A 114648-nucleotide genomic window follows, 5' to 3' on the forward strand; every position below is an offset into this window, starting at 1 on the left:
GCCGAGCGTCCGCCAGTGGAACTGCATGACGGAGCGGGCCCGGCCGGCGGGCGGCTGGTCGGTCCACGGCACGGCGAACGGCATCGTGCCGGGTTGGTGGATCCCCTGGGCCGACAGCTCGGCGAGCTCGTCGAGTTCGTCGGGGGTGGGGAGCCGCAGTTCCAGCCGCGGCGTCCTGACGCGTAGGCCGTGCAACGGCCAATGGGTGACCTTCATCTCACGATTGTCGGGAGGGGAGCGCGACGTGTCATCCGCTTTTCGGCGGCTAGAGTGCGCGGGTGGCCGAGATCCGATATGTGCGGGGCGACGCGACGAGTCCGCAGGCCAAGGGCGTCAAGATCATCGCGCATGTGTGCAACGACCTCGGCGGCTGGGGCAAGGGATTCGTGCTCGCCGTGTCGCGGCGCTGGCCCGAGCCCGAGGCCGATTACCGGGCCTGGCACCGTGCCCGGGCGCGCAACGACTTCGGTCTCGGCGCGGCCCGGTTCGTCCAGGTGGAGCCGTACGTGTGGGTGGCCAACATGATCGGCCAGCACGGGATGAAGGCCGGCAGCAAGGGGCCGCCGATCCGGTACGAGGCGCTCGACCGGTGCCTGGAGGTGCTCGGGCGGAAGGCCGCCGAGCTGGAGGCCACCGTCCACATGCCGCGGATCGGGTGCGGGCTCGCGGGCGGCAGGTGGGCGCGGGTGGAGCCGCTCATCGAACGGCGGCTGGTCGAGCCGGGCATCGCGGTCACCGTCTACACCGTCGATTGACGCGGGCGGCACGGCCGGGAGCCCGGTGGGCGGCCGGGGGTTCAGCGTCATGGATGCAGGGTGTAGCCCACGCCGCGGCGCGTGTGGATCAGCGGTTCGCCGAGCGGGTCGAGCTTGCGCCGCAGATAGCTGATGTAGGTCTCGACGACCTGCGGGTTGCCCTCGCCGTTGCCCCAGACGCTCTCCAGGATCTGCGGGCGGCTCAGCACCCGGCCCGAGTTGCGCATCAGGCAGGCCAGGAGCCGGAACTCGGTCGGCGACAGGTCGAGGTCGGCGCCCGCGCGCCGGACGGTCCGGCGGGTCGCGTCGAGCTCGAGGTCGGAGACGCGCAGGACGCCGTCGTCCGCGGGCGGCGCCGCGCGGGGCAGCACCGCGCGCACCCGGGCCAGCAGCGCCTCGATCGAGACGGGTTTGGTGACGTGGCCGTCGCCCCCGAGGGTGAGGCCGGTGACGGTGTTGGACGGGATGTCCCGCGCGGTCAGGAAGATCACGGGGACCCGGTCGCCGTCCGCCCAGAGCCGGCGGCACACCTCGAAGCCGTCCATGCCGGGCAGCAGCACGTCGAGCAGTACCAGGTCGGGCGGCCTCAGCCGGGCCTCGTGCAGGGCCTCCTCACCGGTGCCGACGGCCACCGCGTCGAAGCCGTGGGAGCGCAGCGCGACGGCGATCAGATCACGGATGTCGGCCTCGTCGTCCACGACGAGGACCCGCAGACTCTCGCTCATGGGCTCCCGCAGTTCGGTCCGGTCCCCGACGGTATCTGCCCGGACACCGGCCGCCCCACCCCCGCCACGGCGGGGACGACGGACCCGTGGTCACTTCTTGGGCATCCGGATGATCTTGACGGTGCGGGTGTCCCCGGAGCGGTCTCCGACGACGACGACCTGAGCGCCGTTCACCAGGTCCGACAGGGCCGACTTCCTCCCCTGCGCGCGGATCTTGGAGCCCGCGTCGGTGGTCCACCGCCAGGACGTCCCGTCGGCACTGCGGACGGTGACGGCCGCGCCGGAGCGTCCGGTGATCTGGCCGCGCTGCCACGTCATCACGTGGAAGCCGTCCTTGCGTCGCACGGTCGTCTCACCGTGGACGCCGCGGAGTCCGGCGGCGCCCGGGTGCCCGCGGTGCCGCCGGCCGTTCTTGCCCTGGTGCTCGTGCCCGCCCTTGCCCTGGTGCTTCCTTGCGGAGGTGGAGGGGGAGGCGGACGGGGACGGGTCCGCGGCGGCCGGGACGGCGATGTACAGGGCGACCCCGAGGACACCGGCCGCTCCGACGCCCGCCGCGACGGTCTTTCGAGTGAGCTTCATCGGGCCAGCAAACCAGTCGCCGCCGGGAGGAATCCACCCCAGGGCCAGAGAACGCCTCGATTCACTCGGAGGCGGCGAGAACCTCCAGGACGCCGTCGCCGTACTTGGCCAGCTTGTTCTCGCCGACGCCGCTGATCTTGCCCAGGCCGGCCAGCGAGGACGGCAGGGCGGTGGCGATCTCGCGCAGCGTCGCGTCGTGGAAGATCACGTACGCGGGGACGCCCTGCTCCTTGGCGGTGGCGGCGCGCCAGCCGCGCAGCCGCTCGAAGATCGGCATCGCCGCGGCGGGCAGGTCGACGGGCGCCTTGCGGTCCTTGGCGGTCTTGGCCGCCTTCGTCGCGGCCCGCTCGGGCTCGCGCCGCATCATGACCCGGCGGTCGCCGCGCAGCACCTCGGCGCTCGCGTCGGTCAGCACCAGTGCGCCGTAGTTGCTCTCGACGGCCATCAGGCCCTGGGCCAGGAGCTGCCGGACGACGCCGCGCCATTCGACGTCGCGCAGGTCGGTGCCGATGCCGAAGACGGTCAGCGCGTCATGGTCGAACTGGATGACCTTGGCGTTCTTCTTGCCGAGCAGGATGTCGACGATGTGCCCGGCGCCGAACTTCTGGCGCCGTTCGCGGTCGAGCCGGAAGACGGTGGACAGCACCTTCTGCGCGGGGACCGTGCCGTCCCACGTCTCGGGCGGCGCGATGCAGGTGTCGCAGTTGCCGCACGGGTCGCCGGACTGGCCGAAGTAGTTGAGGAGCTGGACGCGGCGGCACTCGACCGTCTCGCAGAGCGCCAGCATCGAGTCGAGGTGCAGGCTCTGCCGGCGGCGGTGCGCGGCGTCGCCCTCGCCGCCCTCGATCATCTTGCGCAGGTTGACGACGTCCTGGAGCCCGTAGGCGAGCCAGGCGGTGGACGGCTGGCCGTCACGTCCGGCGCGTCCGGTCTCCTGGTAGTAGCCCTCGACCGACTTGGGCAGGTCGAGGTGCGCGACGAACCGGACGTCGGGCTTGTCGATGCCCATCCCGAACGCGATCGTCGCGACCACCACCAGGCCGTCCTCGCGCAGGAACCGGGCCTGGTTGGCCGCGCGGACCCGCGCGTCGAGACCCGCGTGGTAGGGGACGGCCTCGATGCCGTTCTCGGTGAGGAACGCGGCGTTCTTCTCGACCGAGTTGCGCGACAGGCAGTAGACGATGCCCGCGTCGCCGGCGTGCTCGGTGCGCAGGAGCTGGAGGAGCTGCCGCTTCGCGTCGCTCTTGGGCTCGATGCGGTACTGGATGTTGGGCCGGTCGAAGCTCGCCACGAAGTGGCGCGCGTCCTCCAGGTTGAGCCGGGACGCGATCTCCTCGCGGGTGGCCTGGGTGGCGGTCGCGGTCAGCGCGATCCGGGGGACGTCGGGCCAGCGCTCGTGCAGCCCCGACAGCATCAGGTAGTCGGGCCGGAAGTCGTGCCCCCACTGCGACACGCAGTGCGCCTCGTCGATCGCGAACAGCGCGATCGTGCCGCGGTCGAGCAGCTCCAGCGTCGCCGGGACGCGCAGCCGCTCGGGCGCCAGGTAGAGCAGGTCGAGCTCGCCGGAGGCGAACTCGGCCTCGACGAGCCGGCGCTCGTCGTAGTCCTGGGTGGAGTTGAGGAACCCGGCCCGGACGCCGAGGGCGCGCAGCGCGTCGACCTGGTCCTGCATCAGCGCGATGAGCGGCGAGATGACGACGCCGACGCCCTTCCGCACGAGTGCGGGGATCTGGTAGCACAGCGACTTGCCGCCACCGGTCGGCATCAGGACCAGCGCGTCCCGGCCGGAGACCACCTGCTCGATGATCTCGGCCTGGCCGTCCCGGAACGCGTCGTAGCCGAACACGCGCCGCAGCGTCTCCAGCGCCTCGCTCGGCTCGGCGCCGATTTCAGGGGAAGCCATCGCTCCATCCTATGAGCGCCCGTGCCCTCGGACGTTCCAAAGCGACCACTCCGCCCCAAGGGCCCCATGAACCCGGACCTGGACGTCTCCCGGATCACCAGGCCCCGGGGGCCGGGGCCTGGGGCCCGGGGGCCCGGGAGCCGGGAAGGGCGTGTCCGGCGTCGGGAGGGGTCAGGCGAACTGCCCGCTGATCGTTTCGAGGGTGATGGCGTCGAGGCCCTCGGCCACCAGGGCGGCGAGCGCGAGCGCGTCCGGCGCGGGCGGGTAGCGGGGGTGCGGCACCGCGATGACCCGCATCCCGGCGGCGTGGGCGGAGCGGAGCCCGTTGCTGGAGTCCTCGATCGCGACGCAGTCGGTGGCGGGGACGCCGAGCCGGCCGGCCACCGCGAGGTAGCCGTCGGGGGCGGGCTTGCCCCGGTCGACCTCCTCGGTCGACACGGTGGCGTGGAACAGCGAGTCCAGCCCGATCCGGCCGAGCACCAGGTCGATCAGGGCGCGGGGGGACGAGCTGGACAGGCCGAGCGGCGCGGCCTCGGCCAGCCGCCGCACGGCCTGCGCGGCGCCGGGCATCAGCGGGACGCCGAGCGCGTACCGCTGGGTCATCCGGTCGACCACGCCGTAGGCGACCTCGTCGGTGGTGAGGCCGCCGATGAGGTCAGTGGCGAGGTACTCCGCCCATTCCAGGGTGCTCATCCCCATCAGCCGCTCCTGGGTGTCACGCCGCCACTGCCCGCCGTGGTCGGCGACGTAGGCGCGGCGCACCTCCTCCCACACCGGCTCGGAGTCGATCAGGACCCCGTCGAGGTCGAACACGATGGCCTGCGTGGACATGGCGGCTCCCGGGGCTGGTCGTTCGGACGTCGGGAACGATCACTACCCAGCGCGCCCGATCCGGAACCCCCCGTACAGGATGGATGAACGCCCACTGACCTGCATATATACGACGAAAGGGGCAATTTGCGCCGGAGGTCTGGCATGGTGGTGCTGCTCCGCCCCCGCCTCCGGAAGTCACTGGAGAGGAGATCCGCCCATGATGTTCCTTGGATTGATCCTGATCGCGGCGGCCGTCGTGCTCGGTGCCGGTGTCGCCCTCGACAGCACGGGCCCCGCGAAGCTGGTCGCCTTCGGCGAGACCGTGCCCGGGGTGACCGCCCAATGGCAGGTGTTCTTCGCCGGCGCCGCGGTGGCCGTGGTATTCGTCGTCGGCATGATGATGGTGTTCGCCGGCCTGGGCCGCCTGCTGCGGTCCCGCCGCGACCTGCGCTACCTCCGCGAGGAGCACGAGGAGTCGCTCACCACGCTGGAGATGGAGAAGCGCCGGCTCCAGCGCGAGCTGGCCCGCGTCCGCCGCGACGGCGGCCCCGCCGCTCAGAACCCGGCTTCGGCCCCCACCCCCGCTCCCGCCCCCGTCCCGGGCCCGGCCCCCGCACGGGCGCCGCAGGCCCAGGCCACCCGTCCGGCACCGCCGGAGCCCGCGCGTTCCGGCCCGCGCTCCCAGGTCTCCGCCGCCTCTTCGTTCTTCGACCGGACCGACTGAACCCCCGCCCGTACGATGAGGGCGCGGAGGTCACATGAGAGTGCTCGTCATCGGGGCCGGTGTCGGTGGCCTCGCCACGGCTCAGGGACTGCTCGACCACGGGCACGAGGTTCGCGTCTTCGAGAAGGCCCCGGCGCTCAGGACCACCGGCGCCGCGTTCACCCTGTGGAGCAACGGGACGGGCATCCTCGGCGAGCTCGGCGTGTCCCTCGACCGGCTCGGCGGGCCCGTCGACGTGCTGGAACAGCGCTCGTCCGACGGCCGCAGGCTGCTGACGATCGAGGTCGCGCGGGCCGCCCGGCACTTCGGCCACCCGCACGTGTCGCTGCCCCGGCGGCGGCTGCTCGAACGCCTCGCGGGCGGCCTCCCGGGCGGTACGGTCGCGTTCGGCCGCGACTGCACGGCCATCGGCCAGGAGGACGGGCACGCGTGGGCCGGGTTCGGCGGGACGACCGTCACCGGCGACGTCCTGGTCGGCGCCGACGGGCACCACTCGATCGTCCGCGAGACGCTCTGGGGCGCGGGCCTCGCCCGTCCCAGCGGATGGGCCACCTGGCAGGGACTCGGCGAGGTGCCCGTCGGGGTCGCCTCGTCCCGCACCGGCCTGATGATCGTGGGCCGGGAGGGGCTGTGCGGGCTGATGCCGGCGGGCGACGGCCTGCTCCAGTGGTGGTTCGACCTGCGCTGGACGCCCGGCGAACCGGTCCCCGCCTCCCCCATCGCCGACCTGCGCCGCCGGTTCGGGCACTGGGCGTCGCCCGTGCCCGAGGTCCTCGCCGCGGTGGACGAAGCCGACGCCGCGTTCTTCCCGCACCATCGGCACCGGGTGCCGCGCACCTGGGGCGAGGGCCGGATCACGCTCGCCGGCGACGCCGCCCACACCATGCCGCCGACCGTCGCGCAGGGCGCCAACCAGGCCCTCGAAGACGCCTGGGCCCTGGTCGACGCGCTCAAGGACCTGGGCGTGCGGGACGTGCCGGGCGCGCTGCGCCGGTACGAGCGGACCCGCTCCCGCCGCGCCGCCCTGGTCTCGCGGGTGGCGGGCACCGAGTACACCAACCGCTACCGGCCGAGGCTGAGCCGCCTCGCGCCCGACGCCCTGGTCTCCCGCGCCTACACGCGATGGCTCGGGCTGGTCAGCGGCTACCTCCCGGGGAGCGCGACGAGCCGCCCTGGTACCCGATGATGAGGCCGGGGCCGCGGAATATCGCCGTACGGGGGGATGAACCGGCACGGTCCCACCCAGCATGCTCGTGGTGTGCGGATTCTTCTCAAGGTGGGAATCACGGCGGTCGCCCTCTGGGTCGCCACCGTGCTGTTCTCCGACATCAAGATCGAGGGCGATGACAACGGCCGGCGGGCGCTGACCCTGATCGGCGTCGCGGTCATCTTCGGCCTCGTCAACGCCGTCATCAAGCCGATCGTCAAGACGCTGGGCTGCGCGTTCTACGTCGTCACCCTGGGCCTGATCGGCCTCGTGGTGAACGCCCTGCTGCTGTTGCTGACCAGCGAGATCGCGGGCCGCCTCGACCTGCCGTTCCACGTCGGCGGCTTCTGGGCCGCGTTCTGGGGCGCGATCGTCGTGGGCCTGGTGAGCTGGGTGCTTCACCTGGTCCTGGGCGGAAAGGACGACGACGACTGACCGGAAGGGTCAGCGCCGCGGTGTCCACCCCGCCGGCCGTCCGCCCCCCCGACCCCCGCCTGAGGCCGCGCCCCCTGATCACCTGATCAGGCCGGGCGCGGCCTCGGCGGTGCGTCCGAACGGGCTCCCCGCGACCCGGGCGGCGGCCTCGTCCCCCGGGTCGAACGCCGCCAGCACCTCGGCGTGCTCCGGATACGCGGGCGGGACGGGGCCGCGGGCGCCGATCAGCACCCAGCCGCGCGCCCGCACCGCGCCGATGAGGAACCCGGCGTCGGTGATCTCGCCGGCGCCCGCCACGATCAGCACGTCGAACTCGGCGGGCGGCCTGGCCGCCCCGATGCCCACCGGGGTGCCGACGACGAGGTCAGCTGCGCGGAGCAGGACCTCCCCGGTCGAGTCGCCCGCCTCATGCCCGGTCTCGGCGGCCTCCAGATACCCGGTGAGCTGCTCGATCCGGGTCATCGCCCGCTCCTGGTGGGTGGTCAGCAGCCCCGGCTCGCCGGCCGGATCGGTGCCGCAGATCTCCCGGACGTTGTCCCGCGAACGCGACTCCGCCTCCTGAAGGGTCTCCAGCTCGGCCGAACGGGCCGCCAGCTCCTCCGCGGAACCGGTGCGCCGCCGCTCCAGCTCCGTGCGGGCCTCCGCCATCTGCGCGCTCGCCGCCCCGGCCTCCGCCCGTTCGCGCTCCGCCTCCACCAGCGCCTCCTCGCGCGCGGCGCGGACCGCGGCCAGCCGCTCCTCGATCGCCCGCGCCGCCTGCTGCGCGACCCGCGCCTCCAGGCCGGTCTCGGTGGCGTGGTCGACGGCCTCGGCGGCCTTCCGCGCCTGCCCCTGATGCTCGGCGGCGGCACTCTCCCGTTCGGCCGCCAGCCGGACGAGCTCCTCGCCGAGCCGCCGCTGCGTCTCCCGCGCCGCGTCCATCCGGGCACCGCCCTCGTTGATGAACGCGGTGATCCCGGCATGCGTGCCCCGGGCCGCCTGCGCCGCCTCCTTGGCCACCTTCGCGCGGCCCGCCGCCTCGTCCGCCTCGCGGGTACGGGCCCGCACCTCGGCGCGCAGATCCTTCAGGTCGGCGGGCGAGGGTGCGACGTGCAGGCGCTGCCCCAGCGACATCTTCCGCCTGCGCGCCGCCAGCGCCGACTCCGCGGTGACGAGCCGGTAGTAGCTGGTGTGGCCTTCGGCGGACGCGTCCGAGTCGGCCGCTGCCAGCCGCTCGGCCTCCTCGGCCGCCGCGGGCAGTTCCTCGCGCGCCCGCGCGAGGTCCGCGGTGAGGGACTGCTCCAACTGCTGTGCGGCCTGCCGCTCCGCGTGTCCACGGGTGCCCCGCTCGTCCAGGTCGACGACCCGCGCGTGCGCGGTGTCGGCGCTGCGGGTCAGCTCACCGGCCTCGGCCGCCGCCGCGTCCGCGATCGCCTGAAGCCGTTCCGCCTCGGCCAGCGGACCGGCCAGCTCGGCGGCGGCCTCCGCCAGCTCCTCCGCGAGCCGTTCGCTTTCCGCCTCCGCCCCCGCGGCGGCCTGCTCGGACTCGATGACGGTGCCCTTGAGGCCCTCGATCCGCGCCTCCAGCGCCGCGATCTCGGCGTCCAGCTCCTCGCGCCGCCGCGCGTGCGCCTCGCGGAACCCCTCCAGCGCCGCGACGTCCCGGGGCCACTGCTCGAGCCACAGCAGCCCGCGCTGCAACAGCCGCCCCTCGGTCTGCCACGCCCGCCGCCACGCCTCCCCGACCGGCCGCACGGACGCCCCACGAGTCCACGCCTCGGGAGGCTCATGGACGCGGGGGGCGTCGTCCACGTCCTCGCGCGTGTCCTCGTCGTCGTCCGCGATCTCGGGCAGAGTCTCGGGCCTGGTCATCACGGACGCCGAGTCGGGCCGCGTCTCGACCTCGACCTCGACCTCGGCCTCCGCGGGCTCGGTCGGGGGCTTCAGGGACTTGAACTCGACCGTCCCGTTGGAGCCGATCTCCGGAAGCGCCTCGGTCTCGGCCTCCACGAAGGGCAAGGCCGTGGTCTCGGACTCTCCGGCATCCTCGGGCTCCACAGGGGGCAGCGCCGCGGTCCGCTCGGACGGTCCGTGCCCCGGAACGGCCAGCGCCTCGACGATCAGGGGGAAGATCCCGGCGTCGTCGTCCACGACGTCCCGGAGCAGTGTCTCGGCCCTCTCCGCCGTGGGCGCCAGCAGCAGCGCGCGTTCCCCACCGGCCAGCAGCCGCTCGACGACCTCCCGGACCATGGCCGACTCGGAACCGTCCTCGGGCACTCCGAGCAACCGGACCCGCGTCCCGGCGGCCCCCTCCAGCGATTCCGGATCGACCAGCAGCCGCGCGAGATCCTCCCACTCGCCGTAGACGTCCTCGGCCCGGAACGAGCGCAGCGCCGAGACATGAGCCGTCCAGCCGACCGCCGGAACGTCCTCGGACTCAGACGCCTCCCGCAGTTGCTCGTTCAGCCGCTCGTACACCTCGGTCAGAGGGCCGTACACGGCCTCGACCCGCTCCCGCAGCGCCGCAGCGCCATCGTCGTCCGCATCGGGGATCGAGGGCGGGCCGACGGCGTCGTCGACCTCCTCGTCGTCCTCAACCTCGTCGTCGTCCTCGTCCTCGGACGGGGCGGGGTCGTCTTCCTCCTGCGGGGCCGGCACGCCGGCGCCGATGCTGTCGGGCATGGTCTCTTCGGCCAGGTCATCGACGATCGCGGTGCCGTCGGGGATGGTCTCCTCCGCCCCCACCGACGACGTCCCGGCCGTGGACTCGTCGCCGACGGTGCCACTGTCGCCGGTGGTCGTCTCGGCCTCCGGGACGCGCGGAGACGGCGGGGGGCCGTCCTCGCCCGACCTGCTGGTCTCTGCTGGCTGGTCCACCGACGCCATCCCGTTCCGATCGCTCAGGGGCCATATCTCCCCTTCTGCCCAGGACTAACGTCTCACATCGTCTCGGCGGGTGGACGATCATGGGCACCGTCGCCCGGCGGGGGCGCCCCGAGCGGCCGGAGTTGAGACATCCGGCACCTCCGACGTCCGCAGATCTGTGTCCATATTCGAGGACGGAATCCGCATTTTCGGCTTGCTGGGAGGAATGTGAAGTTCGAGTGGGTCGAGCCCGCACCCGAGCCCCGTCCCGGAGAGGCCGCGCCGGTCCCCGCAGGTCCCGCGCCGCCGTCCCTCGCGGAGTCGCTGTCACGCGAGCTCGCCGCTGAGATCGAGGCGATGAACGACAGCCTGGACATGATGACGGAGATCGCCGAACGCGCCGTCCGTGCGGAACCGGCCGACTCGGACGTGCCGCCGGAGAGTTTTCGTCCTGACCGATTCCATCGTCCCCCGAACAGCGGCTAGAACGCGCCGGCCGGCGTCCTGCCTGATCAACGCCGACCGCCCCAATCCCCGCATCGCCATCCTTGCCGCCCGCGCCCGTTAAGCCTTTGCCGCCCCTACCGCTCCGCTTTACTGTCGTCAGCGACACTGTCGGTCTTGTGGGGGTTCGGGTGTCTATTCCGGGGTGGAACATCGACGTGGCGGGCGTCCGATCCGCACAGGCACGGACCATCGCGGCGATCGAGCCGCTCCAGGGATACGCCGAGACGTACGGCGAGGCGCTGTGGTCGGCGGGCTACGCGACCGGCAGCGACCGCATCACCCAGGCCCTGGACGGCTTCGGCGAGCACCACCGCCACACGCTTCCGCTGGCGGCCAAGCGGACGTCCAACTGCATCCGCGGCGCGACATTGGCGACCAACGCATACCTGTCCGCGGACGAGGAGATGGCCGCCCGCGCGCAGCACAACGCGACCATCGCCCCGCGGCCAGACCAACTCGGCAAGCCGCACAAGTGATCAACGCCAATGATCTGGAGTTGCTGGCGGGCTCTCTGGATCCGGCGAGGGTGTCGAGCGAGGCGGAACGGCTGAAGTCCGCCGCGACGGGAATCCGCACGACCGGTGAGAACGTCAACAGCGCCTGGTCATCCGGCCTGAACCCTGGTGTCTACCGGGCGCCGGAGGCCGAGGAACTGCGGCAGGCGGCCCGTCCGGTGCAGACGGTCACCGCCGACTTCGGCTGGCGGCTGTGGAAGGTGGCCGGTGCGCTGGCGGCGTACGCGGCCGAGATCCAGCCGATCAAGTCCCGTCTCCAGGCGCTGTCGGCCGAGGCGACCGCGTTCGTGGCCAAGGCCGACGCGACCGGAACCGAGTGGCTGGGCGACGAGGACATGGTCGCTCAGAACAACCGCCTGGAGGCCGGCGCCCGCGCGCAGGCGATGGCATTGGCGGCGGCGGAGGAGCGGTGCGCCGCACAGATCTACGCCGCCTACGGAGGCCGCGAGCCCATCCAGCCGAGCAGCGGCGCGCCTTCTGCCGGCATCCCCCCGTGGGGCACCCCGGAGAAGGCCGACCTGCCCTGGTACCACGACGCGTGGAACGGCGTCGGCCGCTTCCTCGGCGGCGTGGGCGAGACGACCGTGGGCGGCGTGGCCGCGCTGGTCGGGCTGCGGGGTTCCGACATGGCGGGCGAGGCGTGGAAGGGTCTCGGCCGCTGGGGCGCGGCCTCGTTCATCGTCAGCCAGCCCGAACTATGGGGCCTGCTGGGCATACCCGCCGTCCGCAAGATGGTGGTGGGTGAGAACAAGGCGCAGGCCAAGGCCCTGACCGCGTGGGACGAGTGGGGACGAGACCCGGCCCGCGCCAGCGGCATGGTCGTCGGGAACCTCCTCATGCTCGCCACGCTGAAGAAGACCGGGCCGCCCGCCGTCACCCGCACGGGCAGGCTGGCCCAGGGCGGAGTCAAATGGACCGGGAAGGCCCTACGAGCCGTCGACCCCGTCACTCACCTGATCAACGTCGGGATCAAGACCACCGACCTGCTCCGCCTCGCCAAGAACGGACGCGCCGGGGCGGACCTGACCCGACTCGACGCCGACCTTCCCAAGATCCAAGACGACGCCCCTCAAACCGCATCCCGCCCCCTGCCCAAGCCCACCTTCGACCCCGTCCGCACAGGCACCGGCGACTTCAGCTTCCCCAAAGGCGGCTTCGGCGAAGTCAAACAAGGCCCCACCTTCGCGGACCCGCCCCGGCAACCCGCCATGGCCGGAGCCCCACATCCCACCAACCCGCACTCCATCAACAGCGCCCACACCCCGCCCGTCCCTGAGAAGAGCCTCACGGGCGAGCCCCCGAGGGGCAGCGGCGGACACGACTCCACCCCCAAGGGCGACAACAACACCGGAAGCCCACCGCAGAAGCCGGGGGCGCCGTCCGCCAAACTCGAGGACCCGGCGGCCGGTACCCCGCCCAAGAACGACGGCCCCGAGACACCCCCGCCGCCCACCGAACACCCCCCGCACTCAGGCCAAGGACCCCACACAGGCCAAGGACCCGGAGAGCAACCCGGCACCCCTGCCCACGACCCCACCAACCCGCCGCCGGGGGAACACCATCACCCACAGGTCTACGACGACCCGGGTGAAGTAACACGCAAGGGGTTCGAGCCGGTTCTTGGTAGAACTGTTCTCAAGGGGTATCAGTATGAGCACGGCCACTACATAGATGAATTCGGAAACAAGTATGTCGATGTACCAATTAACTATAGTGAGGTAAAGCGGTATGAGGAAATTCGAAACGACCTCGGTGACACGGGCCGCATTGCTGGGCATACCGGAATAAGTCGAGAAGTTCTGGATCGAGTTAAGCGACATTTGTTTTTCAGGACTCATGATGTGCCGCTTGCGCCAAATCATGTTAATAGAGGATTGTTTGTGCCCCAAGCGAACGTAGCTGATCTTTGGGAGGGAGCGGCGCAAGGTACGCTTCAGGGGCCGAAGGTTGAAGAGTTTTGGCGTCTCATAAAACATGAGTCGGTTGAGAGCCTTCTTATGGAGCGTGGTTTGCCATACCTTAGTCCACATCCTGATGCATTTGACCCGCATGGAATGAATCATCCCACGGCGAAACACTATGGAGCGCATAACTTGGCCCCGGCGGATAAGGGGCCCACCGAGTGGGGCTATTATTCTAAGATGAAGCTAGATATTCCGTCGGACTTCAAGTTTGCAGACGATTTGTCGAATGCACATGAATATGTGGATCGAATTCTCAAGGAAATTAAATGGAAAATGGACGAGTAAATCGCCTCCTGGAGAGGCTACTGGAAGTGGACTGGCGTGACATAGGTGGTCAGCGGCGGTCACAAGTGCTTCTATTGCAGGAGTTTCTTCGACGCTCCACGTGGTGGGCTGTGGAGCTTGAGTCCGAGGAGTGGCCGTTCTTTGATGTCGCCTGGTTGGTAGACCCCGAGATTCGGGCTGATGAGGAGGTTATTCGGCGATTCGATGAAGATACCAGTTCGGGAATTGGCTGGTATGAAAGGCGGATCGGTGTGTGGGCGCTGCATTTTGAAGCGCTGCGGGATGCGGGGATTGCACTACCCGATCTGCCGCATCCGTTCGAGCCGCTCTTTCTCCTGTTTGAACGTGGTAGTGAGATATCCGTTAACGGGGCGGGCTTCATCGAGGTCGACTTCCTCGGCATGCGCCGAGGGAGGGCACGCGACCATCTCACTCGAGAGCAGCTCGCACCGATGGAACCGGAGTTGCTCGATGACCTGGACTGGGAGTACTCGCTCGCTCAGCTGGCCGAGGTGTTCGCCGGCCTTGAAGATGGAAGTGAACTGACGATTTCCCTTCATGAAGTGAAGGGAAAACGGCGGGGAGTACATTTCACGTGGGCCGATGGCAAGTTGAGCACTGAGATCGAAGCTGGGAACGGTTCTGTCGATGAGGCCCTGAGGTCAGTGGAAAACGAGCGCCGAATGGTGGTGGTCGGTGGGGAATCTTCGGCGGTGAAGCATCCAGGTCGCCAGCGGATAACGATGATCCGTCCGGCCTCCAGTGAGGAGTTTCGCGCCATGGCGGAAATATCTGTCAGTGTTCTTCGTGACGGATTCAGAGTTTCCAATACCTCATCGCTGTACTATCGGGCTTGGCGGCAGGCCGATGGCGCGGATATTGATCTACCTGACCTGGGGATATTTCCGGAACCCGTAGGCTCTTTTCGTTGGCAAACTGAATGACCGAAAAGAATGGCCTGTTGGATTTACTCCCGGACAGGCTATCTAGGAGTGGACTGGCGGGACCTGGGTTGCCGGCGGCAGACGCGAGTGCTTCTGATGCAGGAGTTTCTGCATGGTGGGTGCTCGGGCTCAGGTGGCGGCGGTGAGCGCTTGCAATTCCCTCGCGGCCGGAAGCGCGCGCTTTGTCGGGCAGCGCCCGCAAGGTCTGTCGGCCTAGTAGACGCGTGCCAGCCGATGGATACGGGTGCTCTTGAAGAGATCCGACGGCTTGCTTTAGACCAGAGTCGATCTCTCCAACTTGCGCGCTTCGCGTTCGGACTGGAGGCGGATGGCCCATGGGGGACGCTGCTGGTCGGTCATGTCGTCGGCACCCTTCCGCACTGGCACGGCCGGCGGGGGTGCGGGTGAGCGTGTCAATCTCGTGGCGATGCTCGAATCACTTAATCAGGCCAAGAAAGGACGACGCGTTTTCAGAATTATCAAAAGCTGGAAATTCATCTCGCCGCCCTTCTTGAACAAGATCCGCCGCCACGGATCGATATTCTGATCGATGTCGACTATGGGGATGGCGGCAAGGTGTCTAAGTATATAATTTTCAACACTGGATTGATGGGAATCCTGCTCAGTCGATCCGGTTCAAAGCCGTACCCCCATTGAGACGTTAGTCTGGAGGTCAACGTGACAGAATCCACATCACTTGATCCCGATGAACAAAATGAATTGATCCAGAGTGTTGGCCGCAGTCTGGTACGTGAAATGCCCGATGACTGGCAGAGCATCTCCTTTACGTTCAACTCCCTGGTGGGAGTGGATACGGCCTCCATTTTGATGTCGCGCGAAAAAGGAGGCATGGAGCCTGCCATGCCCTCGATGAAGGCGATGGAGATCATGGAGGAGTTGCGAAGCGGGATGTATCAACCTGGAAAGGGGGCCTGGTTTGTTGCTCGGTATGAGCTCGCCAGGTCCGGTCGCTACTCGGTGGACTTTGATTACGACAGTGAACCCGAGTTTGAATTTCCTATCGCACCAAGTTCATACGCCGAAGACCTTGAGTACTTCCCGCGGGATGATCAGAACGTCCCTCTGTGGCTGCGACAGAAGCTCGATGAAGTTCAAAACGGCTGATGCCGAGATTCGAGCGACTGGGTGTCAACCCTCGGTCGCGCCCCCGACCCCCAAGCGCCCTGCCGTCCGCGACCGGTCGGCGGGGCGTCGTCGTGGCCGGTCCGGGTCAGGTGACGGCGGTGAGCGCGCGGAGTTCCCGCGCGGCCGGAAGTGCCTTCGCCTGGCCGGGAAGCTGGGAAATCATCTGGCCAACGTAAAAGCGCACACTGGACGTGCGGTGTTCTTGGGGGAGGACGCTGATCGCGTTCGCTGCGTCCTCTATCCCGTCGTTCACGCTGCCCGCGTTGATACGGGCCCACGCTGTGTCGAGTTCGCCCCATGCCTGGTTCCGCGCCCCGCTGCTGCTTTTTGGAGTAGGCAACTGGTCATAGAGGCCAGGGTCCCCCAGGTGTAGACGAACCTTGATCCTTTCGCTCGTCTGGCGTTCCTGCGGCCATCCCCACACGGTGAGGTCATCGCAGGTAACCTCGGCGGGAAGCGTCACATAAAGCGCATCGAGATCGTGTAGCGCCTGTTGGGCGGCGGCCTTTTGCCCAGATGCCGCGAGCACTACCGCTCGTGTCGCGTGTGCCTCTGCGAGTCCAACGCTCGGTTTGTTGTTGGCGAGGCGCACTGCTTCGTTGGCGCGTTGAAGTGCCGTTCCGGGGGTCTTTTGCGTCAAACGGGCTTGTCGACCCAACAAATAGACCTGAAGGTCCCGGTCCCCGGAATTGGCGGCGGCGCGGTGCGCGGTGCGCCACCATCTTGGCGACAAAGGGTCATTGAGTTCATCGAGCGCCATGGCCATGAGTGCGGACATTTGAGCGGAGGTCCGGTGCAGCCGAGGCCGGTCGAGGTCGGGCCGGTGGTCGAGGGCTTGGCGGATGTCGGTGAGATCGGCGGCCAGGACACCGACGAGGGCGGCGGGGGCTGTGACCCGTACGGAATGGGCATGCTCGGCGGTGACCTGCTCCCAGTCGTCGAGCGATGCACTGTCGCCGCCGAACGTCCGGTCTATGCCGGTGCGGATCGTTTCGAGTGCGTCAGCGGGTATTACGGCTCCGCCGCTGACCGCGCCGAGCAGTTTCAGGAGTGCGCGACGTTCCATGGCCTCGTACCCATCGTCGGTGGCGGGACTCTCCCACACGGTACCCACAGGGACGGCCGTGGGGCTCGGGGAAGGACCGGGGAACAACTCGTCCCTGGGGATGTCGTATGCGGTTGCGTAGGCGGACGCCCAGTCGCGGGGGAAGTGGTCGCCCTTCTCCCAGCCGAGAATCTGTCGGGTAAGGGTCTTGACCTTCTTCGGGGCGGGGGTGATCCCGACGGCCTCCAGCAGGTGGCGGGCCATGGCGAACTTGCCCCACCTGCGCGCTTCGCGTTCGGCCTGGAGCCGGACGGCCCATGGTGGGCGCTGCTGGTCGGTCATGGCGTTGGCACCCTTCCGCCTCGGGAGACACCGTGTCGCATCCCCACCGTGACGCCATTGTCTGGGTTCCGTCACGGGCTGTGCAGGGCTTTGACTCGGATCCCTACAGGGGCGCATGCGGGAAGTCAGGTTGGTCGCCTGCGAACGCGTCCTCGTGGGCATCCGAGAGACAAGGCGGCCCCGGACGGTGTTCGCGCACCGCTCCCCGGGGCCTTGACCGGAAGGAAGTCCGGCCCATGACAGATCGTACGACCCGAGACGCCCGGCTTGCGGTGCTGGCCGCGCATCTGGCCGCGCGCGGTTTCGATGTGGACTTGACCGCGAGGGGGCTTCAAGTGACCAATCCCCGGGAGCCGGGGTGCTGTGACGCGGTGGTCATGGCGGGGGACCTGATCACGTGCGCGCCCCGGAAGAGTGACGGCGGCCGGTGGTGGTTCTTCACCTCGTGGCGCGAGCCGATCGCGCCCGCTGACGAGATTGTCAACGCGACCGTGTTCATCCTGGGGTATCTGCGTCGGCGTCCTGAGGCCCAAGGGGCGAGGGGATGACGGCCGTCGTCGCGATGGACCGCGACTATGCGGCGGTCGAGCTGCGGCGCCGGTTCCCGGGGGTGCCGGTGTGGCGTGGGGAGTCCACCGGAACGTGGTGGGGGATGGCGCGGGACTGGTCCGGGCGTGACCGCCTGGTGGAGGCGCCGACCCCGGCCGCCCTCGGCCGGCTCTTGGAGGAGATCGGCGTCCGGCCGCGCGGATTCGTGCCGCGCTACGGGCACGGTTCACAGACCGGCGCGACGGTGCGGTTGATGCCTTCCCCGCATGCATCCCGCACCGTCGCGCCCACCAGACCGGCCCCGGCCAGGCATGCGCGGAGTGCCCGGGGCGGGTGGTTCCGGCGCCTGATCGGCTGGCTGGTGGCCTGAGCGCCGTTCCCCGGACAGTTCACACCGCCCCGAGATGTGACGGTGCCCGGTCGGCCAGCCGTGCGCGGTCAGCCATCATCCAACCCGTCCACCCCCCAGCCATGAGCGTCACGGCGTGTCCACTCGGCGGGTTGACGTCCGTCCGAATCGTGGTCCCGGGGTGCCCCTGTGATTGGGTGCCAGCCATGGTCTTTGCCCCCTGTCGAGTGGGATTCGAGGCCGACACGTGTTCCTGCACTTTGGCGGGGCTGGGCCTGCCTGTGTTGGGGCGTTGACGGGAGGTTCGGTGAGCAAGGACATGGTGGTTTTGGTGCGGCAGGCTCCGGATGAGGAGGCGGTTGCCGGGGCCCTGGTGGCGGCCGGGGAGGAGTTGCTGGTGACGGGGTTCGGGGACGGTGGGGTTCTGCGGCTTTCGGAGCCCGACGGGGGACGGGTGCTGGTGTCCGTGGATGCGCCGATGCTGGTCGAGACGCCCGGGGAGCTGGAGCGGCTGCTCGGGCCCGAGGTGGCGCACCTGGAGCCGCCGGTGTGGTGGATCGAGGTGCGGGCCTCTGAGGAGCCGGACGGCGCCGAGGTTCCAGCGTTGCGGTTCGCGGCGGAGCTGTCGCTGCGGCTGGACGGGGAGGTCTGGGCGGACGACCCGGCCTACAAGAAGCGGGCGGGGTTGAAGAGCCGATGATGGAGCATCCCTCGCTTGACCTCGTCACCGACAAGTGCGGGATGGTCATGCTGAACCGGTCCGTCCTGTCGCTGTCGGTGCGGATGGCCGAGGCGCTGCGGGTGTGTGCGGACGCCTCGCTGAACCTTGTGGTCACGTGCCGGATGGGGCGGCTGACGCTGCCGCTGCGGCTGGTGATGGGCGGCCCGGATCGCCTCTGGGCGGTCAAGGGCTCCGACAACGTGTACTACGACGGATTCAGCGGGTCGATCCTGATCTGGGACGGGGCGGAACTCGTCCCGCAGGAGGATCGGCATGGCGACTTCGTGTCGGACGCGCCGCCCGAGGCGCGGCAGTTGCTGGTCAGCGTGAGTGTGCGGCATCCGGCGTCGGAGCGGCTGAGGGTCGGGACGGCCACCGAGTCGGTGTGCAGATCTCTGACCGGGGCCGAGCCCGGCGGGTGGGGCACCTGCGAACCTGCGGGCATTCCGTGGCGGACGGGCCAGGTGACCGAGCTGTGCCGGGCGCGAGCACCCCAGCGCACCTTGCTCACGTTCGTGGCGGGCCCGGGGGCGCGCCGGGCGGTCGGGACCCTGGAGGTCGTCCGAACGGCGGGCGGGGTGGAGGAGAGGGTGTCCATCGGGACGGCGCTGACGTGGGACGAGCCGCTTCCCGACCTGGCGGGGCTCGCCGAGCGGGTCGCCTCGCGGTTCGCACTGGTCTCGATGACGGCGCAGGCGGCGCCCGGACGGGCCGATCTGACGACCGAGGCGCGCTTCCAGGGGCTGCCGGCCCCGATCGGGCTGGCGAGCGGGGACGGCCGCTGGGCCGCGGTGGGGGACGGGCGTGATCCGGCCGACTGGGAGCGGTTCCGCGAGGTCATGGCCGGTCTGGGCGGAGCCTAGCGGTGCGGGCGCGGTCCGCTCGCGCCCGCACCGCCCGCCCCGGGGTCAGTGGGGGTTGGTGGCCAGGAGCTCCGCCAGCAGGTCGTCGAGGGTGACGATGCCGGAGAACTCGCCGTCGGCGTCGTTGACCACGGCGAGCTGGGCGCGGGCACGGCGGAGGCGGGTCACCGCGTCCAGGACGGTCGTCTCGGCGGTCAGGACGGGGGCCGGGTGGGCGAGGTCGGCGGCGCGCCGGTCCCCGTCCTCGGTGATGGCGGCGCGGACGTGCACGATGCCCGTCATGGCGCCGTCGCGGTCGCGGACCAGCAGCCGGCTGTGCCCGCTGGCGGTGGCCGTGCGGCGGATCCGCACGGCCGTCTCGTCCGCGCCGATCGTGGTCACCGAGCTGGCGGGGACGATCAGGTGGCCCACGGTGGCCTCGCGGGCGGAGATGGCGCGGCCGAGCAGCTCGTGGTCGTGCCGGCCGATCAGCCCCAGCCGGCGGGACTCGCCGAGCAGGTGGCCGAGCCGCCGGGTGTCGGTGTGGCTCTCGATGTCGTCGCGCGGGGTGACCCCGATGAGCCGCAGCAGCCCGTTGGTCGTGGAGTTGAGCGCCGCGAGGACCGGCCGTGAGACCTTCGCGAACGCGCGGAACGGCAGCGCCAGGAGCAGTGCGGAGCGTTCCGGGTGCGCGATCGCCCACGATTTGGGCGCCATCTCGCCGATGACCATGTGCAGGAACGTCACCACGGCGAGTGCGACGGCGAGCGCGACGGCCTTCGAGCCCGCCTCGGGGACGCCGAGGGCGTGCAGCGGCGGTTCGAGGAAGTGCTCGAACGCCGGTTCGGTGACGATGGCCAGGCCCAGGGAGCACATGGTGATGCCGAACTGGGCGCCCGCCAGCATCAGCGACAGCTCGCGCACGCCGGCGACGGCGGCGACCGCGGGACGGCTGCCGCGCGCGGCGGCGCGTTCGAGCTGCGAGCGGTTGGCGGCGACGAGCGCGAACTCGGCCGCGACGAAGAAGCCGTTCCCGACCAGCAGCAGCGCGGTGATCAGGAGGGAGGTCATCAGGTCCACGACGCCTCCCGGGCCGGCTGGGCGCAGGGCGGGTCGGAGACCTCGGCGCGGTCCGGACGGTCGCGGGCCGGGGCCTCGTCGGAGTGGCGCAGCCGGATCTTCTCGGCGACGCGGCGGGCGACGCTGACGATCTCGAGCTGGACCTGCCCGGCGGGGCCGGCGGCGGGGTCGAGCTCGACGGTGAGGCGGTCGCCGGGGCACGGCAGCCGGCGCAGCTCGGCCATGGCGAGGCCGCCGAGGGTGTCGTAGGCGTCGCCCTCGGGCAGGGCCAGGCCGGTCAGCCGGCCGATCTCGTCGATCCGCATCCCGGCGTCGACCAGCCAGGACCCGTCGGGCCCGGTGGTCGGCGCGGTCTCGTGTGCGTCGGTCTCGTCGGCGATCTCGCCGACCAGCTCCTCGGCGACGTCCTCGAAGGTGAGGATCCCGGCGAGGCCGCCGTACTCGTCGACGACGCAGGCGAACTCCTCGCCGGTATCGCGCATCTGATCCATCACGCCGTACAGCGGCTGGCTGCCGGGCACCAGCAGCGCGGGCCGGGCGACGCGGCGGATCGGGGTGGCCGGGTCGAGGGCGTCGTCGACGACCTCACGGACGCCGGCCACGCCGATGACGTCGTCGACCTCCTGCCCGTACACCGGGTAGGCGGTGTGGCCGGTCTCCCTGATCAGCTCGACCAGCTCGGCGACGGTCGCGGTGCCGGGCAGCGTCCGGACCTGCGGGCGCGGCACCATCACCTCGTCGGCGGTGCGGTCGCCGAACGACAGGGCGCGGTCGAGCAGGCCGGACAGGTCGGCCGGCAGGTGGCCGGCGCTGTGCGACTTGCCGATGATGTCGCCGAGGTCCTCCAGGGTGACGCCGCCGTGCAGCTCCTCGACCGGCTCGACGCCGACGGCCCGCAGCAGGCGGGTGGCCGCGCGGTCGAACAGCCGGATCAGCGGTCCGGCGACGGTCAGGTAGACCAGGGTGGACGCGGCGAGGGCGCGGGCCAGCGACTCGGCGCGGGCCAGCGCCAGGTTCTTGGGGAACAGCTCGCCGAGCAACATCTGCACGAGCGTGGCGAGCACGAAGCCGGTGGCGAGGGAGATCGCCCCGGTGGCGCCGGCGGGCACGCCCGTCAGCTCCAGCAGCGGTTCGATCAGCTCGGCCAGCGCGGGCTTGGCGATGAAGCCCACCACCAGGGTGGTCATCGTGATGCCGAGCTGGGCGCCGGACAGCATGAACGACAGGCCGCCGACGACCTTGAGGGCCCGCTTGGCCGGGATGTCGCCCCGTTCGGCGGCCTCGGAGAGGCTCGCCCGGTCGGCGGCGACGAACGCGAATTCTTGGGCGACGAAGTAGCCCGTCGCGGCGGTGAGCAGGAGTACGGCGACTACGCCCAGTACCGCGCTCACCATGGGGCACCGGGTCTATGACTGGGGTCCGACACTGCGGACTCTCAACTCCTCTCGATAGACGTCCTCACCTGCGCAACGTCACCTCACACCAGGAGGTTCCCCCAGCACAAGGCGGTCCGGCGTGATGATCGCCTCACTCCCGGTGGTCGTCCGGCCGATCCGGGCCCCGGACGCGGCGCCGGGGGCGGATCCGGACGCGGCGCCGGGACGGGCGCGGGACGGGTGTGGCCGATGGCGGCCAGCGGGTCCGGTGCCGTTCGTGCGCGGGTATTGAATCAGTGTTCGGCCGGGCCCGGGTTCGGCGCCATGAGCGGGGACGATCGGGGAGCCGCCCGGATCGATAGGCGGATGAGACCGCTTGTCTCGACAAGTGTCACCGATCACACTTGCTGGAGAGCGTAGGCCCGATCCTGGGGCGGTCCCCGCCCAGGCCGCCGGGACGGGGGACGCCGGGGGAGCATCGCGCAACGGGGACACAGTGGACGGCGATCGCGGGGCTGACGTGGACGAGAGCGGGGCCGGAGCCGGGGCCGGGGCCGGTGCCGCCGCGCCCATGAGCCGGGAAGGCGTCGACCATGCCCTGCGGAGCCTGCGGGAGGAGAAGGACCGCATCTCCGCGGCGCTGCTCGACCTCGACGGCCACCACGGCAACCGGCTCCTCGAAGGGGCCCGGCTGACCGGCGAGACCTGGCGCCGCTGGGACCAGGCGCAGGACCGGCTGGCGATGCTGTGGCGCACCTTCGACGCCTACCAGCGCGTCCTGGACGCCGCCGGATCGCTCCGCGACCGGCAGTCCCGTCCCGATCACGCCGTGCTGGCCGAGCTGACCCGGCTGCTGACCGGGCCCGCGGTGGAGGTGCCCGACGGCCGCGTCCCGCTGGAGCGGCGCACCCTGCTCGGCCCGCAGGAGCGCCGGATCACGCTGGACGAGGCGGTCGTGATGATGTCGGACGCCTACGCGTTCGTGGCGGGCGAGATCGCGGCGGCCGACGCGGCCTGGACGGCCCTGCTGGTCCCCCTGGAGGCGGCCGAGGAGAGCTGGCGCGACACCGCCCGCCTCGCCCACGCGCTGGAGGGCACCCGGCATCCGGAGCTCGACCGGCTCGGCCGGGAGCTGACCGCGCTCGGCCAGGTGGTCCGCACCGACCCGCTGTCGCTGGTGCGCGACGGCCGCGCCGACACCGGCCGGCTCGACCGGGTGCGGTCCGCGCTCAGCGGGCTGCGCGACGAGCTGACCGAGATGACCGCGCTGCGCTCGGAGTACCCCGCGCGGATGGCGCAGATCACCGGTGCCGTGGAGGAGGCGGAGACGGCGGCGCGGCGGGCGCTGGAGGCGCGCGAGACCGCGCTGCTCAAGATCGCGTCCCCGGGCCTGCCGGAGCCGCCGCCCCGCGCGGAGCTCCGCGACCGGCTGGACGTGCTGGACGGACTCCGCGAGGCGGAGCGGTGGGCCGACCTGGCGCGGCGCGTCGCCGAGCTGGAGCGGATGGCCGCCGCCGAGCTGGAGCGGGCCCGCGCCGACCTGCGCCTCAGCACCGGCCTGCTCGACCGGCGCGGCGAGCTCAGGGGACGCCTGGAGGCGTACCGGGCCAAGGCCGCCCGGCTCGGCATGGCCGAGGACGAGCGGCTCACCATCCTGTACGGGCAGGCGCGCGAGCTGCTGTGGACGGCGCCCTGCGACCTGCGGCGGTCGACCGCCGCGGTGGCCGAGTACCAGCGCGCGATCAAGGCGTGCGAGAGCGGGACGGGGACGCGGCGATGATGCGATGCACCCAGCACGGCTGCACGGGCGAAGTGGACGCCGACGGCTTCTGCGGCGTCTGCGGCATGGCCCCGGTCTCACCCCCCGCCCCGGTCTCGGCCCCTGCCCCGGCCGCGGGTCTGGTTCCGTCGCCGTCCCGACCCACCGCGCCGCCTCCCCCATCGGGCGCGCCGCCGCCCACCGCGCCGCCGCCGGTCGCGCCGTCGTCCCCGCCTGGTGTGGCCCCGCTGTCGGTGGCGCCGCAGGTGGGGAGCTTCCCGACCACGCCGTCGCCGAGCCCGTCCTCCCCCAGACCCCAGACGGCGGCCGAGGGGTCGGGGCCGTCGGGACCGCAGGGGTCCGGGCGGACGGCGTCGCGCGCGTCGCGGGGGACCGGGGCCGGCGGCTCGGCCCGGCGCGGCATGCTCGGTGCCGGGCTGGTGGAGGTGCCGCCCGTCCCGTACCGCGATCCGGCCTCGGCGGTGATGGCCGACCCGCAGGTGCCGGAGAAGCGGCGGTTCTGCAGCCGCTGCGAGGAGCCGGTCGGGCGCACCCGGGAGGGGCGCGCCGGGCGCACCGAGGGGTTCTGCCGCAACTGCGGGCACCCGTTCTCGTTCACCCCCAAGCTCCGCGCGGGCGAGCTGATCGGCGGCCAGTACGAGGTGCTCGGCTGCCTCGCGCACGGCGGGCTCGGCTGGGTCTACCTCGCCCGCGACCACAACGTCAGCGACCGGTGGGTGGTGCTCAAGGGCCTGCTCGACAGCGGCGACGCCGACTCGCTGGCCGCCTCGACCGCCGAGCGGGCCTTCCTCGCCGAGGTCGAGCACCCCAACATCGTCAAGATCTACAACTTCGTCCGGCACGGCGGCTCCGGCTACATCGTGATGGAGTACGTCGGCGGCGAGTCGCTCAAGGACATCCTGCTGCGGCACCGCAAGGACCAGGGCGAGGACGCGGCGCTGCCGCTCGGCCAGGTGATCGCCTACGGTCTGGAGGTGCTGCGCGCGCTCGGCTACCTGCACGGCGTGGGGCTGCTCTACTGCGACTTCAAGCCCGACAACGCGATCCAGTCCGAGGAGCAGCTCAAGCTGATCGACCTCGGCGGGGTGCGGCGCTCGTTCGACGTCAACAGCCCGATCTTCGGCACCCCCGGCTACCAGGCCCCCGAGATCTCCGACCAGGGCCCGTCGGTCACCTCCGACCTCTACACCGTCGGCCGCACCCTGGCGGTGCTCAGCTTCGCGTTCCGCGGCTACACCCGGCGGCATCTGCGCAGTCTCCCGCCGCGCGGCGAGGTGCCGCTGCTCGCGCGGTACGAGTCGTACCACCGGCTGCTGCGCCGGGCGACGCACCCCGATCCGGCCCAGCGCTTCCAGAGCGCCGCCGAGATGGCCGAGCAGCTCACCGGGGTGCTCCGCGAGGTGCTGTCGGCCGAGGACGAGATGCCCCGCCCGGCGCCGTCCCCCCTGTTCGGGCCCGAGCAGCACGCGGCGGGCACCGAGGTCGCCGGGGCGGGAACGCTCGGCGCGGCGGGCGTCCCGGCGGGCGGCGCGGCGGTGCCGGTGCTCGCCCGCCTCGACGCCGTGGCCGCGGCGGCGGCGCTGCCGGTCCCGCTGGTGCACGGCGCCGATCCGGCCGCCGCGTTCCTCGGCGGCCTGAACGTCCGCGACCCGCGCGACCTGGCGGGCGCGCTGAGCGGTGCGCCGATGTCCTCGCCGGAGGTGCGGCTGGCACTGGTCCGGGTCCGGATCGGGCTCGGCGAGCTGGACGAGGCGGGACGGCTGCTGGAGCAGATCGGCACCGACCGTCCGGGCGACTGGCGGACCGACTGGTACCAGGGGGTCCGGGCGCTCGCCGCCGGGCGCGGCGCCGACGCGGCGCAGATCTTCGACGCGCTGTACGACCTGATGCCGGGGGAGCCCGCGCCGAAGCTGGCGCTGGCGTTCTGCCACGAGGTCCGCAACGACACGCCCGCCGCCGACCGCTTCTACGAGACGGTGTGGCGCACCGACCCGACCCATGTGAGCGCGGCGTTCGGGTTGGCCCGCGCGCGGCTGGCGGCCGGTGACCGGGCCGCCGCCGAACGGGTCCTGGACTCGGTTCCGCGCATCTCCAGCCACTACGTGGCCGCACAGCTCGCCGCCGTGGCCGCCGCCGTCCGGGGGCGCGGGCCGGGGGAGCTGAACGCGGCCACGCTCATCGGGGCGGGCCGCCGCCTGGAGGCGCTCTCGCTCGACCGGGGACGGTCCGCCGCGTTCTCCGCCGAGGTGCTGGAGGCGGCGCTGGTCTGGCTCAGGTCCGGGGCCGCCGCCGGGGCGGCGGGCGGTGAGCTGCTCGGCATCCCGATGCTGGAGGCGCCGGTCCGGGGCCGGCTGGAACGGATGTACCGGCTGCTGGCCAAGCTGGCCGAGGGCGCCGGGCACCGGCACGCGATGGTCCGGCGGGCGAACTCCGTCCGGCCGAGAACGCTGTTCTGACGTGGACGCGGTCATCGGACCCGGCGAACCCGCGGCGGCCTGTGCCGCCTGCGGGGAACCGCTCACCGTCCGGGACCGGTTCTGCGAAGGGTGCGGACGGCCCCGCACACCCGCGCAGGTCGGACGGCCCCGCGCCCCCGAGCCGGACGGACCGCCCCGCGCCCCCGGGCCGGGCGGGCCGCCGCGCGCCGCCGGGCCGGGCTGGACGGCCCCTCTAGCGTCGGTCGCGTACAGCGCCGGCGCGGACCCGCTCACCTGCGCCGACTGCGGGAGCGCCGCGATCGGCCCGGACGGGTACTGCGACACCTGCGGGCTTCGGCAGCCGAGTGGCCGCGAGCATGTGGAGATCGAGGTGGCCGCGCCCGGTGGCGCGTTCGCCGCGCCGATCCGGGCCGCCGGGGTGAGCGACCGGGGGCTGCGCCGTCCCCGCAACGAGGACGCGTTCGCGCTGGCCACCCTCGCCGACACGGTGTGCGCGGTGGTGTGCGACGGCGTCGCGTCCGCGCCCGGTTCGGAGGAGGCCGCCAGGGTCGCCGCCGAGACCGCCGTGGCCGTGCTCGCCCGCCGCCTCGCCGCGGGCGCCGACGCGCGCACCGCGACCCGCACCGCCGCGAGCCGCGCGGGCGAGGACGTCGCCGCGCTGGCGGGCGTCGTGCCGGCGGGCGCCGCGCCGGTCCCCGACAGCTCGCCCGCCTGCACCTACGTGTCGGCGATCGTCGGGCCCGGGACGGTGACGATCGGCTGGATCGGCGACAGCCGCGCCTACTGGCTGCCCCATTCGGCGCGGGCGCCCGAGCTGCTCACCAAGGACGACTCCTGGGCGGTGCGGATGGTCGCGCGCGGGACGATGACCGAGGCCGCGGCGTGGGCCGACCCCCGTGCGCACCTGCTGACCGCGTGGCTCGGCGCCGACGCGGGCACCATCGACCCGCACCTGGCCTCGTTCGAGCCCGCCGGTCCGGGGCTGGTGCTGATCTGTAGCGACGGCCTCTGGAACGACCTGCCCGAGGCCGCCGGGCTCGCGGCCGTGGCGCTGGACGGGCCGGCGCCGCTCGCCGATCCGCTCGCGGCGGCCGGACGCCTGCTGCGCGCGGCCCTGGACGCCGGGGGACACGACAACGTCACCGCGGCGCTCATCCCGTTCCCCCCGCCCCACCCGACCGGACCTCCTCCGGCCGCACCTGCCGAGACGTCCAGGGAGACCCGCAGATGAGCGACCTTCCCGCCTTCACCGTCAAGATCGACCACAACCCCCACCTCCCCGCGGGCGGCCGGGAGCTGCACGCCATCGTGACCGTCGAGGCGGCGCGCGAGGGCGGCGGCGGGCGCGCCCCGGCGGCCGAGGCCGCCGAGATCATCATCATCGACACCTCGGGCTCGATGACGTACTCGGGCAAGATGGCCGCGGCCAAGCGCGCGGCCAAGGCGGCGGTGAACGTGCTGCGCGACGGCGTCCGGTTCGCCGTGATCGCCGGGGCGAACCGGCCGCGCCTGGTCTACCCGCAGGACGAGCGGCTCGTCCGGGCGAGCGCCCGCACCCGGCGGGACGCGGCGAGCGCCGTCGGCCGGCTCGACGCCGCCGGGGGCACCGCGATCGGGTCCTGGCTGCTGCTGGCGAACCGGCTCTTCGCCGAGCACCGCGACGCGATCCGGCACGCGATCCTGCTCACCGACGGCAAGAACCAGCACGAGCCCGCCCCCGAGCTCCAGAAGGCGCTGGACGCCTGCTCGGGCAACTTCGTGCTGGACGCGCGCGGCGTCGGCACCGACTGGGAGGTGCCCGAGCTGCGCCTGATCTCCTCCGCGCTGCTCGGCGGGTTCCTGGACGTGCCCGACCCCGCCGACCTGGAGGCCGACTTCCGGGCGATGACCGAGGCGGCGATGGGCAAGGCGGTCGCGGACGTGACGCTGCGGGTGTGGACGCCCCAGCACGCCGAGCTGCGGTTCGTGAAGCAGATGGTGCCCGCCGTCGAGGACCTCACCGGCCGCCGCGTCCCGTCCGGCCCGCAGCTCGGCGACTACCCGATCGGCGCGTGGGGCGACGAGGACCGCGAGTACCACCTGTGCGTCGAGGTGCCGGCCGGCGACGTCGGCCGGCAGATGCGCGCGGCCTGGGTGAAGCTGGTGGTCCCCGGGACCTCCGCCGATCCGGACGAGCGCGTCCTGGCGTCCGGGAACGTCCTGGTCGAGTGGACCGACGACGAGGCCAAGTCGACCCGGATCAACGCCCGCGTCGCCCATCACACCGGGCAGTCGGAGCTGGCGGGGGCGATCCAGGAGGGCCTGGAGGCGCGCCGCGAGGGCGACGAGGACACCGCGACCGCGCGGCTGGGCCGGGCCGTGGTGCTCGCCAAGCAGGTCGGGAACGAGCAGATCTCCGCGCTGCTCGACCGGGTCGTCGACGTCATCGACCTCGACTCCGGCACCGTGCAGCTCAAGGGGGAGGTGTCGAAGGCCGACGAGATGTCGCTCGACACCCGTTCGGTCCGGACCGTGCGGACCCGCGTGGACGGCGGGCCCTCCGACCAGGCCGGGAGCTGAGGCCGCCGTGCCGGTCTGCCAGAGCGGGCACTCGTCGGTCTCCGACGACTACTGCGACGTGTGCGGGGACCTCATGGAGGGCGCGCCGCGCGCCGAGTTCGCGCCGTCCCCGCCCGTGGGCCCGCCGGTGTCTCCGTCTCCGTCTCCGTCCGCGTCATCGCCGGTGCCGGCGGCCTCGGCTTCGGCCGCGTCCGGCACCGGGGCGTCGAACGGGTCCGGAGCGCGCGAATCATGCCCGACCTGCGGCGCGCCCCGGTCGGGACGCTTCTGCGAGGTCGACGGGTACGACTTCGAGACGCGGGCGCAGCACACCGTCCAGCTCCCGTCCGAGGGGTTCGCCGTCCCGCCCGCACCCCGCGCACCCTCGCCCGCGTCGGGGCCGCTCGGCGCGCCGGCCGAGGCATACGCCGCCGGTCCCGCACCCCCGGGCCTGTGGACGGCGCTGATCAGCGCCGACCGCGCGTACTACGACGCGGTGGTCGCGCTGGGCGGCCCCGGCGCCGCCGCGATCGCGTTCCCCGCGCACTGCCCCGACCGCCGCGTCGTGCTGGCGGGCGACCGGATCCGCATCGGCCGTAGGAGCAACTCGCGGGCGATCCTCCCCGAGATCGACCTGAGCGTGGCCCCCGAGGACCCGGGCGTCTCCCATCTGCACGCGGTCCTGACCGCCCGGCCGGACGGCTCGTGGGCGCTGACCGACCCCGGGTCCACCAACGGCACGACGGTGAACGACGCGACCGAGCCGATCGCGGTGAACGTCCCGATCCCGCTCGGCGACGGCGACCGCGTCCACCTGGGTGCCTGGACCACCATCACACTGTCCGCGCAGGGAGAGACCTCCTCATGACGACGCCGCCTCCTGCCGGACCGCCCCCAGCAAGGCCCCACTCCGCCGGTCCTGCCCCGACCGGGCCGCCCTCCGCCGGGCCTCCCGGGCCGCAAGGCCCCCCAGGACCGCCGGGACCGCCGGGGCCACCGGCCATCGGGTCGTCGACAGCGACCTTCGCCGCCCCGTCCGCCCCGTCCGCCCCGTCCGCCCCGTCCGCCCCGTCCGCCCCGTCCGCCCCGTCCACCGTGCCCGCCGGGACCGCCGTCCGCCATGCCGCGCCGTCCGGCCGGGCCCCCGAGGCCGCGCCGGCCCGTCCCCCGGACCGGCGCGGCCCCGGGCTGATCACGTTCGCCCGGGGACGGTGGCTGCGCACGATCCCCGGCAGGATCCGCGCGTTCGTCGTGGTGATCCTCATCGCGATCGTCGCCCTGCTGGCCGTCCTGGCCGCCGCGATCGGGAACGCGCGCGACTCCGTCCAGACGATCGGGCACGACGCGGGACCGCAGGTCGTCGCCACCGGCACCCTGTTCTCCGCGCTCAGCGACATGGACGCGCAGGTCGCCAGCGTGCTGCTCATCGGACGGGAGCACGACCTCGGCATCGGCCACGACGGCGCGCTCGGCGTCTACGAGCGGCGCCGCTCGGAGGCGGGCGCGGCGGCGGTGCAGGCGGCACAGCTCGCCGGGCGTGATCCGCACCTGCGGCAGCGGGTGCAGGCGGTCATCGACGGCCTCGGCCGGTACGAGCGGCTGGTCGGCGAGGCCATGGTGCTGGACCGGCAGTCCGCGCACGCCGCCGGGGAGCCGCCCAAGCAGGTCGTCGACACCTACCGGCGGGCGACCGACCTGATGAGGCTCGAACTGCTGCCGCAGGCGTACAACCTCACGCTCGACAGCGGCGCGGCCGTCCGGCAGACCTACGAGACCAAGCGCACAGCGGTCCTGACCGGCCGCGCCTGGGTCGCGCTGACCGGGGTGCTGGTGCTGCTGCTCCTCCTCGCCGCGCAGGTCTACCTGGCCCGGGGGTTCCGGCGGCTGGTCAACCCGGCCCTCGCGCTGGCGACGGTGGCCGCGCTCGCGCTGGTCGGCGCCGGGTTCGCGGAACTGTCCGCGCAGGCCGGGCACATCAAGAAGGCCAAGATGTACGGGTTCGACTCGGTGCTGGCGCTGTCCCGGGCCCGCGCGATCAGCAACAGCGCGTTCGCCGACGAGAGCCGCTACCTGCTGGATCCCGGCAAGGCCGACACCTACGAGCAGACCTACCTCGACAAGTCGCTCGCGGTCATCTATCCCGACCTCGGCGACAAGCCGGTGAACCTGGAGAGCTACTACGCGGGCCTCGAACAGCAGGCCGGCTCGTACCGGCCGGGCAAGGGCGACGCCCCGTTCCTGGGCTTCTTCGGCGACGAGGCGTCCACCGTCCGGCCGGGACGCGAGGCGGACGCGCTGGGCCGCACCCTCCAGGCGTACCGCGCCGTGCAGCGCAACGACCAGCGCATCCGGCAGCTCGCCGGGTCCGGCGACCGGACCGGCGCGATCAAGCTGCGGATGGACCGGGACCGGACGATCCGCGACTTCAACGCCTACGACGCGGCGCTGCGCTCGCTCACCGCGCTGCACCAGGGCGCCTTCGACAGCGCCATCGAGGCCGGTGACGGCGGGCTGCGCGCCTGGCGGGTGCTGCCGCCGGCCGCCGCGCTCGTCATCGCCGCACTGACCGTCGCGGGTGTCCGGCCCCGGCTGGCCGAGTTCCGCTGAACGCGAGGAGCAGACCATGCGCGTCACCCGCAGCGCCGCCGCGGCGGCGGCCGGGACCCTGATCGCCCTGACCGGGACCGCCGCCTGCGGCCTGGGCGGCGGCGGCGAGACGTCGGTGGCCGACCAGCGGTCGCTGCGGATCGGGGTGAAGCAGGACCAGCCCGGCCTCGGGCTGCGCGGCCCGGACGGCGCCTACCGGGGCTTCGACGTCGACGTGGCCACCTATGTCGCGGGCCGACTCGGCGTGCCGCCGTCCCGGATCACCTTCATGACCACGCCGTCCTCGATCCGGGAGAAGGCGCTGGCCGACGGCACCGTCGACATGATCTTCGCGTCGTACTCGATCACCGCCAAGCGCAAGACCCAGGTCACCTTCGGCGGGCCCTACTACGTCCCGCACCAGGACACGATGGTCCGCGCCGCCGACGCCTCGATCGGCGCCGTGCGCGACCTCAAGGGCAAGCGGATCTGCGAGGTGACCGGGTCCAACTCCTGGCGGCGCGTCATCGAGGAGCGCAAGGTGGCCGCCGAGCCGGTCCGCGCGGAGACCTACGGGCAGTGCATGGACCTGCTGTCCGCCGGCAGGCTGGACGCGGTCTCCACCGACGACCTGATCCTGGCCGGCTTCGCCACCTCCGCAACGAAGATCATCAACGCCCCGTTCACGGACGAGAAGTACGGCGTGGGGCTCAGGAAGAACGACCTGAAGGGCTGTGAGGCCGTCAACCGGGCGCTCACCGAGATGTACCAGGACGGCAAGGCGCGGCAGTTGCTGGCCAAGTGGTTCGGGAAGTCGGGGCTCAAGCTCACCACCAGCGTCCCCCAGTTCGAGGGCTGCTCCTACACGCCCCCGGCGAAGGCGGTCCACGACTGACGGTGTCCACGACTGACGGCGTCCGCGGAGGTGCGCCCCGGCCGGGACGTGGCCGCGCGGCTAAGCGGTGTGGTCGGTGGGCAGGGCGCCGAGCGCCTCGCGGAGCGTGTCGTAGATCGGGATGAACTTGTCGACGCCGGTGATCCGGAAGACCCGCTCCACCCGCGGGGTGAGCGCGATCAGCGCGACCAGGGTGCCGCGCTCGGTCGCGCGCCGGTTGGCCATCACGATCGCGTTGAGCCCGGTGGAGTCGCAGAAGGTGACCTCGCGCATGTCGATGATCATGGGGCCGCCGGTGTCGAGGACGCCCCCCATGGCCTCCTCGAACCGCTCTCTGGACACCACGTCGAGTTCGCCCTGCACCCGGACCAGGGTGCAGCGTTCGTGATGCAGCAGATGAACGTCGAAGTCCATGGATAGCCTCGCGCCTCGGGTTTGAGAGAGCCCCTCCGACCCTGTCAGGTGACTCCTCAGGATCGCGCACCGGTCCCCGCATTCCAAGCGCTTCCGGTGAAAAAAGACCAGGTCGCCGGGCTCTGTCATCGATCGTAACCCGGCCGCCCGGCGCGGCCCGGAGGCGCCCCGGCCCGAGGCCGGCGGGAGCCCGGCCCGAGCCCCGGCGGTGCCACCCGAGCCCAGCGGCCCCCGGCGGGACGCGCGGTACGACCAGCGTTCACCCGCCCGACACCCTGCGCAGTCCGTCCGCTCATCTCCGGCTGGTCGTCTGTCCCTGCTCTGAGAAATCCATATAAGGGGAGGTCAGCCGGTGTCTACGGCTGGAAGGACGCGGCGTGTCGCCGCGATCACGCTCGCGGCGGGAGTCGCCGCGGGCGCGCTCGGAACCGGCATCGCCGGGGCCTCGAACGGAGACCGCACCAAGGACGTGCGCGCCGCGGTCAAGGGAGGCACGGCGCGCAACGTCATCCTGCTGATCGGCGACGGCATGGGCGACTCGGAGATCACCGCCGCCCGCAACTACGCCAAGGGCGCCGCCGGCCGCCTCAACATGGACCGGCTCCCGCTGACCGGCGCGTACACGACGTACGCGCTCCAGAAGGACGACCCCAAGCTGCCCGACTACGTCACCGACTCCGCGGCGAGCGGCACGGGCTGGGCCACCGGGCACAAGTCGTACAACGGCGCGATCTCGGTGACGCCCGACGGCAAGCCCAAGAGCACGATCCTGGAACTGGCCAAGCGGGCCGGCTTCCGCACCGGTGACGTGACGACGGCCGAGCTGACCGACGCCACCCCGGGCGTGCTCGCCGCGCACGTGGTGGACCGCTCCTGCCAGGGCCCCGGCGACATGAAGGCGTGCCCGTCCAACGACAAGGCCAACGGCGGCGCGGGCTCGATCGCCGAGCAGCAGGTGCAGACCGGCGCCGACCTGTACTTCGGCGGCGGCAAGGCGCGCTTCGCGCAGACCGTCAAGTCCGGCAGGTTCAAGGGCAAGACGGTGATCGACCAGGCCAGGGCGGCCGGCTACAACGTCGTCACCGACGCCGCCGGGCTCAACGCGGCCCGGCCGTCCGGCAAGACGCTCGGCCTGTTCGCCGACGGGACGATGCAGCAGGAGCTGACCGGCCCGGCCGCCAAGGTCGGCGGGACCGCGCCGTCCAAGTGCACGCCGAACGACGCGTTCTCCGGCCCGCACCTGACCCAGATGGCGAGCAAGGCGATCAGCACGCTGGACGCCCAGACCAAGCGGGCCAAGCGCGGCTTCTTCCTCCAGATCGAGGGCGCCTCGATCGACAAGCGCGACCACGACGCCGACCCGTGCGGCCAGATCGGCGAGACCATCGAGTTCGACAACACCGTCAAGCTCGCCCAGGACTACGCGCGCAAGCACCCGGACACCCTGGTGGTGACCACCGCCGACCACGGCCACACCAGCCAGATCATCCCGCTGGAGGCCGAGAGCCCCGGCCAGACGGCGACGCTGATCACCGCCGACGGCGCGCAGATGAAGATGAACTACGCGACCAACCCGGCAGGCGCGTCGCAGGAGCACACCGGCACCCAGGTCCGCATCGCCGCCTCCGGCCCGCAGGCCGCGAACGTGGTGGGCGTGACCGACCAGACCGGGCTGTTCAGCACGGTCACCCGGGCCCTCGGCGTCCGCCGCTGACCCTTCCCGCCGGCCCCGTGTCCCGCGCCCCCGCCAGGGTCGCGGGACCTTCTGCCACGGCGGCGGGAAACCGCCGAAAAACCTACTCGGGAGAAACCTACTAATCAGTAAGAATGGCCGGGCGGACCCGTCCGCCGGCCCAATACCGGCGAAGTCCAGGACGTGGACACCGTCGTGGGATATGTCACCGACCGGCCTTGTGACCTGCACACAGGCCATTTCCGGCCCCCTCGGCGGGCGCCAAGAAGGGCGGTATGCGGGTCGGGATCGCCGCAGACGTTACAGTGGCGGTGCCGAATTCTGGAGGCTGGGTGTTCTATACGTTCATGACGCGCGTGGTGCGTCCGATCCTGTGGCTGCTTTTCCGCCCCAAGGTCGAAGGGGGAGAGAACGTCCCGCACTACGGGCCGTTGATCGTGGCCAGCAACCACCTGTCGTTCATCGACAGCTTCATCATCCCGCTGGCGATCCCGCGCCCGGTCACCTACATCGCCAAGGCCGACTACTTCGAGGGCGGCGGGCTGAAGAAGGGCTTCATCCGCTGGTTCTTCACCAACCTCGGGCACGTCCCGGTCAAGCGCGGCGCCCAGCGGGCCGCGATGGGCGCGCTGGAGCAGGCCGGCGACGTGCTGGACAACAGCGGCGCGTTCGCGATCTACCCCGAGGGCACCCGGTCCCCCGACGGCCGCCTCTACCGGGGCCGCACCGGCGTCGGCTGGCTGGTGCTGGCCTCCGGTGCCCGGGTCCTGCCGGTGGGCCTGGCGGGCACCGAGAAGATCCAGCCGATCGGCGCGTCCAGGCCGCGCATCTTCGGCCCGCGCCCCACCGTCCGGATCGGCCCGCCGATGGACTTCTCCCACTACGGCGATCTGCCCCCGGCCAAGGCCCGCCGCGCCATCACCGACGAGATCGTCGAGACCATCAACAAGCTGTCCGGCCAGGAGTATGCGGGCACCTACAACGACCGCGCCAACCACGCCGGCTGACCCCGCCGCCGCAGCAGCCCCGGCCCCCCCGCAGCCCCCACGTTCGCCCTGAGACCTTGTCCCGCTCGCGGGTGTCCGACCCGTCGCAGTCGCACTATCCGCATGGGCTTGCCCCAAGTGCGTGTCGTCTGCACGGACTTGTGGTGAGTGCGCCGTAGGGTCGCCGACATGGCCCACTGGCTCCTCCCGATCGCGACGCTCACGGCCGTGGCCGCTGCGGCCACCGCCTGCGGCGGGGGCGATGGCGACGGCGATACCGGACAGTCCCGTACCGGCGGCCGGGCGGCGTCCTCGGACGCCGGCTACACCGCCGACCAGCTCGAACAGGCGCTGCTCTTCGAGGTCCCCGGGTACCGGCGGGCGGCCGAGCCCGATTCCGGCGAGTACGGCACGCTCAAGGCGATCCAGAACTACGACCGGCTCCAGCGGCAGGTGAAGCTGGACAAGCCGCGCTGTGCCAACGGCGGGACGGGCGGCCCCAGCGCCCCGCTGATCGGCAGGGGCGTGCCGGCGGCGCTCGCCTCGTTCGCCAGGAAGGACGGGCAGACCGTCACCGAGACCCTGATGGCCCCGCCCGCCGGCACGGCGGCGAACCAGGTCAAGTCCCGAGTCCCCGCCGGCTGCCTGACGTTCCGGACCCGGCTCGGCGAGCAGTGGGCCTCGCACCGGGTGGTCGAGTCGCCGCCCGGGAGGATCGGGGAGGGCTCCCGGACGGTCGGGGTGGCGACCACCGGCGCCGACTCCTACACCCGGACCTGGTACGTGGTCATGCAGGGCCGCCGCTTCCTGGCCACGGTCAGCGTGTTCGGCCCGAAGGCCACCCGCGCGGACGCCGAGGACCTGGCCCGGCGCTCTCTCGCGCAGGCGCAGCGCATCCTGCCCTGACCGCGTCCCGCCGACGTCCCGCCGACGTCCCGCGCCGTCCCGCGGCGCCCTTCGGTGTCCGTCCGCCATCGACACTCGCGGTGCGTCTCCCCCAACGGATAGCGTGCCCGTACACGGCGCGGACGCACCGCGCACCGGCGCGGCAGCCGCCGCCGGACCAGGTGAGCGAGCGGGAGTTCCTTTGATCGGCAGGGAGGGCCGGGTCACCGGCAGGATCGGCCCCGGGCTGGTCGGCGAGGTGATGATCCCGATCCGCGGCGGAGCCGAGGCGTTCTACGCCCATCCGGTCGACCCGCGGGAGGAGATCACGGTGGGGACGATCGTGGTCGTGGTCGAGTACCACCCGCCGCGCACGGTGTACGTGGCGCAGGCGCTTGGCTGACCGTTTCCTGTCAATATCCTCCTGATCTGGGCGAACCGTCGCGGTCCCCGCTGCGTCTATGTGGGAGCGTTGTCCGATATTTGAGCAGCGAAGCCGTCGCCGGACCGAGGAGGAGGTCGCATGCCCATAGCCGCAGTGGCGATCGCAGTCGTCGTCGCCATCATCGTGTTGATCGTGCTGTTCAAGATGGTCTGGCGGGTCGCCGAACCGAACGAGGCGTTGATCATTTCCGGGCTGGGGGCCAGGTCCAAGCCGATCGACGGGGTCGACAGCCTCGGCTTCAAGATCATCACCGGTAAGGGCACCTCGGTGCTGCCCGGATTCCAGGTCGCCCGCCGGCTCCGGCTCGACAGCCGGGGCGCCAACCTCGAGGTCAACTGCGTCACCCAGCAGGGCATCCCGGTGAAGGTCCGCGGTGTGGTGATCTACAAGGTCGGCGACGACTTCGTCTCCATCGCCAACGCCGCCCGCCGCTTCCTGGAGCAGCAGGGCTCGATGGACGGGGCGATCCACGAGCTGTTCACCGGGCACCTGCGCTCGATCATCGGCAACCTCACCGTCGAGGACCTGATCCTCAACCGCGAGCGGCTGACCAGCGAGACGCGCAGCTCCGCCGCCGACGAGATGAGCAAGCTCGGGCTGGTGGTCGACTCCCTCCAGATACAGGAGATCGACGACGAGACCGGCTACATCACCAACCTTGGCCGCCCGCACGCCGCCAAGGTCGCCGCCGCCGCCCGCATCGCCGAGGCCGAGCGCGACCAGGAGGCCACCCAGCGCGAGCAGGAGACGATGCGGCAGAACGCCGCGGTGATCCGGGAGACCGAGATCAAGAAGGCCGAGTACGAGGGCCAGGTCAGCCAGGCCGCGCAGCAGGCCCGGCAGGAGGTCATCCTCAAGGAGACCCGCAACGCCGAGCTGGAGGCCGAGCGCACCGAGAAGCGGCTGGAGAGCGAGATCCGCAAGCCCGCCGACGCGCGCGCGTACGAGCAGATCAAGCTGGCCGAGGCCGAGCGCGACGAGCGCATCTCCTACGCCCAGGCCGCCGCGACCGAGGTGCAGCTCAAGGCGCAGCGGGAGGCCGAGGCGACCCGGCTGATCGGTGAGGCGCAGGCCGACGCCACCCGCAAGAAGGGCATCGCCGAGGCCGACGCGATCAAGGCCCGTGCCGACGCGCTGGCGCAGAACACCGATGCGGTCATCGCCCAGCAGCTCGCCGAGCAGTGGCCGCAGATCGTCGAGGCCGGCGCGAAGGTCTTCGGCAACGTCGACAACATGGTCGTGCTCAACGGCGCCGACGGCGTCGAGGACATGCTCGCCAAGGCGCTCACGCTCGGCGGCACCGGCCTCGGGCTCGCCCGCAACCTGCTGTCCGGCATGAGCACCGGCACGGGCGGCCAGAACGGCCAGAACAGCCAGACCGGGCAGAACGGCGTCGTCCCGCAGCTCGACACCACCCCCACCGCCAAGGACGAGTGACCCCCCGAGCAGCCACCGCGACCCCGCCCAGGACGCCCGTACGGGCGTCCTGGGACGGGGTTTCGGACTTTCGGCCGGAGGCCGTCCTGGTCTCATCAGCGGGGCGCGCCCACTAAGTTCGTGGGCATGTCCGTGCCGCGGCTCGCCGTCACCGTCGATCTCGTCGTGCTCACCGTCCGTGAGCAGCGGCTGTGCGCGCTGACGTGGCGCCGCGACCGTCCCCCCTACGACGACGCCTGGTCGCTGCCCGGCGGCTTCATCCAGCTCGACGAGGACCTGCCCGCCGCCGCGTCCCGCCTGATGGCCGACCGCGCGGGCCTCGCCGACGTGCGCATCCACCTGGAGCAGCTCGCCACCTACGGCTACCCCGACCGCGACCCGCGGCAGCGCGTGGTCAGCGTCGCCTACCTGGGCCTGGCCCCCGACCTGCCCGCCTCCAGCCGCGCGCAGGTGCTGTGGACGGCGGTCGACGAGCTGACCCACCGCGACCGCGCCGCGTTCGACCACCGCCGCATCCTCTGCGACGGGATGGAGCGGGCCCGCGCCAAGCTGGAGTACACCTCGCTCGCCGCCGCGTTCTGCCCGCCCGAGTTCACCGTGGCCGAGCTGCGCCGGGTCTACGAGATCGTGTGGGGCACCGGGCTCGACCCGCGGAACTTCCACCGGAAGGTCACCGGCGCCGACCGGTTCCTGATCCCGACGGGCCACTCCACGACCCGCGACGGCGGCCGTCCGGCCCGGCTGTACATGCGCGGCGACGCCGAGCAGCTCCGGCCGCCGATGCTCCGCCCCCGGCCCGGCCAGCCGCTCTCTTAGGCCGTGTTTCCAACGCCCGGCCCGGCGTCCTCGCCTAGGGCTCGGACGCCGACCGTGCTTGGGCGAGCGCGACATCGCTTCGCGATCTGGCGGGTGGGGCTCGCCTCCGGCTTTGCCCCACCGGCCAGGTAACGCGCTCGCGCTACGGCTGAGGCGCGTTGAAACCGGCCCTAGACCGTCCGGTCAGGGGGTTCCGGCCGCCGGCGGGGTGGTCGGTGGCGCACGCATCGCGCGGGAATTGCTAGCTTTTAATCCCATGGATGGCGAAATGTCCGAAGAGCTGGGGCTCCTCGTCCGGGACATCGGGGACGCCGGCATGGCGGAGATGTCCGCCTCCCCCGGCCTGGCCGCCGCGGTCGACCAGCACGTGTCCGCCGTGCGGGAGCAGGTGGGCACCCCGGGGCCGGACGAGCTGATGGGATACCTGCACACCTTCGCCGAGGACGCCTTCCGGCGGGGCTGGTGGCCCGAGAGCACCTCCGACTGGGAGTTCGTCCGGATCGTCGCGGTGTGCTGGATGCTGCGCGGGCCGGGCGAGAGCTGAGCACCCGCCCCTTTAGGCTGGGGATCACCACCCCGTTCAACCTGGAGGACCACGGTGCCTGAGGCAACCACTCCGCGCTTCCGCTCCGTCCTCGACCGGTTCGCGGCCTACCAGCCGGGCAAGGCCGTGGTGTCGCCCGAGGGACGCTCCTACAAGCTGTCGTCCAACGAGTCGCCGCACGGTCCGCTGCCCTCGGTGCTGGAGGCGATCGCCGAGGCGGCCCGCGACGTCAACCGCTACCCCGACAACAGCGCCGCCGCCCTCACCGAGGCGATCAGCGCCGAGTACGGCGTGCCCGCGAGCCACGTCGCGCTCGGCTGCGGCTCGGTCGGGGTCACCCAGATGCTGCTCTCGGCCGTCGCCGAGCCCGGCGCCGAGGTGCTGTACGCGTGGCGCTCGTTCGAGGCCTACCCGCTGCTGGTGGCGCTGTCGGGCGCCACGGGCGTCCAGGTCCCGCTGCGCGACGAGACGCACGACCTCGAGGCGATGGCCGACGCTATCACCGAGCACACCCGGCTGATCCTGGTCTGCAACCCCAACAACCCGACCGGCACCGTCGTCGGCCGCGCCCGGCTGGAGGCCTTCCTCGACCGGGTCCCCGACGACTGCCTGGTCGTGCTGGACGAGGCGTACCGCGAGTACGTCCAGGACCCGGACGTGCCCGACGGGCTCGAGCTCTACGGCGACCGCCCCAACCTGGCCGTCCTGCGCACCTTCTCCAAGGCGTACGGCCTGGCCGGGCTCCGGATCGGCTTCCTGGTGGCGCACCCCGAGGTGGCCGGCGCGATCCGCAAGACGTTCCTGCCGTTCTGCGTCAACTCCGTGGCCCAGGCCGCGGGCATCGCCTCGCTGGCCGCGGCCGGCGAGCTGGCGGAGCGCGTCGAGGGCACCGTGAAGGAGCGTGAGCGCGTCCACAACGCGCTGGCGGCCGACGGCTGGACCCTGCCCCCCAGCGAGGGCAACTTCGTCTGGCTGCGGCTCGGAGAACGCACCCTGGAGTTCTCCGAGGCGTGCAATGCGCGGGGCGTCAGCGTCCGTCCCTTCGCCGGCGAGGGGGCGCGCGTGTCGATCGGCTCGGCGGAGGAGAACGAGGCGTTCCTCGCGGTCGCCCGCGCCCTCCCGTACCGCAACTGACGGGCCGCCGTCCCCGGCCCGGCTGCGTGATCACGCAGTGGGGCGCGCCGTCCCCGTACGGAACGCCCACTGCATGATCACGTGTGCCGGGTCAGGTGCCCGTCTTCGGCCCCAGCTTCTCGACGATCAGCCGGTAGAGCTGCCGCGGCCGGCCCGGTTGCGGGGTCCGGTTGGGCGGCAGGGGCCAGGCGAGTCCCTCCTCCACGAGGGTGCGCAGCAGCCGCCGGGCGGTGCGCGGGGTCACGCCGAGCATCTTCCCGGCGTTCTCCGCGTCGACGATCAGCGGCTGCTCCTGGTCGCCGAGCTTGTCGGCGAGCCGGGCGAGGATCTCCAGGCCCTTCGGCTTGGCCTGCGGCTGCGCGCGCGGGGGCGTGCGCGGCGCGGGCACCAGGGCCCGGCCGTCCCGGTCGAGCGCGAAGCCCTGCGCGCGCTGCGAGCTCTGCGAGCGGGCCAGTGCGGCACGGGCGTGGTTCTCGGCCTCGTGCGCGGTGCGGCCCATCCCGATGCCGACCTCGATGGCCAGCCCGAGCTCCTCGCGGACCCGCTCCACGAACGGCGGGGTGCGGAACCCCTCGGTGGAGGCGGTGACCGAGCCCCGGGTGGCGATGACCAGGTAGCTGTGGTCGTCCAGCGGCCACACCGAGGCGTTCATCCGGTGCGCCTCCTGGAGCAGCACCCGGTGCAGCGCCAGCTTGAGCTCGTCGCGCCAGTACCGCGGGGTGACGCGGCGCGGGGTCTCGCGCAGCGTCGGCACGTCGACCAGCACCACCACGAGCTGTGACTCCTCGAGACGGTGATGGGCGCCGAGCAGCGCCGCGGTCTGCAACGAGCTGCGGATGGCCGCGCCGGTCGGGCGGACCCGGATGGTCGGCACGCCGGCCATCTCCATCCGCTCGGCGGTGGCGTGCACGCAGGTCATCGCGACCGTCGTCGCGCCGCGCCGCCACAATCGCTCGTGGAAGGCGGCCAGCGTGCCCGGCCCGGCCGCCTCCTCGCGCAGGTGCACCTGCTCGGTGCCGAGGCTGATCTCGGAGTACGCCTCCTCGACCTCGGCCCGTCCGAGCACGTCGATGCTCACCCTGGACGGGTCGAAGCGCTCGTCCAGAGCCGCCCGGAGTAACGCGCCCTGGAGCGCGGCCCCGTTCAGCGGCACATAGGTCGCCGGCATGGTCAGAACGCCCGCCTTGCGGGCGAAGTCGTACGGCACCGGGCTGGCGAACAGGCACACGTCCACGCCCGATCCCAGCCGCACGACCTTGTCGGCCGCCTCCTGTTCGTCTCGATATGCGGCGGCCACCAGCCGGCTCGGCACCGGCGTGGGGCCGTGGCCCATCAGCATGACCCGCTCCACCAGGTCATGCGGGCCCACGACACCGATCGTGAGGTCGGGTGTCACCGCTCCCGTCCGCGCGGCCGTCATCGGCGACCGCTCGTTTCCGGCCCAGACTCTTGGCGGGGGTCCTGCCCCGCCCATGCGTTCGCGCACGCTCCGCCCAACGGTTGACTCATGGCTTGTCGCCCCTGCCTTCTGACCCAGCACCGCAGTTCCCGTGCGATTCGTTCCTCAGTGGGCAGATCGGGTCAGGGCGACGAGGTGTGACGCCCAGACGCGAAATCGAATCAAGAGTGCGGCGAAAAAGTAACCTACGGGACCCCTTGGTCAGTAATTTGTCACCAATCGGCCAGTCTTGATCCTGCATCTTGGGTCGTCCGAAGTCGAAAAACAAGACCCGAAAACAACGCAAGGGGCCTCTCCTGGCGCCGATGCGCACTGGAGAGACCCCTGCGGTGTCCGATTGGTTTACGCCTTGGCCGAAAGCCGCCCGTCCCGACTCCCGTTCCGCCGGAAAGACGAGTGATCCGCTTGCGCGGCCCTGACTTCCCCTGACCCGGTGAATTTTTACCGAGTCAGAACGGCCGGATTCGGACGGTCGTCAGCCGATCACGGGCAGGCCCTCAGTCGGCCTCGCGGACGATGTCGGCGCCGAGCCGGGACAGCCGCTCGGCGGTGTGCGCGTGCCCGCGGTCGAGGTAGTAGGCGGAGGTGATGGTGGTCTCGCCCTCGGCGGCGAGCCCGGCCAGCACCAGCGCGCTGCCGCAGCGCAGGTCGTGCGCCTCGACCACGGCGCCGCGCAGCCGGTTCGGCCCGTTCACCTTGGCGCGGTTGCCGTCGACGTCGATGTCGGCGCCCATCTTGCCGAGCTCGTCGGCGAGCTTGAACCGTCCGTCGAAGATCCGCTCGTAGATGTAGGACGGCCCGTCGGCCAGGCAGGACAGCGCCATGATCGGCGACTGGAGGTCGGTGGCGAAGCCCGGGTACTCGTCGGTGATCACGTTGATCGGGCGGAGCGCCCGGTCGCGCCGCACCTGGAGCACCGCGCCCTGCTGGTGGAACTCCAGCCCCATCTGCTCGAGCTTGTCGGCGGCCACGCCGAGGTGCTCCAGGGTGGCGCCGACGAGGTTGAGGTCGCCGCCGGTGATCGCGGCGGCCATCACGAACACGCCCGCGTCGATCCGGTCGGGCATCACGGTGTGCTCGACCGCGGTGAGCTCCTTGACGCCCTCGACGGTGACGAACCCGGTGCCGCCGCCGCTGATCCGGGCGCCCATCGCCTGGAGGAAGGCGATGTTGTCCAGCACCTCGGGCTCCAGCGCCGCGTTCTTGATCAGCGTGGTGCCGTGCGCCATCGCGGCGGCCATGATCAGGTTCTCGGTGCCGGTGTGCGAAGGGGTGTCGCAGTAGAGCGTGCCGCCGCGCAGGTTGCCGGCCTTGATGTGGATGATGCCGTCGCCGTTGTCGGCCACCTGCTCGGTGACCGTGGCGCCCATCCGCTTGAAGCCGTTGTAGTGGAAGTCGAGGTTGCGGCTGCCGAGGTTGCAGCCGCCGACGCCCTCGATGACCGCCTCGCCGAGCCGGTGCAGCAGTGCCGGCACGAACAGGAACGAGCCCCGGAACCGGGCGGCGATGTCGGCCGGCAGCACCGGGCTGTTCAGCGTGGACGCGTCGATGACCAGCGTGCGCTCGTTCTCGTGCAGCTCGGCCTTGGCCCCGATGGCCTGGGCGAGCTCGACCGCCCGCCGGACGTCCTCGATGATCGGGACGTTGCGCAGGACGGTGCGGCCCTTGGCCGCCATCAGCGAGGCGCCGATCATCGGCAGGACCGCGTTCTTGGCGCCCTGGATGAATACGGTGCCGTGCAGTCGCCGGCCTCCGCGCACGCGGTAGCGAACCTCGTGGCCCATGCTCATGCCGCCTTACTCCTTAGCTGCGGGTATACGGTGCGTACCGGATCAAGTGGGGCTGCCTGGTCCGCCCGTTCGACCGGAACGGCGGATCACGAGGGCGGATCACGAGGGCTGAGCGCGCCGAACGGTGTCCCCCTAGGCGCCGACGTGATCCCAGTAAACCACCGAGGCGGGAGTGTGGTGTCCGGCGCGCGGGCCGTGGCGCGCCTCCGGATCGCCCGGTCCGGACGGGCCGGGGGCCATTTCCGACATAGGGCCAGGCGGTGGGGTCTAGGGTGATCGACCATGGACGAATCGCCCGGCTGGGAGGCCATCGACGCGGCGCTCCGGCGCATCTACGGCGACCAGGAGCCGGCGCACTACGGCACGCTGCTCAGGTGGTCGCTCGGCGGCCCGGACCCGCTGGACGGCATCAGCGCCTACCCGCGCACCGAGCCGGTGCCGCACTGGCACTTCGTCTCCTACGGCATGACCGAGCTGTACAGCAAGGAGTCCGACGACCTCCAGGAGTCGGGCTGGGGCTTCGAGTTCACGTTCCGGCTGGTCCGCGACCCCGCCGAGACGACGCCCCCGGCCTGGGCGCTGAGCTTCCTCCAGAACCTGGCCCGGTACGTCTACAACTCCGGCAACTGGTTCGAGCCCGGCCACCACATGAACGTGAACGGGCCGATCGCCTCCGAGCGGGACGACTCCGAGATCCGCGCCATCGGCTTCGTCCCCGACCCCGAGCTCGGCGGGATCTCCACCCCGCACGGACGGGTCGAGTTCCTCCAGATCGTCGGGCTGGCCGCCGAGGAGTACGAGGCGCTGCAACGGTGGAACGCGGTCGCCCTGATGGAGCTGCTGGCCCCCCGGATGCCGCTCTACACCACCGACCTCGACCGGCGTTCGCTGCTCGGTGACCCCGAGGTGGCCGCCGCCGTCCAGGCGGGCATCGAGCGCGACGGCTCCACCAGCGGCACGCTGTACGTCAACAAGGCCCACTGGGAGCGGGACGGCGCGACCACGACCCTCCGGATCGGTGCCCTCCAGGCCGCCTCGGTCGGCCAGACGCTGCGCGGGCGGCTGCCGTTCGGCCGCGCCCTGGTCCTCCAGACCGACGACACCAGGCTCCGCTTCCACCCGTCCGACGCCCCGGTCATCGAGCAGCCGGACGCGGCGGCGCTGTCGGTCGGCGTTCCGGCCGAAGCGCTCGACGAGCTGGTCGCCGCGCTGGTCCCGCGGGCCTCGGTCACGCCGCTCGCCGCGATGCCCGGCGTGGTCGTCGAGATCGTGCCGACCGCCATGCTCGACCGCTACGGCGAGGAGACCGGCGAGGTCGTCGGCTGATCGGGCCCGTCCACCGGTTCCAGGACCTCCACCGGGTCGCCGACGGTGAGGACGCCCGGCTCGCGGACGACCGCGTTCTGGCCGAACGCGATGCCGCGCCGGACGCCGCGGTAGGTGGCCAGGGTGCGCAGCGGCTCGCGGCCCCGCTCGCCGGTGGCCTGGTCGGTCGTGATGATCACGCAGCGGGTGCACGGCTTGACCAGCTCGACCACCGCCGGCCCGACCCGCAGCAGCCGCGCCGCGTCCTCGCCGAACGCGCCGAGCCCCTCGACGACGAGGCTGGGCCGGAACCGGTCCATCGGCAGCGGCGTGTCCAGCCGCCCGTTGAGGTCGTCCAGGGACTCGGCGGAGAGCACCAGCAGCGGGTAGCCGTCGGCGAACATCACCTCGCCGCCGCCGCGCGAGGTCGGCCGGTGCCCGGTGAAGCGCACCAGCCGGCACTCGGCGCCGAGCAGCGCCGCGAACCAGCGGGCGGCGGCGTCGCCCTGGTCGACGCCCTGGCAGGACGTCCTCTGGACGGTCACGTCGAGCACCGGACCGTCGTCCACCGGCTTGTGGACGAGCGTGGCGGCGCCCGGCGCGGCGACGGTGAGGACCACGCCGTCGTACACCGGGCGCAGCAGCGCCATCCGGGGGTGGTCGCGCTGGGACAGGAAACGTCCCTCAGGGGCGACGAGCATGAACTCGCGGTCGTGCCGCAGCCCGCTGAAGGCCAGCTCGGCGGTGTGCAGCGCGGTGCCGCCCCCGCTCTTGAGCGGGTAGGCGTTCAGCTCGGTCAGCCTCGCGGCCAACGGACCCTCCCGGCGGTCAGGTGAGTGAGGCCAGCCGGACGAACATCGAGTCGAGCCGCTCGACGAACCGCTCGGGCCGGCACACCTCGTCGAGCCGCGCCTCGTCGAGCGCCAGCCCCGCCTCGGCCGCGTGCGTGCGCAGCGTCTCGCGGAAGGGGACGCCGGTCTCCCAGGTCGCCATCGCGGCCTTCTGGATCAGCGGGTACGCCTCGTCGTCGCGGGACATCCCGCCCTCGACCAGCTCCAGCAGCACGGTGGAGGTGTAGATCAGCCCGCCGGTCGACTCCAGGTTGGCGAGCATCCGGTCGCCGTCCACGACCAGCCCGGACATCAGCCGGTCGGTCAGGCTCAGCATGTAGTCGAGCGCGATCGAGGCGTCCGGCAGCGCGATCCGCTCGGTCGAGGAGTGCGAGATGTCGCGCTCGTGCCAGAGCGGGATGCCCTCCATCACCGGGACGATCTGCGCCCGCACGATCCGCGCCATCCCGGCCAGCCGCTCGGAGATGATCGGGTTCTTCTTGTGCGGCATCGCCGACGAGCCCTTCTGGCCCTTGCCGAACGGCTCCCACAGCTCGCGCACCTCGGTGCGCTGCCCGTGCCGGACCTCCAGCGCGATCGCCTCGCACACCGTGGCCATGATCGCCAGGCTGGACGCCCACTCGCTGATCCCGTCGCGCAGCACCACCTGCGTGGACACCTCGGCGCACTCCAGCCCGAGCCGGCGCGCGACGTGCCGCTCGATCTCGGGGTCGATGTTGGAGTAGGTGCCGACCGCGCCGGAGATCGCCATCACGCCGACCGCCTCGCGGGCCCGCCGCAGCCGGTCGCGGGACCGGGCCATGGCGAACGCGAAGTCGGCCACCCGGTGCCCCCACACGTCGGGCTCGCCGTGGATGCCGTGGGTGCGGCCGACGCGCAGGGTGGCGCGGTGCTCGTCGGCGTGGTCGCGCAGCGTCCCGACCAGCGTGTCGGCCTTGGCCAGCAGCAGGTCGGTCGCCTCGACCAGCTGGAGCGCCAGGGCGGTGTCGAGCAGGTCGGACGAGGTCATGCCGAAGTGCACGAACCGGGCCGCCTCGCGCGGCTCGGTGTTGTCGGCCCAGGCCGACAGGAACGCGATCACGTCGTGCTGGGTGACCGCCTCGATCTCGTGCACGGCCTCCGGGGTCGGCGGCGGGGCCTTGCGCACCGGCTCCACCACCTCCGCCGGGATCGTGCCGGCCTCGGCGTGGGCTTCGACCACGAGGGTCTCCACCTGGCACCACAGCTCGTACTTGTGCGCGTCACTCCAGACGCGGCCCATCTCCGGAAGGGTGTAGCGCTCAATCACACCGCTGATTGTCCCAGGTCGCGCCCGTTGACGCGTCGGCGACCCGGGTACTGCCTAGAGCGCGATGTCGGAACGGTGGTGCGAGCCGCGCAGGGTGATGTGCGCGACGGCCTCGTAGGCGGCGGCGCGGGCGGTCGCGAGGTCGGGCCCGCCGCCGACGACGCTGAGCACCCGGCCGCCGTTCGCCACCGGCCGGCCACCGGCGTCCAGGGCCGTGCCGGCGTGCAGCACGTACGCTCCGGGGACCTGAGCCGCCTCGTCGAGCCCGCCGATCGCGTCGCCCTTCACCGGTGCGGCCGGGTAGCCCTCCGCGGCGACCACGACCGTCACGGCCGCGCCGGGGTGCCACTCGGGCCGGAACGCCGGGTCGAGCCCGCCGATCGCGCACGCCTGGAGCAGCCCGGCGAGCGGGGTGGCGAGGCGGTCGAGGACGACCTGGGTCTCGGGGTCGCCGAACCGGGCGTTGAACTCCACCACGCGGACGCCCTTGGACGTCAGGGCGAGCCCGGCGTACAGGACCCCCACGTACGGGGTGCCGCGGCGGCGCAGCTCGTCGAGGGTGGGCTGGACGACGGTCGCCATCACCTCGTCGACGAGGCCGTCCGGCGCCCACGGCAGCGGCGTGTAGGCGCCCATCCCGCCGGTGTTGGGGCCCGCGTCGCCGTCGTGGGCGCGCTTGAAGTCCTGGGCGGGCAGCAGCGGGATCGCGTGCACCCCGTCGCAGAGCGCGAACAGGGAGACCTCGGGGCCGTCCAGGAACTCCTCGATGACCACTCGGTCACATTCGGCGGCGTGCGCGGCGGCGGCGTCCCGGTCGCCCGTGACCACCACGCCCTTGCCGGCCGCGAGCCCGTCGTCCTTCACCACGTACGGGGGGCCGAACTCGGCCAGCGCCGCGCCGACCTCGGCGGCGGAGTCGCAGACCCGGGCGGCGGCGGTCGGCACCCCGGCCGCCGCCATGATCTCCTTGGCGAACGCCTTGGAGCCCTCGATCCGGGCGGCCTCCCGGTCGGGGCCGAAGCAGGGGATCCCGGCCGTGCGCAGCGCGTCGCCGACCCCCGCGACCAGCACCGCCTCCGGGCCGACCACGACTAGCTCGATCGCGAGCCGCTCGGCCAGCTCGGTCACCGCGACCGGATCGGTCGGATCGAGCTGGTGGTTGTCGGCGATCCCCGCGGTGCCGGGATTGCCCGGCGCGCAGTGCAGGGCGGTGACGGCGGGGTCGCGATGCAGGGCGCGGGCGAGCGCATGCTCGCGGCCGCCCGAGCCAAGGAGGAGTACTCGCACGTCGAGCGAGCTTACTGGGCATATCGGCCTGGTGTCCGCGCGTTGTGCAGGAGACGGGCCGTCGTCCCGGGATGGCGTCGGCCTCGGACGCGCCTCCAGCCCTTGCGGCGTCGCGGTGTAGGCCGGATCACATTCGCCGGAGGGCAACCTGGGCGATGTCCGCGGCGTCTTAATTGTCGGCTGGTAAGCTTCACGACTTGTGGCCTGACGTCCAGCCGCGAAAGGAGGTGGTCGGGATGAGTCCTGGTGATACTTGCAGTTCGCCGGAGAACCCTCACAGTCCGAACGTGACTGCACAACCGTCCGCCTCTGCACGGCGTCCGGCCATGGCTCCCGCGCGCTCCCTTCGCTGACAGGCAGGGTTGAGCGCGCGCTGAGCGCGTGTGGCCGGCGGGTTAGGAGCACCGCATGGCCATGACACGAGTCCGCCCCGGTCGCGCGACGATGTCGCTGTTCAAGACGCGCGGACGCCCCCACAGCGTGCCCTCCCAGGTGCGCCGCCGCGATTCGGCCGTCATCGACTGGGCCGCCTACATCGACGGCCACCGCGTCTGTACCGGCACCGTCGACGACGCCGTCCGGCTGATCCGGGACGGGCGGCTCACCCCGAACGGCGACAGCGCCGGATTCGTCTGGGTCGGTCTGCACGAGCCATCGGCGACCGAGCTCGCCGAGCTGGCCGAGGTGTTCGGGCTGCACCCGCTCGCGGTGGAGGACGCCATCCACGCGCACCAGCGGCCCAAGCTGGAGCGCTACGACGACGTGCAGTTCTTCGTGATGAAGACCGTCGGCTACGTGCCCGACGGGCCGGACGGCGCCGAGGTCGTCGAGACCGGCGAGATCATGGTGTTCTGCGGCACCGACTTCGTCGTCACGGTCCGGCACGGCCCGCACGGCGAGCTCGGCTCCGTCCGCGAGCGGCTGGAGGGCGACGCCGGACGGCTCGCCCTCGGCCCGGCCGCGGTGGTGCACGCGGTCGCCGACCGGGTCGTCGACGGGTACGTCTGCGTCGCCGACGCCGTCCAGGACGACATCGACGAGGTCGAGGAGGCGGTGTTCTCGCCCGAGCGCACCGACGAGTCGCGCCGCATCTACCAGCTCAAGCGCGAGGTGATCCAGCTCAAGCGGGCGGTCGGGCCGCTGGCCGGGCCGCTGCGCAACCTGACCGGCCGGCGGTTCGTGCCGACCGAGATCAAGGAGTACCTGCGCGACGTCGAGGACCACCTGACCCGGGTCCGCGAGCAGGTGGAGTCCTACGACGAGCTGCTCAACCCGATCCTCCAGGCGAACATGACCCAGGTGACGGTCGCCGACAACCAGGACATGCGCAAGATCTCCGCCTGGGGCGCGATCTTCATGGTGCCGACCGCGATCGCCGGGATCTACGGGATGAACTTCGACTTCATGCCCGAGACCAAGTGGCAGTTCGGCTACCCGATGATCCTCGGGGTCATCGCGATCGCCTGCCTGTCGCTGTACCGCGGGTTCCGCCGCAACGGCTGGCTCTGAGCCGGCAGCGGCAGCCCGTGCGCGGCGAGGACGCCGCGCAGCCGGTCCGGGTGGTCGGTCACGATCGCGTCCACCCCGTACCCGATGAACCGGGCCATCTCCGCGGGCTCGTTCACCGTCCACACCGCGACCGGCAGGGAGAGCCGGTCGGCCGCCGCCACCAGCTCCGGCGTGACCAGGCGGTGCTCGGGCGACAGCGCGGTGGCGCCGATCTCCAGCGCCGAGCCGACCGGGTCGCCGGGGCCGCGGCCGGCGAGCCAGCGCGTCCCGGGCACCAGGGTCTTGCGCTCGATCAGCGCGACCCGCCCGAACGCCGGGTCGTACCGGCGGGCCTCGACCAGCACCCGCCAGTCGAAGGCGAGCAGCCGGCTCCGCCGGGTCAGCCCGCGCGCCGCCAGGACGTCCGCGACCGCGGCGGTGAACCGGGCCACCTCCGCGTCCGGCCAGTCCGGGTCGGTCTTCAGCTCGACCGCGAGACGCACCCCGTCCGCGGCGCCGATGAGCGCGCACGCCTCGTCCAGCGTCGGCACCGGCGTGCCCGGCACCGGTAGCTGGGTGAACACGAACGGGTCGCCCGCGGTGGCCGGCCTGCGGATCCCGGCGTCCACCGTTCTGAGCTGCTCGAGCGTCAGCTCGCGCACGGCCCTGCCGACGTACGGATACGCCGGGTCGCCCGGACGGACCGGGCCCGTGTCGGCGAGGTTCACCGGCGACAGCACCTGATCGTGGTTGAGCACGACCACGCCGTCGGCGGTCAGCCCGGCGTCGAGCTCGATCGCGTCCACCCCGAGCTCCAGCGCGTGCGCGAAGCCGGGCAGGGTGTTCTCTGGACGGAGCCCCCGGGCGCCCCGATGACCGTGCAGTTCGACGGCCGCCCCCCTGGATTTCACGCAGGCACGCTACCGCCGGCGACCGGATGCTCAGGGGCGGACGGGCGAGAAAACGCCGAACGCGCCCGGGAGCCGTCCGGGCGCGTTCGGCAGGTGACCATGCGGTAGCAGGGTCGGATCGGGGCCGCGCGAGCGCGGCGGGGTCAGATCAGCGGTCGCAGCGACAGGGTCTGGTCGCGGCCGGGGCCCACCCCGATGGCGGAGATCTGCGCGCCCGCCAGGTCTTCCAGCGCCCGGACGTAGGCCTGCGCGTTGGCGGGCAGGTCGTCGAACGTCTTGGCCTGGGTGATGTCCTCCTGCCAGCCGTCGAAGTACTCCAGGACGGGCTTGGCGTGGTGGAACTCGGTCTGCGTGGTGGGCATCTCGTCGTGCCGGACGCCGTCGATCTCGTAGCCGACGCACACCGGCACCCGCTCCAGGCCGGACAGCACATCGAGCTTGGTGAGGAAGTAGTCGGTGACCCCGTTGACCCGGGTGGCGTAGCGGGCGATCACCGCGTCGAACCAGCCGCAGCGGCGGTCGCGGCCGGTGGTCACGCCGTACTCGCCGCCGGTGGTGCGCAGGAACTCGCCCCACTCGTCGAGCAGCTCGGTCGGGAACGGCCCCGACCCGACCCGGGTGGTGTAGGCCTTGAGGATGCCGATCACCCGGTTGATCCGGGTGGGCCCGACGCCGGAGCCCGCGCACGCGCCGCCCGAGGTCGGGCTGGACGAGGTGACGAACGGGTAGGTGCCGTGGTCGATGTCGAGCAGCGTGCCCTGCGCGCCCTCCAGCAGGACGACCTTGTCGTCCTCCAGGGCCTTGTTGAGCACGAGCGCGGTGTCGGCCACGTACGGCTTGAGCCGCTCGCCGTAGGCGAGGTACTCCTGCACGATCGGGCCGGTCTCGATGCGGCGCCGGTTGTAGACCTTGCTGAGCACCTGGTTCTTCTCGCGCAGCGACAGGTCGATCTTCTGCGTGAGGATGCTCGGGTCGAACAGGTCCTGCACCCGGACGCCCATCCGGTTGATCTTGTCGGCGTAGGCCGGGCCGATGCCGCGCCCGGTGGTGCCGATCCGGGCCTTGCCCAGGTACCGCTCGGTCACCTTGTCGAGGGCCCGGTGGTGCGGCATGATCAAATGCGCGTTGCCCGAGATCAGCAGGCGCTCGCAGCCGATCCCGCGCGCCTTGAGCCCGTCGATCTCCGCCAGCAGCACGCCGGGGTCGATCACCACGCCGTTGCCGATCACCGGCACCACGTCGGGGGACAGCACCCCCGAGGGCAGCAGGTGCAGCGCGTAGCTCTTGTCGCCGATGACCACGGTGTGCCCGGCGTTGTTGCCACCTTGATAGCGGACGACGTAATCGACGTCCCCGCCGAGCAGGTCGGTGGCCTTGCCCTTGCCCTCATCTCCCCATTGGGCTCCGACAAGAACGATGGCAGGCATGCCACTTTCCCTTCCCACGACGAAGGCCCCGTGTGCCGCGCGGGGCCTTCGGGTGGTCTCCCCCAGAAGAATCCGCAAGCGCGAAGGGGCCTCTTGCGATCAAATCGTACCTGGCCACGGGCACTGAAGAAACCGCGCGTCGCGGGGAGGGGGGTGGATCAGGCGGCGAGGGCGTCGGCTGCGGCGGGGCTGCTGTCGCGCAGGAACGTCTTGCAGCGCTCGGCCTCCCCGTCCTCCCCGATCGCCGCCGCGGCCCGTCCGAGGGCGTTCAGGGCGCGCAGGAAGCCGCGGTTGGCCTCGTGCTCCCAGGGGATCGGGCCGTGGCCCTTCCAGCCCGCCCGGCGGAGCTGGTCGAGCCCGCGGTGGTAGCCGGTGCGCGCGTAGGCGTAGGACTCGATGACGGCGCCGGCCGCGAAGGCGCGATCGGCCAGCGCGGCCCAGGCGGCGGGGTGCTCGGGGTGGCGCGCGGCCACCTCGACCGGGTCGACACCGCCCTCGAGCGCCTCGCGGGCCGGGGCGTTGTCCGGGAGTTCGGTCGGGAGCGGGCCGCCGAGCAGGTTCTGGGTCATGCGGGTCATCGTAAGTCGGGTCGGGGAGTGCCTTTCAACCTGGGCCCGGGCGACGGGTCAGGCGCCGGGGCCGGGGCGCGGCTCCACGTCGGACGGTTCGAGCCGCGCGCCGCAGGAGGCGCAGGTCAGCCGTTCGCCCATCGCGCCGCCGCAGCCGCGATGGACGATCACCGCCGGCGGGCCGTCCGGTGCGTAGTGGCGGTCGCCCCAGTGCAGCAGCGTCATGATCGTCGGCCAGAGCTCGACGCCCTTGCGGGTCAGCCGGTACTCGTACCGCTCGGGCCGTTCCTGGTACGGGACGCGGCGGAGGACCCCCTCGTCGCACAGTCGGCCCAGCCGGTCGGCCAGCACGTTGCGGGCGACGCCGAGCGCGTCCTGGAAGTCGTCGAAGCGCCGCACGCCCTCGAAGGCGCTGCGGATCACCAGCATGGTCCAGCGGTCGCCGACGACTTCGAGCGAGCGGGCGACCGAGCAGTTCTGCGATGCGTAGGTGCGGGGCAACGCCACGATCCCGACACTACCCCGGTTGCATCAAACAACGCATTAGCGGACGAAATGGGGCCCGGAGCGTCGTCGCCCCGGGCCCCGTCCGCAGGTCGGGCGGACCGCCGTCCGCCGGACCCGTCGACCGCTACTTGATCCGCTTGCCGGCCGAGGCGAGGTTCTCGGCGGCCTGGACGATGCGCGCGGCCATCGCGGTCTCGGCCGCCTTGCCGTAGGAGCGCGGGTCGTACTGCTTCTTGTTGCCGACCTCGCCGTCGATCTTCAGCACCCCGTCGTAGTTGCGGAGCATGTGGTCGGCGATCGGCCGGGTGAAGGCGTACTGGGTGTCGGTGTCGATGTTCATCTTGATCACGCCGTAGTCGACCGCCTCGGCGATCTCCTCGGGGGTGGAGCCCGAACCGCCGTGGAAGACCAGGTCGAACGGGCGGTCCTTGCCGTACTCGGCGCCGACCGCGTCCTGGATCTCCTTGAGCACCGCGGGACGCAGCTTCACCGCGCCCGGCTTGTAGACGCCGTGCACGTTGCCGAAGGTCGCCGCCAGGATGTAGCGGCCCTTCTCGCCCACCCCGACGGCCGCGGCGGTGGCCAGCGCGTCGCCCGGGGTCGTGTACAGCTTCTCGTTGATCTCGTGGGCGACGCCGTCCTCCTCGCCGCCGACGACGCCGATCTCCATCTCCATGATGATCCGGGCCTTGGCGCACTCCTCCAGCAGCTCGGCGGCGATCTCCAGGTTCTCGTCCAGCGGGACCGCCGACCCGTCCCACATGTGCGACTGGAACAGCGGCTCCTCGCCGCGCGCCACCCGCTCCTGCGAGATCTTGATCAGCGGGCGGATGAACCCGTCGAGCTTGTCCTTGGGGCAGTGGTCGGTGTGCAGCGCGATGTTGACGGGGTAGTGGGCCGCCACCACCCGGGCGTACTCGGCCAGCGCGGTCGAGCCGACCACCATGTCCTTCACGGTGGAGCCGGACAGGTACTCCGCGCCGCCGGTGGACACCTGGACGATCCCGTCGCTCTCCGCCTCCGCGAAGCCGCGCAGCGCCGCGTTGAGCGTCTGGCTGGACGTCACGTTGATGGCGGGGTAGGCGAAACCTTCCCGCTTGGCACGGTCGAGCATCTCCGCGTAGACCTCAGGGGTCGCGATGGGCATGGTCGATCCTTTCGTACGCAGTGGTGCCGCCGGGCGTCCGACCGGGCGGGTGCGCCCGCACGCCCGCACCGCAGGTCAGGGCCTTGGCGCGAGGTCCGGGCATGGCATGCCGTCCACGGTCAGTATCCCTTGAAGCCCGCCCTCCGCGCAGGGGGACCCACACCGGCCGGTAGCGCCGGTTTTCGGAGCGGGCCGGAGGCGCGGGCCCAGGTGGGCAACCGCTTTGCTCGGAAACGCGGTGCCGGGCCGGGTACGCTCGCATTGTGGATCTCACGCTCATCACCCTGGACATCACCGAGTGGCTGCACCCCACCGCTTGGTTGCAGCTCTTCGGCACCTTCGCGGTGATCGGCGTCATCGCGATCATCTTCGCGGAGACCGGACTCCTCTTCGGGTGCATCCTGCCAGGTGACTCGTTGCTGTTCACGGCGGGGATCCTCACCGCGGTCAACACGGTCAACGGCCAGGAGTTCCAGTCGCTCGACCTGACGACGCTGCTGATCGGCGGGCCGGTCGCGGCGATCGCCGGCGCCCAGCTCGGGCACTGGCTCGGCGCCCGCTTCGGACGCAAGCTCTTCGACCGCCCCGATTCCAAGATCTTCCGGCAGGAGTGGGTGGAGAAGGCCGAGTACTACTTCAACCGCTTCGGCCCGGCCCGCGCGGTCGTGCTGGCCCGCTTCATCCCGATCGTGCGGACCTTCCTCAACCCGCTCGCCGGCATGCTCGGCATGGACGGCCGCAAGTTCTTCATCTGGAACGTGGTCGGCGGCGTGATCTGGACCGACGCCCTGTTCCTGCTCGGCAACCAGCTCGGCACCAGGGTGCCCAACATCGAGGCCTACATCCTCCCCGGCGTCGTGGTGATCTTGATCCTGTCGCTGATCCCGATCATCATCGAGATGCTCAAGGGGCGCGGGAAGCCGGGCAACGGAACGAAGAAGAATGACGCTGAAGAGTCACGTCCGTCGCTCAGTGGTGACAGTTATCGCTAACCTCCCCATGTGGGACGTCATCGGTCGGACCCTCGTGGTCTCGCGCGCATACTGATCGCGGCATTGGCCGTGGTACTCGCCTTAGCGCTGCTCGTCGTGGGCGGAATGGCGCTGGTGAACGCGCTGACCTCCGAACCCGACCAGCCGCCGGGCCCCGCAGGGGCCGCCCCGTCGGACAGTGCTGACACCGCGAACCGGTCGAGCAGCCCGTCGGCGAGGCGCTCCGCCGCGCCCGCGGCGTCGGCGACACCCCTGCTGATCAAGGTGATCGGACCCGCGACCAGCGTGTTCGTGCGGAGCTCCGACACCAACGAGGTGGTGCTGCCCCAGACCGTTCTCGCCGTCGGCGAGACCCGCCGCTTCGACCATGCCCCCCTCGACATGGTCGCCGGCAACGGGAGCTCGTTGCAGGTCACCATCTACGGGAAGCTCCAGACGCCCAAGCCCGCCGGGCGGAGCACCTGGACCGTCAGGGAGCGCTGACCCCGTCCGCCCGGGCCGGCCCGAGCCGGCCCGGGCCGTGCCGGCTCAGGTGACGTCGAGGTCGGCGACGTCGTAGGGGTGCCGGTACTCCAGGCCCTCCGCGGCGATCCGCTCGGCGGCGCCCCGCTCCAGGATGGTGGCGACCGCGACGACCTCGGCGCCCGCGGCGCGCAGCGCCTCCACCGCGGTCAGCACCGAGCCGCCGGTGGTCGAGGTGTCCTCCACCGCGAGCACCCGCCGTCCCGCCACGTCCGGCCCCTCGATGCGGCGTTGCAGGCCGTGCGTCTTGTCGGCCTTGCGCACCACGAACGCGTCCAGCCGCTGCCCGCGCGCCGCGGCGGCGTGCAGCATCGCGGTCGCGACGGGGTCGGCGCCCAGGGTCAGCCCGCCGACGGCCTCGTAGTCCAGGCCCAGGGTCTCGTCCAGCATCACGCGCCCGACCAGCGGCGCCACCGCGCCGTCCAGGGTCACCCGGCGCAGGTCGACGTACCAGGACGCGCGCTTGCCCGACGACAGCACGAAGTCGCCGTGCACGACGGCCTTGGTCTTGATCTCGTTCAGCAGGTCTTCACGATCGCTCACACCGGAAGCCTATTCACCCGCCGCCGCCGCCGCGCCGCCCGGTCCCGCGCCGTGTACGGTGGCCCGGGAGAACGGGGCAGGGAGGTGGCCGAGTGACACCCGGGACGCTCGTCCTGCTGCACGGTCCGCACGCCACCGCCGCGGCCTGGGGCGACCTGCCCGAGCTGCTCCGCTCGTACGGGCTCGACGTGATCGCCCCGGATGTCCCGGACGGCGAGGGGGCGCGCTTCGTCGCCCGCGCCTCGCTGACCATCGCCGCCACCGATCCGGTGCCGCCCCTGGTGCTCGTCGGGCTCGGCTCGGCCGGGCCGCTGCTGCCCGCCGTGTCGGCCGCGCAGCGGGCGGCGCACCGCAAGATCGGCGGCTACGTCTTCGTCGACGCCGATCTGCCCCGGCTCCGCCGGCAGCACGAACACGACCATGATCACGACGGTGCCGGGGCCGGCGTGCCGATGCCGGCCGACTGGCCCGAGGCGCCCTGCGGCTACCTGCGCACCGACGCCGACCGCACCGCCGGCCCGCCCGATCGCGAGCGGACGCTTCGCGAGGCGCGGCTCCGCGGCTGGACCGTCGTGCAGCACCGGCTCCCGGTGGCCGTCGCGCAGGCTCTCAGCGAGCTCATCGCGACCCTCTGACGTCCGGGTGCCCCCGGGTCGCCGCCAGGTGTCCGGGGCGTCGCAGCGGCCCCCTCAGCCCCGTCGGCCACGAGACCGGGGCGGGTGTGGGACGCTCAGGCGTTCTTGAGGAGGTCGTCGAGGAGGGCGTCGTAGTCGTCCTCGCCGCGACCGAGGTCGATGCGGGCGCGGTAGCGCAGCCGGAGCAGGGCTTCGAGGCTGTCCTCCGCCAGGGCCACGTCGTCGGGTCCCGGGGTCAGCGAACCGTCGCCCGGGCCGCTGCTCACACCGGTGCCCACGGCGCGGTCGCGCAGCGCGAGCACGACGTCGGCGCCGTTGGTGGCCCAGTCGTGCGCGCCCGCGATGTCGCCCTGGGCGTAGAGCACCTCGGCGACCGTCCGGTAGACCTCGGGGTCGCGCGGTTTGTCGGCGCGGATCTGCTCGACGAGCGTGCGCGCCTCGTCGGCGCGGTCGAGCTCGAACAACGCGTCGGCCAGGTAGGCGCGCGCGTCGCCGTAGGTCTCGCCGCCGTCGTCCAGCGCCTTGCGATACAGCTCGGCCGCCCTGGTGTGGTCACCGGCGTGCTGCCACTGCTCGCCCGCTCGCAGCAGCACGTTGGCGCGCGACACCCCGCCGGATACCGCCTCGGCCAGCTCGGAGAGCCGTTGGGCCGCCGAGATGTGATCGCCGGTGCGCAGGGTGTCGAACTCCAGGTCGTCGAGATCGTCTTCCGTCACATGCGTCACGCTTCAACGCTACCCGCCGTTCGACGGCCGAAGCGGGCGAATCGAGGATGATCGTGAATTAGTTACGCGTTCGGGGCCGGAGGTCTCCGCATTCACCTGCGAGAACGTTCGAGCGCGTCCCAGAAGCCACGGCGGAGCGCGTGCCGTACCTCGTCGTGCAGAAGGAAGTCGATCGGCAGAGAAGAACCCTGAAGGAGCCGGGCCTCCAGGTCCGAGGGCATGCGCGGCTTGCGGGCCAGCACGGCCTCCAGCCACAGGGCGGGCGCGTCGCGGGCGACGGACTCGCCGAATTCCTCGCCTTCCTGATGCGCCGACTTCACCGCGTCCGACAGCGTCGGCGTGCTCTGCTGCACCGGGAGCGGAGAGATCTGCTGCGGCCCGGTGTAGGGACCGTGTGGCGGGGAGGGGGGCGCCTGGGCCGGGACCGACGGGATGTACTGAGGGCCGGTGGTCTGCTGGGGCGGAGGCGACGGGATGTACTGAGGGCCGGTGGACTGCTGCGGCGGAGGCGACGGAACGTACTGAGGCCCGGTGGACTGTGGTGGTGGTGGCGGGGGGTGCGGCGGTGCGGCGGCATGTGCGCCGGTCGGCGCCGCGTGCAGCGGTGCGGGCGGGGCGATCGGCTGGGGAGGCGGCTGCGCGGGCTGGGCCGGCGGGACGCTCGGGCCGGTGGCGAGTGGTGAACCGCGCCCCGAGCCCCCCATCGAGCCGAACCCGGACCCGTAGTCGGAACCCGATCCGAAGTCGGAACCCGACCCGTAGTCGGCTCCGCTGCCCGCCCCGGCCCCGGCCTTGGGGGCGGAACCGGAACCGGAACCGGCGCCGTAGTCGGGGCTCGGGTTGTACTCGGGGATTGAGCCGTAGTCGGGACCGGTGCCGGCGCTGATCGGCGCGGGCGGCGCGCTCGGTATGGACGGCGTGATGGTCGCGGGCGGCGGGGTGATCGGGGACGACGGCGGCGGGCCGTTGTGCGAGGCCGCCTGCAACTGCCCGATCGCGCTCCCGCTGCCGTTCCCGTGCCCGTTGGACAGGGGGCTCGGCGCGAGGGCGGAGGCGCTGGAGGCGCTCTCGACCCCGGAGAGCAGGTTGACGTAGGGGCGCAGGTGGCTGGAGCCGATCTCGATGAGGTCGTCGCACTCCTGGCGCAGCGAGCGCGCGATCGTCCAGTTGCCGTCGACGGCGACGTGCACGACCGTCACGCGCACCCCGAGGTCCTGGGCGTCGACGACGACCTGGGAGAGGTCCTCGTCGCCGCTCACCACCACCGCGTCGGCGAGCGCGCCGTTGCGGGCCAGCGTCATCAGGTCGCGGTGGATGTCGGTGTCGACGCCCTCGCGGCGGCCGGGGCGGACGCGGCCGAGCCGCAGCTTGAGGCCGGGCAGGTCGGCCAGCGCCTCGTGCTCGGGCGAGCGGCGGCCCTCGACGGTCGCCTCGTACCAATAGCAGCGCAGCAGCGGCATACCGGTGCGTTCACGGGCCAGGTTGCCCAGGAGTTGGAGCATCCCGCCGAAGTCCCAGGAGACGGTCTCGCGATGACGGGTGCCGTGCACCGCCATGGCGCCGTCGGACAGCAGGTAGCCGGCGTCTACGAACAGCGCGCAGCGATCCATGCGTCACCGCCTTTCCTCAACACGGGGCCTCACCACATGCCCGGTCCACGGTCAGGGTGACGAGGGTGACCATCTTCGGCGGCCTGCCCTTCATTGCTGTCGGGGCCGTGGGCGGGCGAAAAGACCCCGGGCGTCCATAGCGTAGTGAAGCCCGTTTGCCCTGTAGGCCAATACGGCGATTCGCCACTCTTTCATGACCGCCGTCCGTCCGCGACTCCCGACTTCCGTTGCGACGACGATTTCCCGACAGGGCCCGTGACCGGCCGCCCGTCCTTGACTGCCGACCTCCGGTCCCGCGTCGGATCGCCCTGTGGCACGCCCGATCGGACGGTCCAGCACGGGCGTGACGGACGCGGCGGCACGGCACGGTAACGGCCCGCCGGGCGCGGGCAGCCGAAATTCCGGGTCCGGTGTGCGGGCCTTCAATCTCTCATGTTCGGGGCTCTTGCCGCGGCGGACGCTACCAGTCGTTCCGGACTGTCCATAATGCTTCTACATGATCTTTACGGGAACAGTCCAGTGCGCGGTTCGCCGCGCCCGGGGACCTGTCCGATGCCCCGCCCGAGGTCACGCCCGGGAAGCCGCCCGATGCCCCGCTCGGGAATCCGTCCGTGGTCGCGGCCCGGAATCCGCCCGATGCCCTGGACTGGAATCGGTCCGGTGCCGCGGCCGATGCCCTGCCCGTTCCCGTGCCCGGCGCTCTGCCCCGCGCCCGGCCCAACGACTGGTCCGGTGCTCGGCCCGGCGTCCGGGGTACGGCCCTTGCCGCGTCCGAGACCGCTGTTGCGGACGGCCTTCCCGACGATCTCGGGCTCGTCGGGGACCAGCGTCCCGAGGGTGTCGGGGCTCGCCGGCCGCCCCTGCGGCTCGGGGACCAGCGGCAGGGGCACGTTCGGCATCCACGGCGGGACGATCTGCGGCACTTCGGGGAGCGCCACCGGCGGCATTTCGGGGGAGAGCCAGGACGGCACCTCGGGGGCGGGCGCCGTCGGCGTGCGCGGCTTCGGCTTCTGCGGCACCGGCTTCTGCGGCACCGGCTTCGAGGCCGGCTTGTGCGCGGGCTGCGCCGGGGCCGGGGCCGGGACCGGGGCTGCGGGCTTCGATAGTGGCTTCTGGATCGGCGTGGCCGCGGGTGGTGGGGCGGGTTGCGCCGCTGGGGGCTGCGCCGCCGGGGGCTTCGGGCCTGGCTGCGAGGGCGGGTCGGCGGGTGCGGGACGGGCGATGGCCGGGGCCTTGTGCACCGGCCCGATCGGCTCGTTGCCGGAGACCAGCACCATCGCGAGTGCCGCAGCGAGGATGACCGTCGCCGCCATCCCGCCGCCGAGCGCCTGCTGCTGGCGCTTGGACAGGTGCCGGAGCCACGTGATCACGCCCGCGGAGAGGCCGCCCTGGGCGGACCCCAGGTAGGCGGCGCTCGCGGATCCGAGGATGAGAGGGCCGAGCACCTCGCGCAGGCGCGAATTGATGTCGGCCAGCTCGAGGATGAGGCCCTTGCAGTCGGCGCAGTCGTCGAGGTGGTTCTCGACCGCGCGCGACTCGCGCTTGGCGAGCCCGCCGCGCACGTACGCACCGAGCTTCTCGCGCGTTTGTGCGCACCGTTCGTCCAGCTCGGCCGTCACCCTCCCGGCGGCCCCGGCCGCCGCGGCGCCCTCGGGGTGCGCAGCAGCGGACGGCTCGGCGAGGTGCATCTGGAGGTACGCCTGGCGTAGTCCCTCACGCGCGCGGTAGGCGAGGGCGGCGACGCCGTTGGCGGTCAGGCCGAGCAGCGGCGCGACCTCGGCGGGCTTGGCGCCCTCGATCTCGGTGTGCCACAGCACCGCCTGCCAGCGTTCGGGCAGCGACCGGAACGCGCGGGCGATCATCGACTTCTCCAGGCCCTCCAGGGCCGGGTCGACGAACGGGACGCCGGGGTCGAACAGCTCGATCTGGTCGGTGTGCTGGAGCCGCTTGTCGGCGCGGTGCCGGTCGTAGACCGTCCGCCTGATCGCGGTGAGCAGGTAGGGGCGGAACCCGGACTCGGGGCCGCCGCCGCGCTGGAGCACCGCGAGGATCTTGGCGAAGGTCTCCTGGACGGCGTCCTCGGCGGCGTCGCCGTCGACCAGGTGCCGGGCGAGGCGGCGCGCGGCGATGAGGTGCCGCTCGTACAAGGGGCCGTAGGCGGTCGCGTCGCCGTCGCGGATGCGGGAGATGAGCACCGCGTCGCTGGACTCGGACGGAGCCAGATCGGACGCGGTCTCGCTCACGGGGGGCCTCCTGGCATCGGCTGTCGCTGTGGGTCACACACCCATTGCTTGCCCATTGTGACGTCTTGAACACCGCTTGTCGCGGAAGATGGCGCGGTAAACCGCGTCATGGCCCGATCCCGCCGGCGTCTGATCTCTGGGAAGGCGGGCCGTGGGGCCCGTCCGCCCAGCCGACGGGCCGGCGGTGGACCGGCATTCGACCAGGTGAACGGAGGCGCGATGGGGTACCTCTGGAGCGGGGAGCGTCCAGGGTTCCGTGCCGGGCCCGGCACGGAAGAACTCCGGGAGAGATGGCGCGGGCGCAGCGCGGCGTCGTGCTGGAACATCCCGGCCGACTGGTGGGCGCCGGCGGTCGAGGCCGTCCTGGAGGCGGTCTGCGACGGCGACGGGCTGGCGGTCGCCTGCGCCCGTCTCGGGCAGGCGCGCGGGCGCGCGGGGGTCGGCATCGGGGAGACGCTCGACGACCTCGGCGTGCTGTTCTCCGTACTGAGCTGGCCGCATCCGCCGCTGTCGTTGGTGCGGTGCGCGGCGGAGGGCTGGGCGGAGACGGAGCTGGTGGCGCTGGCCGCCGAGTCCTGCGAGGACCCGCTGACAGGGCTGACGACACTGCCGTACCTGCGCGGCAGGCTGGCCGAGCTCTACCGGGCCGACCCGTTCGGCGGCGCGAGTCCCGCCGCGGCTGTCGGCCGGCACCGCCTGGTGGTGGTGGACCTTGCGGGCGGCTCGGAGCCGTGGCGGCGTCTCGCCCGCGCCGTCGTGGTGGCGCACGACCTGCGGACCGTGTTCAGGGGCGGGGAGACCCTGACGCTGGTCGGCTCGGGCCGTGCCACCGCGCTGGTGCCCGTGGAGCCGGGGCTGGAGACGGACGTCGAGGGGCTGCGGGGGCTGCTCGCGCGGACGTTCACCGCCGAGCGCTCCTTTCTCGACGGCCTCCATCCGTCGCCCGAGTGGTCCTGCCTGGGGGACGAGGCGTTCCTCGTCTGGGTCGAGCGGCTGCCCGACTCGCTCCCGGAGGCGCTGGCGCTCCTTGACGTGCTGGCGCACTGAGAGGAGCCGCCGTACACGCGAGACCAGGACCAGGCGTCAGGGCCGGTCGCCGTCAGGCGCGGCCGACCGATGACGCCGGCGGGGCGCCATCGGCGTCGTTCGTCCCGTAGAGGGGGCGGGGCGCGGCGCCGATGGCCCGCCAGGAGGTGCGCCCGCTCCGGCGAGGGGGCGGAACGGGCGCACTTCCTGTGGCGTGCAGGCCATCGCGTGTGGGGGATGATTGTGCTGCGGCCGTCCGGTGGGGGATGGCTGACGGGGGTCAGCAGACGTTGGCACGGCCCATCTCGCTGAGGGTGGTTTCGGTCGCGGGGGTCTGCCAGCGCACCGTGCAGTCGCGGCCGGTCAGCTCGACCGTCGCGATGGCGTTGTCGAACCAGGGGCCGTCGCTCATCCGCCACCGCAGTGGCGGCTTGGGCACCCGGGCCATCTTGGCGAGCAGCCGGAACGGCGCTCCGGCGCTGCGCCTGGCGGCGATCCGGTTGGCCAGGCGGAACCGGCCGACGAGCGGGTTCCGCAGCGGCGAGCACACGATCTGCGTGACCATCGACTCGGTCTCGGGCTGGGTCACTCGGGCGAGGTAGGAGTAGTGGATGTCGCCCGACAGGAACGACACGCTGGCGGGGGCGGGCCCGCGTTCGCCGCGCGCGACGGCGACGATGTCGTCCGCGACGTCCCGGAACGACTGTTCGAACGCGGCCCAGTGCTCGAGGTCGGCGGCCTGCCGGATCTTCTCGCCGAGCCGGGCGCCGCGCCGTCCCCAGGCGCCATCGGCCAGCGCCTCGTTCCACGATTCGGCGTGGTGGATCGCCTGCGGGAGCAGGAACGGCAGGGAGCTGGCGATGAGCAGGTGGTCCATGCCGCCCTGGCACTGTTCGTCCAGCCAGCGGAACTCCTCGTCGTCGAGCATCCCGCGCCGGTCCTCGGTCAGCAGGCGGGAGCAGCGGCTGTCGACCACGATGAGGCGGGTGCCGCCCCAGTCGTGCGCGTAGCTCCACCGGGTGCCGGCGGGCTCCTTGTCGGCCAGCTCGGCGAACTCGTCGAGCACCGCCGCACCGTCGCCGCCCTTCTCGGACGCCGCGCGGACCGCCGCGAACACCGGGTCGGTGGCGCGCTCCTCCGGGGACAGGTTCCCGAGGTGCTGGTAGACCCAGTAGGAGCCGATGCCGGCGATGATGCGGCCCCGCCACCAGGGCTTGGACCACATCTGCTGGCGCCAGGTGTAGGAGGTGTTCCAGTCGTCCCGGATGTCGTGGTCGTCGAAGATGGTGAACGTCGGCACGGTTGACAGCAGCCACCGCACCGCCGGGTCCTCGCGCCAGGCCAGCTTGTAGAGGTGGGTGTACTCCTCGAAGTCGGCCAGCTCGTCCGCGGGCTCCTGGTCGGGGTCGCGGCGGCCCCGGATGTAGGTGCGCATCTGGTCGCCCAGCTCGTCGGCGTACACCTGGTCGCCGACCATCAGCAGCACGTCCGGCCAGTCGAGGGCCTGGCGGGGGTCGTGGTCGTGGGTGGCGAGCCGGTGCGCGAACGTGCTGAGCGCGTCCAGGCCGTACTCCGCCCGGGTGCCGGGCGAGCGGCGGCACGACCCGAACGAGATGCGCAGCGTGCCGGCGGTGTCGAGGGTGCGGATCAGGCTGGGCGGGAACCGCGTCTGCCGCTCGGGCCACACCGTGACGCCGTCGAGGGTCACCTCGTACGGGATGCGCGCCCCCGCGGCGAGCCCGTCCGCGTCCACGAGCGCGTAGTGGTGGCCGTGCACGGTGAAGGTGCGGGATCTCGCGTCGACGCCGTGCTCGGCGCTGGTGACGCGGACCTCGCAGGGGCCGTCCGTTTCCACCCAGATTGTCGCAGTATGTGCGCTGACGTGGCGGAGGTGGGGGCCGAGCACCAATGCGGTCATAACCCGCTTCTCTAGCGGACCGGAGGCGGTCCCGTCCATTCCTGCGGCGGTTCGGGCGCCGTGCGTCCCGGAGCCATGCCCCCAGGGGCTGTCCTGAGGCCGTCCAGGAGGGCCAGGAGGGTGCGCTCGGCGGGCTCTCTGGCCGCGGCGGGGTCGGGCGCGCGGGCGATGATCAGAGCGGTCTCGACCGCGGCGCCGAGCAGCAGCCGGGCGAGGACGCCGGCCGGCCGCGGGGCGATGATCCCTTCGCGGCCGGCGCGGTCGAGCCCGGCGGTGACCAGCCCGAGCCCGTGCCGCGCCTCGACCTCGCGGCAGGCCTGCCAGCCGAGCACGGCGGGCGCGTCGGTCAGCGCGATCCGGATCACCTCGGGCTCGCGGCACAGGTCCAGGAACGCGACCAGGCCGCCGCGGAGCGCGTCCCACGTGCCGGCGTCCCGGTCCGGGCCCCCGGCCGCGGCGGCGACCCGCTCGGCGATCTCGGCCTGGAGCTCCTCGAAGACGGCCGCGAACAGCGCGCGCTTGTCGCCGAAGTGGTGCCGCATCGCCCCGCGGGTCAGCCCCGGGCCCGCCACGATCTCCTCGGCCGGGACCGCCGCGTACCCCCGTTCGCCGAACAGCTCGCGCGCGGCGGCGATGAGTGCGGTGCGGGTGGCGCGGGTGCGGTCCTCCTGCCGGCGCGGCGTCATCGGCCGGCCGCCGGCGCCGGGCCGTCCGCGCGGGCGCCGACGCCCTGGAGGAGGGTCTCGATGATCCGGCCGGTCAGGGCGTCGATGTCGGCGTCGCCGCGGTCGTCGCCGGCGACCTCGTGGATGAGGGCGTAGTAGACGCGCCGCGCCCAGTCCAGGTCGACGTCGGGGCGGACGACGCCGGCGTCCCGCGCCCGGCGGAACAGGGCGTCGCACGCGCCGAGCACCTCGCCGTGGACGCGGGCGATCTCGGGATCGGCGGCGGTGGCGGCGCGGGCCATCGCGAAGCCCCAGCCGATCTTGACTCGGAGCACGTCGGCGGTCACCTGGTAGAGCGCGACCAGCGGCGGGGCGGTGCCGGCCGCCGCCGCGTCGACCGCGGCGGCGAACTGCGCCGTGGCCCAGGCGGTGAGCGCCTCGATGAGCGCGTCGCGGGTGGTGAAGCGCCGGTGCACGGTGGTGCGGGCCACCCCGGCGGCCTCGGCGATCTGCTCCATCGTGGCGGCGGGATCGGCGGAGAGCACCCGCTCGGCGGCTTCGAGGATCGTCCGGACGGTCCGCTCGGCGTCGGCGCGAAGGGGCCGCTGTCGGTGCGTCGTCACCCGCAAACAGTACATCAAGGTGCCTCTTGCGGGCTTACTTGCAACATCCATGTTGCAAGTTATAGCTTTGTCGCATCATCGCTGATGCATGAAGGGGCGTCTCATGGACTTGTGTCTGAACGGCAGGACCGCTGTGGTGACCGGGGCGAGCAAGGGGATCGGTCTGGCCACCGTCGCGGCGCTGACCGGCGAGGGGATGCGCGTGGTCGCCGCGGCCCGCACCGTCACGCCCGAGCTGGCGGCGACCGGGGCGGTCGCCCTCCCGATCGACCTCGGGACCGAGGACGGCCCGGCCCGGCTGATCGAGGCGGCGACGGCCGAACTCGGCGACCTGGACCTGCTGGTCAACAACGTCGGCGGCGGCGACGGCGGCGGTGTGGGCGGCTTCCTCACGTTCGGCGACGAGCACTGGGAGACGATCTACGGGCTGAACCTGTTCTCGGCCGTCCGCGCGACCCGCGCCGCGCTCCCCGGCCTGCTGCGCAGGAAGGGCGCCATCGTGAACGTCTCGTCCAACGGCGCCCGCATGCCGCACGCCGGGCCCGTCCCGTACACGACCGCGAAGGCGGCGCTGACGGCGTTCGGGAAGGCCCTCGCCGAGGAGTTCGGCCCGCAGGGGGTGCGCGTCAACACCGTGTCGCCGGGCCCGGTGCGCACCGCGATGTGGGAGGCGTCCGACGGCTACGGCGCCGAGCTCGCGGCCTCGATGGGGATCGACCGTGCGCTGCTGGTGAACGGGCTGCCCGCCGCCATGGGCATGCTGACCGCCCGGCTCGTCGAGCCGGACGAGGTCGCGGCGCTCATCGCCTACCTCGCCTCGCCGCTGGCCGCCAGCACGACCGGCGCCGACCACGTCATCGACGGCGGTGCCATCAAGACGGCCTGACGGCGGCGGACGGGGCCGACGCGCCAGACGGGCGGGGCGGACGAACGGACGGCCGGCCGGCCGGCCGGCGGGCGGGCTCGGGTCAGGTGGCGGCGGCGTGGAGTTCGTCGGCGATGAGCTGGGCGCAGTCGGCGGGGGGAGCGGTCAGCCGGTTGTGGGTGAAGGCGAAGGTGAGGTCGTTCGCCGGGTCGGCGTACGCGATGCTTCCGCCACTGCCCTTGCAGCCGAACGCGCCCGGGCCCGTCCCGGGCTGGCCGAGGAAGTAGCCGAGGCCCTTGGGGACGGGGATGCCGAGCACCCGGTCGGTGTCGGCGGTGACCACCGTCCCGATCCGGGCGGCGCGCTCGGGGGAGACCAGCCGCACGCCGTCGACCTCGCCGATGAGGGCCGCGTACATCCGGGCGAGCGCGCGAGCGGTCATCGTGCCCGCGCTCGGGACATCGGTGGTCAGATAGGCGGTCCGGTTGCCGAGGTCCGGGCCGGGCTGGATCGCGGGCGGCGCGGCCTCGAAGAACGCCGAGCCGGCCGGACGGGACGCGACGATCGCCGCCCAGTTCCCGTCCTCCAGCCGCGCCACCCGGGGAAGCTCGGCGGACGGGACGCCGAAGAGCAGTTCGTCGGCGATGCCCAGCGGTTCGGTGATCTCCTCGCGCAGCGCCTGGACGATGGGGCGGCCGGTGACCCGGCGGACGACCTCGCCGAGGATGTACCCGAAGGTCAGCGCGTGGTAGCCGGTCGCGGTGCCCGCCTCCCACTGCGGGCGCAGGTCGGCGATCCGCGCGCACATCCCGTCCCAGTCGGCGAGGTCCGCGAGTGTGACGCCCTCCGGCGCCTGCGGCACGCCCGCCGAGTGGGTCAGGACGTGGGCGAGGGTGACGGCCTGCTTGCCGTGGGCGGCGAACTCCGGCCAGTACTCGGCGACCGGTGCGGTGTCGTCGAGCAGGCCGCGTTCGGCGAGCACGTGCACGAGGGCCGACATCGTGCCCTTGCCGGTGGACCAGCTGTTGAACAGTGTCCGCCCGTCGACCGCACTGCCGGGGTGGGCCTCGCCCGCGCAGGCGTCCACCAGCGGCAGGCCGCCCCGGTACGCGGCTACCTGAAGGCCGGTCTCCCGGCCCGACGCGACCAGCTCGTCGATCAGCCTCTGCACGGCCGCCTGCGGATTCGTCATGTCCCGCCCTCTCTGTTAACACCGTTAACTGGATGCAGAACGATGTTAACATCGATGCATGAGACTTGATCGCCCAGTGGTCGTGGCCACCGCGCTGGCGCTGCTCGACGAGGTGGGGCTCGACGGGCTGTCGCTGCGCCGGCTCGCCGCCGAGCTGGGCGTGCAGGCGCCCGCCCTCTACCGGCACTTCAGCGGCAAGGACGACCTGCTGCGGGCCATGGCCGACGCGATGTTCGACGGCGAGATGGCGGTGCTCGACCGGCCCGCGCCCGGCGCCGACTGGGCCGACTGGCTCGTCGCCCGCTCCCGCGCGGTGCGCCGCGCCATGCTGTCCCGCCGGGACGGCGGGCGGCTCCGCGAGCACATGCACGCGCCCGCCGACCAGTGGCCCGGCCTCGAGCTGCTCCTTCAGATGATGGAGGAGGCCGGGTTCGAGGTGGTGGAGGCGATGTCCGCGATCTTCGCGCTGGGCGGCCACATCCTCGGCTCGGTCATCGCCGAGCAGGAGGCACGGCGACCGGCCGCGCCGGACGGCGAGGGTGTGCGGATCGACCCGCGCCGCTTCCCGCGCCTGGCCCGCGCGGCGGCGCTGCGCACCGAGGGCCGCGACTTCGACCGCGAGTTCGAGTACGGCCTGGCGGTGTTCATCGCCGGGTTGCGCCGGTCTCCCGGGGAGCGGGCGTGACGTCCGCGGGCCGGTGCACGGTGAGCGAGGCGATCTGGAACGAGAACGGGCGGTCGGAGTCGGGACGCGCGTGGATCGAGCCGTCGTCGACCGCCAGCCCGGCCACCAGGTAGGAGTGGAACCGGGGACCGACGCCGACCCGGTCGCGGAAGACGGCGTGCAGCGGTCCGGGCGGGCGGCCCACGTACCAGGTCACCCGCTTGGCGCCGAGACGGACCGCGATGTCGAGCCAACTCCCCCGCTTAACCAGCCTGGAATGCCAGAACTTCGCGCTGCCCTTGACGTGGTTGACGAACTCCAGCGTGCCGGGGCGGTCGGCGTGCCACTCGAAGATGTCGATCTCGTTCCGGCCGTGCCGCCACGTCCAGACGCCCGGCCACGCCCCGGTCTCGGCGTCGGGCAGCCGGACCCGGGCGGCGACCACGTCGCCGGTGCGGACCTCCAGGTCCCGGCCGCCCGAGTCGCACGAGTCGCCGGTGCTCAGCAGCCCGGTCTGCCAGCGGCCGTCCGGCTGGGGGGCGGCGGTGACGGTCAGCACCCCCGAGGCGACCGACATCGCCGAGGTCGAGAGCCGGTCGAGCTTGAAGTTGGGGCGGTTGGTCACGCAGTCGGGGTAGGCGGCGCTCTTCCACCCCCAGGTCCGGCCGGGCCCGACGTCGAGCCGGTCGAACGTCTCCGCTAGGACCGCGGTGCGGCCCTTGTCGGGACGGAACGGCGTGGCCGGTCCCGGGCCGGACTCCGGGCCCTCGGGGGACGGGCCGCTGGGGGACACGCCGCTGGCCGGCGTCCCCGTCTCGCACACCCCGGCGCCGGCGACCCAGGCCACGAGGGCCGTGCCCGACAGCAGCGCCCCTCGCCAGGTGGGCACCAGGATCCGCCGGCGGCGCGCGCCGGGGCGTCCCGCCTCCTGCGGCGGACGGGTCTCGATGCCTGAGGCCATGACCCCTACCTTCTGCCTGGAGACGCCGCGGACGGGTCCCCGCCGCCCATCGGCGCTTCGCGATCTCGGCGGTGCCGCGGCGTCCCCCGCCGTCGGCTCCCCCCCGGCCGCCCAAGGCGGACGAGCACAGAATGGTGGGTCGCGCGCGACCCGGTCCACTCGACACGCACACGCTGTGACCTGGCTCTATGCGCGCCCGGACGTCGCCTGGATCAGGCCCGCCGGTCGAACCGCCCGCAGTGGTGCTCATGGACGCCCTGCTGGAGGCCGGGCTTCAGCCGAGTGATCCACTCGTTCACCTGGCCCGGCGCCCGGGTTCCGCCCAGCCGGGCCGCGGCCAGGCCGGGCGGGATCCCGCCGATCCGCCGCCACTGCTCGAACGTCAAGGTCAGCAGGAGCAGCCCGTCCAGCTCGGCGATCGCGTCGAGGCCGTGGACGACGGCCTCCGACAGGTCGAGCCCCTGAAGCCGCGGGAACGTCCGCAGCACCGCGACGTCCACGGGCCGCTCCGAGCCCACGAGCAGGGTGCGCAGTGTCGGATGTCCGGCCAGCGGCTCCAGGTCGAGCCCGTCCCACCGGACCGTGAGTTCCTCCACGGGAGCGTCGCGGAGGGGACTCAGATCGAGAGGGCCACGCCCGTGCAGCAGCACGCTCCGCAGGCTCGGCGCGCGGCGTACGGGCTCCAGGTCGATGCCCTCGGCGTCGCGGTGCGTGAGATGCTGAACCTCGGGCGGCAGATCGTGCAGGGAGCCTCCGTCGGCGGCGTCCCAGATGCAGGACTCCTGGAGTGCATGCCCGTCGGGAAGCACATCGTCGACGTACAGGCAGTCGCCTTCGAGGGTGTAGCTTCCGCGGTCGAGGGCGTCCGCATAGCGGCGCAGCAGCGTCGTCACGGAATCGGCGACGTAGACCGGCCCGGTGCCCTCGGGGTCGTTGTCGATGACCTGCCCGGGGCGGCCCGCGGGGCCCGGGTCCATGTCGACGTAGAGGTAGGCCCCGTCGGCGTTCACCCCGATCGGGATCCATCCCGGCCGGTCGAACGAACGCCGCACCCTCCCCGGCGGGCCGACCTCGATGGGCCCGGCTGACAGGGGGACGCCGGTCCAGCCGTCCTCGCGGTCGGGTGGGGACGCGTTCACCAGGCCCTCCAGCCCCAGCCACTGATACCCGTGGAAGACGACGCCGCTGTCGTCGTCGTCGCCGTCCGCCGCACCGTAGAGGGCCAGCAGGTCGGGGGGCAGCGCGGTCTGGAGGCCGTCCAGCAGCTCGGCTCGCTCGTCCTCGTCCAGTGCGGGGGCGACCATCTGCTCGGGGGACAGGTCATCGTCGACCCCGACGATCTCGGTGTACTTCCGCAGGTTCGACCAGAGCAGCCGGACGGCCTCGTCCGGATCACCCGCGGGCGTCGGATCGGCCGGGCCCTCCTGCTCGTCCCCGATCCGCCCCGGTTCGACCTCCGGGCGCAGGACGAGCAGGCCGGCCTCGGTGATCTGCGCGGCCATGTCCCGCATCGTCCCGGCCATGTCGGTCTCTCGCTTCTCGGCCATGCCGGAGTCCTATCGGCTTCCTCTGACATCGGCGGAAGACAAAAATGCCGGTCATGGTGGCGCAATGTCTTCTTTGTCAGTGATGCCGCTAGTGATTTGCAGCCCATTGTGACTGCTTTCTCTAGAGTGGGCGCCATAGGGCATGAAGTGTGGATCGATGTCGGCCACGCGGCTGGGATACGGGAAGCGAGGACTACACATGACTGTGAGCGCGTCCACTCCCGAGGAGCTGTACGCGGCGCTCGCCGGGAACGGTCCCGGCGAGATCGCGGTGCAGGGCCGCCTGACCGGCCTCCACGGGATCACGCTTCCGCCCGGAGCCTCCCTCACCGGGACGGGGGACGGCCTCACCGGCACCGAAGACGCCGAACTCGTCTTCGCCGACGGCGCCGAAGGCGTGCGGCTCACCTGCGACAACCGGGTCAGCGGCCTGCGCGTCGCGGTGTCCGATCCCGCGCTGCGCGCCCTGCACAACGACACCGCACAGCCGACGCTCGGCACGCTCACGCTCATCGACCTGACCACCCGCGGACGGGTGGAACTCCTCGCCAAGGACGCCCTGCGCACCGGTCACGTCACGGTGGACGGCCTGCACATCGAGGCGGCGGACGCCCGCGCGGCCGGACCGCGCCCGTACGGGTTCGACGTGCACGTCCGGCAGGGCGCCTTCACCCTCTACAACCAGCAGACCACCCCCGACTCGCTGCTCACGGCCGATCTCATCGGCATCAGCGCGGGACGCGAGGGGGCGCCGGTCCGCGGCGGCGGCGTCTTCGTCTCCGGCACCGAGCGCGGTGGACGGGTGGAGGGCCCGCGGCTGCACACCGGCGCGGTGTACAGCGACGGCGGCATCCCCGAGCACACCCCCGGGGAGATCACCGGTGGGGTGTTCGTCGTGTGGGCCACCATCCGCGAGGTCGTCAACGAGGGACCGGTGACCACCTACGGCGCCAACGACATGGTGCTCGACCTGTGGGGCGAGGTGGAGGCGTGGACGGCGCGGGAGCCCGTCACCTCGCACGGCGCGAGCGGCATCGGCTTCGTGAACTTCGGCCGGCTCGGCGCCCTGCGCTGCGAGGCGCCCGTGGTCACCCGCGGGCCGGGCGCGCGCGGCTTCAACATCTACGACGGGACGGTCGGCGCCGCCGAGTTCGACCGGATCGAGACCCACGCGGACGCCTCGATCGGCGTCCAGGTCTCCCGGCCGTTCGGGACGCTGACCGTGCACCACGGCATCGAGACGCACGGCGGGACGGGCGAGTCCCTGGTGAAGGGCGAGATGGTGACGCTGCCGGCGATCGGGCTGAGCGTGAAGTCCGGCGCGCACGCGTCCGCGATCCGGGTGGACGGCGGGATCCAGGTGCACGGGGAGGGCGTGGCGCCGATGGAACTCGCGGGCACCGTGGACGAGCTGGCGGTGACGGGCGGGGTCCATTCGAGCGCGGACGTCGGCGCGATCCCGCTCGGCGCCGGACCCGCGTAAGGACGCACGGCCCGGCGCCGGGCGGCCCGTACGCACGGCCGCACGCACAGCCCGCACGCACGGCCCGCCGGCGTGGTCACCCGGCGGGCCGATGGCGGCCTCTCTTCGCCTATGACCGGGTGAAGAGCTTCTCCATCTTCGTTTCCATCCATCGCCCGGCGATGACGCTTTCGGCGGGCCGACCGCCCGCCGCGGCGGCCATCGGTTCGATGGGGGCGTCGTGGTTGGGCTGGTAGAAGAAGGGGATGGAGACCCGGGAGGACGTGTTCCCCCTTTCCGGATTGATGACCCGGTGCATGGTCGAGACCCACCGTCCCCCGGTCCACAGGGCCATCAGGTCGCCGATGTTCACCACGAAACTGCCGGGAATGGCTCGGACGTCCCGCCATTCGTCCTCGCCCTGAAGGACCTGGAGCCCGCCCAGGCCGTCCTCTTGAAAGAGGATGGTCAGGCCGCCGAAATCGGTGTGCGCCCCCCTCCGCAACTGGCCCGGCAGCGGCGCCTCGACCTGCGGGTAGTAGTAGTTCGCGACGAGCGAGGACACGTTCCTGTCGAACTTGTCGTCGAAGTGGTCCTCGTCCAGCCCGAGGGCGAGCGCGAACAGGCGCATGAGGTCGTGGGCGAGCTCTCCCATGACGGCCATGTACTCGTGCCAGGTGTCCTTGAAGCCGGCGGGGACGCGCGGCCAGACATTGGCCAGCTTCCAGGTGGCCCAGTCGTTCCCGAGTCCCGCCCGCTCCTGGTCGCTGAGCTCGCCGGTCACGTGGACGCCGAAGGCCTCACAGAGGTCGGGAGGCGACTGCCGGTCGAGGCTCTGCGCGGTGGTCCCGCCGGACCTGCGGAATCCGGATACGCCGGGACGGTGGGCGACCAGGTCCTTCTCCGCGTCGGGCCGCTCGAAGAACGCGTTCGTCACGGCGTACATGCGGTCGATGAGCTCCCGGGGCACTCCGTGGTCCACGATGATGAAGAACCCCGAGTCCGCGCACGCGCCGCCGATCGCCTCGGCCAGCGCGGCGCGTCCCGCCGCGCCGTGCCTGGACGAGATGTCGATGACCGGCACGTATCCGTCGACCACGGTGACGGTTTCCTGCTTCATGGCGTGCGTTCCTTCCGTTGGCTCTTCAGGACTTCGCGGAGACGGACGGACCGGCCGCCTCCTCAGCGGGTTCCCGTGCCGCGCGCTTCACGGTCAGGGCCGCGGTGACGCACGCGGCGGCGGCGAGGATCCCGAACGCGACCGTCAGGGCGGTCGCGTAGCCGTGCACCGAGCCCTCGGCCGGCGTGGCGCGCCGGGACGCCAGGTAGGCCGCGGTGGCGCTCGCCGCGACGGTGTTGAGCAGCGCCGTGCCGAGCGCGGCCCCGAGCTGCTGCGCGGCGTTGTAGGCGGCCGACGCGGCTCCGATGTCGTGATGGCGCATGCCCGCGGTGGCCAGGGCGGCGGTCGGCGGGATGACGCACCCGAGGCCGAGCCCGGTGAGCGCCATCGCGGGCGCCAGGTACACCGGCAGGACGTCCGTGCTGTGCGCGGTCAGGCGGGTCAGGACGAGCATCCCCGCCGCGGCCGAGAGCAGTCCCGGAACGATCAGCGCCACCGGGGCGACGCGCCCGTGCAGCCTCCCGGCGATGAGCGTGGCGCCGAGCAGGGCGGCCAGCGCGTTGATGATCAGCGTCAGCCCCGCCTCGACCGGCGAGTAGCGCAGGACCGTCTGGGTGTAGTAGCTCATGAACAGGTAGAAGCCGAACATCGCGACGAACATCAGCGTGATCGAGATGAACGCCCCGGCACGGGCGCGGTGCAGGAGCACCCGCATCGGCAGCAGCGGACGGGGCGCGCGCAGCTCGACGGCGACGAACGCGGCCAGCAGTACCGCACCGCCCGCCAGCAGGCCCAGCACCTTCGGCGAGTCCCAGCCGAGCGGCTGGGCCTCGTTGAAGCCGTAGACCACCGCGGCGAAGCCCGCCGTGCTGAGCAGGGCACCCGGGACGTCGAGCCGTCCGCCCCCGCCGACCGGCCGGTCCCGTGGCACGGCCATCGTGCCGAGCACGGCGAGCAGCGCGATGGGGACGTTGATGAAGAGGCACCACCGCCAGCTCGCGTACTCGGTCAGCAGCCCGCCCGCGATGAGGCCGACCGCCGATCCCGCGGCGCCGACCGCGGCGAACACCCCGAATGCCCGGCCGCGTTCGCGGGCCTCGGTGAAGGTGAGCGTCAGCAGCGACAGCCCGGCCGGGGCGAGCGCGGCGGCGAACACCCCCTGGAGCGCCCGCGCCGCGAACAGCGTCTCGGGGTTCACCGCCACCCCGCCCAGCGCGGACGAGGCGGCGAAGCCGGCCAGCCCGACGGCGAACGTGCGCCGATGGCCGAACACGCCGCCGACCCTGCCGCCGATCAGCAGCAGCCCTCCGAACGCCAGCAGGTACGCGGTGACCGCCCACTGCCGGCTCGCATCGGACATGCCGAGGTCGCGCTGCGCGGACGGCAGCGCGATGTTCACGATCGTCCCGTCCAGGACCACCAGGAGCTGAGCCGCGCTCACCACCGGCAGCGTCCACCACCGGCGCCGTCCGGGACCGTCGTCCACCATGGCCCACCACCTAACGATGTTTGACTTCCCTAACAACGTTCGTCGATGGCACGTTACTACACTTGGCCGACCGGGCAGGGCGACCGAGACGTCAGGTGAGGTGCGATGGGCAAGGCGGACGACGCTCGCGACCAGCGGAAAGGCGGTGACATCCGGAGCGTCTGGCTGCGGCCCCGCCGCGTTTCCCGGGGGGAGCAGCCGCTCACCCTCGCGCGCATCGTCGAGGCCGCCGTCGCGCTGCTCGACGAGGAGGGCATCGACCGCCTCACCATGCGCCGCCTCGCCGAGCGGCTCGCGGTCGTCGCCCCGTCGCTGTACTGGCACGTCGACACCAAGGACGACGTGATCGACCTGGCCGTGGACGCGATCTTCGGCGCGGCGGCGCCGATCGAGCCGGGACCCGCGTCCGGCTGGCGCGAGGACATCACCGCGGTCCTGACCGCCTGGCGGGCCGCGCTGCTCCGGCACCCCTGGGCCGCCGGCGTCCCGGCCCGCCGCCGCCCGACCATCGGCCCCAACTTCCTGGCCGGCATGGAGACCCTGCAGACGACCCTCGTCCGCGCCGGGTTCACCGGCAAGGCCCTCTCCGCCGCGACCTGGGCGCTCTACAACCACGTCATGGGCTCCGCGTCGACCGAGTCCGCCCTGCACATCACCGACGAGGAACGCCGCGTGGGGCAAGAGCAACTGCGGGCCGCCCACGACCGCTACCCCACCCTGGCCGCCAACGGCTACCTCTACGACGACGACTGGGACGGCAGCTTCACCACCGGCCTCGACTACCTGCTGGACGGACTCCAAACCCAACTCGACCGCGAGTAGCCCACCACGATCCGTCCGGCCGCTCCCTCAGGTGGGGCTGGCTCCACCACGGATCCGGGTGGCTGGCCCCATGCCCCGGACGGGCGCATGCGCCTACCGTTCAAGGAGTCGGCGCGATCGTCGCGCCAGCGGACGAAGGGGATCTCATGGCCGTGGGTCGGGACGTGACGGGGGCGGGCGAAGGCCGTCCGAAACTGCGGCGCCGGCTGGTCACGGGGGCGCTGCTCGGTGCGGTGGTGACGGTGTCGGCGGTGGTGCCGCCGGCCGGGGGCTCGTTCGTCAGCGCGGGTGTCGCCCACGTCGCGCACGGCGCCCACGCCACGAAGTAGCCCGTGGATCGGGCTGTCATCATTTGCCCATGATCTTCCCTTCGAACAGAGAAGACGTCCGGCGGCTCAGCCGCGAGGCAGGGCCCAGGACGATCCGGCTCGGCGATCTGACGGTCAGCCATGTCCCGGACGGCGCGGTCCGGCTGCGACCCCGCGGGTGGTTTCCCAGCACGACCGGCGCCGACTGGGACGACCGTCCCGAATACCTCGACGGCGGGTGCCTGGTGGCGAGCGTCGGCGGCCTCCTGGTCGAGAGCGGCGACCGCGCCCTGCTCATCGACGCGGGCGTCGGCCCCGTCGACCGTCCGGCCGCCCCCAAGCCCTCCTTCCTCGGCCGTATCCACGGGGGCACGCTGGTGGAGGGCCTCGCGCGGGCCGGCCGGGCGCCCGCCGGCATTGAGGCCGTCGCCATCACCCACCTGCACTCCGACCACGTGGGCTGGCTCGCCCGGCCCGAGTTCGCCGCGACCCCCGTGCTCATCGCCGAACGCGAATGGGCGACACGCGACCTGGCGATCGCGCACGGCATCGGCGAGGCGGTCCTGGACGCGCTCGCGCCCCGCGTCCGGACCGTCGAGGACGGCGAGGAGATCTTCCCCGGCGTCCGGATGACCCTGATGCCCGGCCACACCGCCGGGCACGCCGTGTACACGATCGTCTCGGGAGGGCGGCGGCTCATCGCCTTCGGTGATGTGCTGCACTCCCCGGCGCAGATCGAGCACCCCGAATGGCCGGTCGTGGCCGACCACCGCGGGGGCCAGGCCTCCGCGCAACGCGCCGCGCTGATCGCCGAGCTGGAGCGGCCCGGCACGCTCGGCTACGGCGGCCACTTCGCCGACGTCGTCTTCGGACGGGTCGACCGCGACGGCGACCGCCCGTTCTGGAACCCCGAGCCCTGAGCGCCGCACCGCCGCCCGGGGTGGTGCGGGGCGGCGGCGCTGCCTACGGCACGGTCACTTCGTGAGGGTCACGGCTCCGGCGGGTTCGACGCTCAGCCGGTTGCCCTCCGTGTCGAGCTCGACGACGACCTTGTCGCCGTCGCGGGCCTTGCCCGACAGCAGCTCGCGGGCGAGCTGGTCGCCGATCGCGGTCTGCACCAGCCGCCGCAGCGGACGGGCGCCGTAGAGCGGGTCGTAGCCGGTCCGCGCGAGCCATTCGCGCGCCGCGTCGCTGACGTCCAGGGACAGGTTCCGGCTCGCCAGCCGGTCCCGCAGGTGGTCGATCTGGAGGCCGACGATCTGGGTGAGGTCGGCGGTCGACAGCGCCTCGAAGAGGATCACGTCGTCGAGCCGGTTGAGGAACTCGGGCTTGAACGCCTCGCTGAGCGCCTTGAGCACGGCCTGCCGCTTGGCGTCGTCGGCCAGGTCCGGGCTCACCAGGAACTGCGACCCGATGTTGGAGGTCAGGATCAGGATGGTGTTGCGGAAGTCGACCGTGCGGCCCTGCCCGTCGGTGAGCCGGCCGTCGTCGAGCACCTGGAGCAGGATGTCGAAGACCTCGGGATGCGCCTTCTCGACCTCGTCGAGCAGCACCACCGAGTAGGGCCGGCGCCGCACCGCCTCGGTGAGCTGGCCGCCCTCCTCGTAGCCGACGTAGCCGGGGGGCGCCCCGACCAGCCGCGCCACCGCGTGCTTCTCGGAGTACTCGCTCATGTCGATGCGGGTGAGGGCCCGCTCCTCGTCGAACAGGAACTCGGCGAGCGCCTTGGCCAGCTCGGTCTTGCCGACGCCGGTCGGGCCGAGGAACAGGAACGAGCCGGTCGGGCGGTCCGGGTCGGAGATGCCCGCGCGGGCCCGCCGCACCGCGTCCGACACGGTGCGCACCGCGGACCGCTGGCCGATCAGCCGGTGCCCGAGCTCGTCCTCCATGCGCAGCAGCTTGGCGGTCTCGCCCTCCAGCATCCGGCCGACCGGGATGCCGGTCCAGCTCGACACCACCTCGGCGATGTCGTCGGCGCCGACATCGGGCTTGACCATGGTCCGGTCGTTGCCCGGCTCGGCGTCGGCCTCACCGCGCAGTGCCTTCAGCTCCTTCTGGCCCTGCTGGATCCGGCCCTGGAGCCCGGCGTACTCCTTGTACTTGGCGTTCCGCTCGGGGTCGCCGCTGTCGAGCATGGTCGTGTCGGCCTGGAGCTGCGCGGCCTGCTCCTCGGCGCCCGCGATCTCACCGATCAGCGCGCGGATCCGGCCCAGCCGGGTCGCGGCCCGCTCCTGCCGCCGCTCCAGCCCGGCGAGCTCCTCGGACTTGGCCTCGATCTCGGCGGCCAGCTCGGCCGGACGGCTCCGCTCACCCTCGCCCCCGGCCCCGGTGTCGCCTCCCGAGGCGGCGTCGATCGCGTCGGACGCGCCGAGGTCGCGCTCCCGGTCGCGCAGGCGGTCGAGCGACCGGCGCAGCTCCTCGATGTCGAGCGACTGGAGCTTCAGCCGCTCGTCCTCCAGCTCCTGCTCCAGCCGCGGGATCTCGCGGTGCTGGACGTTGGCCGCGTCCTCCCGGTGCCGCTCCAGCGCGGCCTGCTCGGCGCGGCCGTGCGCCTCGTCGAGCTGCTCCTTCAGCCGCCCGATGGTGAGCAGGCTGCTCTTCTCGCGCTCCCACCGGTTGCGCAGCTCGCGGAGCCGCTCCTCCTGATCGGCGATCATCTGGTTGAGCCGGTCGAGCCGCTCGCGCTGGGACCGGTCCTTGGTGATCGCGAGCGCCTCCAGCCGCAGCCGCTCGACCCGCCGCTGCAACTCGTCGATCTCGACCGGCTGCGAGTCGATCTCCATGTTGAGCCGCGCCGCCGCCTCGTCCACCAGGTCGATCGCCTTGTCGGGCATGAACCGGGCGGTGATGTAGCGGTCGGACAGCGTCGCCGCCGCCACCAGCGCGGAGTCGGTGATCTGCACCTTGTGGTGCGCCTCGTACCGGCCCTTCAGCCCGCGCAGGATGCCGATGGTGTCCTCCACCGACGGCTCGCCGACGAAGACCTGCTGGAACCGGCGTTCGAGCGCCGGGTCCTTCTCGATGCGCTCGCGGTACTCGTCCAGCGTGGTCGCGCCGATCATGCGCAGCTCGCCGCGGGCCAGCATCGGCTTGAGCATGTTGCCCGCGTCCATCGCGCCCTCGGCCGCGCCCGCGCCGACCACGGTGTGCAGCTCGTCGATGAAGGTGATGACCCGGCCGTCGCTGTCCTTGATCTCGTTCAGCACCGCCTTGAGGCGCTCCTCGAACTCGCCCCGGTACTTGGCGCCGGCCACCATCGAGGCCAGGTCCAGCGAGATCACCCGCTTGTCCTGGAGCGCGCCGGGCACGTCGCCCGCGACGATCCGGCGGGCCAGGCCCTCCACGATCGCGGTCTTGCCGACGCCCGGCTCACCGATCAGCACCGGGTTGTTCTTGGTGCGGCGGGACAGCACCTGCACCACCCGGCGGATCTCACCGTCCCGGCCGATCACCGGGTCGAGCTTCCCGCCGCGCGCCGACTCGGTCAGGTCGACGCCGTACTTCTCCAGCGCCTGGAAGGTGTCCTCGGGGGTCTCGCTGGTGATCCGGGCGTTCCCGCGCATCTGCTCGAACGCCTCCAGCAGCGCCTCCGGCGTCGCCCCGGCCTCCTTCAGCACCCCCGCCGCCGGGCCGCCGTCGGTGGCCAGCCCGATCAGCAGGTGCTCGACCGAGACGTACTCGTCGCCGAGCCGCTCGGCCCGCATGGTCGCGGTGTTCAGCGTCACCGTCACCTGCCGCGACTGCTGCGGCGCCGACATCGTCGAGCCCGCCGCCTTCGGCATCGCGGCGATCTGCTCCTCGGCCCGGCTGCGCACCGCGCGCCAGTCGGCGCCGGCGGCCTCCAGCAGCCGGACGGTGCCGTCCGGCACCGCGATCAGCGCGGTCAGCAGGTGCTGCGTCTCGATCTGCGGATGGCCCTCGGCCGCGGCGCGGCGCATCGCGACCGCGATCGCCTCCTGGCTCTTGCGGGTCAGCTTGTAGCTCATCTGGCTCTCCCCGTGATGCTCGGCACCGTGGTGCTCACGCGGTGCTGCTGGTCCTACTCCCGGTTGCGCTCGTGCCACACCACGACGCTGGTGTGCCGGATCGGCACCAGGTCGGAGCCGGGGGTGCGACCGGGGGCGTCGCCGTGCCGCCGCTGCTGCGCGAGGCGCGCCGCGACGGCCCGGGTCGACTCGAGTTCGTTGGCGAGCTCCTCCAGCATCGCGCGGGCCTGGCCGAGCTCGTCCCGGAGCCGGCCGTTGTCGCGCTGGAGTTCGAGGATGTGCTTGATGCCCGAGAGGTTGATGCCCTCCTCCTGGGAGAGCCGCTGGATCTCGCGGAGCATCACGATGTCGCGCATCGAGTAGCGGCGGCCCCGCCCCGCCGTGCGGCCGGGACACACCAGCCCCATCCGGTCATAGGTCCGCAGCGTCTGCGGGTGCAGGCCGGAGAGCTGCGCCGCCACCGAGATCACATAGACCGGGGTGTCGTCGCCGAACGGGTCGGTGTTCATGGGCCGGCCTCACTCCTGTCTGGCCTGTTGGAGCAGCTCGCTGCGCAGGTCGTCGCCGTCGCCCGCCTCGTGCAGCTTCTCCAGCGCCTCGCGGGTGTGGTCGTCGACCTTCTGCGGGACGTTCACGTCGACGGTGACCAGGAGGTCGCCCTTGGTGCCGTCGCGGCGGGCGGAGCCGCGCCCGCGGACCCGGAAGGTGCGCCCGTTCGGGGTGCCCTCGGGGAGCCGCAGCGTGACCGGCGGCCCCTGGAAGGTCGGCACCTTGATCTCGGCGCCGAGCGCGGCCTCGGGGAAGGTCACCGGGACGGTCAGCGTGAGGTTGTCGGCGCTGCGGCCGAACACCTTGTGCGGCTTGACCTTGATGTTGACGTAGAGGTCGCCGGCCTGGCCGCCGTTCTCGCCCGGGGCGCCCTTGCCCTTGAGCCGGATCTTCTGCCCGTCGGCGACGCCCGCCGGGATGCGGGCCTGGATCGTGCGGGTGCCGGTCGCCCGGCCGCTGCCGTGGCAGGTCGGGCACGGGTCGTCGACGACGAGCCCCCGGCCGCGGCACTCCTGGCACGGCTCCTGGAAGCCGAAGCTGCCCAGGTTGCGGGTCTCCTGCCCGGTGCCCTCGCAGTTCGGGCACACCCGCGGAACGGTGCCGGCCTTCGCGCCGGTGCCGTGGCAGCTCGGGCAGCCGGCCTCGCTGGTCAGCTTGATCGGCACGGTCACGCCGTTCATGGCGCGGCCGAACGACAGCGTCACGTCGGTCTCGACGTCGGCGCCGCGCCGCGCCCGCCGCGCCCCGCTGGTCGGGCGGGTGCCCGTGCCGCCCCCGCCGCCGCGGTTGAACAGGCCGCCGAACAGGTCGCCGATGCGTTCGCCGGTGCCGCCGCCCGCGCCGCCCTGGCCGCCCTGCTGGCCGAACAGGTCGCCGAGGTCGAATCCGAACCCGCCGCCCTGCTGGCCGCCGCGGAAGCCGCTCGGCATCGACCGGACGCCGTCGTACTCCTTGCGGCGCTTGTCGTCGGACAGGACGTCGTAGGCCTCGGAGACCTCCTTGAACCTGTCCTCGGCGTCGGAGTCGCCCTTGTTGGCGTCCGGGTGGAACTTGCGGGCCAGCTTGCGGTACGACTTCTTGATCTCGTCCTGGGAGGCCGTCTTCGAGACACCGAGGACCTTGTAGTAGTCCTTCTCCAGGTAGTCCTTGGTGCTCACGGCGCCCCGCTCTCTGCTATCGCCACTGCAAAACGAATGGGTCGTACGGGTCCCGGGCGGCGCCGCCCCGGCCGGCCTCGGCCGGGACGGGACGGCACCGCCCGGATCGGTTCATTCGCCGTCGCCGGCCGCGTCCCCGCCGTCCGCGTCCGGGCCGGGCTCGACCACCGCGACCCGGGCGGCCCGCAGGATCCGCTCGCCGATGCGGTAGCCGGGCTGGAGCACGTCGCCGACGCTCGTCTCGTCGACGTCCGGCGAGTAGCCGTGCATCAGCGCCTCGTGCACCGTCGGGTCGAAGGGCTCGCCCTTCTCGCCGTACTTCGCCAGGCCGAGCTTGCCGACCGCGGCCTCCAGCGCCTCGCCGACGGACTTGAAGCCGCCGGTGAGCTCGTCGTGGTCGCGGGCCCGGCCGATGTCGTCGAGCACGGGCAGCAGCTCGTTCAGCACGCTGCCGACCGCCTGCTCGCGGAGTGCGCCCCGGTCGCGGTCGACCCGCTTGCGGTAGTTGGCGTACTCGGCCTGGAGCCGTTGCAGGTCGGCGGTGCGCTCGGCGAGCTGCGCCTTGAGCGCGGCGGCCTCCTCGTCCGCGGGCGCCCCGGCCCCGGCCTCGGCCCCGGGGGCCGGCGTCTCCGCCTGGTCCCCGGAGCCCGCGGTCTCGCGGACCGCGTAGGTCTCGGGATCGATGCGCCGCTTGTCGCGGATCACCGGGCCCTCGCGCTCTTCGCCCTCGCCCTTGGGGGAGGTCGTCACGCGGCACCGCCCTTCGGCTTGTCGTCGTCCACGATCTCGGCATCGACGACTTCGTCGTCCTGCTGCTCACCGGCCCCGCCCTGGGTGCCGGCCGTCGGACCCGGGTCGGCGCCCGCGTCGGCCTGCGCGCCCTCGGGGTTCTGGGCGTACATCGCCGCGCCCATCTTCTGGCTGATCTGGGCGAGCTTCTCGGCGCTGGTCTTGATCGCGTCGACGTCGGTGCCCTCGAGCGCCTTCTTGACCTCGGCGACGGCGTCGCCGACCTCGGTCTTCAGCTCGGCCGGGACCTTCTCGTCGTTCTCCCGCAGGAACTTCTCGGTCGAGTAGGCGAGAGTGTCGGCCTGGTTGCGGACCTCGGCCTCCTCCTTGCGCTTGCGGTCCTCCTCGGCGTACTCCTCGGCCTCGCGCATCATCTTGTTGATGTCGTCCTTCGGCAGCGCGCTGCCGCCGGTGATGACCATCGACTGCTCGCGGCCGGTGCCCTGGTCCTTGGCGCTGACGTTGACGATGCCGTTGGCGTCGATGTCGAAGGTGACCTCGATCTGCGGGACGCCGCGCGGCGCCGGCGGCAGGCCGGTCAACTGGAAGGTGCCGAGCTTCTTGTTGTACGCCGCGATCTCGCGCTCGCCCTGGTAGACCTGGATCTCCACGGACGGCTGGTTGTCGTCGGCGGTGGTGAAGGTCTCCGACCGCTTGGTCGGGATCGTGGTGTTCCGCTCGATGATCTTGGTGAAGATGCCGCCCTTGGTCTCGATGCCCAGGCTGAGCGGGGTCACGTCCAGAAGCAGGACGTCCTTGACCTCGCCCTTGAGCACGCCGGCCTGGAGGGACGCGCCGATCGACACGACCTCGTCGGGGTTGACGCCCTTGTTGGGGTCCTTGCCCGAGAGCTCCTTGACCAGCTCGGAGACGGCGGGCATCCGGGTGGACCCGCCGACCATCACGACCTGGTGGATGCCGTCGATCGAGATGCCGGCGTCCTTGAGGACCTGGTTGAACGGCGCCTTGGTGCGCTCGAGCAGGTCGGCGGTCATCCGCTGGAACTCGCCGCGGGTCAGCTTCTCGTCGAGGTGCAGCGGCCCCTCGGACGAGGCGGTGATGTAGGGCAGGTTGATCTGCGTCTCGGCGCCGCCGGACAGCTCGATCTTGGCCTTCTCCGCGGCCTCGCGCAGCCGCTGGAGCGCCATCTTGTCCTTGGACAGGTCGACGCCGTTGGCGTTCTTGAACTTCTCGACCAGCCACTCGACGACCTTGTTGTCCCAGTCGTCGCCGCCCAGGTGGTTGTCGCCGCTGGTGGCCTTCACCTCGACCACGCCGTCGCCGACCTCCAGCAGGGACACGTCGAACGTGCCGCCGCCGAGGTCGAAGACCAGGATGGTGGCCTCGTTCTCCTTCTCCAGGTGGTAGGCCAGCGCGGCCGACGTCGGCTCGTTGATGATGCGCAGGACGTTCAGGCCCGCGATCGTGCCGGCCTCCTTGGTGGCCTGCCGCTGGTGGTCGGAGAAGTAGGCGGGCACGGTGACGACCGCGTCGGTGACCGTCTCGCCCAGGTAGGACTCGGCGTCCCGCTTCAGCTTCTGCAGCACGAACGCGCTGATCTGCTGAGGGGTGAAGTCCTTGCCGTCGATGCTGGTCTTCCAGTCGGTGCCCATCTCGCGCTTGACCGAGCGGATCGTCCGGTCAACGTTGGTCACCGCCTGGCGCTTGGCGACCTCGCCGACGAGCACCTCGCCGTTCTTGGCGAAGGCGACGACGGACGGCGTGGTCCGCGACCCCTCCGCGTTCGCGATGACGGTGGGCTCGCCGCCCTCCAGGATCGCGACGACCGAGTTGGTCGTCCCGAGGTCGATGCCGACCGCACGTGCCATGTCTCTCGTCCTCCGTCTTTTGGCTTCCCTGTATCGCGATACCGCGTCACGTCGCGCCGTACCGCCCCCCGGCGCGTCCCCCCAGGGTGCGGCCGGTTCAGTCTCTGTCGGCAAGGGTGCACCGGGTCGGCCGTCTTGTCAAATGACTTGAGTCGACCCGACTCAACTTTGCTGCCGGTCTCTACAACAGGACGTATGAGCGCCCTATTCCGGTTCCCGGCGCCCGCCGACCACCGGTAAGAAGGACCGCCGCCTTCACGGCGCTCTACGACACCCACTACCGGCGCGTCTACGGCTGCGCCGCGAGCCGGGCCGGCCGGCAGGCGGCCGAGGAGGTGGCCAGCGAGACGTTCTGCGTCGTGTGGCGGCGGATGGCCGATTTGCCGGACGCCCCGCTGCCCTGGCTGTTCGGCATCGCCCGCTGGGCGGGCCGCCGCGCGGGCTGGATGGAAGCCCGCGGTACGGGGCCTCGCGGGCACCTCATAGCCTTCGGGTGCTGCCATCGTCCCCAGCTCAGGAGCCCTTATGCGAGAAGCGGTGATCTGCGAACCGCTGCGTACCCCGATCGGCCGATTCGGCGGGGTGTTCAAGACCGTCTCGCCCGTCGAGCTGGCCGCCACCGCGATCCGGGCCCTCGTCGAGCGGACCGGGCTGCCGGGCGGCGCCGTCGACGAGGTGATCCTCGGCCAGTGCAACCCCAGCGCGGACGCCCCCGCCATCGGACGCGTCGCCGCGCTGGACGCGGGCCTGCCCGTCGAGGTCGGCGGCACTCAGATCGACCGGCGGTGCGGCTCGGGCCTCCAGGCCGTCCTGAACGCCGCGATGCAGGTCCAGACCGGTGTCAGCGAGGTGGTGATCGCGGGCGGCGCGGAGAGCATGAGCAACGCGCCGTTCTACACCACCGAGGCGCGCTGGGGCGTCCGCGGCACGGGACTCGAGCTCCACGACGCGCTCGCGCGCGGGCGGGTGACCGCCGGAGGCGTCCACCACCCGGTCCCCGGCGGGATGCTGGAGACCGCCGAGAACCTCCGCCGCGAGTACGGCATCGGCCGCGAGGAGCAGGACGAGCTGGCCGTCCGCTCCCACCGGCTCGCCGTCGCCGCCCAGCGCGAGGGGCGCTTCGCCGACGAGATCGTCCCGGTGACGGTGCGGTCGCGTAAAGGCGACACGGTCGTCGACACCGACGAGCACCCCCGCCCCGACACCACGCTGGAGGGGCTCGCCAGGCTGCGTCCCGTCCTCGGCCGGGACGACGACCAGGCCACCGTCACCGCGGGCAACGCCAGCGGCCAGAACGACGCCGCCGCCGTCTGCGTCGTCACCACCCCTGAGCGCGCCGCCGAACTGGGCCTGCGCCCCCTCGTCCGGCTGGTCTCCTGGGCGCTGGCCGGCGTCCCGCCCCGCACCATGGGCATCGGCCCCGTTCCCGCCACCGCCCGCGCGCTCGCGTCCGCCGGCCTCACCCTCGCCGATATCGACCTCATCGAGCTGAACGAGGCGTTCGCCGCCCAGGCCATCGCGGTCACCCGCGAGTGGGACCTCAAGGCCGCCGACTGGGACCGGGTCAACGTCAACGGCTCCGGCATCTCCCTCGGCCATCCCGTGGGCGCGACCGGCGCGCGGATCCTGGCCACCCTCGCCCGCGAGATGCACCGCCGGGAGGCCCGCTACGGCCTGGAGACCATGTGCATCGGCGGCGGCCAGGGCCTCGCCGCGATCTTCGAACGCCTGGCCTGACCCGCCCGCTCCGGGCGCGCCCGGAGCGGGCGGCCCGGTGGAATGTCGTGGTCCTGAGGACGGGGCGCCGTGCCGGGTCCGGCGATTCCCGCAGGTACGGGGATCGCGGCCCGTGCACGCCTGATCGTCGCGATGTCCGGGAGGCATCCCCGACGGCGGGTAAGCTACTGCCGAGTAGTGTTCGGCCCCCGGTTGAAGCGCGTTCTGTCGCGAGCCTTACGCTGACAGCCATCGCCCGTACCTCAGGAGGACGGAACAGTGTTCTGGCTCACTTTGATCATTGGGCTCGCCGGGACGGCGGTCGCCCTCGCGCTCGCCGGACGGCGGGTGCTCTTCCTGTGGAAGCTCTTCAAGGTCGGCCAGCCCGACCCTGAGCGGATCCTCCAGGTCAAGCGCGACCCCAAGGCCGACATCGAGGGCCAGGTCGTCGAGGTCATGGGGCAGCGCAAGCTGCTCAAGTGGACCCTCGCCGGCATGGCGCACTTCGCGGTCATGTGGGCGTTCATCCTGCTGGCCACCGTCTACCTTGAGGCCGCGGTCGCGCTGCTGTTCGGGCTCGACAAGCACATTCCGGGGCTCCAGACCTGGGGACCGATCGGGTTCGTCCAGGACACGATCGCGCTCGCCGCCACGCTCGGCCTGATCGTCTTCGCGGCGATCCGGTGGAAGAACTCGCCGGCCAGGCTCGACCGCGGCTCCCGGTTCAAGGGCTCGCACACCGGCGGCGCGTGGCTGATCCTCTTCATGATCTTCAACGTCGTCTGGACGATGTTCTTCTTCCGCGGCGTCGAGTGGGCCAGCGGCAACCTCGACTACGGCAAGGGCGCCTACTTCTCCTACCTGGTCGGGCAGCTCTTCAAGGGGATGAGCCACGACACCCTCGAGGTGCTGGAGTCGGTCGGCCTGCTGCTGCACATCGGTGTGGCGCTGGTGTTCCTGGTCATCGTGGTCAACTCCAAGCACCTGCACATCTTCATCGCGCCGCTGAACGTCATGTTCAAGCGCCGGCCCGACGGCCTCGGCGCGGTGCAGCCGATGATGAGCCAGGGCAAGCCCCTCGACTTCGAGGAGGCCGACCCGGACGAGGACACCTTCGGCCGCGGCAAGATCGAGGACTTCACCTGGAAGGGCCTCCTCGACATGGCCACCTGCACCGAGTGCGGGCGTTGCCAGTCGCAGTGCCCCGCCTGGAACACCGGCAAGCCGCTGTCGCCGAAGATGCTCGTCCTGGAGCTGCGCGACCACGCGTTCGCCAAGGCGCCGTACATGCTCGCCTCCGAGGACGAGCGGGCGAAGTTCACCGACGAGCAGAAGGCCACCATGCAGGTGGACAGGGAGCTCGTCGGCGAGGACGGCGTCATCCACCCCGACGTGCTGTGGTCGTGCACCAACTGCGGCGCGTGCGTCGAGCAGTGCCCGGTCGACATCGAGCACATCGACCACATCCTGGACATGCGCCGCTTCCAGGTCATGATCGAGTCGTCGTTCCCGTCCGAGGCGGGGGTGATGCTCAAGAACCTGGAGAACAAGGGCAACCCGTGGGGGATGTCGGAGACCAAGCGGCTCGACTGGACCCAGGAGCTCGACTTCGAGGTCGCCGTCGTCGAGGACACGATGCCCGAGGACACCGAGTACCTCTTCTGGGTCGGCTGCGCCGGCGCCCTCGAGGACCGCGCCAAGAAGACCACCAAGGCCGTCGCCGAGCTGCTGCACATCGCGGGCGTCAAGTTCGCCGTGCTCGGCCCGATGGAGGCGTGCACCGGCGACCCGGCCCGCCGGCTCGGCATGGAGTTCGTCTTCCAGATGCTCGGCCAGCAGAACGTCGAGACCCTGAACGAGGCGGGCGTCAAGAAGATCGTCGCGACCTGCCCGCACTGCTTCAACACCCTGGCCAACGAGTACCCGCAGATCGGCGGCCAGTACGAGGTCGTGCACCACACCCAGCTGCTCGCGCACCTGGTCGAGGAGGGGAAGCTCACCCCGGTCGCCCCGATCGAGGAGAACATCACCTACCACGACCCCTGCTTCCTCGGCCGGCACAACAAGGTCTACAAGCAGCCGCGCGACATCATGGCCACGGTGCCCGGCGTCAAGACCCAGGAGATGCACCGGCACAAGGACCGCGGCTTCTGCTGCGGCGCCGGCGGCGCGCGGATGTGGATGGAAGAGCGCATCGGCAAGCGGATCAACACCGAGCGCGTGGACGAGGCCCTGGAGACCAACCCCGACACCGTCTCCACCGCCTGCCCGTTCTGCCTGGTGATGCTCGGCGACGCCATCAACGAGAAGAAGAACTCGGGCGAGGCCAAGGAGACGCTGGAGGTCGTGGACGTCTCGCAGCTCCTCATCCGCTCGATCAAGGGTGAGGGCACCGCACCGGAGAAGCAGCCGGTCGCCGCGGAATAGGCCGCCGCAGGGCCCCCGGCGCGACCACCACGGCCGCCCCGGGGGCCTTCGCGTCCCCGTCGGCGTTCTATAGGCGTACATGGTGTCCCGTTGGGCAAGCGTTTCCCCGGTCCGGGATAGGACCGGACCATGGCCGTGCTGCTGTCGCTCCTGGCGTTCCTGATGACGCTCGCCGGTGGTCTCGCGGCCATGCGCGTGCACGACCACCGGCATCTGGTGCTCGGCCTCGCCGGCGGGCTGATGCTCGGTGTCGTCGCGTTCGACCTGGTGCCCGAGTCACTGGAGATGTCCGGCCCGGGACCGCTGGGGGTGCCCGCGCCGATGATCGGCTTCGCCTGCGGCTTCCTGCTGCTGCACGTGGTGGAGCAGTCGGTGGCCATCCACCGGGGGCACGAGGGGGAGTACGCGCCGCACGTCCACGCGCACGGTCCCGCCGTGCCCCGTCCGCCGGCCGCCGGGGCCCAGGCAACCGGGGCCCAGGGAGCCGGGGCGGCGAAGGTGGGGCTGCTGGCCGCGTGCGCGCTGGTGGCGCACAGCTTCATCGACGGGCTCAGCATCGGACTCGGCTTCCAGTCCGGGACCGAGGTCGGCGCGTTCGTGGCGCTCGCGGTGGTCACGCACGACTTCGCGGACGGCTTCAACACCTTCACCGCCGCCTCGCTGAACCGCGCCGGCCGGCGTCCGGCACTGGTGCTGCTGTTCGCGGACGCCCTCGCCCCGATCGCCGGGGCCGCGGCCACCCTGCTGATCAGCGTGCCCCGCTCGGTCCTCGGCCCGTATCTGGGGCTGTTCGCCGGGGTGCTGCTCTACCTGGCGGCGGCGGAGATCCTGCCCGAGGCGCACAGCGACCACCCCAGGATCCTGACGCTCTGCGCGACCGCGCTGGGCCTCGTCGTGGTCCTGCTGGGCGTCGGCCTGGCCGACTGACGTCCCGGGAACGTCCGGAACGTCCGGGAACGGCAGAGGGCCGTCCGGTCGCCCGGACGGCCCTCTGTCACCTTCGCGTCCCGCGGGACGGCCCTGGAGCGCGCTGGAGCGCCCCTGCCCGCCGTCCCGGGAACGGTCCCAGGACGTACCCGGGACGGGGACTCAGCTGGTGAGCTGCTTGGCGTAGTCCCCGTTGGTCTTGATCCACTCGTTCACGGCCTCGTCGGGCTTGCCCTTGAACTTGTTCTCCATCAAGTCCTCGAGGGGCCCGAGGTGCTCGTCGTCCATCCTGAACTTCTTCAGCCAGGCCGTGATCTCGGGCTGGTCCTCGCCGAAGCCCTTGCGCGCGATGGTGTTGACGCCGTCGGGCTTGCCCATCGCGCCCTTGGGGTCGGCCAGGTCGCGGATCGGGAACTTGCTGTAGGCCCAGTGCGGACGCCACAGCGTGACGACGATGTCCTTCTTGGCGTCGGTGGCCTTCTTCAGCTCGGTGAGCATGGCCGCCGTGGACGAGGTGGTGACCTTGTACTCGTCCTTGATGTCGTAGGCGGGGAGCATCTCCTCCTGCGACACCCGGTAGAGGCCGGAGCTCTTCTCAATGCCGATGATCTTGCCGTCGTAGCTGGAGCCCTTGCCCTTGAGGTCGGCCAGCGACTTCAGCGGCGAGTAATTCGGCACCGCGATGGTCAGCGGGGCCTTGTCGTACCAGACGCCGACCTTCTCGAGCTTGTCGCCGTACTTCTTCCAATAGTCCTCGTGCGTGCCGGGCAGCCAGGAGTCGAGGAACAGGTCCACGTCACCCTTGGACATGCCGGTGTAGAGGGGGCCGGTGTCCAGCGTCTTGACGTCGACCGTGTAGCCCTTGTCGGTCAGGACCCGCTTCCACAGCGCGGTCGCGGCCTCGCCCTCGGCCCAGCCGGACACCATGCCGATCGTCAGCTTCTTGTCGTTCTTGCCGGAACCGGAGTCGTCGCCGCCACCGCAGGCCGCGGCGGAGAGGGTCAGCGACAACGCCACGGTGGCCACGGCCACCTTCTTGAATGTCAGGCGCATACTGCCTGTGTCCTTTCGTTGTATTTCGGGAGGTTCAACGGGGCGAGTCCGCCGCTGCCGTCGCGGACGCCTTCTCGGACGTCTTCGCGGGCACCTCGGCGGGGGTCTTCGCGCGCGGCTTCGTGGTCAGCTTGGTGGGGTCCACGGTGCGCCCGGAGGACATGTTGCTCGCGCCCCGCTGGAAGAGGGTGAGCCCCATGCCGCCGCCCTGGCCGAACGAGCCGGTCAGCCGGTCGAGGAAGATCGCCACCACGACGACCGCGACGCCGCCTTCGAAGCCCTTGGGGATGTCGACCCGGTTGATGCCCTCCAGCACCTCGCCGCCGAGACCGTCGGCGCCGGCCATCCCCGCGATGACGACCATCGACAGCGACAGCATGATGAGCTGGTTGATGCCGGTCATGATCGACGGCATCGCGAGCGGGATCTGGATGCGGGTCAGGATGCGGTTCGGCGGGGTGCCGAACGCGTGGCCCGCCTCCACCATCTCCTTGTCGACGCCGCGGATGCCGAGCTCGGTGAGCCGGACGCCGGGGGGCAGCGCGAAGATCACGGTCGCCACCACGCCCGGGACCACGCCGATGCTGAAGAAGAACACCGCCGGGATCAGATAGACGAACGGCGGCATCGTCTGCATGAGGTCCAGGATCGGACGCAGGACGCGGCTCACCACGTTGCTCCGGGCGGCGGCGACGCCGAGCGGGAGCGCGATCACCACCGCCACCACCGCCGCGACCAGCACCATCGCCAGCGTGTCCATCGCCGGCTGCCACAGCTCCATGTTGTCGATCAGGCCGAAACCGAGCAGCGTGAACAGCCCGAGCTTCCAGCCGGCCAGCAGCAGCGCCAGCGCGGTGAAGATCAGGATCAGCACCCAGGTGGGCGGAGCGGTCAGCCAGGTGGTGAGGTGCTCGACGGTGAACGTCACCGCGGAGCTGATCCCGTCGAAGAGCACGCCCAGGTTGTCGGTCATCCAGCCGACCAGGCTGTCGAACCAGTCACCGACCGGCACGCGGGGCACACCGGAGGCGATCACGTCATTCTGCGTCAACGGTGCTGCCCTCCTTCGTCAGTTCGAGATCGGGGGTGCCCGCGGGCTCCTCCGTGACCTCCACCACATGAGTGTTGATCGCGCCCAGCGCGGCCAGCAGCGTGACCCGGGGGATCACGCCGAGCAGGGTCCCGTCCTCGTCCGTGACCGGAACCGGGAGATCGCTCTCGGCGCAGCGGGCAAACAGCTCGGCCACGGAGGTGTCGGGCGCCACCGGGTCCAGGTCCTCGGGGTCGAGCAGTGAGTCGAGCGACTGCACCCCGTCGGTGACGGCGTCGGCGACGGCCGTGGCCTTCACCTTCCCGACCAGCCTGCGCTCCCGGGTCAGCACGAACGCCGCGGAGGTCTGGTGCTCGCGCATGGTGCGCAGCGCGGTCCGCGGGCCGCTGCTGGCGGGCACGGTGACCAGGGGCTTCTCCATCACCGACGCGGCGGTCAGCACCCTGGTACGGTCCACATCGGCGACGAACTGCGCGACGTAGTCGTTCGCGGGGTCGGTGAGGATCTCCTCGGCCGTGCCGATCTGCACGATCCGGCCGTCGCGCATGACCGCGATGCGGTCCCCGATGCGCATGGCCTCGTTCAGGTCGTGGGTGATGAACACGATCGTCCGGTTTAGCCGGCGTTGCAGGTCGATCAGCAGATCCTGCACCTCGCGCCTGATCAGGGGGTCGAGCGCGCTGAACGCCTCGTCCATCAGGATGATGTCGGTCCCGGCGGCCAGGGCGCGGGCGAGCCCGACGCGCTGCTGCATGCCGCCCGAGAGCTGGCCGGGGACCTTGTCCTCCCAGCCGTCGAGGCCGACCAGGCCCAGGAACTCCCGGGCGGTCTCCTCTCGTTCTGCCTTGGCGACGCCGCGGACTTCGAGGCCGTACGCCGCGTTGGCCAGAACGGTGCGATGGGGGAAGAGGGCGAAGTGCTGGAAGACCATGCTGACCTTGTTCTGCCGCAAGGTCCGCAGTGCTTTGGGCGACATCTTCGCGATGTCCTCGCCGTCGATCTCGACGCTGCCCGAGGTGAGCTCCAGGAGCCCGTTCAACATCCGGATCAGGGTCGATTTGCCCGAGCCGGACAGGCCCATGACCACGAAGATCTCGCCCTGCTCGACCTCGAAGGTCGCGTCCACCACCGCCGGTGTGACGCCGAGGGCGCGGATCTCCTCAGGATCCGAGCCCGCCTTGAGTTTTCGTTGCGCCTCGGCCGCCTTCCGGCCGAACAACTTGGTGACGCTTTCCGCGCGGAGTATGGACACGATCTCCTTTCGTGTTCCCACGGGCATCCGAAGTGGACGCCGGCCCCCGGCGGTCCGGGGGTGCGCGGAAACTTTGTGAGCGCGCTTATCCGTGCACGGCGCCCGAGGAGATGTGGCTCACGTTAAGAAGCTGTCAACCGGACGCCAACGCTGTGCGTCGACCGAAACTACCCGTCCCGAGAAGATGTTTCATCTTTTGGTGATCTGCGTCACATTTGCCCACGGTGACCTGCCCTCCCGTTCTCCCGGACGAATCGATCAGACCTTCGTCCGGTGGAAGTTGAGATAGGACCGCGACGGTGTCGGCCCCCGCTGGCCCTGATACCGCGACCCGTACTTCGCCGATCCGTAGGGGTACTCGGACGGCGAACTCGTCCGAAATAGGCACATCTGTCCGATCTTCATCCCCGGCCACAACTTGATCGGCAGTGTCGCCACGTTCGACAGCTCCAGCGTCACGTGCCCGGTGAACCCCGGGTCGATCCACCCCGCCGTCGAATGCGTGAGCAGCCCCAGCCGCCCGAGCGAGCTCTTCCCCTCCAACCGCGCGGCCAGGTCGTCGGGCAGCGCGAAGACCTCGTACGTCGACGCGAGCACGAACTCCCCCGGATGCAGCACGAACGCCTCGTCGGCGTCCACCTCCACCATCCGGGTCAGATCCCGCTGCTCGACCGCGGGATCGATATGCGGATACCGATGGTTCTCGAACACCCGAAAATACCGGTCCAGGCGCACGTCCACACTGGACGGCTGAACCATGTTCGGCTCGTACGGGTCGATCCTCACCCGTCCGGATTCGAGCTCGGACCTGATGTCGCGATCAGAGAGCAGCACGTCAGAAAAGCTACCGGCTCCCGCCGCCCCCCGCGCACGCCCCGTCCCGGTCCCACCCGCCCCCCGATCTCCGGTACGATGTCCACGCGGCGGTTCCCCACCGCCCCACGCGGGTGTAGTTCAATGGCAGAACTTCAGCTTCCCAAGCTGATAGCGCGGGTTCGATTCCCGTCGCCCGCTCCACCACGAAGGCCCAGGTCAGGGATCAGATCCCGTACTTGGGCCTTGGTCTTGCCGGGCCTCCGCAGAGCCGTCGTGCAATTAGCGTGCGATTAGGCCACGGGCACCAGCGCTCCGGCTGGCCCGTCGTCATCCTCACCGTCTCGGGTCTGCTCGGCCTGGACGAGCGCGTCAAGGGCGCCCACTACGCGGTCGCCGGCGGCCGCCCGCCCCGGCGCGCCGGGCGTGCGGCCTGTCCCGTCCGGTCCCGCCGCGCCGCGTCGCCCACCCGCCCGCTTTGGCATGGATTTACGCCTGAAGCCTCCGGCGTGCAAATACGAGCGCCTGTGAAGCAGGTTCGCCCGGGCTGAGCAGCATCTGAGCCTCGACCTCGAATCCCGCGTTACGTAGCCAGGACGACACCTGGTCAGGCTGACGACGGTGGACATGGACCTTCATCGGCTGACCGCCATACCCCTCCGTCTTCAACTGTGACCCGTCACCGACGTGGAACAGGAGTTGAAGCGGTCCGCCTGGACGCAATGCTCGGTGGAAGTGCTCGAACACCGTCAGCGCCTGTTCATCGGGTATATGGATCAAGGATTGCCAGGCGAGTAGGCCGGCAACCGAGGCGTCCGGAAGATTCAGGTCCGTCATCGAACCCACGTCGAACCGAAGGCCCGGATGATCGCGCCGGGCCACGTCGATCATCCCAGGCGAGAGGTCGATTCCGAATGCTTCTAGACCGAGTTCGTGGAGGTGGGCGGTCACGTGGCCGGGGCCGCAGCCGACATCTGCCACAGGGCCGCCACCAGCCGCCCGCACACTGTCAGCGAACAGGGCCAGAGCCGCGCGAAGGTACAGATGCCCAGCGATGGCACCGCGCACTTGAGCGGCGTAGTTGGTTGCGACTGTGTCATACGAGGTTCGAGTGTTGGTCAACCAGTCGTCCGTGCCCATGATCGGCACGGTAGCCCATGACGACAAGCCGTCCGCCGATCTTCGGAAGGTGAGCAGACTGGGCCGGTCCCGCGGCGTGATCGGTGGAGCGAGCGCGAACCAGGGGGCTGCGCCGCCCCCTGGGCCCCCGCGAGCCGGGGCACTCGTTCGCGCGAAACGGTCTGTCACGGGGTTGCGCGCCGTTCGCGCGAACGAGCACCCCGGAACGTCCCGCGTCCGTACGGGCCAAGCGCCGACCCGGCGACAAGACACCGACACATGTCGATCGGCGCAGGCCAGCGGCCGGGCGGCGTGCAATTAGCGCGCAATTAGCCACGGTGATCAAGGGGCAGTCACGGTCATTGGCGGTACGAGCGGAGGGCAGGTCAGCCGCTATGACAGCCGGGATCGGTTTGATTCCCAAGCTGATAGCGCGGGTTCGATTCCCGTCACCCGCTCCACCACGAAGGCCCAGGTCAGGGATCAGATCCCGTACCTGGGCCTTGGTTTTGCCAAGCGCCAGGTTTCTCGTTCGCCGGACCCGGTTGGTTCTATTCGCGTCTTGGCCCCGCCCGCAACCGCCCGTAGCGTGTGAACCATGACGCGGGCTGAGGCGCTGCGAGATCTTGTGGCCAGGGGCAAACAGTTCGATGCGGCGAGGCTGCGCGCCCTGGCGGACGAACTGGGCCTGCCCCTCTCCGACATTTTGGTGATCGCGGGACATCCGGTGCCCGCGCTCCTGCTGCCACCGGCCCGTGATCGCGAGGTCCTGAAGGAGTTCGCCTACCGAGTGACCTTCTGCGACCACGCTCGGTTGGGGTCCCTGGAGGACTACGTGTCCTGCCCGGCGTTGGGCAACCCGGCGTCGGCGGCCGAGGTACCCGAAGACGCGGAAGCGACTCCGTCCGGCATGGACAGGTTCGCAAGGATCTTCAGCGGGTTCCTGCGCAACCGCGGCTTCGGCGTCAGGGAGTTGCCGTTTGCCGGCCTGTCCCGCGTCACGATCAACGGCATGATGCGCGCGGGCTGGCATAACATGCAGCAACTCAAGGCGATGACGGGGCCACTGGGATGGTCAGTCGAGGACCTGGCCGCTGTAGCAGGCGAACCTTGGAGGCGCATGCGGTCCGGCGAAGATTGCTCCGTGCTCTGCCATCACGTGGGCCGGGTCTACATAGCCGCCATTTCCCTCACGACCTCGCAGCTGATGCGGGCCTGCGTTGAAGCGGATCGCATGAGCAGCCGAGTAGACGAGGGCGCCTGGAAACCCTGGGCGGAGAACCGGTGCCCGGACGAGCCGATGCCAGAGACCGAGTTCGATCAACCTTGATGCGGCTGGCACGAAGACCTGTACAGCAGACGAGTACAGCAACAGAGGCACACAACGGCTTACGCATCCAAACGCCGACACACGTTGCCGACTGGGCAGAGCCGCGAAGGCCCGGGTACGCCGGTAGTTCGCATCGAGGGGTGTCGCGCGATCGCTGGGAGCCCGCCGGTTCGGTGTAGGTCAGCGAGGCAAGCGGCGTGCAATTAGCGTGCAATTAGGCAGGGTGATCAAGGGGCAGTCACGGTCATTGGCGGTACGAGCGAGGGCAGGTCAGCCGCTATGACGGCCGGGATCGGTTTGATTCCCAAGCCGATAGCGCGGGTTCGATTCCCGTCACCCGCTCCACGCAAAGGCCCAGATCAGAGACATGATCCCCAACACTGGGCCTTAGTCGTTCCGTTGCTCCGACGCCGACAAGCGATGAGCGAACGATTACGCCATCGGCACCAGCACGCCCGCCTTGCGGTCGTCGTCCACATCGCTCTGTTTCTGCTGGGCGCGCACCAGAGCGTCAAGGGCGCCTGCCAGCGGGCGCCGGGGCGGCCGTGCCCGGCTCTGCGACCCGGGCATGCGGCCTGTTCCGTCCGGTCCCGTCTCGCAGCGCGGTCACGGCCGCCCCAGAACCGCCAAGCGAACATCGAAGAGGGCAGGAGTCCCGTTCCAACGAGCAGGCCCACGAGATGCGGGCAGCGGCTTTTAGGCCCTCGATGCTTGAACTGGAATCCGCCCACGGCGCCGGCCACTCCCCAAGGTCGCTAGCCCGATAACCCTTTGCCCGTGCCACGAACGCAAACCTAGGCTTGCACCTCATGCGAGCGATTACCGAACACGACCTGAGGTCCTGCTTCGTCAACTGCTCCAAGGGCGACGCCAAGCGCCTCAACCTTCCCAAGGACTTCACGCAGTCACCCTGGGACGACCTTGACTTCCTCGGCTGGCGTGATCCCAAGGCCCCCGACCGCGCTTACCTGGTCGCTGACACGGGTGACCAGCTTACCGGGATCGCGCTGCGATTCGCGTCCGCGCCCGGCAAGGCGCGCGGGTTCAACTCGACCAGTCTGTGCTCGTTCTGCCAGACCGTGCACACCGGCGGCGGCGTCGCATTGATGAGCGCGAGGCGCAGCGGCGAGACTGGCAAGCGGGGCAACACCGTCGGGAAGTACCTGTGCGCTGACCTGGCCTGCTCCCTTTACGTACGGGGAAGGAAACAGACCCTGCTGGGCGATGGCCACGACGACGGTGTCTCTCTTGAGGAGAAGGTCGCGCGCATCAGGGCGAACCTGGACGCCTTCGTCGCCTCGGTCGTCGCCTAATCAGCGGGTGCTCAGGGCCAAAGGGTTGGGCGTGCCCGAAGCGAGGGGCTTCGCAGCCCCCAGCCCCCCGCGAGCCGGAGCACTAGGTAGGCGACGAGCGATTAGCCACGGTGATCAAGGGGCATTCACGGTCACTTGCGGCACGGCACTACGCCAGGTCAGCGGCCCTGAGGGGCAAGATCAGAATGATTCCCAAGCTGATAGCGCGAGTTCGATTCCCGTCACCCGCTCCACGCTTTCTCAGCTCTTGATCGTTAGACACCCGGATGACACTGGGACCCACCGTGATCAGCCGGCGGGGAGAGCGAGGGCGTGGTCTACGTCTGCGACTTACGTCGGGCCTTTGTCGCTCCGCAGGCCATCGTCGTCGTAGGGGCGATGAGGACCCGACAGCCCCGCAGCCGCCGCAACTCCCGACCGATCCCCGCAAGCCGCTCCTCACCTATATCCGAGCGTTCTGCCACCCCGGACCCACCCACAACGACGCACGACCCAACCACCGCCCCCGATCCCAGAGGACGCTGAAGGCTGGATGCGGCTGGAGGAGAACGGTCTCTACATCTCTAAACCGGCCGCTACGCGGCCGGGGCCGGTTCGTCCGGGCCGGGCATGCGGTCTCTCCGGGCCGGTCCCGCCCCAGCCGACCGGCTTACTGAGCTACGCAGGAAGTAGTCGGCAACTGCCAGCAACTGACCTGGATCGACCCTGGCAAAGGCATCCAGGGGGATAGTCCAAGCACCCACGGACAGAGCTTGAGCGATGTAGTTCTTAGCCGCGCGCTCATCCACGGTCTGCGCCACCATCACCAGCGCCCGCGCCTGCTGGGAGGGTTCGGTGAGGGAGAGGGCGAGGGTCTCGGCTTGGGCAGTCAGTTCGCGTCCCCGGTCGAGGTCGCCGCTGGCCGCCACCGGCTTCACCAGGTCTGTCAGTGCTTGTGCCTGCCCGAAGGGGTCGGTGAGGGAGTGGGCCAGGGTCTCGGCTCGGTCGAGGTCACCGCTGGCCGCCACCGCCTTCACCAGACCGCTCAGCACCCACACCTGATCGGAGGGGTCGGTGAGGGAGAGGGCGACGGTCTCGGCCTGGACGGCCAGTTCGCGTCCCCGGTCAAGGTCACCGCTGGCCGCCACCGCCGTCACCAGATCGCTCAGCACCCACAACTGCTGGGAGGGTTCGGTGAGGGAGTTGGCGAGGGTCTCGGCTTGGGTGGCCAGTTGGCGTCCCCGGTCGAGGTCGCCGCTGGTCACCGCCACCGTCATCAGGTCTGTCAGTGCTTGTGCCTGCTGGAGGGGATTGGTGAGGGAGCGGGCCAGGGTCTCGGCCCGGTTGAGGTCACCGCTGACCGCGACCGGTTTCACCAGACGTCTCAGCATCCACGCCTGTTCGGCGGGGTGGGTAAGGGAGTTGGCGAGGGTCTCGGCTTGGGTGGCCAGTTGGCGTCCCCGGTCGAGGTCGCCGCTGGTCACCGCCGCCTCCACCAGGTCTGTCAGTGCTTGTGCCTGCCGGGAGGGGTGGGTGAGGGAGTGGGCCAGGGTCTCGGCTCGGTCGAGGTCACCGCTTGCCACCGCCACCGTCATCAGGTCTGTCAGTGCTTGTGCCTGCTCGAAGGGGTCGGTGAGGGAGCGGGCCAGGGTCTCGGCTCGGTCGAGGTCACCGCTGGCCGCCACCGCCGTCACCAGACTCTTCAGCACCCACACCTGATCGGAGGGTTCGGTGAGGGAGAGGGCGACGGTCTCGGCCTGGGTGGCCAGCTTGCGTCCTCGGTCGAGGTCGCCGCTGGCCACCGCCGGCTCCACCAGGTCTGTCAGTGCTTGTGCCTGCCGGGAGGGGTGGGTGAGGGAGTGGGCCAGGGTCTCGGCCCGGTCGAGGTCACCGCTTGCCGCCACCGCCTTCATCAGGTCCGTCAGCGCCCGCGCTTGTTGGGCGGGGCGGGTGAGGGAGTGGGCGAGGGTCTCGGCCTGGGTGGCCAGCTTGCGTCCTCGGTCGAGGTCGCCGCTGGCCACCGCCGGCTCCACCAGGTCTGTCAGTGCGTGTGCCTGCTGGAGGGGGTCGGTGAGGGAGTGGGTCAGGGTCTCGGCTCGGTCGAGGTCACCGCTGGCCGCCACCGCCTTCACCAGACCCCTCAGCGCCCGCGCCTGATCGGAGGGTTCGGTGAGGGAGTTGGCGAGGGTCTCGGCTCGGTCGAGGTCACCGCTGGCCGCCACCGCCTTCATCAGGTCCGTCAGCGCCCGCGCCTGATCGGAGGGTTCGGTGAGGGAGTTGGCGAGGGTCTCGGCTTGGGCGGCCAGTTGGCGTCCCCGGTCGAGGTCGCCGCTGGTCACCGCCGCCGTCATCAGGTCTGTCAGTGCTTGTGCCTGTTCGGCGGGTTCGGTGAGGGAGTGGGCCAGGGTCTCGGCCCGGTCGAGGTCACCACTGGCCACTACCGCCGTCATCAGATCCGTCAGTGCCCGCGCCTGCTGGAAGGGGTCGGTGAGGGAGTTGGCGAGGGTCTCGGCCCGGTCGAGGTCACCACTGGCCGCCACCGCCTTCACCAGAACCGACAGCGCCCACATCTGCTGGAAGGGGTCGGTGAGGGAGTTGGCGAGGGTCTCGGCCTGAGCGGCTAGCTCGCGACCCCGGTCGAGGTCACCGCTGGCCGCCACCGCCGTCACCAGATCCGACAGCGCCCGCGCCTGCTGGGAGGGGTCGGTGAGGGAGCGGGCCAGGACCTCGGCCCGGTCGAGGTCACCACTGGCCGCCACCGCCGTCACCAGATCCGACAGCATCCGCGCCTGCTGGGAGGGGTCGGTGAGGGAGCGGGCCAGGACCTCGGCCCGGTCGAGGTCACCACTGGCCATCACCGCCTCCACCAGATCCGATAGCGCCCGCGCCTGCCGGAAGGGGTCGGTGAGAGAACGGGCCAAGGCCTCAGCCCGGTCTGGAGCGCCCAGCATTACCCATGCCGCGGGTAGATCTGAGGGAATGTTGGAATTGCGTTGCTGGAGGTAGTCACGGGTGATGGCGAGGCGGAACATCGTCGGCAGGTCAGGGAATTCGCTACCACAGATGACCTCTTGGGCGGCCTTGATCTCGGCCAAAGCGATATGGTCGCCGCAGTTGACATGGAGCAGCCGGTCATGCCGCGCCGTATCAAGGCAGCATTCGATCATGCCCGGCAGGTCGTCGGCCGCACGCAGCATCGCAAAATAGCCCCGCAGCAGATATTCCGGGGTATCCGCAGGCCATCCTCCGTCTCGGTAGCCGTGCGCCCAGACGCGCAACCGCTGCCGGTATCCCCCAAGCCGCTGCGCGCCCAGCCGATCAACGGCCATCATCCGCAGTTCCTCATGGGCCAGTACATACAACTCGGGCCGACCCTGCGACACCCACCGGCTGACGTGAGGGGTGAAGGTCCGCCCCGAGACCGCGGCCAGGTGCTCGGCGGACTCTGGAGTGGTCCACCCGGTCAACTCGGCCAGATCGGCATCCGACAGGCCACCTCCGGCCGCAGTGACCAGGCCGAGCAAGTCCTGCTCGGCCGATGACCCCTTCAACAGGTGCGTCAACCCGCGTACCGCAGGGCCCTTGATCGCCCCTGCCGCCGCCGAGGCGCTCAGCGGGCAGATGACGCCGCGATCCCGCAGCGGATGGCGCTCCGGCACATCCGAGGGCACTGGCGGATGAGGTCGCCCGGACACCACGACCCGGACACCATCGGGCAGAATCTCCGGCAGCAACGCCGCGATACTGTGCGCCTCCGGACCGGTCGCCACCCCGCGATCCTCGTCCAGCCCATCGACCACCAGCACCAGCCGCCGCCCCTGTACGTGGCAAGCACTCGCCGCCCGGCCCAGCAACCCCAGCAGATGCGCCTCGCGCGTACTCTCCGACGCGCTCACCGGCGCCGGTTCCCCAGCGATCTCAGCGAGTTGCTCGGACACCACCTCCACAAACGCCGCCCGGCTGTTGTGACCGGCAAACCTCGCGGTGATGAAGAACGACACCACCCGCACCCCCTCAGGGGGATGCAGCACGAACCAGGCCAGCAACGCCGACTTGCCCGACCACGCCGGCGCCTGCCACCACATCCAGGACGGCCCCTGAGCACGAGTGCAGAACTCCGCCAGCTCCGCCAGTTCCACCGCCCGCCCCTCCAGCCGGCCCGGAAAGACACGCTGCACCTGCCTGCGGTATTCCGAACGCGCCACCGGTAACGAGTCCAGGTCCAACTCGCCATCCCGCCCCCAGGGCCATTTATGCATAGTCAACATGCTCCCTGGGAAGCAAAATCCTTTTCTTGGAACGGCACGGATTGCGGGTCAAGATCTTGTCTTTCACAACCTCCGTCATGAGCACCGCCCGCAGCAGCCGGTACACCTTGGCCGCCATGTTCGCCGAGACCCTGGTGTCAAGAATGGGCGTCCGCCAGTCCCGGATTATGGACGTGCTGAGCTTGCCGAGCTGGACCGCACCCGGGCTCCGCCCCGAGCATGGTCTCGGGGCGGAGAATTCTCAGTGCGGGTCGGTCAGCGCACCCACATGGTCCAGGTGCCGACTGTGGACGGGGCGCATGCGAATTCGTGGTAGCCGCCGTTGCTCGCCGGATCGGAGACGTAATTGACTCCGTCCACTTGGCAGGCGACCAGCGTCGGGTACCCGCCTCCCGCCACCGTCCACTGTCCGGGGTCGGCGAGAGCGGTGCCCGTGGCCAGCGAGACCGTGGTCATGGCGGCACCGGCGATCAGGCCGGCAGCGGCGAAAGAGCGCCAGGACTTCATGGATCTCTCCTCTGAACGGGGGCCAGGGCCGAAACGGCCATCGGCCCCGAGTGCGTCGTACGCAGAGTCCGATGCCACTACAGAGGCGCAAGTTCGAGGTGTTGTGAGATTTGGGCGGTCGCTCTGCATGCGGTGAGGATGGGGACCACGCTCGAGGCGAGAGCGGCTTCCCGATGCCGCTCCGCAGGGTCCTGCGACGGGACCCAGGTCGTCCGGTAGCCTTCGCCCGGCGATCGGGGACAGGTCCGAGGCGTGCAGGCCGAGCGCGGGCGCGAGTCCGCGCAGCATGGAAGATCGAACGATCCATCGCCTGGCTCTTCGGATACCGCCGCCTCACCACCGCGCTGACCTGCTACGAGAAACTCGCCAAGGTCATCATGTCGGACGAGCTTTCTGGGCGACCCGTTGGACCACAAAATCAGATTCCACCATGGAGATCCGGCGGCGGATCCAGCACCCACGAAAGGCAATGATGCCGCAGCTCATCACGCCACAAGATGAGGCAAGCTCTTAGACGCCGCCGATGTCAGCCACGAACTCCCGCCAGAGTCGGTAGTAGTCGGACCAGGGTCTCTCCTCTTCGAGCAATCGCCTGCCCAGGAGAACAGTCAGCGCCCGGCCCCTCTCGTAACGTTCGTCGCTCCACACGCTCAGCCGCTCAAGCGCGTCCCGGACGACGTCGAAGTCGCACGGGAACAGGTGCAGCCCGATCTTGGTGAGCGACGGCCCGCCGTGCTTGGTGAAGTGTGCCGCGTTCTCGAAGAAGTCCCGCGTGAAGTACAGCTCGCTCATGCCGCCGGCTTCCATGAGGTCATCGACCACGTCGAGCATGAACGTCCCGGCCAGCAGCTCACCGATCCGAACGCCGACCCAGGGCACCAGCACGTCGGGACCCGTTCCGCGCGGGTGGCACCGCCAGAACGCGTCGCTCAGGACGTTTCCGGCCTCCTCCAGTTCGTTCCGCGAGATGAGGACGTGGCCGAGCAGGTGCCCCGCATACCCGGCGATCATGTTGTTGTCCGACCTCAGCGCCCGCCTCAGCGGCTCCTCGGCCGCCACGAGGTCGCCGCTGACGATCAGCAGATTGCCGAGCAGAACGGTGGCGATCTCCTCGTCCGCCTCCGCGTAGAGCGCCCGCGCCGCCTCCGCGTCGCCGGTGAGCTGCGCGGTGACCCCGCTTAGCAGCGAGCGCCCGTCCTCCCGCAGCTCCAGCTCCGCGAGCAGCACCCCGGCCAGCGGCCCCAGCCAAGGGTCCTCGCCCTCCGCCACCTGGTCCAACGAATCCCAGCAGTTCATCAGACCCGCGCCGAGTTCGATCCCCGCCAGCGCCGCCGCCGGTGCCCGGCCACGGTCGTGCGCCCCGTCTCGGCGACGTCCCGCAACGCGTTCATCGCGTCGTCCAGGTCTCCGTTCCGGTACGCCTCCAACCCCGGCTCGACCTCCGCCGGCACCGGCTCGACCGGATCCAGGGGCAACAGCGCGGGGAGCTCCAGAAACTTCAGCGGGTAGAGGGTCCGCGGCTTGTCGTTCGCGTCCATCCCGAGGCCTTTCCTTCCTGACGGGAGCATTGCCGCCGCATTCTGCCACCGCGGTCAGGCACTCTTGCCAGAAACGACGATTCCCTCTTGCGCGCATTCCGGCAGCCGCCATCAATTTCGCGTGACCCACTGAAGTGAGAGTGCCTCTCAGGCCGTCTCGCGCAAAAGGAACGCGGTGCGTCCCAGAGAGTAGGGAGGCGCGCCGCGTTCCGGTTGCTGTCAGAGGCCGACACGTACACGTCTCCCTCGCCCCGCACTGTCCCGCTGTCCAGATCAAGGGGTGCCGCCCCTCGCTGCGCGCCGCACCACCGGGCGCCGGCCCCCGGCCAACCGTTGCCGCGGGTACGCCCCGCCGCCCGATCGACGTCGCAGCGCGGGACGATTGATCGAGACCGAATCGAAGGGCTTCGTAGCCTTGCGGGCTCCTGCGTGACGTCGGTGCGTCTTCGTGGGGAGGGAAGCGGTGACGATTGCCGAATCCCGGGAGGGGTGAAGGCGGCACGTAGGAATGTGGGCGGGGGTGAGGTTGAAGGCAAGGAGAGGATGCGTTCTCATAATGCGCGGATGGCGAGGAAGACCAGGTCGATCACGTTCGATACTCAGCGTTCTTTGCGCTGCTCGCGGCGGCTCCTCCATGAGTTGCGTACCGCCGTCACGACCAAGGCAATGCACGTCCCGGCCATAGCGCCCATCAGACCAGTGCCTAGGGCGCTGTCGGACGACCCGCTACTGGCGCCCCATAGTGCTCCTAGCAGGCCACCGGCCACGAGACCCGCGAACGCGGCACGCACGGCATCCTTCCAGTAGCGGACACACGCCCCCGCGAGAACACCTATCAGGCCGGCGCCCATCGCACTGTTCCAAGCCCCGAATTCGTTAGTGGCGCCCCATAGTGCTCCTAGCAGGCCACCGGCCACGAGACCCGCGAGTGCAGCACGCACGGCATCCTTCCAGTGGCCGATGAGGTGCTCAGTCTTCAGCCCGCCTTTATGCCCGTCAACCGCCGTCTCGAAGACAACGTCTCGGAGGACCCTCCGCCGGTGGTCTGCGGGCGGCACCCCCGGCTTCGCCTTCACCAAGATCTGCAACAGTACGCCGGTCGTCGTGCGGGGCAGCAGCGTGGTCGCGGGCCGGCAGGCGGGAGAGCGTGTCCACGAGCGACGGCGGGAGAGCTCCGTTCTGCGAGCTGACCACGGCGTCCGCCTGCCTGGCCGATATCCCACCCGCCCCAGTACGGCCCAACACCCCTGCTGCGCCGGTACTGTCTCCTGCGCGGATGCGCGACCACCGGCTCAAAGTGCGATCGTCCATCCCGATGTGTCACACCTTGCGGGGGTCCGTGGTCGCATCCCCGGCACCGAGCTGCGACGACTGCCAACCGTGGATCAGCAGATCGAACACCGTCTCCACGGAGGCGCGTGGATCGTCCCGGACGGTGGCCAGGGCCGGAACCTCCAGGACGAACCGTGCGAGTGCCGAGCAAGCGAGATCATCGGCTTCTCGGCCGAGTTCCTCCGCGATCACGGCACTGAGGGCGCCCGCGTGCCGCATCCACATGCGCTCCCAGTACTCGCGCAGCGCGGGCGTCCGGTCCACCAGCGCGGTGAAACGGTCCCGACGCGGATCCGACGCCATCCGCACCCAGGACGTCAGTGCGTGAGCGCGGAGCGCTTCGACCACGCCCTGACCCGCGGGCCGTTCGCGGACGGCGGCGGTCAAGGCGGTCTCAACCTCCGCCTCGCGGTCGAACACCAGTGCCTCCTTGCTCGGGAAGTGCGCGAAGAGGGTCGTCGTCGATACGTCGGCTCGTTCGGCGATGTCGCGGACGCTCACTCGTTCGAATCCGTGCTCCAGGAAGAGCTCCAGGGCGGCGTCGGCGATGGCCTGCCTGGTCGCGGCCTTCTTGCGCTCGCGGCGGCCAAGGGGCGGAGTGTCGGGCATGGCGCCACTGTACCCGTAAGTGGAATGAAGCAGAAAGTGCAACGGTTGCAGTTGTTGACTCGTTCATGCTTTGCTGGTCTCGACAGGGGGCGCCGCCCATCGGGGCGCGGCACCGGACACCGCTGCGCCGCAGTGTCACCGGAACCCCGACCGTCGAAGGGAAGCCACCGTGGACTCACCGACACCCGCAAGCGCGCGCATCAGCATCATCGGCGCCGGCCCGGGAGGTCTCACCTGCGCACGCATCCTGCAACAGCACGGGATCGCGGTGACCGTGTACGACTGCGATCCGGATGCGAGCTCCCGGAACCAGGGAGGCTCGCTCGATCTGCACGAGGACGACGGCCAGCTCGCACTCCGTGAAGCGGGCCTGCTGGAGCAGTTCTTCGCGCTCGCCAGATTCGAGGGGCAGGAGATGCGCCGGATAGACCCGTCGGGGAGCGTCCATGCCCACCATGTGCCGGACGAGGGCGAAACGCTCCGTCCCGAGATCGACCGCGGACAGCTGCGCGATCTCCTGCTGAGCTCACTCGCTGCGGGGACGGTTCAGTGGGGACGCACTCTCGAGTCGGTGAGCGGTCCGGCCGACGGACCGCGGACGTTGACGTTCACCGACGGGACGGCCGTCGGGGCCGATCTCGTGATCGGCGCGGATGGCGCCTTCTCCCGCGTCCGCACTGCGATGTCGCCCGCGACACCGCACTACACAGGGGTCAGCTTTCTCGAGGCATGGTTCGACGACATGGAGATCGCGCACCCCGAGCTTTCCGAACTGGTCGGGAAGGGCAGCGCCCACGTCGCCGACGGGGAGCGTGGCCTCTTCGCGCAGCGGAACAGTGGCGGCCACATGCGCGTCTACATCATGCAGCGCCTCCCCGCGGACTGGATCGTGGGGAAGGGGCTTCGCCCCGAGGACACCGAGGGCATCCGCGCGTACCTACTCAGGGAGTACGCGGCCTGGTCGCCCCAGCTGCTCCGGATGATCAGCGACAACGACGGCGCCTACGCCGATCGCCCTCTCCTCGCCCTGCCGGTGCCGCACACGTGGGAGCACTCGCCCAGCGTGACGCTCCTCGGAGATGCCGCACACCTTATGCCACCGTTGGGCGCCGGCGTCAATCTCGCCATGCTCGACGCCAGTGAACTCGCGCTCTCACTCGTTCGCTCCTCCACCGTCGATGACGCTGTGCGCAGCTACGAGAAATCGATGCTCCCGCGCTCGACCGAAATAGCCCAGATGCTCGAAGGTGGTGCCGAGTCCCTGCTGGCCGTGCCCGACCCCGACGAGGAGCGGTTCAGTCCAGCCCGGCCGTGACACGCGCTTCCCCCCCTCCCCCCCCGTCGTCGAGGACGTCATCGCAGCCGGCGAACATCAATCGAGGGTGAAGAGCACGAACTTTGCACCCCATAGGTCATCGTTTCCCCAGGACACGGCGGTCGTCTCACGCAGGTATTTCATCGCGCAGGTCTCGCCGTCCTCATCGTCGCAGGGCGTGACTTGCAGGCAGGCGGCGAGACCTCGCGCGTCCATCACCTGCTGACCGGCGCTGTAGTGCAGGGTGATCGGTTCATCGGAGATCTGCACCAAGTGCAGGTCGGTCGAGGCGGACGCCTCGGCCAGGTAGTCAAAGCTTCCGGACAGCCGACACCACACGTCGACCACCACGACCCAATCGCCGATTCTTGCGGCGCAAAGGTCTGGTCCTCGACTCGACGAAGTCGCGTCCTCGAATCCCATCGTGGTACTCGTCGGTTCGAACAGATCCGGCACCGCGTCCGCGAGCTGGTCCGTCCGGACGGCAGCCACCTCTAGATTCCAGCCCATCGAATCAGCCTAGATCATTTGCGGGGGTTGATTAGGTTGTGGTCGATATCTGGCTCTCCACGAATGGGCAGATCTTCGGCCGTGCCGCAGCGGCTGAAGTTCGGCGAGTTGTGGCTGCGGAAAGGGAACAGCGCTCGTAGTCGGGGTGTGAATAGGTGGCCTCGATAGCGCAGCGCCTACCGAATGGCGAACGCCCGTAATCGCGGTGATCGCCCTGCGGGCCCGAGTTGTTCGACATTCATCGTGATCGGTGAGATGTACCGCTGGACCGGATGGTTCGGTCTCCTTGGGGCGGCCAAGGTGCGGGGGCTGAGGTGGAGGCGGCGGTTCGGAGTGGTGGGAGGACCATCGGAGTCGGCTGGAGCGGGTGGCGAGGGAAGCCGGGCAGGCGCGCGGCTGATCGTGCCCGTGTGGACGACGCTTCAGGTGGGAGCCTGATCGGCTGCCTCAGCCTCCGCCGGTGCCGACCTCGCCGAAGACTTCGAGCATGAGCCCGGCATCCTGGCGGATCCCGGGGTTCGGGTCGTCGGCGCTGAGCCGTCCCAGCAGTGGCTTGAAGCGGACGGACGGCGAGTAGCTCATCGCATAGATCGCGGCGCTTCTGAGGTCGGCCTCTGGGGCGCGCGCCGCGTCGCTGATCCGCTGGTGGAGATCTTGATCGAAGGTGTGCGAGCTGCCTAGGGCCGCCATCAGCAGGGCTCGCCGACGGTCTGCGGCGTCGTGAGCGGCGTCGAAGGAGGCGAGCAGTTCCTCACGGGAGTACACCTCCAGTTGTTCGGCCGCCATCCGGGTGAGCACTCGGGCGTCGTTGGCCGTGCCGGTGGAGAAGTAGAGGTAGGGACATCCCGTGGCGTCGTCGACGATGAAGTGAAGCCCGGTGTCGTATCCCTCCCACACCACTTCGCGCAGCGTTCCGGCCTGCGGGTCCTCGGGGTGCACGGTCTTGTCCCAGCCGAACGCGGCGGCGAAGGAACCGAGCCTGAGCTCAGGTTCGGTCTCGCGCAGGATGATGCGCGGGCCCAGGTGGGCGGACGGGGGCATGGGACGCTCCAAGATCGTCAGGCCGGTGAGTGTAGTCGGGCGGCACGCCGCGAACCGCCTGCGGGAATGTGCGTGTCACCAGCGGAGGTCCCGGCGGACCTGGGTGAGCAGCCGGCCGATGTCGGACCGGTATCCCCAGGCCCGCTCGGGTGCGATGGTGCGGCCGACGTTGGCGAGATGGCGGCGGGCCCGGTCGCGGTCTCCCGCGAGGTAGAAGACCGCGCCGAAGTAGTGGTGGGCCTCCAGGGTCCTGGGATGGGTGCGGGACGCGTCCAGCCAGCGGTCGGCGGCCTTCGCCAGCGCGGCATGCACCTCGGGACGGGCGAGGTGGTCGTCGAGGTCGCCGCTCTCGAGACCGACCTCCAGGTGGGCCAGGGCCAGCACGAAGGCGACCGGGTCGCCGGGCGCGGCGCCGGCGACGGCGGCCTCGGCGAAGTCGAGCAGTTCGGCGTCCGAGCCCGACCACTTCTGGCTTAACACCTGGGACCGGCCGATGTGGGCCGCATAGAGGGACGGGTGCCGGTCCGTCAGTTCCCGCCAGATCCGGTCGAGCTCGTCTCGCCCGACCTGCATGCCGAGGCCGTACCACTGGAGGCGGTCCCAGGGAGCGGGGTCGCCCGGCAGCAGTTCGGCGGCGCGGTACAGGGGGCGACCGGCCAGGGCCAGCTGCCGCCAGAAGCGGCCGAACTGTTCTCCGCTGACGTACTCGGCGCGGTGCGCGCTGCGCGCCTGCCAGGCCTCCTTGATACGGGTCGCCCCCAGCCACAGGTGCGTGTCGGGGTCACCGGGAGCGTTCGCGGCCAGCCGCGTCAGCTCCGCGCTCCGGCCGGCGGCGGCGTCGGTGAGGTTCTCCAGGTAGAGGCAGCGCGTCTCCGTGTCGTCGCGGGTGCGGGCCAACAGTTCGAGGCCGGCCGGCAGGTCGCCCTTGCGGACCCTGGGCAGCGCGGCCGTCAGCTCGGGATCCTGCCAGGCGGGCTCCTGCCGGCGTTCCCTGATCTTCTTGGGAAGGCCGAGGGCCGCGGCCAGCGCCCTGGTGACGGCGTGGTCGGCCTCCTCCGGCGCCGGCGTGGCCTCGGTGGTGCGGGGCGGGACGCGCTCGTCGGGGCGGGCCGGCATGCGCACGACCAGTTCGGCCGGTGCATGCCGGTCGATCTCGATGACGGCGTTGTGCCCGCCGCTCCACAGGTTCGGCTCGACGCCGGCCGTCATGCCGTCCAGGCCGATCAGCAGGCGGGCCCCGTCCGGCCAGGCGAGCACGGCGGCGCACTGGTCGAAGCGGACGGTGGTCATCGAGGGGCCGGTCAGGACGGTCGCGCCGTCCGGGCCCGTGATCAGGCCGAGCTGGACCTCGTCGGGGCTGGTGCGGACGCTGCCGTCCACCGCGACGGTCGAGTGGGTCGGAGCGGGGCGGAAGCGCGCTCCCGCCGGCCGCTGGCCGCGCGGGAGCATCAGCAGGGCGCTGTCCAGGACGGAGCGGCCGACGTCCTGGACGTCCTGCGGATTCAGCGCGTCCAACTCGGCCAGTACCTCGTCGGTGGTGGGGGAGCCCAGCAGTTCGCTGAGGCAGTGCGTGATGGACTGGGCGGCGCGGGCGTCGTCGGACGTGGCGCCGGTGCGGACCGCCGTCGCGGCTTCGGAGAGTTCGGCGGGGTCCACCGGCTCCGTGGCGATGCGTTCGAGTTCGCCGAGGAAGCGCTCTGCCAGTTCCGGGCGTACTTCGGCCAGCCCGTCGGCGAACGCGACGATCTGTGCGGTGCCGCCGGTGCGGGGCGTGTAGGCGACGTCGGTGGTGTAGCTGAGCGCGCCGTCCCGCCGCAGAACGCGGTGCAGGCGGCGGCCCAGAATGTTGGTGTAGAGCCTGGCCGCGCTGGACCGCGGCACGATGCCGCTCAACGCAACGCCGTTGATGTCGCTGGTGAAGTAGGCCGGCGTGCGAGGCAGGGCGCCGGTGGGTTCGGGGACGGGCCGTCGTTCCCCTTCGGGAAGCGCCAGCGTGAGCCCCTCCGGCGGGGGACCGCCGATGAGCGCCAGCGCCGCGTTCTGCCGGGTGAACCAGTGCGCCGACCATGCCTGGACGTCGTCGGGCGTGCAGGCGGCCAGGCCGTGCTCGTCGTAGGCGGGAAGGCCGTACGTGGCGGCCCCGTAGCGCCACAGCAGCAGTTCTCCGGCGATCCCGGTGCCGCGTCCCTCGGCCTCGGTGCGCAGGATCTTCTTCTCGGCTTCGAGGCGGTCCATGGGCAGCGCCCGGAGGGCGTCGCAGACGGCCGTCAGGAACGCCGCGACCTTGCCGGCCTCGCCATGGGCGACGAACATGGTGGTGACGGAGTCCACGGCGCCGTTGTGGTGGTAGTCGGCTTCGCCCACGGCGTGCAGTGCCAGATGTTCCACCAGATGGGTCAGCCCGCCCCTGGCCAGGGTCTCGTCGGCCCGCCCCACCCGGAACACCAGGGCTGCCCGGTAGCCGCCGTCGCCGGGGCCGCCCTCGGTCCAGAACACGGGTACACCGTCGACGTCCGTGCGCACGACTTCCACTCTGTTTCCCCCTTCAGATCGCGAAATCCTACAATTCGCTCATGCCGGGAGAAGTTGCATATAGATCTCAAATTCCCTTCATTTCGTCCTGGTGGTCTTCTGCGCTCGATCCGGTTCCGGCCGGGAATGTCCCCGACGGCCCCCGCGGTGCCGCGGGCGTACGCGGGAGGGCCGTACGGGCTGCCGCCCGTCGCGGTCCCGGCGGCCGGTCGGACTGGGAGGGAACCGGAAGGGCGGAACGGACACTAGAAGGCCATGACCCTCGAACCCCCTCCGGACAGGGAGCTGTGGACCCGTGCGCGGGACGGCGACGAGCGAGCCTTCGGTGAGCTCTTCGATCGGCATTCGCGCACGATCTACAACTACTGCTTCCGGCGAACGGCGGACTGGTCGGCGGCCGAGGACCTCACCTCCGTGGTCTTCATGGAGACCTGGCGGCGGCGGGCCAAGGTACGGCTGAGCGCGGACTTGCTGCTGCCCTGGCTCTATGGAGTCGCCGCCAACGTCCTGCACAACCACCGCCGCAGCCTGCGCCGGCACCGGGCCGCCCTGGAGCGCGTGCGCGCTCGCCCGACCGCCCCCAATGACGCGGCGACGGCGGCGGCACGCCTCGAGGCCGAACGCGAGATGCGGGCGGTGCTCGGTTCGATCAAGAACCTGTCCCGGAACGATCAGGAGATCCTCGCGCTCTGCGTCTGGGAGGGGCTCGGGTACGCGGAGGCCGCCGCGGCGCTCGGCATCCCCGTCGGCACCGTGCGGTCGCGGCTGGCCAGGGCCCGGAAGCGGCTCCGGCAGTACACGGAACCGGATCGGGCGGACGGACACAGAAGGGCCGAACAGGCCGCGACGTTCCTCGGGAAGGAAGCCTCATGACCGACCAGAACCCCCTCATGCCGCCGGAGCGGCAGGACATGCCCGCGGGCCGCCACACGGCGCGGCGCGCCGCGCTCCTGACCGAGATGACCGCCGGCCGCCGCGTCCCGGGGCGCCGCCTGGCGTTCGGTGGACTCGCCGCGCTCGGCCTGGCAGGCGGCGTGGCCGCGGCCCTGGTCGCGGTGCCGGACGGCGGGCCGGGACCGGCGCCGTCCACGATCGTGCCGGTGAGCGCCGTCCAGGTCCTCGACCGCGCCGCGGTGACCGCGGGCCGGGGCGCCGCGCCGCGCCCCGACCAGTACATCTACACCGAGGCCGAGACGCAGGACGAGGACTTCGGCGTGATCCACGAGAAGCTCTGGCGGTCGGTCAGCGGCAAGGGGATCGGCCTGAAGCTCGACTCGGGCGACTGGAAGCAGCGGTACTGGATGTGCGAGGCCGTCCAGCCGATGGAGGCGACCAAGATCGATCCGGCCAAGGTGCCCGACGACTGCAAGAACGGCGCCACCCCGCGCCGTGATCTGCCGACCGACGCGAAGGCCATGCGCGCCTGGCTCCTCAAGCAGGGCTCGAAGATCAAGGCACTCCCGCCGGACGTGGGGGCCTTCCAGTTCGTCCACGAGGTCGTTTCCGGGCCCGAGCCGACGCCCGCGGCGCAGGCGGCGCTGTTCAAGGCGGCCGGGGCGCTCCCCGGCGTGACGGTCTCCAAGCCCGACCCCGGGAGCATCGCGGTGGGCCAGACCTATCACGACATCCGGTTCGAGCTGCTGTTCGAGCCCAAGACCTACCGCTTCATCGGGACCCGCCAGGTCGTCGACCACGACCGTTCGTTCCAGCCCAAGGGCGGCGACCCGAACGGCGGTGAGCCGGCCGGCCCCGACCCGGCCGGCAGCAATCCGGCTGGCTCCGACCCGGCCGGCCCCAACCCGGACTCGGGTTCGAAGGGGAACCCCGACGGACGCCCCGCGGGCTCGCATGGCGGCGGTTACGCCGCCAACAAGAAGCAGGGCACCGTCCTCGGCGGTTGGAAGATCGTCAGCCGGAAGGTGGTCGGCGCCATCCCGGCGACGTACCTCAAGCCCGCGTCCTGACTCCGCCGCGCGCCGCCGTCCTCGTCCTCGGGACGGGGCGGCGGCGCGGACGGTGGTGGCCCGGTCACTGGCTGATGATCGCGACCACACCGTGGTCGCGTGCCGCCGCATCGCGCAGCCACCGGCAATGCTGGTACAGCACGGTCTCGAACGCGTCGAAGTCCGGCACGTACCGGTCCCCGGTCCGCGGCGGATCGACCGTCCGCGCGCCGATCTCCGACAGGGCGTCCCACGGTACGGAGTCGAAACGCTCCAGGGCGGAACGGACGGACGACGGGCGCAGGGCGTACAGCACGCACTCGTCCCCCTGCGCGCCGCTGTCCGCTTTCAGATCGTCGCTGCTGGCCTCGGCGAACAGCAAGCGGGCGTACAGCATGCGGACGAATGCGTCCGCGGGCGTCCGCACATGGACCGGCAGATGCTCCCTTAGGGCGTCGTAGTACCACGCGGCCTCGACGAAGCCGTAACCCCCGGAGATGCGATGCTGCCAGGCATAGGGCAGGAGTTTTGGAAGTGCGTTCCAGTAGAAGTCGAGACTCCCGGAGGACCGGAACGCGTCGACCATCGGCTCCCAACGGGTGATCAAGGCGAAGACGTCGGTTCCCATGGCCGGAGTCTCCCGGACGCTCGAGGTCTTCGGGGCGGGTCGTGCCGTCCCTTCGTCCGCCGGCCGCCGGAGAGGAGCCGGAGGGGCCCGGTCGGCGTCCCTCCTACAGCCAGCCGTGCTCGTCCGCGATGCGCAGGGCCTCCATGCGGTTGTGGGCCGCGGTCTTGGAGATGGCGGCCGACAGGTAGTTCCGGACGGTTCCCTCCGACAGGCAGAGGACGGCGGCGATCTCGGCCACGGTCGCGCCCGAGCGCGTCACGTTGAGCACGTCGCGTTCGCGGGCGGTGAGAGGGGAGTCGCCGGCCGCGAGGGTCGCGGCGGCGAGTGCCGGGTCGACGATGCGTTCTCCCGCCATCACCCGGCGGACGGCGTCGGCGAGCGTCTCGGCCGGGACGTCCTTGACGACGAATCCGACGGCGCCGGCCTCCATCGCGCGGCGGAGGTAGCCCGAGCGGCCGAAGGTCGTGAGGATCACCACCCGGCAGTCCGGGACCTGGGCGGCGAGCACCGCCGCCGCCGCGAGCCCGTCCAGGCCGGGCATCTCGATGTCGAGCAGGGCCACGTCCGGACGGTGCGCGCGGGCCGCGTCGACGACCTGGTCGCCCCGGCCGACGGAGGCGACGACCTGGAAGTCCTCCTCCAGGTCGAGCAGGGCCGACAGCGCGCTGCGGATCAGCTCCTGGTCGTCGGCGAGCAGCAGCCGGATCGTCATGGCACAGTGCCCTCTTCGCCGAGTGAGACCCGCAACCGCCAGCCGCGCGGGCTAAGCGGTCCGGCCTCCACGCTGCCGCCGGCCGCCGCGACCCGTTCCCGGAGTCCGGTCAGGCCGTTTCCGAAGAACGCCGGGCCGCCCGAGCCGTCGTCGCGGATCTCCACCTGGGACGCCGACAGCACGACCGTGCATCGGGCGGCGTGCGCGTGGCGCACGATGTT

101 protein-coding genes, 1 tRNA gene and 1 pseudogene (2 of these 103 cut by a window edge) are annotated in these 114648 nt (G+C 71.4%); 49 read left to right on the top strand and 54 right to left on the bottom strand.

Features of this window, described 5'->3' with window-relative positions; all coding sequences use genetic code 11:
* Positions 1–216: the start of a GNAT family N-acetyltransferase gene (locus QP090_RS15915; RefSeq protein WP_285939639.1), read on the bottom strand. It extends 426 nt beyond the left edge of the window; only the first 216 of its 642 coding nucleotides appear in the window; the start codon lies at positions 214–216; its stop codon lies off the left edge, out of view.
* Positions 217–278: 62 nt separating this feature from the next.
* Between QP090_RS15915 and QP090_RS15920 the strand changes: the two genes are divergently transcribed.
* Positions 279–755, top strand: coding sequence for a macro domain-containing protein (locus tag QP090_RS15920; RefSeq protein WP_285939640.1), 477 nt, complete (start codon positions 279–281; stop codon positions 753–755).
* A 47-nt stretch (positions 756–802) separates the two neighbouring features.
* On the opposite strand, the gene QP090_RS15925 is transcribed toward QP090_RS15920, so the two are convergent.
* The 4 genes from QP090_RS15925 to QP090_RS15940 form a co-directional block, all read right to left on the bottom strand.
* Positions 803–1480, bottom strand: a complete 678-nt coding sequence (locus QP090_RS15925; RefSeq protein WP_285939641.1) for a response regulator transcription factor — start codon at positions 1478–1480, stop codon at positions 803–805.
* Positions 1481–1570: 90 nt separating this feature from the next.
* Complete coding sequence (locus tag QP090_RS15930; protein WP_285939642.1) at positions 1571–2059, bottom strand: hypothetical protein; 489 nt, start codon at positions 2057–2059, stop codon at positions 1571–1573.
* 61 nt (positions 2060–2120) lie between these two features.
* Entirely contained in the window at positions 2121–3962 is a 1842-nt protein-coding gene (recQ, locus tag QP090_RS15935) for a DNA helicase RecQ (RefSeq protein ID WP_285939643.1), read from the bottom strand.
* Between the two features lie 171 nt (positions 3963–4133).
* The gene (locus QP090_RS15940; protein WP_285939644.1) at positions 4134–4793 is read right to left on the bottom strand and encodes an HAD family hydrolase; all 660 of its coding nucleotides are present in this window, start codon (positions 4791–4793) and stop codon (positions 4134–4136) included.
* Positions 4794–4992: 199 nt separating this feature from the next.
* Here QP090_RS15940 and QP090_RS15945 point away from each other — a divergent pair, with 199 nt between their 5' ends.
* The 3 genes from QP090_RS15945 (at position 4993) to QP090_RS15955 (ending at position 7141) form a co-directional block, all read left to right on the top strand.
* Positions 4993–5499: a hypothetical protein gene (locus tag QP090_RS15945; protein WP_285939645.1), complete on the top strand. Its 507-nt coding sequence runs from the start codon at positions 4993–4995 to the stop codon at positions 5497–5499.
* Positions 5500–5533: 34 nt separating this feature from the next.
* A complete protein-coding gene (locus tag QP090_RS15950; protein WP_285939646.1) occupies positions 5534–6685 on the top strand; it encodes an FAD-dependent oxidoreductase in 1152 nt (383 codons plus the stop codon).
* Positions 6686–6757: 72 nt separating this feature from the next.
* The gene (locus tag QP090_RS15955; RefSeq protein ID WP_285939647.1) at positions 6758–7141 is read left to right on the top strand and encodes a phage holin family protein; all 384 of its coding nucleotides are present in this window, start codon (positions 6758–6760) and stop codon (positions 7139–7141) included.
* Positions 7142–7219: 78 nt separating this feature from the next.
* Here QP090_RS15955 and QP090_RS15960 read toward each other — a convergent pair whose 3' ends face one another.
* Entirely contained in the window at positions 7220–9997 is a 2778-nt protein-coding gene (locus QP090_RS15960) for a hypothetical protein (RefSeq protein WP_285939648.1), read from the bottom strand.
* Positions 9998–10213: 216 nt separating this feature from the next.
* Here QP090_RS15960 and QP090_RS15965 point away from each other — a divergent pair, with 216 nt between their 5' ends.
* The 5 genes from QP090_RS15965 to QP090_RS15985 all read left to right on the top strand — a co-directional run bounded on the left by QP090_RS15965 (position 10214) and on the right by QP090_RS15985 (position 15325).
* Positions 10214–10471 (top strand): hypothetical protein, encoded by a 258-nt coding sequence (locus QP090_RS15965; RefSeq protein ID WP_285939649.1) that lies wholly within the window; start codon positions 10214–10216, stop codon positions 10469–10471.
* Positions 10472–10620: 149 nt separating this feature from the next.
* Entirely contained in the window at positions 10621–10968 is a 348-nt protein-coding gene (locus QP090_RS15970) for a DUF6507 family protein (protein WP_285939650.1), read from the top strand.
* Complete coding sequence (locus QP090_RS15975; protein WP_285939652.1) at positions 10965–13256, top strand: hypothetical protein; 2292 nt, start codon at positions 10965–10967, stop codon at positions 13254–13256. The genes QP090_RS15970 and QP090_RS15975 overlap by 4 nt, the downstream gene beginning before the upstream one ends.
* 110 nt (positions 13257–13366) lie before the next feature.
* Positions 13367–14200, top strand: a complete 834-nt coding sequence (locus QP090_RS15980; protein ID WP_285939653.1) for a TY-Chap domain-containing protein — start codon at positions 13367–13369, stop codon at positions 14198–14200.
* A 678-nt stretch (positions 14201–14878) separates the two neighbouring features.
* Positions 14879–15325 carry a hypothetical protein gene (locus QP090_RS15985; protein ID WP_285939654.1) on the top strand — a complete coding sequence of 149 codons (447 nt, stop codon included), beginning with the start codon at positions 14879–14881 and terminating at the stop codon, positions 15323–15325.
* Between the two features lie 106 nt (positions 15326–15431).
* On the opposite strand, the gene QP090_RS15990 is transcribed toward QP090_RS15985, so the two are convergent.
* Positions 15432–16733, bottom strand: a complete 1302-nt coding sequence (locus QP090_RS15990) for a hypothetical protein (protein WP_285939655.1) — start codon at positions 16731–16733, stop codon at positions 15432–15434.
* Positions 16734–16969: 236 nt separating this feature from the next.
* Here QP090_RS15990 and QP090_RS15995 point away from each other — a divergent pair, with 236 nt between their 5' ends.
* From QP090_RS15995 to QP090_RS16010, 4 genes are all read left to right on the top strand, one after another.
* A complete protein-coding gene (locus QP090_RS15995) occupies positions 16970–17281 on the top strand; it encodes a hypothetical protein (protein WP_285939656.1) in 312 nt (103 codons plus the stop codon).
* A complete protein-coding gene (locus QP090_RS16000; protein WP_285939657.1) occupies positions 17278–17652 on the top strand; it encodes a hypothetical protein in 375 nt (124 codons plus the stop codon). The genes QP090_RS15995 and QP090_RS16000 overlap by 4 nt, the downstream gene beginning before the upstream one ends.
* A 286-nt stretch (positions 17653–17938) precedes the next feature.
* On the top strand, positions 17939–18331 hold the full coding sequence (locus tag QP090_RS16005) for a hypothetical protein (RefSeq protein ID WP_285939658.1): 393 nt from the start codon (positions 17939–17941) through the stop codon (positions 18329–18331).
* Positions 18328–19215: a DUF6177 family protein gene (locus tag QP090_RS16010; protein ID WP_285939659.1), complete on the top strand. Its 888-nt coding sequence runs from the start codon at positions 18328–18330 to the stop codon at positions 19213–19215. The genes QP090_RS16005 and QP090_RS16010 overlap by 4 nt, the downstream gene beginning before the upstream one ends.
* A 45-nt stretch (positions 19216–19260) precedes the next feature.
* On the opposite strand, the gene QP090_RS16015 is transcribed toward QP090_RS16010, so the two are convergent.
* Positions 19261–20265 carry a hemolysin family protein gene (locus QP090_RS16015; protein ID WP_329522437.1) on the bottom strand — a complete coding sequence of 335 codons (1005 nt, stop codon included), beginning with the start codon at positions 20263–20265 and terminating at the stop codon, positions 19261–19263.
* Positions 20265–21668 (bottom strand): hemolysin family protein, encoded by a 1404-nt coding sequence (locus QP090_RS16020; protein ID WP_285939661.1) that lies wholly within the window; start codon positions 21666–21668, stop codon positions 20265–20267. The genes QP090_RS16015 and QP090_RS16020 overlap by 1 nt, the downstream gene beginning before the upstream one ends.
* Positions 21669–22170: 502 nt before the next feature.
* Here QP090_RS16020 and QP090_RS16025 point away from each other — a divergent pair.
* The 7 genes from QP090_RS16025 (at position 22171) to QP090_RS16055 (ending at position 31887) form a co-directional block, all read left to right on the top strand.
* A complete protein-coding gene (locus QP090_RS16025; protein ID WP_285939663.1) occupies positions 22171–23430 on the top strand; it encodes a hypothetical protein in 1260 nt (419 codons plus the stop codon).
* Positions 23427–25886 carry a serine/threonine-protein kinase gene (locus tag QP090_RS16030; RefSeq protein ID WP_285939664.1) on the top strand — a complete coding sequence of 820 codons (2460 nt, stop codon included), beginning with the start codon at positions 23427–23429 and terminating at the stop codon, positions 25884–25886. The genes QP090_RS16025 and QP090_RS16030 overlap by 4 nt, the downstream gene beginning before the upstream one ends.
* Before the next feature lies 1 nt (position 25887).
* The gene (locus QP090_RS16035) at positions 25888–27099 is read left to right on the top strand and encodes a PP2C family protein-serine/threonine phosphatase (protein ID WP_285939666.1); all 1212 of its coding nucleotides are present in this window, start codon (positions 25888–25890) and stop codon (positions 27097–27099) included.
* Positions 27096–28427, top strand: coding sequence for a VWA domain-containing protein (locus QP090_RS16040; RefSeq protein ID WP_285939667.1), 1332 nt, complete (start codon positions 27096–27098; stop codon positions 28425–28427). The genes QP090_RS16035 and QP090_RS16040 overlap by 4 nt, the downstream gene beginning before the upstream one ends.
* A 7-nt stretch (positions 28428–28434) precedes the next feature.
* On the top strand, positions 28435–29274 hold the full coding sequence (locus QP090_RS16045; RefSeq protein ID WP_285939668.1) for an FHA domain-containing protein: 840 nt from the start codon (positions 28435–28437) through the stop codon (positions 29272–29274).
* A gap of 227 nt (positions 29275–29501) precedes the next feature.
* On the top strand, positions 29502–31013 hold the full coding sequence (locus tag QP090_RS16050; protein WP_285939669.1) for a GlnX family signal transduction membrane protein: 1512 nt from the start codon (positions 29502–29504) through the stop codon (positions 31011–31013).
* Between the two features lie 16 nt (positions 31014–31029).
* Positions 31030–31887, top strand: a complete 858-nt coding sequence (locus QP090_RS16055; protein ID WP_285939670.1) for a glutamate ABC transporter substrate-binding protein — start codon at positions 31030–31032, stop codon at positions 31885–31887.
* 60 nt (positions 31888–31947) lie between these two features.
* Here QP090_RS16055 and QP090_RS16060 read toward each other — a convergent pair whose 3' ends face one another.
* Positions 31948–32301, bottom strand: coding sequence for an STAS domain-containing protein (locus tag QP090_RS16060; RefSeq protein ID WP_285939671.1), 354 nt, complete (start codon positions 32299–32301; stop codon positions 31948–31950).
* Positions 32302–32653: 352 nt separating this feature from the next.
* Between QP090_RS16060 and QP090_RS16065 the strand changes: the two genes are divergently transcribed.
* The 8 genes from QP090_RS16065 (at position 32654) to hisC (ending at position 40241) form a co-directional block, all read left to right on the top strand.
* Entirely contained in the window at positions 32654–34015 is a 1362-nt protein-coding gene (locus QP090_RS16065; protein ID WP_285939672.1) for an alkaline phosphatase, read from the top strand.
* 311 nt (positions 34016–34326) lie between these two features.
* Positions 34327–35001, top strand: a complete 675-nt coding sequence (locus tag QP090_RS16070; RefSeq protein ID WP_432763054.1) for a lysophospholipid acyltransferase family protein — start codon at positions 34327–34329, stop codon at positions 34999–35001.
* A gap of 168 nt (positions 35002–35169) precedes the next feature.
* Positions 35170–35886 carry a hypothetical protein gene (locus QP090_RS16075; protein ID WP_285939675.1) on the top strand — a complete coding sequence of 239 codons (717 nt, stop codon included), beginning with the start codon at positions 35170–35172 and terminating at the stop codon, positions 35884–35886.
* A 181-nt stretch (positions 35887–36067) separates the two neighbouring features.
* Complete coding sequence (locus tag QP090_RS16080; RefSeq protein WP_285939676.1) at positions 36068–36268, top strand: NfeD C-terminal domain-containing protein; 201 nt, start codon at positions 36068–36070, stop codon at positions 36266–36268.
* A gap of 120 nt (positions 36269–36388) precedes the next feature.
* The gene (locus tag QP090_RS16085; RefSeq protein ID WP_285939678.1) at positions 36389–37747 is read left to right on the top strand and encodes an SPFH domain-containing protein; all 1359 of its coding nucleotides are present in this window, start codon (positions 36389–36391) and stop codon (positions 37745–37747) included.
* Positions 37748–37873: 126 nt separating this feature from the next.
* Positions 37874–38563 carry an NUDIX hydrolase gene (locus QP090_RS16090; protein WP_285939679.1) on the top strand — a complete coding sequence of 230 codons (690 nt, stop codon included), beginning with the start codon at positions 37874–37876 and terminating at the stop codon, positions 38561–38563.
* Between the two features lie 268 nt (positions 38564–38831).
* Positions 38832–39107 carry a DUF6401 family natural product biosynthesis protein gene (locus tag QP090_RS16095; RefSeq protein ID WP_285939680.1) on the top strand — a complete coding sequence of 92 codons (276 nt, stop codon included), beginning with the start codon at positions 38832–38834 and terminating at the stop codon, positions 39105–39107.
* 54 nt (positions 39108–39161) lie between these two features.
* Positions 39162–40241: a histidinol-phosphate transaminase gene (gene hisC, locus QP090_RS16100; protein ID WP_285939681.1), complete on the top strand. Its 1080-nt coding sequence runs from the start codon at positions 39162–39164 to the stop codon at positions 40239–40241.
* Positions 40242–40332: 91 nt separating this feature from the next.
* Here the strand turns inward: hisC and QP090_RS16105 are convergent, their stop codons facing one another.
* Positions 40333–41595: a transcriptional regulator gene (locus QP090_RS16105; protein ID WP_432763055.1), complete on the bottom strand. Its 1263-nt coding sequence runs from the start codon at positions 41593–41595 to the stop codon at positions 40333–40335.
* A gap of 602 nt (positions 41596–42197) precedes the next feature.
* A complete protein-coding gene (gene murA, locus QP090_RS16110; RefSeq protein ID WP_285940096.1) occupies positions 42198–43484 on the bottom strand; it encodes a UDP-N-acetylglucosamine 1-carboxyvinyltransferase in 1287 nt (428 codons plus the stop codon).
* 288 nt (positions 43485–43772) lie between these two features.
* Between murA and QP090_RS16115 the strand changes: the two genes are divergently transcribed.
* Positions 43773–44816 carry a suppressor of fused domain protein gene (locus QP090_RS16115; protein WP_285939685.1) on the top strand — a complete coding sequence of 348 codons (1044 nt, stop codon included), beginning with the start codon at positions 43773–43775 and terminating at the stop codon, positions 44814–44816.
* Here the strand turns inward: QP090_RS16115 and QP090_RS16120 are convergent.
* The 3 genes from QP090_RS16120 to purD are packed head-to-tail and all read right to left on the bottom strand — an operon-like array spanning position 44783 to position 48221.
* On the bottom strand, positions 44783–45607 hold the full coding sequence (locus QP090_RS16120) for an MOSC domain-containing protein (RefSeq protein ID WP_285939687.1): 825 nt from the start codon (positions 45605–45607) through the stop codon (positions 44783–44785). The genes QP090_RS16115 and QP090_RS16120 overlap by 34 nt on opposite strands.
* Before the next feature lie 16 nt (positions 45608–45623).
* Positions 45624–46934, bottom strand: coding sequence for an adenylosuccinate lyase (gene purB, locus QP090_RS16125; protein ID WP_285939688.1), 1311 nt, complete (start codon positions 46932–46934; stop codon positions 45624–45626).
* A 54-nt stretch (positions 46935–46988) separates the two neighbouring features.
* A complete protein-coding gene (purD, locus tag QP090_RS16130) occupies positions 46989–48221 on the bottom strand; it encodes a phosphoribosylamine--glycine ligase (protein ID WP_285939690.1) in 1233 nt (410 codons plus the stop codon).
* Between the two features lie 408 nt (positions 48222–48629).
* On the opposite strand from purD, the gene corA reads away from it, so the two are divergent.
* Positions 48630–49730: a magnesium/cobalt transporter CorA gene (gene corA / locus QP090_RS16135; RefSeq protein WP_285939692.1), complete on the top strand. Its 1101-nt coding sequence runs from the start codon at positions 48630–48632 to the stop codon at positions 49728–49730.
* On the opposite strand, the gene QP090_RS16140 is transcribed toward corA, so the two are convergent.
* From QP090_RS16140 to fbaA, 5 genes are all read right to left on the bottom strand, one after another.
* The gene (locus QP090_RS16140) at positions 49652–50620 is read right to left on the bottom strand and encodes a glycerophosphodiester phosphodiesterase family protein (RefSeq protein ID WP_285939693.1); all 969 of its coding nucleotides are present in this window, start codon (positions 50618–50620) and stop codon (positions 49652–49654) included. The genes corA and QP090_RS16140 overlap by 79 nt on opposite strands.
* 143 nt (positions 50621–50763) lie before the next feature.
* The gene (locus QP090_RS16145) at positions 50764–52047 is read right to left on the bottom strand and encodes an adenylosuccinate synthase (protein WP_285939695.1); all 1284 of its coding nucleotides are present in this window, start codon (positions 52045–52047) and stop codon (positions 50764–50766) included.
* Positions 52048–52205: 158 nt separating this feature from the next.
* Positions 52206–52625: a DUF3151 domain-containing protein gene (locus QP090_RS16150; protein WP_285939696.1), complete on the bottom strand. Its 420-nt coding sequence runs from the start codon at positions 52623–52625 to the stop codon at positions 52206–52208.
* Between the two features lie 48 nt (positions 52626–52673).
* Positions 52674–53123 (bottom strand): winged helix-turn-helix transcriptional regulator, encoded by a 450-nt coding sequence (locus tag QP090_RS16155; protein ID WP_285939697.1) that lies wholly within the window; start codon positions 53121–53123, stop codon positions 52674–52676.
* A 124-nt stretch (positions 53124–53247) separates the two neighbouring features.
* Positions 53248–54270, bottom strand: a complete 1023-nt coding sequence (gene fbaA / locus QP090_RS16160) for a class II fructose-bisphosphate aldolase (protein ID WP_285939699.1) — start codon at positions 54268–54270, stop codon at positions 53248–53250.
* A gap of 263 nt (positions 54271–54533) precedes the next feature.
* On the opposite strand from fbaA, the gene QP090_RS16165 reads away from it, so the two are divergent.
* Together QP090_RS16165 and QP090_RS16170 are read left to right on the top strand one after the other, a co-directional pair.
* Positions 54534–55262: a DedA family protein gene (locus tag QP090_RS16165; RefSeq protein ID WP_285939701.1), complete on the top strand. Its 729-nt coding sequence runs from the start codon at positions 54534–54536 to the stop codon at positions 55260–55262.
* A gap of 69 nt (positions 55263–55331) precedes the next feature.
* Entirely contained in the window at positions 55332–55745 is a 414-nt protein-coding gene (locus QP090_RS16170) for a hypothetical protein (protein WP_285940097.1), read from the top strand.
* Positions 55746–55790: 45 nt separating this feature from the next.
* Here QP090_RS16170 and pyrE read toward each other — a convergent pair whose 3' ends face one another.
* A complete protein-coding gene (gene pyrE, locus QP090_RS16175) occupies positions 55791–56327 on the bottom strand; it encodes an orotate phosphoribosyltransferase (protein ID WP_285939702.1) in 537 nt (178 codons plus the stop codon).
* 92 nt (positions 56328–56419) lie between these two features.
* On the opposite strand from pyrE, the gene QP090_RS16180 reads away from it, so the two are divergent.
* Positions 56420–56962: a hypothetical protein gene (locus tag QP090_RS16180; protein WP_285939703.1), complete on the top strand. Its 543-nt coding sequence runs from the start codon at positions 56420–56422 to the stop codon at positions 56960–56962.
* Positions 56963–57057: 95 nt separating this feature from the next.
* On the opposite strand, the gene QP090_RS16185 is transcribed toward QP090_RS16180, so the two are convergent.
* The 3 genes from QP090_RS16185 to QP090_RS16195 all read right to left on the bottom strand — a co-directional run bounded on the left by QP090_RS16185 (position 57058) and on the right by QP090_RS16195 (position 61540).
* Entirely contained in the window at positions 57058–57687 is a 630-nt protein-coding gene (locus tag QP090_RS16185) for a tetratricopeptide repeat protein (protein ID WP_285939704.1), read from the bottom strand.
* A 92-nt stretch (positions 57688–57779) separates the two neighbouring features.
* The gene (locus QP090_RS16190) at positions 57780–59297 is read right to left on the bottom strand and encodes an NYN domain-containing protein (protein WP_285939705.1); all 1518 of its coding nucleotides are present in this window, start codon (positions 59295–59297) and stop codon (positions 57780–57782) included.
* Positions 59298–59800: 503 nt separating this feature from the next.
* The gene (locus QP090_RS16195) at positions 59801–61540 is read right to left on the bottom strand and encodes a sigma-70 family RNA polymerase sigma factor (protein ID WP_285939707.1); all 1740 of its coding nucleotides are present in this window, start codon (positions 61538–61540) and stop codon (positions 59801–59803) included.
* A 219-nt stretch (positions 61541–61759) separates the two neighbouring features.
* Here QP090_RS16195 and QP090_RS16200 point away from each other — a divergent pair, with 219 nt between their 5' ends.
* Positions 61760–62587, top strand: coding sequence for a hypothetical protein (locus tag QP090_RS16200; RefSeq protein ID WP_285939708.1), 828 nt, complete (start codon positions 61760–61762; stop codon positions 62585–62587).
* Between the two features lie 259 nt (positions 62588–62846).
* On the opposite strand, the gene QP090_RS16205 is transcribed toward QP090_RS16200, so the two are convergent.
* From QP090_RS16205 to QP090_RS16215, 3 genes are read right to left on the bottom strand one after another with little or no spacing between them, the layout of a single operon-like run.
* The gene (locus QP090_RS16205) at positions 62847–64523 is read right to left on the bottom strand and encodes an alkaline phosphatase D family protein (RefSeq protein ID WP_490393317.1); all 1677 of its coding nucleotides are present in this window, start codon (positions 64521–64523) and stop codon (positions 62847–62849) included.
* The gene (locus tag QP090_RS16210) at positions 64496–65170 is read right to left on the bottom strand and encodes a TetR/AcrR family transcriptional regulator (RefSeq protein WP_285939711.1); all 675 of its coding nucleotides are present in this window, start codon (positions 65168–65170) and stop codon (positions 64496–64498) included. The genes QP090_RS16205 and QP090_RS16210 overlap by 28 nt, the downstream gene beginning before the upstream one ends.
* Positions 65167–65772 (bottom strand): TetR/AcrR family transcriptional regulator, encoded by a 606-nt coding sequence (locus tag QP090_RS16215; RefSeq protein WP_285939712.1) that lies wholly within the window; start codon positions 65770–65772, stop codon positions 65167–65169. Before QP090_RS16215 ends, QP090_RS16210 begins: the two co-directional genes overlap by 4 nt.
* A gap of 103 nt (positions 65773–65875) precedes the next feature.
* On the opposite strand from QP090_RS16215, the gene QP090_RS16220 reads away from it, so the two are divergent.
* Positions 65876–66658, top strand: coding sequence for an SDR family oxidoreductase (locus QP090_RS16220; protein ID WP_285939714.1), 783 nt, complete (start codon positions 65876–65878; stop codon positions 66656–66658).
* Positions 66659–66740: 82 nt separating this feature from the next.
* Here QP090_RS16220 and QP090_RS16225 read toward each other — a convergent pair whose 3' ends face one another.
* Entirely contained in the window at positions 66741–67829 is a 1089-nt protein-coding gene (locus tag QP090_RS16225; RefSeq protein WP_285939715.1) for a serine hydrolase domain-containing protein, read from the bottom strand.
* A gap of 58 nt (positions 67830–67887) precedes the next feature.
* Here QP090_RS16225 and QP090_RS16230 point away from each other — a divergent pair, with 58 nt between their 5' ends.
* Positions 67888–68514, top strand: a complete 627-nt coding sequence (locus QP090_RS16230; protein WP_285939717.1) for a TetR/AcrR family transcriptional regulator C-terminal domain-containing protein — start codon at positions 67888–67890, stop codon at positions 68512–68514.
* On the opposite strand, the gene QP090_RS16235 is transcribed toward QP090_RS16230, so the two are convergent.
* On the bottom strand, positions 68474–69454 hold the full coding sequence (locus tag QP090_RS16235) for a LamG domain-containing protein (protein ID WP_285939718.1): 981 nt from the start codon (positions 69452–69454) through the stop codon (positions 68474–68476). The genes QP090_RS16230 and QP090_RS16235 overlap by 41 nt on opposite strands.
* A 212-nt stretch (positions 69455–69666) precedes the next feature.
* Complete coding sequence (locus tag QP090_RS16240; protein ID WP_285939719.1) at positions 69667–71001, bottom strand: SMI1/KNR4 family protein; 1335 nt, start codon at positions 70999–71001, stop codon at positions 69667–69669.
* Positions 71002–71200: 199 nt separating this feature from the next.
* Here QP090_RS16240 and QP090_RS16245 point away from each other — a divergent pair, with 199 nt between their 5' ends.
* Complete coding sequence (locus QP090_RS16245; protein ID WP_285939720.1) at positions 71201–72484, top strand: hypothetical protein; 1284 nt, start codon at positions 71201–71203, stop codon at positions 72482–72484.
* Between the two features lie 109 nt (positions 72485–72593).
* On the opposite strand, the gene QP090_RS16250 is transcribed toward QP090_RS16245, so the two are convergent.
* Positions 72594–73583, bottom strand: a complete 990-nt coding sequence (locus QP090_RS16250; protein ID WP_285939722.1) for an isopenicillin N synthase family dioxygenase — start codon at positions 73581–73583, stop codon at positions 72594–72596.
* 25 nt (positions 73584–73608) lie between these two features.
* The gene (locus QP090_RS16255) at positions 73609–75072 is read right to left on the bottom strand and encodes an MFS transporter (RefSeq protein WP_285939723.1); all 1464 of its coding nucleotides are present in this window, start codon (positions 75070–75072) and stop codon (positions 73609–73611) included.
* A 105-nt stretch (positions 75073–75177) separates the two neighbouring features.
* Between QP090_RS16255 and QP090_RS16260 the strand changes: the two genes are divergently transcribed.
* The 3 genes from QP090_RS16260 to QP090_RS16270 all read left to right on the top strand — a co-directional run bounded on the left by QP090_RS16260 (position 75178) and on the right by QP090_RS16270 (position 77122).
* On the top strand, positions 75178–75894 hold the full coding sequence (locus QP090_RS16260) for a TetR/AcrR family transcriptional regulator C-terminal domain-containing protein (RefSeq protein WP_285939724.1): 717 nt from the start codon (positions 75178–75180) through the stop codon (positions 75892–75894).
* A gap of 146 nt (positions 75895–76040) precedes the next feature.
* The gene (locus QP090_RS16265) at positions 76041–76223 is read left to right on the top strand and encodes a hypothetical protein (protein WP_285939725.1); all 183 of its coding nucleotides are present in this window, start codon (positions 76041–76043) and stop codon (positions 76221–76223) included.
* A gap of 29 nt (positions 76224–76252) precedes the next feature.
* Entirely contained in the window at positions 76253–77122 is an 870-nt protein-coding gene (locus QP090_RS16270; protein ID WP_285939727.1) for an MBL fold metallo-hydrolase, read from the top strand.
* 54 nt (positions 77123–77176) lie between these two features.
* Here the strand turns inward: QP090_RS16270 and QP090_RS16275 are convergent, their stop codons facing one another.
* The 5 genes from QP090_RS16275 to dnaK all read right to left on the bottom strand — a co-directional run bounded on the left by QP090_RS16275 (position 77177) and on the right by dnaK (position 84512).
* A complete protein-coding gene (locus QP090_RS16275) occupies positions 77177–80188 on the bottom strand; it encodes an AAA family ATPase (protein WP_285939729.1) in 3012 nt (1003 codons plus the stop codon).
* Between the two features lie 53 nt (positions 80189–80241).
* On the bottom strand, positions 80242–80697 hold the full coding sequence (locus tag QP090_RS16280) for a heat shock protein transcriptional repressor HspR (protein ID WP_285939730.1): 456 nt from the start codon (positions 80695–80697) through the stop codon (positions 80242–80244).
* 9 nt (positions 80698–80706) lie between these two features.
* Positions 80707–81894 carry a molecular chaperone DnaJ gene (dnaJ, locus tag QP090_RS16285; protein ID WP_285939731.1) on the bottom strand — a complete coding sequence of 396 codons (1188 nt, stop codon included), beginning with the start codon at positions 81892–81894 and terminating at the stop codon, positions 80707–80709.
* Positions 81895–82005: 111 nt separating this feature from the next.
* Positions 82006–82644 (bottom strand): nucleotide exchange factor GrpE, encoded by a 639-nt coding sequence (grpE, locus tag QP090_RS16290; RefSeq protein ID WP_285939732.1) that lies wholly within the window; start codon positions 82642–82644, stop codon positions 82006–82008.
* Positions 82641–84512, bottom strand: a complete 1872-nt coding sequence (gene dnaK / locus QP090_RS16295) for a molecular chaperone DnaK (RefSeq protein ID WP_285939734.1) — start codon at positions 84510–84512, stop codon at positions 82641–82643. Before dnaK ends, grpE begins: the two co-directional genes overlap by 4 nt.
* Positions 84513–85037: 525 nt before the next feature.
* Between dnaK and QP090_RS16305 the strand changes: the two genes are divergently transcribed.
* The 3 genes from QP090_RS16305 (at position 85038) to QP090_RS16315 (ending at position 89582) form a co-directional block, all read left to right on the top strand.
* Positions 85038–86249, top strand: coding sequence for an acetyl-CoA C-acetyltransferase (locus tag QP090_RS16305; RefSeq protein ID WP_285939735.1), 1212 nt, complete (start codon positions 85038–85040; stop codon positions 86247–86249).
* A gap of 258 nt (positions 86250–86507) precedes the next feature.
* Positions 86508–88655, top strand: a complete 2148-nt coding sequence (locus QP090_RS16310; RefSeq protein ID WP_285939737.1) for a (Fe-S)-binding protein — start codon at positions 86508–86510, stop codon at positions 88653–88655.
* Between the two features lie 129 nt (positions 88656–88784).
* A complete protein-coding gene (locus QP090_RS16315) occupies positions 88785–89582 on the top strand; it encodes a ZIP family metal transporter (RefSeq protein ID WP_285939738.1) in 798 nt (265 codons plus the stop codon).
* Between the two features lie 162 nt (positions 89583–89744).
* On the opposite strand, the gene QP090_RS16320 is transcribed toward QP090_RS16315, so the two are convergent.
* From QP090_RS16320 to dcd, 4 genes and pseudogenes are all read right to left on the bottom strand, one after another.
* Positions 89745–90635 (bottom strand): glycine betaine ABC transporter substrate-binding protein, encoded by an 891-nt coding sequence (locus tag QP090_RS16320; protein WP_285939739.1) that lies wholly within the window; start codon positions 90633–90635, stop codon positions 89745–89747.
* A gap of 217 nt (positions 90636–90852) precedes the next feature.
* A pseudogene (locus tag QP090_RS37540) lies at positions 90853–91530 on the bottom strand (ABC transporter permease); the annotation flags it as partial.
* Between the two features lie 142 nt (positions 91531–91672).
* A complete protein-coding gene (locus QP090_RS16330; protein ID WP_285939741.1) occupies positions 91673–92938 on the bottom strand; it encodes a quaternary amine ABC transporter ATP-binding protein in 1266 nt (421 codons plus the stop codon).
* Positions 92939–93196: 258 nt separating this feature from the next.
* Positions 93197–93772, bottom strand: a complete 576-nt coding sequence (gene dcd / locus QP090_RS16335) for a dCTP deaminase (protein ID WP_285939743.1) — start codon at positions 93770–93772, stop codon at positions 93197–93199.
* A 109-nt stretch (positions 93773–93881) separates the two neighbouring features.
* Between dcd and QP090_RS16340 the strand changes: the two genes are divergently transcribed.
* Positions 93882–93955: transfer RNA gene (locus QP090_RS16340), tRNA-Gly, on the top strand.
* A 285-nt stretch (positions 93956–94240) separates the two neighbouring features.
* Here QP090_RS16340 and QP090_RS16345 read toward each other — a convergent pair.
* On the bottom strand, positions 94241–94891 hold the full coding sequence (locus QP090_RS16345; RefSeq protein WP_285939744.1) for a class I SAM-dependent methyltransferase: 651 nt from the start codon (positions 94889–94891) through the stop codon (positions 94241–94243).
* Positions 94892–95468: 577 nt separating this feature from the next.
* Between QP090_RS16345 and QP090_RS16350 the strand changes: the two genes are divergently transcribed.
* On the top strand, positions 95469–96200 hold the full coding sequence (locus QP090_RS16350) for a hypothetical protein (protein ID WP_285939746.1): 732 nt from the start codon (positions 95469–95471) through the stop codon (positions 96198–96200).
* A 432-nt stretch (positions 96201–96632) separates the two neighbouring features.
* On the opposite strand, the gene QP090_RS16355 is transcribed toward QP090_RS16350, so the two are convergent.
* Positions 96633–96770: a hypothetical protein gene (locus QP090_RS16355; RefSeq protein WP_285939748.1), complete on the bottom strand. Its 138-nt coding sequence runs from the start codon at positions 96768–96770 to the stop codon at positions 96633–96635.
* A gap of 239 nt (positions 96771–97009) precedes the next feature.
* Here QP090_RS16355 and QP090_RS16360 point away from each other — a divergent pair, with 239 nt between their 5' ends.
* The gene (locus QP090_RS16360) at positions 97010–97513 is read left to right on the top strand and encodes an FBP domain-containing protein (protein ID WP_285939750.1); all 504 of its coding nucleotides are present in this window, start codon (positions 97010–97012) and stop codon (positions 97511–97513) included.
* Between the two features lie 575 nt (positions 97514–98088).
* On the opposite strand, the gene QP090_RS16365 is transcribed toward QP090_RS16360, so the two are convergent.
* The 5 genes from QP090_RS16365 to QP090_RS16385 all read right to left on the bottom strand — a co-directional run bounded on the left by QP090_RS16365 (position 98089) and on the right by QP090_RS16385 (position 105746).
* Positions 98089–101718: a hypothetical protein gene (locus tag QP090_RS16365; protein ID WP_285939751.1), complete on the bottom strand. Its 3630-nt coding sequence runs from the start codon at positions 101716–101718 to the stop codon at positions 98089–98091.
* Between the two features lie 297 nt (positions 101719–102015).
* Positions 102016–102267: a hypothetical protein gene (locus QP090_RS16370; protein ID WP_285939753.1), complete on the bottom strand. Its 252-nt coding sequence runs from the start codon at positions 102265–102267 to the stop codon at positions 102016–102018.
* A gap of 510 nt (positions 102268–102777) precedes the next feature.
* Positions 102778–103545 (bottom strand): hypothetical protein, encoded by a 768-nt coding sequence (locus QP090_RS16375; protein WP_285939755.1) that lies wholly within the window; start codon positions 103543–103545, stop codon positions 102778–102780.
* A 17-nt stretch (positions 103546–103562) separates the two neighbouring features.
* The gene (locus QP090_RS16380) at positions 103563–103805 is read right to left on the bottom strand and encodes a hypothetical protein (protein WP_285939757.1); all 243 of its coding nucleotides are present in this window, start codon (positions 103803–103805) and stop codon (positions 103563–103565) included.
* 1320 nt (positions 103806–105125) lie between these two features.
* Positions 105126–105746, bottom strand: coding sequence for a TetR/AcrR family transcriptional regulator (locus QP090_RS16385; RefSeq protein ID WP_285939759.1), 621 nt, complete (start codon positions 105744–105746; stop codon positions 105126–105128).
* 169 nt (positions 105747–105915) lie between these two features.
* Between QP090_RS16385 and QP090_RS16390 the strand changes: the two genes are divergently transcribed.
* Positions 105916–107061 carry an FAD-dependent oxidoreductase gene (locus QP090_RS16390; protein ID WP_285939760.1) on the top strand — a complete coding sequence of 382 codons (1146 nt, stop codon included), beginning with the start codon at positions 105916–105918 and terminating at the stop codon, positions 107059–107061.
* Between the two features lie 57 nt (positions 107062–107118).
* Here the strand turns inward: QP090_RS16390 and QP090_RS16395 are convergent, their stop codons facing one another.
* From QP090_RS16395 to QP090_RS16405, 3 genes are all read right to left on the bottom strand, one after another.
* On the bottom strand, positions 107119–107571 hold the full coding sequence (locus tag QP090_RS16395) for a hypothetical protein (protein ID WP_285939761.1): 453 nt from the start codon (positions 107569–107571) through the stop codon (positions 107119–107121).
* Positions 107572–108018: 447 nt separating this feature from the next.
* Entirely contained in the window at positions 108019–108612 is a 594-nt protein-coding gene (locus QP090_RS16400; RefSeq protein WP_285939763.1) for a hypothetical protein, read from the bottom strand.
* 75 nt (positions 108613–108687) lie between these two features.
* Complete coding sequence (locus tag QP090_RS16405) at positions 108688–111135, bottom strand: M16 family metallopeptidase (protein ID WP_285939765.1); 2448 nt, start codon at positions 111133–111135, stop codon at positions 108688–108690.
* Positions 111136–111399: 264 nt separating this feature from the next.
* On the opposite strand from QP090_RS16405, the gene QP090_RS16410 reads away from it, so the two are divergent.
* A complete protein-coding gene (locus QP090_RS16410; RefSeq protein ID WP_285939767.1) occupies positions 111400–112017 on the top strand; it encodes an RNA polymerase sigma factor in 618 nt (205 codons plus the stop codon).
* Positions 112014–113108: a CU044_5270 family protein gene (locus tag QP090_RS16415; protein ID WP_285939769.1), complete on the top strand. Its 1095-nt coding sequence runs from the start codon at positions 112014–112016 to the stop codon at positions 113106–113108. The genes QP090_RS16410 and QP090_RS16415 overlap by 4 nt, the downstream gene beginning before the upstream one ends.
* A gap of 64 nt (positions 113109–113172) precedes the next feature.
* Here QP090_RS16415 and QP090_RS16420 read toward each other — a convergent pair whose 3' ends face one another.
* The 3 genes from QP090_RS16420 to QP090_RS16430 form a co-directional block, all read right to left on the bottom strand.
* On the bottom strand, positions 113173–113715 hold the full coding sequence (locus QP090_RS16420; protein WP_285939771.1) for a hypothetical protein: 543 nt from the start codon (positions 113713–113715) through the stop codon (positions 113173–113175).
* 103 nt (positions 113716–113818) lie between these two features.
* Positions 113819–114427, bottom strand: coding sequence for a response regulator transcription factor (locus tag QP090_RS16425; protein ID WP_285939772.1), 609 nt, complete (start codon positions 114425–114427; stop codon positions 113819–113821).
* On the bottom strand, positions 114424–114648 hold the end of the coding sequence (locus QP090_RS16430; RefSeq protein WP_285939774.1) for a sensor histidine kinase. 894 nt of this gene lie beyond the right edge of the window; 225 of the gene's 1119 nt are visible here — the last part of the coding sequence; its start codon lies off the right edge, out of view — the gene reads right to left on this strand; the stop codon is at positions 114424–114426. The genes QP090_RS16425 and QP090_RS16430 overlap by 4 nt, the downstream gene beginning before the upstream one ends.

Source organism: Actinomadura xylanilytica (genome assembly GCF_030283145.1).
GTDB classification, from domain to species: domain Bacteria; phylum Actinomycetota; class Actinomycetes; order Streptosporangiales; family Streptosporangiaceae; genus Spirillospora; species Spirillospora xylanilytica.

Bases quoted from the DNA above. Each gene is read 5' to 3' on its own strand.
- QP090_RS16230 (WP_285939717.1), top strand. From the start codon at position 67,888: ATGAGACTTGATCGCCCAGTGGTCGTGGCCACCGCGCTGGCGCTGCTC.
- QP090_RS16145 (WP_285939695.1), bottom strand. From the start codon at position 52,047: ATGCCTGCCATCGTTCTTGTCGGAGCCCAATGGGGAGATGAGGGCAAG.
- QP090_RS16315 (WP_285939738.1), top strand. From the start codon at position 88,785: ATGGCCGTGCTGCTGTCGCTCCTGGCGTTCCTGATGACGCTCGCCGGT.
- QP090_RS16425 (WP_285939772.1), bottom strand. From the start codon at position 114,427: ATGACGATCCGGCTGCTGCTCGCCGACGACCAGGAGCTGATCCGCAGC.
- QP090_RS15990 (WP_285939655.1), bottom strand. From the start codon at position 16,733: ATGACCGACCAGCAGCGCCCACCATGGGCCGTCCGGCTCCAGGCCGAA.
- QP090_RS16010 (WP_285939659.1), top strand. From the start codon at position 18,328: ATGATGGAGCATCCCTCGCTTGACCTCGTCACCGACAAGTGCGGGATG.
- fbaA (WP_285939699.1), bottom strand. From the start codon at position 54,270: ATGCCCATCGCGACCCCTGAGGTCTACGCGGAGATGCTCGACCGTGCC.
- QP090_RS16265 (WP_285939725.1), top strand. From the start codon at position 76,041: ATGGCCGTGGGTCGGGACGTGACGGGGGCGGGCGAAGGCCGTCCGAAA.
- recQ (WP_285939643.1), bottom strand. From the start codon at position 3,962: ATGGCTTCCCCTGAAATCGGCGCCGAGCCGAGCGAGGCGCTGGAGACG.
- QP090_RS16015 (WP_329522437.1), bottom strand. From the start codon at position 20,265: ATGACCTCCCTCCTGATCACCGCGCTGCTGCTGGTCGGGAACGGCTTC.
- QP090_RS16395 (WP_285939761.1), bottom strand. From the start codon at position 107,571: ATGGGCTGGAATCTAGAGGTGGCTGCCGTCCGGACGGACCAGCTCGCG.
- QP090_RS15940 (WP_285939644.1), bottom strand. From the start codon at position 4,793: ATGTCCACGCAGGCCATCGTGTTCGACCTCGACGGGGTCCTGATCGAC.
- QP090_RS16235 (WP_285939718.1), bottom strand. From the start codon at position 69,454: ATGGCCTCAGGCATCGAGACCCGTCCGCCGCAGGAGGCGGGACGCCCC.
- QP090_RS16355 (WP_285939748.1), bottom strand. From the start codon at position 96,770: ATGCCCGGGTCGCAGAGCCGGGCACGGCCGCCCCGGCGCCCGCTGGCA.
- QP090_RS16115 (WP_285939685.1), top strand. From the start codon at position 43,773: ATGGACGAATCGCCCGGCTGGGAGGCCATCGACGCGGCGCTCCGGCGC.
- QP090_RS16060 (WP_285939671.1), bottom strand. From the start codon at position 32,301: ATGGACTTCGACGTTCATCTGCTGCATCACGAACGCTGCACCCTGGTC.
- QP090_RS16410 (WP_285939767.1), top strand. From the start codon at position 111,400: ATGACCCTCGAACCCCCTCCGGACAGGGAGCTGTGGACCCGTGCGCGG.
- QP090_RS16095 (WP_285939680.1), top strand. From the start codon at position 38,832: ATGTCCGAAGAGCTGGGGCTCCTCGTCCGGGACATCGGGGACGCCGGC.
- QP090_RS16400 (WP_285939763.1), bottom strand. From the start codon at position 108,612: ATGCCCCCGTCCGCCCACCTGGGCCCGCGCATCATCCTGCGCGAGACC.
- QP090_RS16245 (WP_285939720.1), top strand. From the start codon at position 71,201: ATGACTGTGAGCGCGTCCACTCCCGAGGAGCTGTACGCGGCGCTCGCC.
- QP090_RS16415 (WP_285939769.1), top strand. From the start codon at position 112,014: ATGACCGACCAGAACCCCCTCATGCCGCCGGAGCGGCAGGACATGCCC.
- QP090_RS16420 (WP_285939771.1), bottom strand. From the start codon at position 113,715: ATGGGAACCGACGTCTTCGCCTTGATCACCCGTTGGGAGCCGATGGTC.
- QP090_RS16225 (WP_285939715.1), bottom strand. From the start codon at position 67,829: ATGACGAATCCGCAGGCGGCCGTGCAGAGGCTGATCGACGAGCTGGTC.
- QP090_RS16055 (WP_285939670.1), top strand. From the start codon at position 31,030: ATGCGCGTCACCCGCAGCGCCGCCGCGGCGGCGGCCGGGACCCTGATC.
- QP090_RS16075 (WP_285939675.1), top strand. From the start codon at position 35,170: ATGGCCCACTGGCTCCTCCCGATCGCGACGCTCACGGCCGTGGCCGCT.
- QP090_RS16000 (WP_285939657.1), top strand. From the start codon at position 17,278: ATGACGGCCGTCGTCGCGATGGACCGCGACTATGCGGCGGTCGAGCTG.
- QP090_RS16200 (WP_285939708.1), top strand. From the start codon at position 61,760: ATGGGGTACCTCTGGAGCGGGGAGCGTCCAGGGTTCCGTGCCGGGCCC.
- QP090_RS16345 (WP_285939744.1), bottom strand. From the start codon at position 94,891: ATGGGCACGGACGACTGGTTGACCAACACTCGAACCTCGTATGACACA.
- QP090_RS16280 (WP_285939730.1), bottom strand. From the start codon at position 80,697: ATGAACACCGACCCGTTCGGCGACGACACCCCGGTCTATGTGATCTCG.
- QP090_RS16240 (WP_285939719.1), bottom strand. From the start codon at position 71,001: ATGGCCGAGAAGCGAGAGACCGACATGGCCGGGACGATGCGGGACATG.
- QP090_RS16370 (WP_285939753.1), bottom strand. From the start codon at position 102,267: ATGAAGTCCTGGCGCTCTTTCGCCGCTGCCGGCCTGATCGCCGGTGCC.
- QP090_RS16210 (WP_285939711.1), bottom strand. From the start codon at position 65,170: ATGACGCCGCGCCGGCAGGAGGACCGCACCCGCGCCACCCGCACCGCA.
- QP090_RS16220 (WP_285939714.1), top strand. From the start codon at position 65,876: ATGGACTTGTGTCTGAACGGCAGGACCGCTGTGGTGACCGGGGCGAGC.
- QP090_RS16380 (WP_285939757.1), bottom strand. From the start codon at position 103,805: ATGGACGCGAACGACAAGCCGCGGACCCTCTACCCGCTGAAGTTTCTG.
- corA (WP_285939692.1), top strand. From the start codon at position 48,630: ATGGCCATGACACGAGTCCGCCCCGGTCGCGCGACGATGTCGCTGTTC.
- QP090_RS16255 (WP_285939723.1), bottom strand. From the start codon at position 75,072: ATGGTGGACGACGGTCCCGGACGGCGCCGGTGGTGGACGCTGCCGGTG.
- dnaK (WP_285939734.1), bottom strand. From the start codon at position 84,512: ATGGCACGTGCGGTCGGCATCGACCTCGGGACGACCAACTCGGTCGTC.
- QP090_RS15945 (WP_285939645.1), top strand. From the start codon at position 4,993: ATGATGTTCCTTGGATTGATCCTGATCGCGGCGGCCGTCGTGCTCGGT.
- QP090_RS15950 (WP_285939646.1), top strand. From the start codon at position 5,534: ATGAGAGTGCTCGTCATCGGGGCCGGTGTCGGTGGCCTCGCCACGGCT.
- QP090_RS16385 (WP_285939759.1), bottom strand. From the start codon at position 105,746: ATGCCCGACACTCCGCCCCTTGGCCGCCGCGAGCGCAAGAAGGCCGCG.
- QP090_RS16190 (WP_285939705.1), bottom strand. From the start codon at position 59,297: ATGGATCGCTGCGCGCTGTTCGTAGACGCCGGCTACCTGCTGTCCGAC.
- QP090_RS16020 (WP_285939661.1), bottom strand. From the start codon at position 21,668: ATGGTGAGCGCGGTACTGGGCGTAGTCGCCGTACTCCTGCTCACCGCC.
- QP090_RS16305 (WP_285939735.1), top strand. From the start codon at position 85,038: ATGCGAGAAGCGGTGATCTGCGAACCGCTGCGTACCCCGATCGGCCGA.
- QP090_RS16250 (WP_285939722.1), bottom strand. From the start codon at position 73,583: ATGAAGCAGGAAACCGTCACCGTGGTCGACGGATACGTGCCGGTCATC.
- QP090_RS15995 (WP_285939656.1), top strand. From the start codon at position 16,970: ATGACAGATCGTACGACCCGAGACGCCCGGCTTGCGGTGCTGGCCGCG.
- QP090_RS16275 (WP_285939729.1), bottom strand. From the start codon at position 80,188: ATGAGCTACAAGCTGACCCGCAAGAGCCAGGAGGCGATCGCGGTCGCG.
- QP090_RS16320 (WP_285939739.1), bottom strand. From the start codon at position 90,635: ATGCGCCTGACATTCAAGAAGGTGGCCGTGGCCACCGTGGCGTTGTCG.
- QP090_RS16090 (WP_285939679.1), top strand. From the start codon at position 37,874: ATGTCCGTGCCGCGGCTCGCCGTCACCGTCGATCTCGTCGTGCTCACC.
- murA (WP_285940096.1), bottom strand. From the start codon at position 43,484: ATGGGCCACGAGGTTCGCTACCGCGTGCGCGGAGGCCGGCGACTGCAC.
- QP090_RS15925 (WP_285939641.1), bottom strand. From the start codon at position 1,480: ATGAGCGAGAGTCTGCGGGTCCTCGTCGTGGACGACGAGGCCGACATC.
- QP090_RS16270 (WP_285939727.1), top strand. From the start codon at position 76,253: ATGATCTTCCCTTCGAACAGAGAAGACGTCCGGCGGCTCAGCCGCGAG.
- QP090_RS15930 (WP_285939642.1), bottom strand. From the start codon at position 2,059: ATGAAGCTCACTCGAAAGACCGTCGCGGCGGGCGTCGGAGCGGCCGGT.
- QP090_RS16350 (WP_285939746.1), top strand. From the start codon at position 95,469: ATGACGCGGGCTGAGGCGCTGCGAGATCTTGTGGCCAGGGGCAAACAG.
- QP090_RS16040 (WP_285939667.1), top strand. From the start codon at position 27,096: ATGAGCGACCTTCCCGCCTTCACCGTCAAGATCGACCACAACCCCCAC.
- QP090_RS16260 (WP_285939724.1), top strand. From the start codon at position 75,178: ATGGGCAAGGCGGACGACGCTCGCGACCAGCGGAAAGGCGGTGACATC.
- QP090_RS16360 (WP_285939750.1), top strand. From the start codon at position 97,010: ATGCGAGCGATTACCGAACACGACCTGAGGTCCTGCTTCGTCAACTGC.
- QP090_RS16150 (WP_285939696.1), bottom strand. From the start codon at position 52,625: ATGACCCGCATGACCCAGAACCTGCTCGGCGGCCCGCTCCCGACCGAA.
- QP090_RS16085 (WP_285939678.1), top strand. From the start codon at position 36,389: ATGCCCATAGCCGCAGTGGCGATCGCAGTCGTCGTCGCCATCATCGTG.
- QP090_RS16030 (WP_285939664.1), top strand. From the start codon at position 23,427: ATGATGCGATGCACCCAGCACGGCTGCACGGGCGAAGTGGACGCCGAC.
- QP090_RS16205 (WP_490393317.1), bottom strand. From the start codon at position 64,523: ATGGACGGGACCGCCTCCGGTCCGCTAGAGAAGCGGGTTATGACCGCA.